The sequence below is a fragment of the Asanoa sp. NPDC049475 genome, from assembly GCF_040676915.1.
Classification (GTDB): domain Bacteria; phylum Actinomycetota; class Actinomycetes; order Mycobacteriales; family Micromonosporaceae; genus Asanoa.
In genome coordinates, this window is record NZ_JBFAPY010000003.1 from 457255 (window position 1) to 569593 (window position 112339).

The 112339-nt window shown below is 69.9% G+C and carries 108 protein-coding genes, 1 tRNA gene, 1 pseudogene and 1 riboswitch (2 of these 111 running past the window's edge); of the genes and pseudogenes, 52 read left to right on the top strand and 58 right to left on the bottom strand.

Annotation, left to right across the window (positions count from 1 at the left end; translation table 11 throughout):
- Positions 1-456, bottom strand: partial view of an aldo/keto reductase gene (locus tag AB0J88_RS13310; RefSeq protein WP_364345331.1) — the 5' end (the start) only. The gene continues 519 nt to the left of window position 1, outside the view; only the first 456 of its 975 coding nucleotides appear in the window; its start codon is at positions 454-456; its stop codon lies off the left edge, out of view.
- A 103-nt stretch (positions 457-559) separates the two neighbouring features.
- Between AB0J88_RS13310 and AB0J88_RS13315 the strand changes: the two genes are divergently transcribed.
- The gene (locus AB0J88_RS13315; RefSeq protein ID WP_364345329.1) at positions 560-862 is read left to right on the top strand and encodes a DUF1905 domain-containing protein; all 303 of its coding nucleotides are present in this window, start codon (positions 560-562) and stop codon (positions 860-862) included.
- 36 nt (positions 863-898) lie between these two features.
- On the opposite strand, the gene AB0J88_RS13320 is transcribed toward AB0J88_RS13315, so the two are convergent.
- The 4 genes from AB0J88_RS13320 to AB0J88_RS13335 all read right to left on the bottom strand — a co-directional run bounded on the left by AB0J88_RS13320 (position 899) and on the right by AB0J88_RS13335 (position 3810).
- Positions 899-1744: an aldo/keto reductase gene (locus AB0J88_RS13320; RefSeq protein ID WP_364345327.1), complete on the bottom strand. Its 846-nt coding sequence runs from the start codon at positions 1742-1744 to the stop codon at positions 899-901.
- Positions 1745-1855: 111 nt separating this feature from the next.
- Positions 1856-2719, bottom strand: a complete 864-nt coding sequence (locus AB0J88_RS13325; RefSeq protein ID WP_364345325.1) for an aldo/keto reductase — start codon at positions 2717-2719, stop codon at positions 1856-1858.
- Between the two features lie 120 nt (positions 2720-2839).
- On the bottom strand, positions 2840-3358 hold the full coding sequence (locus AB0J88_RS13330) for a hypothetical protein (protein WP_364345323.1): 519 nt from the start codon (positions 3356-3358) through the stop codon (positions 2840-2842).
- A gap of 35 nt (positions 3359-3393) precedes the next feature.
- On the bottom strand, positions 3394-3810 hold the full coding sequence (locus AB0J88_RS13335; RefSeq protein ID WP_364345321.1) for a MerR family transcriptional regulator: 417 nt from the start codon (positions 3808-3810) through the stop codon (positions 3394-3396).
- A 53-nt stretch (positions 3811-3863) separates the two neighbouring features.
- Between AB0J88_RS13335 and AB0J88_RS13340 the strand changes: the two genes are divergently transcribed.
- Positions 3864-4556: an SDR family NAD(P)-dependent oxidoreductase gene (locus AB0J88_RS13340; protein WP_364345319.1), complete on the top strand. Its 693-nt coding sequence runs from the start codon at positions 3864-3866 to the stop codon at positions 4554-4556.
- Between the two features lie 150 nt (positions 4557-4706).
- Complete coding sequence (locus AB0J88_RS13345) at positions 4707-6716, top strand: glycosyl hydrolase family 28-related protein (RefSeq protein ID WP_364345317.1); 2010 nt, start codon at positions 4707-4709, stop codon at positions 6714-6716.
- A 1-nt stretch (position 6717) separates the two neighbouring features.
- Here AB0J88_RS13345 and AB0J88_RS13350 read toward each other — a convergent pair whose 3' ends face one another.
- From AB0J88_RS13350 to AB0J88_RS13380, 7 genes are all read right to left on the bottom strand, one after another.
- Positions 6718-7719, bottom strand: a complete 1002-nt coding sequence (locus tag AB0J88_RS13350) for an asparaginase (protein WP_364345315.1) — start codon at positions 7717-7719, stop codon at positions 6718-6720.
- Between the two features lie 11 nt (positions 7720-7730).
- Positions 7731-8066: a DUF488 family protein gene (locus AB0J88_RS13355; RefSeq protein ID WP_364345313.1), complete on the bottom strand. Its 336-nt coding sequence runs from the start codon at positions 8064-8066 to the stop codon at positions 7731-7733.
- A gap of 26 nt (positions 8067-8092) precedes the next feature.
- A complete protein-coding gene (locus AB0J88_RS13360; RefSeq protein ID WP_364345311.1) occupies positions 8093-8650 on the bottom strand; it encodes a hypothetical protein in 558 nt (185 codons plus the stop codon).
- Between the two features lie 16 nt (positions 8651-8666).
- Complete coding sequence (gene prfH, locus AB0J88_RS13365) at positions 8667-9272, bottom strand: peptide chain release factor H (RefSeq protein WP_364345309.1); 606 nt, start codon at positions 9270-9272, stop codon at positions 8667-8669.
- Complete coding sequence (locus tag AB0J88_RS13370) at positions 9269-10375, bottom strand: RNA ligase RtcB family protein (protein WP_364346110.1); 1107 nt, start codon at positions 10373-10375, stop codon at positions 9269-9271. The genes prfH and AB0J88_RS13370 overlap by 4 nt, the downstream gene beginning before the upstream one ends.
- Positions 10376-10537: 162 nt before the next feature.
- Complete coding sequence (locus tag AB0J88_RS13375; protein ID WP_364345307.1) at positions 10538-10894, bottom strand: hypothetical protein; 357 nt, start codon at positions 10892-10894, stop codon at positions 10538-10540.
- Between the two features lie 275 nt (positions 10895-11169).
- Entirely contained in the window at positions 11170-12000 is an 831-nt protein-coding gene (locus AB0J88_RS13380; RefSeq protein ID WP_364345305.1) for an SdrD B-like domain-containing protein, read from the bottom strand.
- Positions 12001-12931: 931 nt separating this feature from the next.
- Here AB0J88_RS13380 and AB0J88_RS13385 point away from each other — a divergent pair.
- Positions 12932-13252, top strand: coding sequence for a hypothetical protein (locus AB0J88_RS13385; protein ID WP_364345303.1), 321 nt, complete (start codon positions 12932-12934; stop codon positions 13250-13252).
- 1051 nt (positions 13253-14303) lie between these two features.
- The gene (locus AB0J88_RS13390; RefSeq protein WP_364345301.1) at positions 14304-15509 is read left to right on the top strand and encodes a PIN-like domain-containing protein; all 1206 of its coding nucleotides are present in this window, start codon (positions 14304-14306) and stop codon (positions 15507-15509) included.
- Positions 15510-15999: 490 nt separating this feature from the next.
- Here the strand turns inward: AB0J88_RS13390 and AB0J88_RS13395 are convergent, their stop codons facing one another.
- Genes AB0J88_RS13395 through AB0J88_RS13405 form a run of 3 tightly spaced genes read right to left on the bottom strand, consistent with a single transcriptional unit; the run spans position 16000 to position 18052 of the window.
- Positions 16000-16428 carry an NUDIX domain-containing protein gene (locus AB0J88_RS13395; RefSeq protein ID WP_364345299.1) on the bottom strand — a complete coding sequence of 143 codons (429 nt, stop codon included), beginning with the start codon at positions 16426-16428 and terminating at the stop codon, positions 16000-16002.
- A complete protein-coding gene (locus AB0J88_RS13400; protein ID WP_364345297.1) occupies positions 16425-17273 on the bottom strand; it encodes a hypothetical protein in 849 nt (282 codons plus the stop codon). Before AB0J88_RS13400 ends, AB0J88_RS13395 begins: the two co-directional genes overlap by 4 nt.
- Positions 17273-18052 carry a GntR family transcriptional regulator gene (locus tag AB0J88_RS13405; RefSeq protein WP_364345295.1) on the bottom strand — a complete coding sequence of 260 codons (780 nt, stop codon included), beginning with the start codon at positions 18050-18052 and terminating at the stop codon, positions 17273-17275. The genes AB0J88_RS13400 and AB0J88_RS13405 overlap by 1 nt, the downstream gene beginning before the upstream one ends.
- A 157-nt stretch (positions 18053-18209) precedes the next feature.
- Between AB0J88_RS13405 and AB0J88_RS13410 the strand changes: the two genes are divergently transcribed.
- The 15 genes and pseudogenes from AB0J88_RS13410 to AB0J88_RS13480 all read left to right on the top strand — a co-directional run bounded on the left by AB0J88_RS13410 (position 18210) and on the right by AB0J88_RS13480 (position 28415).
- Positions 18210-18620 (top strand): hypothetical protein, encoded by a 411-nt coding sequence (locus tag AB0J88_RS13410; RefSeq protein WP_364345293.1) that lies wholly within the window; start codon positions 18210-18212, stop codon positions 18618-18620.
- Between the two features lie 130 nt (positions 18621-18750).
- Positions 18751-18975, top strand: coding sequence for a hypothetical protein (locus AB0J88_RS13415; protein ID WP_364345291.1), 225 nt, complete (start codon positions 18751-18753; stop codon positions 18973-18975).
- Positions 18972-19901: a hypothetical protein gene (locus AB0J88_RS13420; RefSeq protein WP_364345289.1), complete on the top strand. Its 930-nt coding sequence runs from the start codon at positions 18972-18974 to the stop codon at positions 19899-19901. Before AB0J88_RS13415 ends, AB0J88_RS13420 begins: the two co-directional genes overlap by 4 nt.
- A 160-nt stretch (positions 19902-20061) precedes the next feature.
- Positions 20062-20871: an FtsK/SpoIIIE domain-containing protein gene (locus AB0J88_RS13425; RefSeq protein ID WP_364345287.1), complete on the top strand. Its 810-nt coding sequence runs from the start codon at positions 20062-20064 to the stop codon at positions 20869-20871.
- Positions 20868-21068, top strand: coding sequence for a hypothetical protein (locus AB0J88_RS13430; RefSeq protein WP_364345285.1), 201 nt, complete (start codon positions 20868-20870; stop codon positions 21066-21068). Before AB0J88_RS13425 ends, AB0J88_RS13430 begins: the two co-directional genes overlap by 4 nt.
- Before the next feature lie 115 nt (positions 21069-21183).
- Positions 21184-21675 carry a hypothetical protein gene (locus AB0J88_RS13435; protein ID WP_364345283.1) on the top strand — a complete coding sequence of 164 codons (492 nt, stop codon included), beginning with the start codon at positions 21184-21186 and terminating at the stop codon, positions 21673-21675.
- Positions 21676-22442: 767 nt separating this feature from the next.
- Complete coding sequence (locus AB0J88_RS13440; RefSeq protein WP_364346108.1) at positions 22443-22787, top strand: RRQRL motif-containing zinc-binding protein; 345 nt, start codon at positions 22443-22445, stop codon at positions 22785-22787.
- Positions 22788-22789: 2 nt separating this feature from the next.
- Complete coding sequence (locus AB0J88_RS13445; protein ID WP_364345281.1) at positions 22790-23278, top strand: hypothetical protein; 489 nt, start codon at positions 22790-22792, stop codon at positions 23276-23278.
- Positions 23279-23290: 12 nt separating this feature from the next.
- Positions 23291-23704, top strand: a complete 414-nt coding sequence (locus AB0J88_RS13450) for a hypothetical protein (RefSeq protein WP_364345279.1) — start codon at positions 23291-23293, stop codon at positions 23702-23704.
- A complete protein-coding gene (locus AB0J88_RS13455) occupies positions 23701-23988 on the top strand; it encodes a hypothetical protein (protein WP_364345277.1) in 288 nt (95 codons plus the stop codon). Before AB0J88_RS13450 ends, AB0J88_RS13455 begins: the two co-directional genes overlap by 4 nt.
- 101 nt (positions 23989-24089) lie before the next feature.
- Positions 24090-24407 (top strand): annotated as a pseudogene (locus AB0J88_RS13460) (DUF2637 domain-containing protein); the annotation flags it as partial.
- 473 nt (positions 24408-24880) lie between these two features.
- A complete protein-coding gene (locus AB0J88_RS13465) occupies positions 24881-26452 on the top strand; it encodes a replication initiator (protein ID WP_364345275.1) in 1572 nt (523 codons plus the stop codon).
- A 101-nt stretch (positions 26453-26553) separates the two neighbouring features.
- Complete coding sequence (locus AB0J88_RS13470; RefSeq protein ID WP_364345273.1) at positions 26554-26748, top strand: hypothetical protein; 195 nt, start codon at positions 26554-26556, stop codon at positions 26746-26748.
- Positions 26745-26960, top strand: a complete 216-nt coding sequence (locus AB0J88_RS13475; protein ID WP_364345271.1) for a helix-turn-helix domain-containing protein — start codon at positions 26745-26747, stop codon at positions 26958-26960. The genes AB0J88_RS13470 and AB0J88_RS13475 overlap by 4 nt, the downstream gene beginning before the upstream one ends.
- Complete coding sequence (locus AB0J88_RS13480; RefSeq protein WP_364345269.1) at positions 26961-28415, top strand: integrase; 1455 nt, start codon at positions 26961-26963, stop codon at positions 28413-28415.
- A 58-nt stretch (positions 28416-28473) separates the two neighbouring features.
- Here the strand turns inward: AB0J88_RS13480 and AB0J88_RS13485 are convergent.
- Together AB0J88_RS13485 and AB0J88_RS13490 are read right to left on the bottom strand one after the other, a co-directional pair.
- Positions 28474-28549 (bottom strand) — tRNA-Arg (locus AB0J88_RS13485).
- A 117-nt stretch (positions 28550-28666) separates the two neighbouring features.
- The gene (locus AB0J88_RS13490; RefSeq protein ID WP_364345267.1) at positions 28667-30721 is read right to left on the bottom strand and encodes a phosphocholine-specific phospholipase C; all 2055 of its coding nucleotides are present in this window, start codon (positions 30719-30721) and stop codon (positions 28667-28669) included.
- Positions 30722-30884: 163 nt separating this feature from the next.
- Here AB0J88_RS13490 and AB0J88_RS13495 point away from each other — a divergent pair, with 163 nt between their 5' ends.
- The 3 genes from AB0J88_RS13495 to ahcY all read left to right on the top strand — a co-directional run bounded on the left by AB0J88_RS13495 (position 30885) and on the right by ahcY (position 34247).
- On the top strand, positions 30885-32027 hold the full coding sequence (locus AB0J88_RS13495; protein WP_364345265.1) for a sensor histidine kinase: 1143 nt from the start codon (positions 30885-30887) through the stop codon (positions 32025-32027).
- Positions 32024-32689, top strand: coding sequence for a response regulator transcription factor (locus AB0J88_RS13500; RefSeq protein WP_364345263.1), 666 nt, complete (start codon positions 32024-32026; stop codon positions 32687-32689). The genes AB0J88_RS13495 and AB0J88_RS13500 overlap by 4 nt, the downstream gene beginning before the upstream one ends.
- An 18-nt stretch (positions 32690-32707) precedes the next feature.
- Positions 32708-32787: riboswitch (S-adenosyl-L-homocysteine riboswitch) on the top strand.
- Between the two features lie 14 nt (positions 32788-32801).
- Complete coding sequence (gene ahcY, locus AB0J88_RS13505; RefSeq protein WP_364345261.1) at positions 32802-34247, top strand: adenosylhomocysteinase; 1446 nt, start codon at positions 32802-32804, stop codon at positions 34245-34247.
- A gap of 24 nt (positions 34248-34271) precedes the next feature.
- On the opposite strand, the gene AB0J88_RS13510 is transcribed toward ahcY, so the two are convergent.
- The gene (locus AB0J88_RS13510; RefSeq protein WP_364345259.1) at positions 34272-35327 is read right to left on the bottom strand and encodes a hypothetical protein; all 1056 of its coding nucleotides are present in this window, start codon (positions 35325-35327) and stop codon (positions 34272-34274) included.
- A gap of 276 nt (positions 35328-35603) precedes the next feature.
- Positions 35604-37865, bottom strand: a complete 2262-nt coding sequence (locus AB0J88_RS13515; RefSeq protein WP_364345258.1) for an EAL domain-containing protein — start codon at positions 37863-37865, stop codon at positions 35604-35606.
- 407 nt (positions 37866-38272) lie between these two features.
- Here AB0J88_RS13515 and AB0J88_RS13520 point away from each other — a divergent pair, with 407 nt between their 5' ends.
- The 7 genes from AB0J88_RS13520 to AB0J88_RS13550 all read left to right on the top strand — a co-directional run bounded on the left by AB0J88_RS13520 (position 38273) and on the right by AB0J88_RS13550 (position 47095).
- Complete coding sequence (locus AB0J88_RS13520) at positions 38273-39922, top strand: DUF4331 domain-containing protein (protein WP_364345256.1); 1650 nt, start codon at positions 38273-38275, stop codon at positions 39920-39922.
- 63 nt (positions 39923-39985) lie between these two features.
- Entirely contained in the window at positions 39986-41293 is a 1308-nt protein-coding gene (locus AB0J88_RS13525) for a tetratricopeptide repeat protein (protein ID WP_364345254.1), read from the top strand.
- Positions 41290-42678, top strand: a complete 1389-nt coding sequence (locus tag AB0J88_RS13530; RefSeq protein ID WP_364345252.1) for a sulfite exporter TauE/SafE family protein — start codon at positions 41290-41292, stop codon at positions 42676-42678. The genes AB0J88_RS13525 and AB0J88_RS13530 overlap by 4 nt, the downstream gene beginning before the upstream one ends.
- 80 nt (positions 42679-42758) lie before the next feature.
- On the top strand, positions 42759-43379 hold the full coding sequence (gene sigK / locus AB0J88_RS13535) for an ECF RNA polymerase sigma factor SigK (protein ID WP_364345250.1): 621 nt from the start codon (positions 42759-42761) through the stop codon (positions 43377-43379).
- Between the two features lie 46 nt (positions 43380-43425).
- A complete protein-coding gene (locus tag AB0J88_RS13540; RefSeq protein WP_364345248.1) occupies positions 43426-44148 on the top strand; it encodes an anti-sigma factor in 723 nt (240 codons plus the stop codon).
- 41 nt (positions 44149-44189) lie between these two features.
- The gene (locus AB0J88_RS13545; protein WP_364345246.1) at positions 44190-44624 is read left to right on the top strand and encodes a hypothetical protein; all 435 of its coding nucleotides are present in this window, start codon (positions 44190-44192) and stop codon (positions 44622-44624) included.
- Between the two features lie 149 nt (positions 44625-44773).
- Entirely contained in the window at positions 44774-47095 is a 2322-nt protein-coding gene (locus AB0J88_RS13550) for a hypothetical protein (protein ID WP_364345244.1), read from the top strand.
- A 68-nt stretch (positions 47096-47163) separates the two neighbouring features.
- Here AB0J88_RS13550 and hisD read toward each other — a convergent pair whose 3' ends face one another.
- From hisD to AB0J88_RS13575, 5 genes are read right to left on the bottom strand one after another with little or no spacing between them, the layout of a single operon-like run.
- Positions 47164-48462 carry a histidinol dehydrogenase gene (gene hisD / locus AB0J88_RS13555; protein WP_364345242.1) on the bottom strand — a complete coding sequence of 433 codons (1299 nt, stop codon included), beginning with the start codon at positions 48460-48462 and terminating at the stop codon, positions 47164-47166.
- A gap of 17 nt (positions 48463-48479) precedes the next feature.
- Positions 48480-49313, bottom strand: a complete 834-nt coding sequence (locus tag AB0J88_RS13560) for a PIG-L deacetylase family protein (RefSeq protein ID WP_364345240.1) — start codon at positions 49311-49313, stop codon at positions 48480-48482.
- Between the two features lie 46 nt (positions 49314-49359).
- The gene (locus AB0J88_RS13565; RefSeq protein WP_364345238.1) at positions 49360-50439 is read right to left on the bottom strand and encodes an alanine racemase; all 1080 of its coding nucleotides are present in this window, start codon (positions 50437-50439) and stop codon (positions 49360-49362) included.
- Positions 50436-51269 (bottom strand): amidohydrolase family protein, encoded by an 834-nt coding sequence (locus AB0J88_RS13570; protein ID WP_364345236.1) that lies wholly within the window; start codon positions 51267-51269, stop codon positions 50436-50438. Before AB0J88_RS13570 ends, AB0J88_RS13565 begins: the two co-directional genes overlap by 4 nt.
- Positions 51266-52831: a D-aminoacylase gene (locus AB0J88_RS13575; RefSeq protein ID WP_364345234.1), complete on the bottom strand. Its 1566-nt coding sequence runs from the start codon at positions 52829-52831 to the stop codon at positions 51266-51268. Before AB0J88_RS13575 ends, AB0J88_RS13570 begins: the two co-directional genes overlap by 4 nt.
- A gap of 34 nt (positions 52832-52865) precedes the next feature.
- Here AB0J88_RS13575 and AB0J88_RS13580 point away from each other — a divergent pair, with 34 nt between their 5' ends.
- Positions 52866-53243 (top strand): RidA family protein, encoded by a 378-nt coding sequence (locus tag AB0J88_RS13580; RefSeq protein ID WP_364345232.1) that lies wholly within the window; start codon positions 52866-52868, stop codon positions 53241-53243.
- 5 nt (positions 53244-53248) lie between these two features.
- Here AB0J88_RS13580 and AB0J88_RS13585 read toward each other — a convergent pair whose 3' ends face one another.
- The 9 genes from AB0J88_RS13585 to AB0J88_RS13625 all read right to left on the bottom strand — a co-directional run bounded on the left by AB0J88_RS13585 (position 53249) and on the right by AB0J88_RS13625 (position 62444).
- A complete protein-coding gene (locus AB0J88_RS13585; RefSeq protein ID WP_364345231.1) occupies positions 53249-54100 on the bottom strand; it encodes an IclR family transcriptional regulator in 852 nt (283 codons plus the stop codon).
- Positions 54101-54111: 11 nt separating this feature from the next.
- The gene (locus tag AB0J88_RS13590) at positions 54112-55107 is read right to left on the bottom strand and encodes an oligopeptide/dipeptide ABC transporter ATP-binding protein (RefSeq protein ID WP_364345230.1); all 996 of its coding nucleotides are present in this window, start codon (positions 55105-55107) and stop codon (positions 54112-54114) included.
- Positions 55104-56192, bottom strand: coding sequence for an ABC transporter ATP-binding protein (locus tag AB0J88_RS13595; protein ID WP_364345229.1), 1089 nt, complete (start codon positions 56190-56192; stop codon positions 55104-55106). The genes AB0J88_RS13590 and AB0J88_RS13595 overlap by 4 nt, the downstream gene beginning before the upstream one ends.
- Entirely contained in the window at positions 56189-57067 is an 879-nt protein-coding gene (locus AB0J88_RS13600; RefSeq protein WP_364345228.1) for an ABC transporter permease, read from the bottom strand. Before AB0J88_RS13600 ends, AB0J88_RS13595 begins: the two co-directional genes overlap by 4 nt.
- Positions 57064-58023 (bottom strand): ABC transporter permease, encoded by a 960-nt coding sequence (locus AB0J88_RS13605; protein WP_364345227.1) that lies wholly within the window; start codon positions 58021-58023, stop codon positions 57064-57066. Before AB0J88_RS13605 ends, AB0J88_RS13600 begins: the two co-directional genes overlap by 4 nt.
- 73 nt (positions 58024-58096) lie before the next feature.
- The gene (locus AB0J88_RS13610) at positions 58097-59707 is read right to left on the bottom strand and encodes an ABC transporter substrate-binding protein (RefSeq protein ID WP_364345226.1); all 1611 of its coding nucleotides are present in this window, start codon (positions 59705-59707) and stop codon (positions 58097-58099) included.
- A 26-nt stretch (positions 59708-59733) separates the two neighbouring features.
- The gene (locus AB0J88_RS13615; protein WP_364345224.1) at positions 59734-60576 is read right to left on the bottom strand and encodes a fumarylacetoacetate hydrolase family protein; all 843 of its coding nucleotides are present in this window, start codon (positions 60574-60576) and stop codon (positions 59734-59736) included.
- A 6-nt stretch (positions 60577-60582) separates the two neighbouring features.
- Positions 60583-61455: a Gfo/Idh/MocA family oxidoreductase gene (locus tag AB0J88_RS13620; RefSeq protein ID WP_364345223.1), complete on the bottom strand. Its 873-nt coding sequence runs from the start codon at positions 61453-61455 to the stop codon at positions 60583-60585.
- Positions 61452-62444 carry a Gfo/Idh/MocA family oxidoreductase gene (locus tag AB0J88_RS13625; RefSeq protein WP_364345221.1) on the bottom strand — a complete coding sequence of 331 codons (993 nt, stop codon included), beginning with the start codon at positions 62442-62444 and terminating at the stop codon, positions 61452-61454. The genes AB0J88_RS13620 and AB0J88_RS13625 overlap by 4 nt, the downstream gene beginning before the upstream one ends.
- A gap of 165 nt (positions 62445-62609) precedes the next feature.
- On the opposite strand from AB0J88_RS13625, the gene AB0J88_RS13630 reads away from it, so the two are divergent.
- Positions 62610-63908 (top strand): aspartate aminotransferase family protein, encoded by a 1299-nt coding sequence (locus AB0J88_RS13630; RefSeq protein WP_364345219.1) that lies wholly within the window; start codon positions 62610-62612, stop codon positions 63906-63908.
- Between the two features lie 36 nt (positions 63909-63944).
- Here the strand turns inward: AB0J88_RS13630 and AB0J88_RS13635 are convergent, their stop codons facing one another.
- From AB0J88_RS13635 to AB0J88_RS13655, 5 genes are all read right to left on the bottom strand, one after another.
- Positions 63945-64820, bottom strand: coding sequence for a CU044_5270 family protein (locus AB0J88_RS13635; protein ID WP_364345217.1), 876 nt, complete (start codon positions 64818-64820; stop codon positions 63945-63947).
- A gap of 11 nt (positions 64821-64831) precedes the next feature.
- Positions 64832-65368 (bottom strand): sigma-70 family RNA polymerase sigma factor, encoded by a 537-nt coding sequence (locus AB0J88_RS13640; RefSeq protein WP_364345215.1) that lies wholly within the window; start codon positions 65366-65368, stop codon positions 64832-64834.
- 113 nt (positions 65369-65481) lie between these two features.
- Complete coding sequence (locus AB0J88_RS13645) at positions 65482-67029, bottom strand: PQQ-dependent sugar dehydrogenase (protein ID WP_364345213.1); 1548 nt, start codon at positions 67027-67029, stop codon at positions 65482-65484.
- A gap of 129 nt (positions 67030-67158) precedes the next feature.
- Positions 67159-68343, bottom strand: a complete 1185-nt coding sequence (locus AB0J88_RS13650; protein WP_364345211.1) for an MFS transporter — start codon at positions 68341-68343, stop codon at positions 67159-67161.
- Entirely contained in the window at positions 68340-69149 is an 810-nt protein-coding gene (locus tag AB0J88_RS13655) for an alpha/beta hydrolase (protein ID WP_364345209.1), read from the bottom strand. Before AB0J88_RS13655 ends, AB0J88_RS13650 begins: the two co-directional genes overlap by 4 nt.
- Before the next feature lie 74 nt (positions 69150-69223).
- Between AB0J88_RS13655 and AB0J88_RS13660 the strand changes: the two genes are divergently transcribed.
- A complete protein-coding gene (locus tag AB0J88_RS13660) occupies positions 69224-71929 on the top strand; it encodes an AAA family ATPase (protein WP_364345207.1) in 2706 nt (901 codons plus the stop codon).
- Between the two features lie 40 nt (positions 71930-71969).
- Here AB0J88_RS13660 and AB0J88_RS13665 read toward each other — a convergent pair whose 3' ends face one another.
- Complete coding sequence (locus AB0J88_RS13665; protein WP_364345205.1) at positions 71970-74090, bottom strand: PhoX family phosphatase; 2121 nt, start codon at positions 74088-74090, stop codon at positions 71970-71972.
- 162 nt (positions 74091-74252) lie between these two features.
- Between AB0J88_RS13665 and AB0J88_RS13670 the strand changes: the two genes are divergently transcribed.
- Positions 74253-74666, top strand: a complete 414-nt coding sequence (locus AB0J88_RS13670) for an RbsD/FucU family protein (RefSeq protein ID WP_364345203.1) — start codon at positions 74253-74255, stop codon at positions 74664-74666.
- Here the strand turns inward: AB0J88_RS13670 and AB0J88_RS13675 are convergent.
- The 3 genes from AB0J88_RS13675 to AB0J88_RS13685 all read right to left on the bottom strand — a co-directional run bounded on the left by AB0J88_RS13675 (position 74659) and on the right by AB0J88_RS13685 (position 77066).
- Complete coding sequence (locus AB0J88_RS13675; protein ID WP_364345201.1) at positions 74659-75513, bottom strand: alpha/beta hydrolase; 855 nt, start codon at positions 75511-75513, stop codon at positions 74659-74661. The two genes, AB0J88_RS13670 and AB0J88_RS13675, sit on opposite strands and share 8 nt — an antisense overlap.
- Positions 75510-76007: a maleylpyruvate isomerase N-terminal domain-containing protein gene (locus AB0J88_RS13680; RefSeq protein ID WP_364345199.1), complete on the bottom strand. Its 498-nt coding sequence runs from the start codon at positions 76005-76007 to the stop codon at positions 75510-75512. The genes AB0J88_RS13675 and AB0J88_RS13680 overlap by 4 nt, the downstream gene beginning before the upstream one ends.
- 63 nt (positions 76008-76070) lie before the next feature.
- Entirely contained in the window at positions 76071-77066 is a 996-nt protein-coding gene (locus tag AB0J88_RS13685; RefSeq protein ID WP_364345197.1) for a DUF5937 family protein, read from the bottom strand.
- Positions 77067-77206: 140 nt separating this feature from the next.
- Here AB0J88_RS13685 and AB0J88_RS13690 point away from each other — a divergent pair, with 140 nt between their 5' ends.
- Together AB0J88_RS13690 and AB0J88_RS13695 are read left to right on the top strand one after the other, a co-directional pair.
- A complete protein-coding gene (locus AB0J88_RS13690) occupies positions 77207-78622 on the top strand; it encodes an MFS transporter (RefSeq protein ID WP_364345195.1) in 1416 nt (471 codons plus the stop codon).
- A gap of 3 nt (positions 78623-78625) precedes the next feature.
- Positions 78626-80584 carry an amino acid transporter gene (locus AB0J88_RS13695; RefSeq protein WP_364345193.1) on the top strand — a complete coding sequence of 653 codons (1959 nt, stop codon included), beginning with the start codon at positions 78626-78628 and terminating at the stop codon, positions 80582-80584.
- Here the strand turns inward: AB0J88_RS13695 and AB0J88_RS13700 are convergent.
- Positions 80581-81906 carry a hypothetical protein gene (locus AB0J88_RS13700; RefSeq protein ID WP_364345191.1) on the bottom strand — a complete coding sequence of 442 codons (1326 nt, stop codon included), beginning with the start codon at positions 81904-81906 and terminating at the stop codon, positions 80581-80583. The two genes, AB0J88_RS13695 and AB0J88_RS13700, sit on opposite strands and share 4 nt — an antisense overlap.
- Before the next feature lie 596 nt (positions 81907-82502).
- Between AB0J88_RS13700 and AB0J88_RS13705 the strand changes: the two genes are divergently transcribed.
- The 7 genes from AB0J88_RS13705 to AB0J88_RS13735 all read left to right on the top strand — a co-directional run bounded on the left by AB0J88_RS13705 (position 82503) and on the right by AB0J88_RS13735 (position 88899).
- Positions 82503-83060 (top strand): RNA 2'-phosphotransferase, encoded by a 558-nt coding sequence (locus AB0J88_RS13705; RefSeq protein WP_364345189.1) that lies wholly within the window; start codon positions 82503-82505, stop codon positions 83058-83060.
- 29 nt (positions 83061-83089) lie between these two features.
- Positions 83090-84826: an NAD-binding protein gene (locus AB0J88_RS13710; RefSeq protein WP_364345187.1), complete on the top strand. Its 1737-nt coding sequence runs from the start codon at positions 83090-83092 to the stop codon at positions 84824-84826.
- 9 nt (positions 84827-84835) lie between these two features.
- Positions 84836-85288: a MarR family transcriptional regulator gene (locus AB0J88_RS13715; protein ID WP_364345185.1), complete on the top strand. Its 453-nt coding sequence runs from the start codon at positions 84836-84838 to the stop codon at positions 85286-85288.
- Between the two features lie 36 nt (positions 85289-85324).
- On the top strand, positions 85325-85600 hold the full coding sequence (locus AB0J88_RS13720; protein WP_364345183.1) for a hypothetical protein: 276 nt from the start codon (positions 85325-85327) through the stop codon (positions 85598-85600).
- Between the two features lie 16 nt (positions 85601-85616).
- The gene (locus AB0J88_RS13725) at positions 85617-87146 is read left to right on the top strand and encodes a phospholipid carrier-dependent glycosyltransferase (protein WP_364345181.1); all 1530 of its coding nucleotides are present in this window, start codon (positions 85617-85619) and stop codon (positions 87144-87146) included.
- Between the two features lie 117 nt (positions 87147-87263).
- Positions 87264-87794, top strand: coding sequence for a SigE family RNA polymerase sigma factor (locus tag AB0J88_RS13730; protein ID WP_364345179.1), 531 nt, complete (start codon positions 87264-87266; stop codon positions 87792-87794).
- Positions 87787-88899, top strand: coding sequence for a hypothetical protein (locus tag AB0J88_RS13735; protein ID WP_364345177.1), 1113 nt, complete (start codon positions 87787-87789; stop codon positions 88897-88899). The genes AB0J88_RS13730 and AB0J88_RS13735 overlap by 8 nt, the downstream gene beginning before the upstream one ends.
- A gap of 5 nt (positions 88900-88904) precedes the next feature.
- Here the strand turns inward: AB0J88_RS13735 and AB0J88_RS13740 are convergent, their stop codons facing one another.
- Both AB0J88_RS13740 and AB0J88_RS13745 read right to left on the bottom strand, forming a co-directional pair.
- Complete coding sequence (locus AB0J88_RS13740) at positions 88905-89705, bottom strand: IclR family transcriptional regulator C-terminal domain-containing protein (RefSeq protein ID WP_364345175.1); 801 nt, start codon at positions 89703-89705, stop codon at positions 88905-88907.
- A 3-nt stretch (positions 89706-89708) separates the two neighbouring features.
- Entirely contained in the window at positions 89709-91133 is a 1425-nt protein-coding gene (locus tag AB0J88_RS13745) for an amidohydrolase family protein (RefSeq protein WP_364345173.1), read from the bottom strand.
- Positions 91134-91315: 182 nt separating this feature from the next.
- Between AB0J88_RS13745 and AB0J88_RS13750 the strand changes: the two genes are divergently transcribed.
- Genes AB0J88_RS13750 through AB0J88_RS13775 form a run of 6 tightly spaced genes read left to right on the top strand, consistent with a single transcriptional unit; the run spans position 91316 to position 95649 of the window.
- Positions 91316-92449 (top strand): CaiB/BaiF CoA-transferase family protein, encoded by a 1134-nt coding sequence (locus tag AB0J88_RS13750; RefSeq protein WP_364345171.1) that lies wholly within the window; start codon positions 91316-91318, stop codon positions 92447-92449.
- Positions 92434-93219 (top strand): citryl-CoA lyase, encoded by a 786-nt coding sequence (locus tag AB0J88_RS13755; RefSeq protein WP_364345169.1) that lies wholly within the window; start codon positions 92434-92436, stop codon positions 93217-93219. The genes AB0J88_RS13750 and AB0J88_RS13755 overlap by 16 nt, the downstream gene beginning before the upstream one ends.
- 10 nt (positions 93220-93229) lie before the next feature.
- Positions 93230-94093 (top strand): extradiol ring-cleavage dioxygenase, encoded by an 864-nt coding sequence (locus AB0J88_RS13760; protein WP_364345167.1) that lies wholly within the window; start codon positions 93230-93232, stop codon positions 94091-94093.
- The gene (locus tag AB0J88_RS13765) at positions 94090-94452 is read left to right on the top strand and encodes a hypothetical protein (RefSeq protein ID WP_364345165.1); all 363 of its coding nucleotides are present in this window, start codon (positions 94090-94092) and stop codon (positions 94450-94452) included. The genes AB0J88_RS13760 and AB0J88_RS13765 overlap by 4 nt, the downstream gene beginning before the upstream one ends.
- Positions 94449-95417: a zinc-binding dehydrogenase gene (locus tag AB0J88_RS13770; protein WP_364345163.1), complete on the top strand. Its 969-nt coding sequence runs from the start codon at positions 94449-94451 to the stop codon at positions 95415-95417. Before AB0J88_RS13765 ends, AB0J88_RS13770 begins: the two co-directional genes overlap by 4 nt.
- A gap of 43 nt (positions 95418-95460) precedes the next feature.
- The gene (locus tag AB0J88_RS13775) at positions 95461-95649 is read left to right on the top strand and encodes a hypothetical protein (RefSeq protein ID WP_364345161.1); all 189 of its coding nucleotides are present in this window, start codon (positions 95461-95463) and stop codon (positions 95647-95649) included.
- Here AB0J88_RS13775 and AB0J88_RS13780 read toward each other — a convergent pair.
- The 3 genes from AB0J88_RS13780 to AB0J88_RS13790 all read right to left on the bottom strand — a co-directional run bounded on the left by AB0J88_RS13780 (position 95646) and on the right by AB0J88_RS13790 (position 98277).
- A complete protein-coding gene (locus AB0J88_RS13780; RefSeq protein WP_364345158.1) occupies positions 95646-96245 on the bottom strand; it encodes a TetR family transcriptional regulator in 600 nt (199 codons plus the stop codon). The genes AB0J88_RS13775 and AB0J88_RS13780 overlap by 4 nt on opposite strands.
- Positions 96235-97773 (bottom strand): MFS transporter, encoded by a 1539-nt coding sequence (locus AB0J88_RS13785; RefSeq protein WP_364345157.1) that lies wholly within the window; start codon positions 97771-97773, stop codon positions 96235-96237. The genes AB0J88_RS13780 and AB0J88_RS13785 overlap by 11 nt, the downstream gene beginning before the upstream one ends.
- Before the next feature lie 81 nt (positions 97774-97854).
- Positions 97855-98277 (bottom strand): YccF domain-containing protein, encoded by a 423-nt coding sequence (locus AB0J88_RS13790; protein WP_089252735.1) that lies wholly within the window; start codon positions 98275-98277, stop codon positions 97855-97857.
- An 83-nt stretch (positions 98278-98360) separates the two neighbouring features.
- Here AB0J88_RS13790 and AB0J88_RS13795 point away from each other — a divergent pair, with 83 nt between their 5' ends.
- Positions 98361-100454 (top strand): TRAP transporter fused permease subunit, encoded by a 2094-nt coding sequence (locus tag AB0J88_RS13795; RefSeq protein ID WP_364345155.1) that lies wholly within the window; start codon positions 98361-98363, stop codon positions 100452-100454.
- Positions 100451-101470, top strand: coding sequence for a TAXI family TRAP transporter solute-binding subunit (locus AB0J88_RS13800; protein ID WP_364345153.1), 1020 nt, complete (start codon positions 100451-100453; stop codon positions 101468-101470). The genes AB0J88_RS13795 and AB0J88_RS13800 overlap by 4 nt, the downstream gene beginning before the upstream one ends.
- On the opposite strand, the gene AB0J88_RS13805 is transcribed toward AB0J88_RS13800, so the two are convergent.
- From AB0J88_RS13805 to AB0J88_RS13820, 4 genes are all read right to left on the bottom strand, one after another.
- On the bottom strand, positions 101467-102891 hold the full coding sequence (locus tag AB0J88_RS13805; protein ID WP_364345151.1) for an FAD-binding protein: 1425 nt from the start codon (positions 102889-102891) through the stop codon (positions 101467-101469). The genes AB0J88_RS13800 and AB0J88_RS13805 overlap by 4 nt on opposite strands.
- Positions 102892-102910: 19 nt before the next feature.
- Positions 102911-104026, bottom strand: coding sequence for a geranylgeranyl reductase family protein (locus tag AB0J88_RS13810; RefSeq protein ID WP_364345149.1), 1116 nt, complete (start codon positions 104024-104026; stop codon positions 102911-102913).
- Between the two features lie 11 nt (positions 104027-104037).
- Positions 104038-104988, bottom strand: a complete 951-nt coding sequence (locus tag AB0J88_RS13815; protein WP_364345147.1) for a YafY family protein — start codon at positions 104986-104988, stop codon at positions 104038-104040.
- A 133-nt stretch (positions 104989-105121) separates the two neighbouring features.
- Positions 105122-105703: a hypothetical protein gene (locus tag AB0J88_RS13820; RefSeq protein WP_364345145.1), complete on the bottom strand. Its 582-nt coding sequence runs from the start codon at positions 105701-105703 to the stop codon at positions 105122-105124.
- Between the two features lie 249 nt (positions 105704-105952).
- On the opposite strand from AB0J88_RS13820, the gene AB0J88_RS13825 reads away from it, so the two are divergent.
- On the top strand, positions 105953-106939 hold the full coding sequence (locus AB0J88_RS13825) for a zinc-dependent alcohol dehydrogenase family protein (protein ID WP_364345143.1): 987 nt from the start codon (positions 105953-105955) through the stop codon (positions 106937-106939).
- A 36-nt stretch (positions 106940-106975) separates the two neighbouring features.
- Here AB0J88_RS13825 and erm read toward each other — a convergent pair whose 3' ends face one another.
- From erm to AB0J88_RS13855, 6 genes are all read right to left on the bottom strand, one after another.
- Positions 106976-107731, bottom strand: coding sequence for a 23S ribosomal RNA methyltransferase Erm (gene erm, locus AB0J88_RS13830; RefSeq protein WP_364345141.1), 756 nt, complete (start codon positions 107729-107731; stop codon positions 106976-106978).
- Between the two features lie 176 nt (positions 107732-107907).
- Positions 107908-108579, bottom strand: coding sequence for a FadR/GntR family transcriptional regulator (locus tag AB0J88_RS13835; RefSeq protein ID WP_364345139.1), 672 nt, complete (start codon positions 108577-108579; stop codon positions 107908-107910).
- A gap of 23 nt (positions 108580-108602) precedes the next feature.
- Entirely contained in the window at positions 108603-109445 is an 843-nt protein-coding gene (locus tag AB0J88_RS13840; protein ID WP_364345137.1) for an amidohydrolase family protein, read from the bottom strand.
- Positions 109442-110392, bottom strand: coding sequence for an aldo/keto reductase (locus AB0J88_RS13845; protein WP_364345135.1), 951 nt, complete (start codon positions 110390-110392; stop codon positions 109442-109444). Before AB0J88_RS13845 ends, AB0J88_RS13840 begins: the two co-directional genes overlap by 4 nt.
- Positions 110389-111141, bottom strand: coding sequence for an SDR family oxidoreductase (locus AB0J88_RS13850; protein WP_364345133.1), 753 nt, complete (start codon positions 111139-111141; stop codon positions 110389-110391). The genes AB0J88_RS13845 and AB0J88_RS13850 overlap by 4 nt, the downstream gene beginning before the upstream one ends.
- On the bottom strand, positions 111141-112339 hold the 3' portion of the coding sequence (locus AB0J88_RS13855; RefSeq protein WP_364345131.1) for an L-fuconate dehydratase. The gene runs 106 nt beyond the window's last position; only the last 1199 of its 1305 coding nucleotides appear in the window; its start codon lies beyond the right edge, outside the window; it ends in the stop codon at positions 111141-111143. The genes AB0J88_RS13850 and AB0J88_RS13855 overlap by 1 nt, the downstream gene beginning before the upstream one ends.

Sequence of the window (112339 nt, forward strand, 5' to 3'; positions counted from 1 at the left end):
GATGTGGAGCACCTTGCCTTCGTCGACCAGGCGGGCCAGCTCACCGACGGTCTCCTCGATCGGCACAGTGGGATCGACCCGGTGCTGGTAGAGCAGGTCGATCCGGTCGGTGCCGAGCCTCCGCAACGAGCCTTCGACCGCGATCCGGATGTTCTCCGGCGAGCTGTCGAGCTCGCGGACCACCGCACCGCCGCGATGGGTCAGCTGACCGAACTTGGTCGCGATGACGTAATCGTCGCGCCGACTCCCGACCGCGCGCGACACCAGCTCCTCGTTGACGAACGGACCGTAGACCTCGGCCGTGTCGAGCAGCGTGACGCCCAACTCCCGGGCGCGGTGGATGGTGCGCACGGACTCCAGGTCGTCGCCGTAGCCCTCGTAGTAGGCGGACATGCCCATGCAGCCGAGCCCGAGACGGGAGACCTCGAGGTCGCCACCGAGCGAGACGTTTCTCATTGCGGTTGTTCCTGTTCCGGGGTCGGCCTACGCGGCCCCTACCGTCGACCCTAGCTCCGTGCATGGAACCGGACCTGTCACAGCGCGATGTGATGCTTGACCGGTGAAGTTCTCTTTCGACGCCGAGCTCTGGGCCTGGGAAGCGCGGCGCGACGACAGCTGGGTGTTCGTGACGCTGCCCGCCGAGGCGTCCGCCGAGATCCGTGACCGCACCGGCGGCACTCGGCGCGGGTTCGGCTCGGTGCGGGTTAAGGTCGCGATCGGCTCCAGCGTGTGGCGCACGTCGGTCTTTCCGGACAGCGCGAGCGGCTCCTACGTGCTGCCGCTGAAGCGGGCCGTCCGGCGGGCCGAGCGGCTCGACACCGGCGACGTCGCGACGGTGAGTGTCGAGGTGGTCGACGTGTGACCGGGGCGCCGGCCTCGGCCGGCACCCCGGATCGGCTCAGGCGCGGGTCAGGCTCGCGATCTCCGCCTGTGACAGCTCGAGGTCGAGAGCCGCCAGGTTGTCCTCGAGGTGCGCGAGGTCGCCCGTGCCCGGGATGGGCAGCATCGACGGCGACCGGCCCAGCAGCCAGGCGAGCACAACCTGGCGCGCCGAGGCCGAGTGCCGCTCGGCGATCTCGTGGATCGTCGGGTTCTTGTCGAGATCCTGGATCGGCGCCCAGGGTAGGAACACCATCGACTCCTGCTCGCACAGGTCCACGATCGTCTCCGAGTCGCGGTCGTCGACGTTGTAGCGGTTCTGGATCGAGACGATCGGCGTCAGCCGCTGCGCGGCGCGGATGTGCTGTTCGTTGACGTTCGACAGCCCGATATGCCGGATCTTGCCCTCGTCCTTGAGCTTGACCAGCTCGCCGATCGAGTCCTCGAACGGCACGTTCGGGTCCGGCCGGTGGAACTGGTAGAGCGGGATCTGCTCGAGCCTGAGCCGGCGCAGCGAGCCCTCGCAGACCTCGCGGAGGTGCTCCGGGCGTCCGTCGGCGGGCCAGCCCACGAAGGGTTCGGGTCGGAGCAGGCCACCTTTGGTGGCGATGACCAGGTCGTCCGCGTACGGGTAAAGGGCTTCGGCGATCAGCTCCTCGCTGACGTTGGGCCCGTAGGAGTCCGCCGTGTCGATGAAGTTGATGCCCGCGTCGACCACACGGCGGAGCACCGCGATGGCCTCGTCCTTGTCGGCCGGCGGTCCCCAGATGCCCGGCCCGGTGATGCGCATCGCGCCGTAACCGAACCGGTTGACCGTGAGATCCCCGCCGACGTCGATCGTCCCGGCGGAAGTGGCGTTGGGCATGGTGCAGACACTCCAATCCGATGTCGGAGGTGAACGCGACACACGTCAGCCTCCGCGTCGGTGCGAGCGTATCTCCGGCCCGATGCCCGCGTGCGGCGCGCGCACGCCCGCTCAGGTTCCGAGCTCGGTCAACGCCCCGATCTCGGCCCGCGTGAGGTTGAGGTCCAGGGCGGCCAGGTTGTCGTCCAGGTGTGCGGGGTCCCCGGTGCCCGCGATCGGCAGGGTCGCCCGCGACCGGCCGAGCAGCCAGGCGAGCGCCACCTGGCGCGGGGTGGCCGAGTGTCGTTCGGCGATCTCCGCCATCACGGGGGTGTCCGTGTTCTGGATCGGCGCATAGGGGATGAAGACCATCTGCTCCTGCTCGCACAGATCCACGATCGACTCCGAGCGGCGGTCGTCGACGTTGTAGCGGTTCTGGATCGAGACGATCGGAACCATCTGCTGGGCGACACGGATCTGCTCCTCGTCCACGTTGGACAGCCCGACGTGCCGGACCTTGCCTTCCTCCTTGAGCCGCACGACGCCTGTCATCGACTCCTCGAACGGCACCTTCGGGTCCGGTTTGTGGAACTGGAACAGCGGGATCTGTTCGAGCCGGAGCCGCCGCAGCGAGCCCTCGCAGGCCTCGACGATGTGCTCCGGGCGGCCGTCCTTGGGCCAGAACCCGTCCGGCTCGCCGTCGTCGGGACCGGTGCGGTACATGCCGGCCTTCGTCGCGATGACCAGGTCTTCCGGGTACGGGTAGAGCGCCTCCGCGATCAGCTCTTCGCTGACGTTGGGTCCGTAGGTGTCCGCCGTGTCGATGAAGTTGATGCCCTGCTCGACCGCTCGGTGCAGGGTCGCGATGGCGTTCTCCTTGCTCTCCGGCGGCCCCCAGATGCCCGGCCCGGTGATCCGCATGGCTCCGAAACCGAAGCGGTTGACGGTGAGGTCTCCACCGAGATCGATGGTCCCCGCGGCACTGGCGTTCGGCATGGCACGTCTCCAATCCCAGGCAAGCCGGAGCGAACGGACCGCCCTCTTCGCAGACTAGCTCTGACGCACCGGTACGCCCTCGTTCGAGCATCTTGAGGCATATGAGGGATTTGAGAAAGCTCAGCGGCCGCGTCGGGTGAGACCGCGGTCGCGAGCCAGGCGCGACAGGATCGGGCGGATGCTCAGCCCCGTCCCCCCGAGGGCCACCATGCCCACACCCAGGTCGACCGAGACCCGACCCTGACTGGCCCAGTAGACGTCCTTGAGATCCAACAGCAGGGCGAACTCGTCGACGATCAATGCCAGCCCCGAACCGTAGACCACACCGGTCGCGGGATGGCGGCGGGTGTCCTCGCAGCCGGCTACCGCCAGAGCGCCGACCGCGCTGACCATGCCGATGCCCCACATGTAGTGGTGGAGATGGATGCCGCCGATGCTGATGTTGTGGAAGCTGGTGCCACCTCGGCGGATGCTGTAGGTGATCGCCCGCACCGCGGCGAAGGTGACCGTGAAGCCGAGCCAGGACCAGAGCACCGAGCGTTCGTTGGGTGCGAGCTCTTCCCGGTACGCCCGGCGGAACTCGGCGGGCGTGGGCACGGCGGCCTTCGACGTCGGGGTGTCGTCGGTGGCATCGGCCATGCCGTCAACGTACCGCTATATGGGCCTTTTTCGGGTTAATCGTCCGAAGCCGACGTCGCCGGACTCGACCACAGCGCCGCCGCCGTCCCCTCGGCCAGACGCTTCTCGTACACCCGGACCTTGTAACTGATCATGCTCAGCCCGACGGACAGCGCCCGCATCTGCGACTCGATCCGCTCCTGGTGCTCGCGCAGCAACGCCAACCGCTCCGGCTCGTTGCCCACGCCGTCCCGGACCAGGTCGGCGTACTTCCGGATCACCTCGAGCGGCATCCCCGTCTCCCGCAGCCGGGCGCACAGCTCCACCCACCCGATGTCGTCGTCCGAGTAGACGCGCCGGCCGCCCGAGTCGCGCACGATCGGGCCGACGAACAGGCCCTCCCGCTCGTAGAAACGCAGCGCGTGGACGCTCAGCCCGGTGCGGGCGGCGACCTCTCCGATTCCGTACGCCATGACCGCAGGTTAACGCTTGAGCTAGAGCCCGCTCTAAGTCCTATGGTCCGCCCATGACAGTCACCCTGATCACCGGCGGATCGGCCGGCATCGGCGCCGCGACCGCCCGGCAGCTGATGTCCCTCGGCCAGCGCGTCGCCGTCACCGGCCGGCGGGCCGATCGACTCGACCGGTTCGGCGCCGACAACCCCGGCGCGCTGACCCTCGTCTCCGACAGCGCGGTGCCGACCGACGTGCAGGCCGCCGTCGACAGCACCGTGGCCAAGTTCGGCCGGCTCGACAACGTGGTCGCCAACGCCGGGTACGCGACCCACGACGGCCTCGACGGCGGCGACCCCGACGGCTGGCGCGACATGGTCCTGACCAACGTGCTCGGCCCGGCGGCACTGATCCGCGCCGCCCTCCCCCACCTCGCCGCGACCCGGGGTCGCATCGTGCTGGTCGGCAGCGTCGCCGGCCTGCTGCACACAGCCGGCAACGTCTACGGGGCTACGAAATGGGCGCTGACCGGCCTCGCCGGCAACACCCGGGAGCTGGTAAGCGCCCAGGGCGTCGGCGTCACGCTCGTCTCGCCGGGCGGCACCGACACGGACTTCTTCGACCCGATCGGGGGCGCACCGGCCGACCGGCCCGGCGGCTATCTCACGGCCGAGCAGGTCGCGGCCAGCATCGTCTGGGCGCTGACCCAACCTGAGGGCGTCGACATCAGCACGATCACGATGCGCCGGATCGGTTCACCGGTGTAGGCGGACCAGCCAGAGCGCAAGAACCTGATTCTCGCTTGCAAGCGCACAACAGGATTCTGCAAATCATAGACGGACGCTTGTGTAATCGACATCGATGGCTCTAGGGTCAGGGTCCCCATTTCCTAACCTCGCCACAGAAACGAGTCCTTGATGTCACGGACACCATCTCGTTTGCTGGCCGTCGCGTCCGTCGCCGCCCTCGGCCTCGGCGTGATCGGCATCGCGGGTCCGGCCAGTGCCGGCACCGCGCCGGTCGTGACCCGCGCCGCGCTGGACCCGGCGCTGGTCGCCGGCCGGGGCGCTTCCGTTAACTTCCTCGAGCAGGAAGCGGAGAACGCGGCCACCACCGGCACCGTCATCGGCCCCGACCGCACCGCATACACGCTGCCGGCGGAGGCCTCCGGCCGCAAGGCGGTGAGACTCCAACCTGGACAGCACGTCGAGTTCACGCTGCCCGCAGCGGCCAACGCCATCACCGTGCGCTACAGCATCCCGGACGCGCCGAACGGCGGGGGCATCCGCGCCCCGCTGAACGTCACCGTCAACGGCGGTGGCAAGAAGACCATGACGCTCACGTCCGAGTACGCGTGGCTCTACAACCAGTACCCGTTCACCAACGACCCGCAGGCGGACCTGCTGCACCCGGACTGGTGGATCACCGAGTGCGCGTGCGTGCCCGCGGCGACCACCCCCACTCCGGTCATCACCAAGCCGTTCCGGCCGATGCACTTCTACGACGAGGAGCGGCTGCTGCTGGGCCGCACGTACCAGGCCGGCGCGAAGGTCAGGCTGACGGCGCCCAAGGGCACCGCCGCGGCGTGGACCGTGATCGACCTGCTGGACTCCGAGCTCGTGGGTGCGCCGCACGTCAACCTGCTCGCGTCCAACGTGCTCCTGTTCGGCGCTGACCCGACCGGCAGGAAGGACTCGGCGAAGGCCTTCGAGAAGGCGATCGCGATCGCTCGCCTGGCGCGGCTCAAGGTGTACGTCCCGCCGGGCACGTACCAGGTCAACCGCCACATCATCGTCGACGACGTGACGATCGAGGGCGCCGGCAACTGGTACACGAAGATCAAGGGCAAGGAGGTCGCCCTCGACCCGCCGGCCCCGGACGGCTCCGTGCACACCGGCGTCGGGTTCTACGGCAAGGACGCGGCCGACGGCGGCAGCCGCAACGTGCACCTGTCGGGCTTCTCGATCGAGGGCGACGTGCGCGAGCGGATCGACACCGACCAGGTCAACGGCATCGGTGGCGCGATGAGCGACTCGACCATCTCCGGGCTGCACATCCGGCACACGAAGGTCGGGCTGTGGTTCGACGGGCCCATGACCAACACGAAGGTGACCGACAACATCGTCGTCGACCAGATCGCCGACGCGCTCAACTTCCACATCGGAGTGACGAACTCGCTGGTCCGCAACAACTTCGTGCGCAACACCGGTGACGACGGGTTGGCGATGTGGTCGGAGAAGACGGCCAACGCCGGCAACACGTTCGACCGCAACACCGTGCAGACGCCGACGCTGGCCAACGGCATCGCCATCTACGGCGGCACCGACAACACCGTGTCCCGCAACCTGATCGCCGACCCGATCCGAGAAGGCAGCGGCATCCAGGTCGGTTCGCGGTTCGGGGCGGTGGCGTTCGGCGGAAAGCTCTCGATCACCGACAACACCGTGGTGCGGGCCGGCACGTACGAGCTCAACTGGAACATCGGTCTCGGCGCCATCTGGATCTACGCGTTGGAGAAGAACATCGACGCGGACATCCGGGTGACGGGCGACCACTACCTGGACAGCACGTACAACGCCATCATGATGGTCAGTGAGTGGACCGTGAAGGACCTCTACTCGATCACCAACGTGCACTTCAAGGACGTACTCGTCGACGGCACCGGCACCTCGGTGCTCAGCGCCCGGGTCAAGGGCGGCGCGTCGTTCGAGAACGTCGACGCCCGCAACGTCGGTGCGGTCGGCATCAACAACTGCGGGTCGTTCAACTTCCCGCCGACGGGCTCCGAGTTCGGCGTGACCGACCTCGGCGGCAACGACGGCGGCGGCACGACCGGTCCGTGGATGGCGGCATGGGAACTGCCGAACACGCTCACCTGCGACGACCGGCCGCCGGTCGTGGTGCCTCCGGCGCCTTCGCAGTGGTGAGCTAGGTGAGCGGGCGGGCGTCCTCGGGCGCCCGCCCGTCGACCGTCGCGAACGCTTCCTCGATCGCCGCACGGTCATGGCTCGCGGCCAGCAGGAGATGGAGCAGGATCCGCGCCTTGTACGGATCCAGCGCGCCGGCGCCGATCAGCCCCCGGCGGAGCAGGTCGGCCTCCGCACCCAGGTAGCCGTAGGTGTGGGTCAGCACCGGCCCGGCGGCGATCCGCGAGGCGAGCACGACGGGCTTGGCTTTCGCCAACTCGGTCAGAACGTCCACTGTGCTCTCCGGGACGTGACCGACCCCGAACGCCGCCACGACCAGGCCGTCCAGCACGGCGCCGGTCCGGCGCAGGAGCTCACCGTCGTCGCCGAGCACCACAGGGACCACGCCCGTGCGCACCGTCGCGGTCGGTTGGTCGATCCTCAGTCTGTGCCGCACCGTCCCGGCGAGGATGCGCGGCCTGCCCTCGGCGACCAGGCCGATCGGGCCGGTATCCGGCGAGCGGAACGCGGCCGGGCTGGTGGTGTGGGTCTTGCGCACCCAGCGGGCGGCGTGGATCTCGTCACCCATGACGACGAGGCAGCCCATCCCCCGCGCTTCTCGCGCCGCGGCGACCCTTACCGCGGCCAGCAGGTTGGCGGGTCCGTCCGCACCGGCCAACGTCGGGTTGCGCATCGCGCCGGTCACCACCAACGGCGCGTCGCGTGTCCACAACAGATCGAGCGCGTACGCCGTCTCCTCGATCGTGTCCGTGCCCTGGGTGACGACGATGCCGTCGGCGCCGGTCGCGGCCGCCGCCGCGACGAGCGCGGTGAGGTCGGCGAAGCCGAGCCCCGCGCCGGGCAGGCGGCGGAAGTCGGTCACCTCGACGCTGATGCCCGTGTCAGCCAGGCCCGGCACGGCCGCGACCAGGTCGGCGGCGCCGAGCGCCGGCACCACTCCGCCGTCGGGGCCGGTGGTCATGGCGATCGTGCCGCCCAGCGAGAACACCGCGACGGTAGGCATGGTGCCGGACTCTAGTGCAGCACCTTGGCCAACACGGCGGCGTGGCTGATGTCGACGTCCTTGGTCGCGGTGAGCAACGTGAGCGGGCCTTGCTTCTGGAGGGTACGAAGCTGGTCCAGCGCGGCGGCCTGCTCCGGTTGCTTGAGCTCGGCGAGGTAGCGCCGGCGGAACTCGGTGAACTTGTCGGGATCGTGCCCGTACCAGTGCCGCAGCTCGTTGGACGGCGCCACGTCCTTCAGCCACTCGTCGAAGCTGCCCTTGCGCACCCCGCGCGGCCAGATCCGATCGACCAGCACGCGCTTGCCGTCACCTGGTTCGACCTCGTCGTACACCCGTCGTAGCCGCATCTTTCTCAACCTATCGCGCGGGGCGATCAGTCACGGACGAGTCCGGGTGGCAGCGGGTCCTCGTCGGGGCCGACGGGACGGGCGTTGACCAGCGGCTCGCGGCACAGGGCGGTGATCAGCGGTGCCGGACCACCGAGGTCGGTCCAGCCGTCGTCCCAGAGCGCCGAGACGAGCCACGAACGGTCCATTGGGAAGAACAGGTCGGGGAGTGACCCGTCGCCGCGCATGTGACCCCTGCGCCAGGTGAGGGCCTGTTCCGGACCGGCCTCGACCAGCACGTACGGCCAGTCCCAGTAGAGCGGCACCCGCGGCGCCTCGGGGAAGACGACGTCGTGCGCGCCGGTCTCGAGGTAGCCCAGCCACCATGGTTGATCCGGGGTCTGCGCCACCAGCACGTCGACAACGGCGCGTTCGTGCGCGGCGTAGTCGGCTTCGTCAGGTCGGTGGAACGTGGCATATCCGGCGTAGATCGGCGGGATCACCGTGGTGATCGACAGGCCGCCTCTCGTGCGGCCGTCGGCCAGCCAGGCGACATCGGCGGCGGTGCCGATCCGCCAGCTCTGTCCGCCTTTTCGCACCTCCATGCCGTCCATTGAACGGTCACGGGCGTTCGACCCGCACGGGATTTCCGCGTACGAGCTCGTCGTGGATGTGCCGGCGTGCGGCGTCCCGGGCGCGGTCGGCGTCGTGGTCGGTGCGGGCCATGCGCTCGCGCAGCAGGTCGACGGCGAGGCGGCGGTTCTGGCTGAGCTGGCGCTCGGTGTCGACCACGACGACGGTGCCGGAAGGGCGATGGGTCGCGCGTACGGCCGTGCTCGCCTTGTTGCGATGCTGCCCGCCCGGCCCGCCGGTGCGACACGGCACGAAGTCGAGGTCGGTTTCGCGGAACGGCGTGTGGGCGTCGTCCGGCGTGTGAGGGCTGGCGATGACGTACCAGTTCTTGCGTCCCGTGCTCGACCGATAAGGGCTGGGCGCCTGCCAGCACAGGGTGCCCGTCCATGCGGCGGCGAGCCGGTCCGCGCCCGGGCCGTCGATGCGGACGAGGATCGACCGGTAGGTGCCGGGGCGCTCGCCCGCGACGGTCTCGACGCGCGTCACTCGGGTTTCTCCGCGGGCCGCCTCCGCCTCCAGGCGGCCGGTCAGTCGGGCCACCGCCCACGCACACTCCTGCGGGCCTCGGCCGGCCGAGATGAACAGGTGCTTCACGACCGCCCCCGCTCGGCGGTCTTGTAGGTGACCAGCGGGACCGTCGTGGCCACCGGCGTCGCCAACCCGTGGTCCGCGAGGTCGGAGATCACCTGCTCGATCCGCTTGTACGCGGTCGGCGCCTCCTCGAACAGAAGTTGACGGTCGCCGCACACCACGACGGACCCCAGCGCGGTGCGGCGGAGCCCCTCGACGGTGTGCTTGGCCTTGCCGTGGCGGAGAGCGTCGGCCCGGGACATCTTGCGGCCCGCGCCGTGGGCGACCGACAGGTTGGCCTCCGGCCCCGCGTGGGCGGCCACGAGGTAGGAGTGGGTGCCTCGGGTGCCGGCGACGAGGACGTCCCGGCCGTCACCGGGTGCGGCGCCCTTGCGATGGAGGTAGCGGCCGTCGCGCACCTCGACCAGGTTGTGGCTCAGGTCGACGATCGGTTCCGTCATCCGCGCGCCGATCGCCCGCAGCACCCGCGCGGCGATGAGCCGCCGGTTGAGCGAGCCCCAGCGGACGGCGATGTCGTGCTGGGCGAGGTAGCTGTCGGGATCAGGCGCCGGCCCGGCCCCATGTGTTTCGGTGTGCGCACGCAGGATGCGCTCGCCGAGGCCTCGGGAACCACTGTGGACGATGAGCACGAGGCTGTTCTTCGCCAGGCCGAGCCGTGCGGCATGGTCCGGTTCGAAGAGCGTGCCGATGCGGGCGAGCTCGACGAAGTGGTTGCCCCTGCCTACGGTGCCGAGGCCCGCCAGGTGGTCGCCCGGAACGTCCGTGGCCACCTCGTCCCAGGCCGGATCGTCGGTGGTGAGCTCGTCGTCGAGATTGGGGAACTTGCGGGCCAGGCGCTCGGGCACGGCTCGCTTCAGCCCGACCGGGAACACGGCGATGCCGCAACCGATGTCGGAACCGACGAGCAGGGGGTAGAGCACCGTAGAGGCCATGGCGGCGCCGATGGGCGCACCCTTGCCGGGGTGCAGGTCAGGCATACCGGCGACGTGAACCATCCCGTCGAGCGCGGCGACCTGGTGGCACTGGTCGACGGCTGCGGTCTCGATCCAACTGCGCGCGGAAGCGAACACGGTGACAGACAAAGACGTTCTCTCTTCGAAGACGATGGCTCGTTAAGGGGCTGGGTGTCTTCGTCAGAACGTCATGGATCTACTGTCGGCGAGGGCGGTGCCGTGGCGCAACTGGGTTTCGGCGACCAGGGCCGACCGATCTCGCGCGAACGACCGGCCCGGGAGAGCCCGGAGCCGGTCGTTCGGGGTTGGCATTGATCAGGACATGGCGGTTCTGATCTGGTCGCAGTACTCCGTGGTGCCCTTCACCATGCAGACCTGAATCCAGATCAGCGTGTTCTCGGCGATGTCGCCGCTGGCCCAACCGCTGCAGTAGGGCGAGTTGATTCCGCGCGTCGTCGCCCTCCGGTCCCAGCCGGTGCCCGGGTTGGTGTCGAGCCGGATCTCGATGCCCCAGCCGTCGGCGAGCCAGTCACACGCCCGGATCGCGTCGCCGGGCGTACCCGCGTAGGGGTCCGCCTGGAACTTGCCGTCACCAGGGGCCTCGTCGTTGGGGTCGAAGAGCGTGACCGTCCGGTCGTACGACCCGCCGTCGCGCGGCGTCGTGTATGTCACGACGGTGTAGCCGGAGGGTAGAGCGGCTTGGGCAACCCCCGGGACGGCGGCTACGACGAGCATCGCCAGCAGTCCGGCCGTCAACAGGCGGAGAGGTGAGAAGGCCTTACGTATCACGAACTTCTGCTCCCTACTGGACCCGGACATGCCTCGCCCGACCCCGTTACGTTCCAGCGGCACCGCAGCGCCCAGCCAAACGTCGACCGGCCGACCACAGTGAACAGTTCCGGAAACGAAAAAGGCACATGTCTAAATGATCAAGGCAGGCCGCCGCTTCAGCTCTGCGTGACCAGGCCCGCGTCGACCACGTACTCGCTGCCGTGCGCGGCCTTGAACTCCGCGCTGGCAACCAGCAGAGTGGGCTCGAACTGGTACAAGGTCACCATGTCCGAGTCGGTGGCGTCGTCACCCACATCGGCGACGGTCCGGCTGTACGCGCCGGACGCTTCCAGCCGGACCTCGTACAGCAGTTCGGTGCGGGCCGTGATCGACCAGGTGCCGTCCGCGTCGACAGTGGTCGAGCCGCCGCCGATGGCTTGCCCCTGCCGCGCCCAGAGACGCACGTTCAGAACGCCGTCGGGGCCGGCGCCGATGGCGGGCTCACCGGGCTCGCGCTGCCCGTCCCGGTCAAGGTCGTGCCACACCGACCCCCGAACAACGCACGTCCCGGAGATCGCGACGGTGACGGAACCCGTGTTGTTGTCCGTGTTTGTCTCGCGCCGCTGTGGGGTGATGGTCGTGGTGATCGGCACGACGCTGCCGGGCGCCGCACCGGCCACGACCAACGGCACGCTCAGCCGGCTGGCCCGACCGCTGGCAGCCAGCTCCGGGTGCGTGCACGTGTAGCTCGTCGGGCTTGCCGTCGCGCAGGCCCAGCCGGCGTCCGTGACCGAGGTTGCCCCGGTCCGCAGCCCGGCCGGCACGGCCACGGTGGCGCTGATCGGACCCGACGCGCCGGCGCCGTAGTTTCGGATGTCGATCTGGACGTAGAAGGTCTCGCCCTCGGCCGGGTTGAGCACGTCGGTCATCATCAGATCGACGGCCAGATCGGGCTGGAGTTTCCCCGCCGCCACCGCGTCGGCGGGAGAAATCGTCGCAGCCCCCACGAAGGCCAAGGTTGCGAGAGAGACGGAAAAGGTACGTCGGATCGAGCGGGACAAGAGACGGGTTCGCATAGCTTCCTCGAGCCGGAGTTCACCCCCTCGCGGACGGCGAGGGCATGTCGGAGACAAGCCGTCTCCACCCATCCAGCGCCGACGATGCGGAGGGCGTCACAGAGCCGGCACGCATAGACGCGGGATGCGGGAACACCTCGCCTCACTGGCACGCGGCAACGGCAACCAGGCTTAACGCCGCCGTCTCGGCGACGGAGGTCGCCGCGCGGCCTCACTCTGTTGACGTCCTGCTCAAGGTCTACGCCAATGCATCGACGGCGCGGAGGCCACCGTCAACGATCGCATCGAAACGGCGCTAGGCAGCGTCTCGTGGCCCGCGTGACCCCGTTCCGGATCTTGCGATGACGGGGCGCCCTGACCTGCGTAAACCTCGGATGATCCATTCCGTGTATGTTCCGCGGCTGCCGACCAACTCGAGTGGCCTAGGGCTACATACGTCCCATGATTGACTAGGGCGAATAAACCCAGTTCAAGCCGCATTCGCAATGGTGTCGGTGGTGCCCCCGGCAGGATTCGAACCTGCGACACACGGTTTAGGAAAACGTGCGTGAGTATCCCTCCCGTAGGGGCTCTGACCTGGTTAAACGTCGAACACGCTAACCAGTTCGCCTGGCGGCTTGGCACGCATTCGGCACCGTTGAACGCACAGGTCGATCGTCGTGATGGGTTAGCTGGGCGAGCTAGTCGGGGTGGGCGATTGTGGGCTGCTCGGGGCAGGAGTCGGGGAAGGTTGCGAACCACTCGACGATGGAGACAGGCTAGGCGTTGGGGTAGTGAAAGGCTTCCCATTCGTCTTGGGGCATGTTGGGGTTCTTGCACGATCCTCGGTGAAGACAAGCGCAAACAGTGGGCGTTGCCAAAAATGTCTTTCCGTCCCGCATGGCTGGCGCATTGCAACGTCATCGGTCTTGAGCGTCAGAATTTGGCGGTCAGCCACGAGCATCACAGTGGTGAACCGGTCGCCCTCGTCGAGCACGTATCCGACGTCTTGTCTGCCCTGATACGCAATCACCTGTTTAGGCAGCCACATGCTGGAAGAGAAAAAGACTACAAAGACGACGAAAAACCCTGCGTTTCGAATAAGGTCCGCCACGTCTTTCTTTTGCTCAAGTCGCAGGGCACGGAAGCCGGATATTCGACTATTGATGCGCCTGGTCCAAACCACCTGGAGGAGATAAAGTGAGACTAGCGCCGCGATAGAGAGCATTGATTGTAGCAGCAATAGGAACATCCAGAAAGGAACTACGAACCAATAGAACATCCGATAATAGCGTGCTTTGGCGGAGGGGAGAGCGTTTTGATATATTACAAGTGCGATAACGCTTACGTAGGCAATCAAGACCGGAAGTGATTGTAAAACAGAAGCCAGAACCAATGGAACAAGATCGCCCGTCTGGACAAGCATGAAAAGTATATCTGGATCAAGTCCGGACACGCGAATGAGGCGAAAGGCCGTCGGCACGAGCGGGATGAGGGTGACTGCTCCGACAACGGCTTCCCATGGAGGCCTCTCGTTCCGTTTCCTCACCGTTCCGATATCGCCTGACGTCATAGGTCTGGGCACTCCTCCTCCGGCCTTTGCGGCTGCCCTCGGGAGAGTAGCGGCGATTTACGACTGAAGGTAGGGCGGGTACGACCAGTAGACGGGCCACCGCGCCTGACTACTTGGCGTTGAACTGATGACGGCGCTAGGCAAAGAAGTCAAATCGGTCGATGCTAAGGGCTGGCCTGCTGCGAGTTCGGTCAACTCTGGTGGATGTGGGCGGGTAGAAGGCGACCTTCGACGGCCTGGCGGCGGCCTAGTCCGCTCGACGTCGATCGAACACATGTTCTATCCTCGGCACGTGGGCAGGCGCTGGTGGAACGGGACGTGGAGCGCTACAGGACTCCGTCGCGACGTCTTCCTGCACGACTCTCCTCGGCAAGTAGAGGCCCGAGTCGGTGGGCCCAACGGGTTCAGCCGGTTCTACCCCGTCGACGACGAGGAGGCGGGCCTGCGGGTCGCTACCGAGCTTATGGCCGCTGTTGACGATGCATGGCGAGAGCTGACCGTCCGGTAGTCGTACCGCCTCGGGCAGGCACCCGCATGCGATGAAAGTCGCATGTAGACTTGTCTTCCGATGTTTGGTCGGCCGTCAAATGGGTGCACTCCCGGCCGCCCTATAGCTATTTGCCGATGAAAGCGCCAGGCTTGTAGGCGCTGTTGATAGCCCTGACACTCGCGAGGACTAACAGTGAGCTTCACCAAACAGTTCGAGCACTATCTTCCTCCCCCCGAGGTGCTGGTCCGTCAGGGCATGAAGACCGGAATGATCGTCTTCGACACAAACGTCCTCTTGGCCCTGTATAGGCTCGCGTCCCACGCGCGTAACGAGCTTTTTCTTGCAATGGAGCGAGTTCAAGAACGGGCCTGGATTCCGTACCAAGTCGGTTTGGAGTTTCATAGCCGCCGCCTTGATGTGTTGTTTGATCACAACGTTGCCTATATGGCGGCACTTGCCGAAATAGAGTCCAGTGAGGCGGGCGTTAGCGGGCAGCTCGTGGAGAGAATTCAACAACTCGCGAATAGGGTTCTTCTTCCCGACGAGGAGCGCGACACGCTCCTCCGAATGGTGAAAACGTTGTTTAAGCCTCTAGGGAAGCGCGTTGTTCAGCTTCGGGATTCTCATGGCATCACGGAATCTGACACCCAAGATCCGATCCTAGAACGCCTACAAAAGATATTCGACGGCCGAACGGGGCAACGGCCAAATGACCTGGACTTAGAGGCTTCCATGGCGGAAGCAGCACGCCGAATCAAGAGCAAAACCCCACCCGGCTACAAGGACGCCAAGCCGGGAGACTACCTCGTCTGGACCCAAGCACTGAGCGAGGCGAAGAGTCGCCGCGCCGACGTACTCGTTTTTGTGACGGGTGACGTAAAGGAGGATTGGTACCTGCGCGTAAGAGGCCAAACGATCTGCGCAAGACCTGAACTGGCCGAGGAAGCCAAGACGATCGCCGGTTCCGCCTTGGTCATGCTTCGGACTGAGACGTTCTTGCGTCACTCGGCTGTATATCTTGACGCGAAGGTAAGCGATGACACCATTAGGCAGGCTTCCGAGGCTGGCGAAATGGATCGCGTGAAGGAGATCGCCCGGCTTTTGGCGGACCTGGACCAAGTCACTGAAGCCGCAACACATCAGCGTGTGTTGGCCACGAGGCTGCGCCAACGCGAAGAGTCTGTCACCCGCGAGATATGGTCATATCGCGCGGAGCTGCGTGATCTAGGCGTAGCGGAAGACAAGATTGAAAGCGAAAAGGCAACTCGACTCCATAGTTTGGAAGCTGAGTTAGTGCGTATTCAGTCCGAGCGCCTCGTAGTGGAACAGCAGCGGGAGCGCTTCGACCACGATCGGTTCATGCTCGATTCTATATTAAAGAAGATCCACAACCCCTGATGTCCATCCCGTCCGCCGTCGACCCACACCCCGTGGAGCGGATCAGGACCAGGGCGCCAAGGTGGAGCGCCCTACCGGACGAACGACCTTGGCGCCCTGGTCCTGATCTGCTCGGCTCTGCCTGGGTCGTCGGTGGACGGGATGGCACCCCTCCATCCCAGAAGCCCTGAGTGCCTGCTCATTTTTGAACGTGCTCCGGCCCGCTAGAGGTCGCGGTCGCTACAGGCTGGATTGTTCCACCTCGCGAAGAGTCCCCGGTTCATCCTCTCGATCAAGGTGGCCCGGGACTTCGCTGCATCTGTTCGCGCCTGCCGCCGGGCTGAAACCGCCGTGGGGTGCCGCCGTGCGCTTGCGCTAAGGCGGCGGGGTCCCCGCGAGCGGCGGGCCTTCGGCCCGGCCCTGCTGGGCGGCGCGAGCGGCCCGCGCCGCGGGCCGCCTTGAACCCGTACAGAAACTTCTCACAAAGAATGAGCCGTCCTCGGACGAGCCTTCATCCCGCGATCAGCGTGACGCCGTCGTGGATTCTGACCGCTGTGTCGTGGCCACGCAGGGCGTCGGTCACACGGACTGCGAAGGTCTCGTTCATCTCTGCTGTGACACGGTCGACTGTCCACCAATCTACGGCGGCTGATTCCTCCGTTGGACCGGGTTCGCCTGCGGTGACGTGAGCTTTGAAGACCAGAGCGACAACGCCAACCTTGACGTTCTTGTAGACCCCCGTCAGGCGCTCCGGCTCCACTGTCAGGCGTGTCTCTTCGTTGACTTCCCGTCGAACGCCGTCATGGATTGATTCGTCGCGCTCGAGGATGCCGCCTGGGATCTGCCACTGTCCGTTGTCGCGTCGTTGGATGACAAGGATGCGGTTCTGGTCGTCGGTGATGACGGCGGCCACGCTGACCGAGTGCTGGGGGTTCGTCACTGGGTCTTCCAATCGTTGAACAGGCAGATGGCTGCTGTCGCGTCGTCGTGTCGCTTGTAGCGGGGGCGGGCGTAACCATTGCTGTCCGCAGTCTCGGCTGCTCGGACTCGTCGGATTAGCTCCTGCGGGCCGTCGTCGGTGAGGGTGTCGAGGAGTTGCGACCAGTCGAGGAGCTCGAACTGCTCGACGATGCAGGACGCTCCGTCCGTCAGTAACGCCGCACGCCTGAGCGCGTCGGAACCTCGCAACGCGAGACTGCCGATGACGGCGTTCTGGGCGGCCTCAGGATTGGATGCGGCAATCCAATAGCCATCGGGTTGGTTGACTAGCTGCTGCTTGGCCACGGCGGCTTCGCGAACGCGCTGTGCATGGTCGTCGCTACCGATCGCCGCGCCGCCCGCCAGAGCCTTCGCACGTAACGTCGCTACTGCGTGCTTGAAGCGGTCGTCCGTGATGACCTCGGCACCTGATCCGCGGTCGATGACCAGGGGGCTGTCGCACAGTACGAGATAGTCGGCTCGATCCTGGTGCCTGCGTAGCAGCGTCACCGTCGCCGCCGGCGTGCTGGGGTGGTCCAGGTCGCACTGCCCGCGATGGTCGTGCCGGAGCGATTCAATCGCCTCGCTCAGCATCTGAGCCAGCGACGCCCGCGGAGCAACAACGTTGACTCGTACCAGGTGTCTCGCAAGCTGTCGGACGTACCACGCCGGTCCATGAATGCAGCCGTTGTCGACCCCTACCGTTGCTGTCACCCCGTCGAGCACCCCAACGAAACCAGCAACGGCGAAAACGATGTCTTCGTTCTGGTGACCCGGCGCAGGCTCGGAAGCTAGGCGTATCTCCATCAGGAGTCTGTTCCGCTGATGTGCGCCTCGTCGTTCCAGCCGTATCGAAGCTTCCACAGGTAGCCCGGCATGACGTGGACGCAGACCTCGATCACGGAGTCGTCGGCGGTGTAGGCCACATGCCAAATCTCGAAGACAGGTTGAGTCGGCTCCAGTTCAAGAGTCCGCTGCTCGGTGGTGCTCGGCATCCGGACCGTGACGTCTTCGGTAAACCGCACTGGACCATGGCCGAGCTCGGCAAGCCTTCCGTACGAGCCGCCTTGGCCGCTGTCGGGCTTCAGAAGGTCTTTGCTCTGCTTCGCGATCTGCCAGGGGAAGTATGAGTCGGCCATCTGCGTGGGCTCGTCGTTCGCGTACAAGACGCGTCGTCGGACCAGCACGGGATCGTTCGCCTTCAAGCCCAGAATCTCGGCGATCTCGGCGGGAGCCTTGCTTCGCCCGATTTCGGTGTAATCGGTTCGGGATCGCAGGTTCAGCTCGCGGACCTCTACCTCGCCGGCGCCAGTTCCCTTGTCACGTGAGGCGTAGCGGCGCTGTGCGTCTCGCGGGATGCGGGGCAAGCCTCGGACAAAGGTTCCAGCTCCGCGCCGCACCTTAACCAGCCCTTCGGCCCGAAGCATCGTCAGGGCGCGGTTCACCGTCACCCGGGAGAGGTTCAGCTCATGGGCTAGCTCGGGCTCGCTGGGGATAAGCGAGCCCGCCCCGTACGTGCCGTCCTTGATCCGATCGCGGATGAGGTCCGCGATCTGCGCGTACTGGGGCTTTGGCTGATCGATCATCGCGCTGGCGTTTTCCCTGCTTGTAGGACGTCTGACAGGCATCTTATCGGGTTCTACCGAACGGTTCGGCACAACTTGATGTAAGACATCCTGCCGAAAGACTTGCGTCTGTCAATCCAGCTCGTAAGATGTAAGACATCCTTCACGAGAAGGGTCGATGTCTCGGCCGAGTGGCCGTCACCAACAGAAGGAGCCAGTCATGGCTAAGAACCAGCCGCGTCTGATGCTGGACACCACCAACGTCATCTTCGAGCTGTCGGACGATGTGACGCCGAAGATCGACGAGAAGACCCGTGCGCAGAAGCTGGACCGGGAGACCGGCTGGCCGATGTGGACCGCGCCGATCTACGGCCGCGGTCGCGCCGCGAACCGCAAGTGGAGCGCCGTTTTCGACGTGACGGTCGTGTCTGAGACGCGTCCGCTCGGCGAGGAAGGCGACCAGGTCGTGCCGGTCGACTTGGAGGCCCTGCCGTGGGTTTCCGAGCAGAACGGTCGTACGCGCAACGGTGTGGCGTTCAAGGCTTCGGGCCTGGACGTGGTGTCCGCGACCGTTCAGGTCGCTGCCTGACCAACTATCCGTACTGGCTCCTGTAGCCACCGACTTACAGGACGCGGGGCCGCGCAGAGATTGGCGTCCACGTGCGGCCCCGCACCTGTTCCACAGCAGCTCCTAGCCCTCCGGAGAGGGAGGAACCATCGTGTCCAACTCTACCTTGTATGTGCGCGGCATTGACTTGCTGCGCGACGCCGTAGGCGACAAAGACGCCTACACGTTGAGCGACTGCGCTCGTGCTGGCATCCCGATGGTGGTTGCGTGTACCGGCTGCGGGATGACCATGGTGGGCGCGTCCGCGTTTATCGACCTGGACGACCACGTCTGGTGCGGAGACTGCGCCGACACTGGGCAGGCAGGTCAGCCATGACCAAGCCGATCTCTCGCTCGTTCGGTCCTGGCAGCCGCGGGCACACTGTCACCGTCATCGAGGCCCCGACCCGTCACAGCCAACGTCGTAAAGCGATCGTGGCTTTCTGGGTCACGTTCTTCGCAGTCGGTCTGATGACCGGCACGGTCGCGTCGCACTACCTGCACCCGATCATGGGTGGTCTGCTCGGCATCGTCATCGGCGCCGCGCTCGGCGCAACGCTGTTCGTCCTGATCGTCGCGTGGCCCGTTCTCCGGATCATCTGGTGGTGGCTGCCTGAGACGCTGCTGGCCCTGGCCCTGGTCTACGGGTGGACGTGGCTGATGTTCGCCACTCCGCTGTGGCTGGCCCTGGCCGTCATCGTCGTGGGCGTCGGCACGCCGGCCGCGTTTGGCCGTTCTCGGCAATGGCTGATGGCACCGCTGTGGTGTCTGGCCGTGCGGCATCGGCTGCGGACGTGTTTCGCCGCGTTCATCGCCACGAACCGGGCGGGCACTTTGCCGCTGATCCTGTGGGCACGGCCCACCCCGGCCGGCGAACGTGTGTGGATCTGGCTGCGTCCGGGTCTGTCGATCCGTGAACTGGAGCAGGACGGCCAGGTGCAGAAGCTGGCCGTGGCGTGCTGGGCTAACGAGGCCCGCGTCGCCCGCGCATCACGCCGGTACGCGGCGTTCATCCGGGTGGACATCACCCGCCGCGAGTCTCTGGCGGACACGGTGCTGTCGAACCTTCCGGATTTCGTTCCGGACGACATGCCCGCCACCGCACCGATTTCCCCTGCGGTACCCCCGACCGGCGTCAACCTCGCCGAGGTCCCCCGACCGCGCCCCGCGCGGTCGGCCAGCAACGATTCCCGGCCGCGTCGCGAGCGCCAGCCGGACACGTCGCCGAACGACGGCGGCTTCGACCCTAGCGATTACGCCTAGGCATCCCTGACACGTACGTGTCAAAACCTCTATCCGCGTGCGCCGGCGTGGCTCCGACTCCTCGTCACCATGCCACGCCGGCCACCACACCCTGATCCGATCGGAGCTAACGGCAATGACGTCACCACCGGCCCGGCCGAGCATCCCGGTCGGGACCCACATGTCCATCTTCGACCCGGTCTTCCTGGGTATCGACGAGTTCGGACAGCCCGTGTACTTGCCGCTGATGTACCGGCACATCCTCATCGGCGGTGAACCTGGCGCCGGCAAGTCGAGCCTGCTCAACACGATCGTTGGTCACGCCGCCCTGTGCGGCGATGTGAGCTTGTGTCTGCTCGACGGCAAGCAGGTCGAACTCGGCCTGTGGGAAGACTGCGCCGACGTGTTCGTCGGCCCCGATATCGACCTGGCCATTTTCACGCTGCTGCGGCTGCAAACCGTGATGGACAACCGCTACGCGTTCCTCAAGTCCGTACGTCGGCAGAAGATGCTGCCGGGTGACGCGTTCGGCGCCATCCTGCTCGCGCTCGACGAGATCGCGTTCTTCTCTGCCACCGCAGGAGACGACAAAACCCAGAAGCTGTTCTCCGCGCTGCTTAGGGACCTGGTCGCCCGAGGCCGTGCTGTCGGCCTGATCGTCGCTGCGGCGACGCAACGCCCCTCGTCGGACATCATCCCGACCAGCCTGCGGGATCTGTTCCCGTGGCGGTTCGCGGGCCGCTGCACCACCGACGTGTCGTCGGACATCGTCCTCGGGCACGGCTGGGCCGCCCGCGGCTACTCCTCCAACACCATCGACCCGAACAACCAGGGATGCGGGCTCCTCATCGCCGAAGGCGGCATCCCCGCTCTGGTCAAGGCCGCCTGGATGACGAACGCGGACATCATCCGCGTCGCCGACTACGCCGCCTGGGTCCGCCGCACTGCCTCTGCAACCAACCTCACCACGGAATTGAGGGCCGTCGCATGACCATCATCGCCGCACTCCTGCCCCGCGTCCCGCGCCTGCGGATCAGCACCGGCACCGTCATCGCGATCCGCTGCACGAGCTGCCACGAGTGGCGCAAGCCGCGCCAGTTCACTGCCAACAGCAACACCTGCCGGCCGTGCTGCAAAGACCCCGGCCGCCGGCTCCACCGCACACGGCAGAACGCCGGCCATCGCTGAACGACGGCACCACGGCACAACTCCACATAGGAACGGCCGACGAACCGAGACCAGCCGTAGGAAGCGAACTCGGCTCGCCGGCCACCACCACCGCCCACGAAAGGACGTGGCGACCATGCAGCCTATCCGAAATCTGACCATCTCCGCCGCCGACATCGACAGCCTGCCCGCTGTCACCCCGGCTGACATCCTGCGCGGAGCAGCCCGCTACCTCGAAGTCCGAGGCTGGTGCCAGAACTGCTTCTTCGCCGCCACCCCGTTGGAGGCATTCCCGGCCGTCTGCATCGACGGCGCAATCCGGATGGCCGCTCTCGGCTCCGACACAACGCCAGGCACCCATGACCCGGCTGTCCGCGACATCACCCGGGCGCAATGGGCACTCATCGACTACCTCACCAACGTGGGCCTTATCGACCCCACCGACGCCGACCCAGAACCCCACTTTGACGACGACCTCGGCCCCGAACTCAAGAAGCTGCCACTGACGCCACGGGGCTGGAACGACCTGCCTGGCCGGACGGCCACCGACGTCATCCACGAGCTCCGCGCCGCCGCCGACGCGTGGGACCGCCAGCACGCCATCACGGCCAGCGGTGACCAGTCATGACCGAGACCGTAAATGTGACACGTACGTGTCAACCGCGGGTGACTACGGCAGCGCTCGTCGCGGCACTGGAAGCGGCATGGTCCGCGATCCAGGCACAGCACACCGACGTCCCGCCGGTGGTGCTGGTCGTCGGCTCGGGCTCGCCGAGCAAACCGTCTCAGGCAATGAAATGGGGCCACTTCGCGGCCCTGCGCTGGCAAGCCGGCGACAACCAACTGCCTGAGGTTCTCGTCTCCGGTGAGGGCCTGTCCCGCACACCGGCCGAGGTCTTCACCACGCTCCTGCACGAAGCCGTCCACGGCCTCGCCGACACACGCGGCATCAAAGACACCTCCCGGCAAGGCCGCTGGCACAACCGCCAGTTCGCCAAACTCGCCGCCGAACTCGGCATGACCACCACCAAGGACGACAAGCTCGGCTTCTCGCCCTGCACCCTCACCGACGAAACCGCAGCCACCTACCGGCCAGTCATCGGACGCCTCGGGAAGGCGCTGCGCGCCTACCGGCACCCCGAACCGACCGGGGAAGGCAAGAGCCGCACGAACAACAACAACGGCCACGCCTGCGAATGCGAATGCCCGCGCAAGCTGCGCATCTCCAACGCCGTCTTCGACGCCGGCCCGGTCTACTGCCCGATCTGCCAGGCGTGGTTCCTCCCCGAGGACATCGACCGCGACGCCTACACCACCGACAACCCGCTCCCAACCACCAAAGCCACCGACAACGGTGACGACCAGGTCGACGAGCCCGACGAGGAAGGCGACCCGATGATCTACTTCGATCCGACCGGCGCCCGGTTCGGGCTCCCCAGTTACCCCTTCAAGATGGCCCCCACGGGCCTGGCCACGCTCCGGCAACTCCGCGCCGACGGCCTACGACCTGGCGGTCAAGACGTGGCCGCGCAAATCATCTGGCGACGCGGCAAGCGCAAGGCCTACCTCTACCGCACCGACCTCGCCGTCCCAAAGCGGACCGCGACACCCGCGCAACTGGCCGCGTTGGAAAAAGCCAACACCGCACGGCGTACCTGCCCCACCTGCGCGCAGGTCAAGCCATACGTCATCCCTACTCGCTGGGGCGAGTGCATCGACTGCCACGACGGCGGCGAATAGCCATGGCCGACACCATCCAATGCCCCACCTGCAAAGCGCTCATGACCGACCGCGCCGACGGCTTCTACGTCGACGCACACGGAACCCTCATCTACACCAACACCTACTACTGCCAGCGATGCGGCCGCCTGGAGACCATCGAGACCGGCCCAAAGGACACCCGGGCCGCAGCACCACCGGCCAACACCTTCACGAATGCCGCTGACGCGCTCATCGAGCGCAGCAACAACGCGAGCTGCGAACTCTGTATCGACGGCCATATGCCCGCCGGTATCGCCCATCTCTTCATCGGCCCGGTGTACATCGCCTGTACCGCCTGCGGCACCGAATGCCCCGCCTGCGGCGGTGACGCCATGTTCCCCGCGAACTGGCGGTGCCTGCACTGCTTCATCGAAGCGATGCTCGCCAACGGCTTCGACCCGATCTTCTGCTCCGGCTGCGGCGGAGTAACCGCCGTCGTTCCCATCCGCCAAGAGCCGTCGGACTTCTGAGGAGGCGCGCGAATGACTGACCGTCTGATCAACCTCACTCCGCACCCGATGCGGATCTTCAGCCTGGACACGCCTTCGCGTGTCGACCCCACAACCGTGACCCCTCTGGCCACGATCCGCCCGCCGGCTGACCACCCCACCGCCCGGCTCGGTGAACGCCGCCTCGGCCCAGCCGAAAGCCCGAACACGGGCATTCCCATCTCGTACGTCGCTTACGGGACCTACGCGGCGTCGACCACGCTGCCGCCAAACACTGCCGGCGTGTGGTTCATCGTCTCCACACTCGTCGCGTTGGCCCACCCGAACCGGGCGGACCTGCTCGTGCCATACGGCACGATCCGCGATCTCGACGGCAACGTCATCGGCTCCACCGGCTTCGCCCGGCCCGCCGACCCGCACTCCTTGGCGCGGGAGGCGAACCCATGACAACCATCGACGTCAATCTGACCTCGCTTCGCGTCGAACGCCGCGACCTACTAGCCGCACATCGGCAACTGCTCGACTACGGCATTGCCAGCCAGACCGCCGAGGTCCGCGAACGCGTGGCTGACATCGACGGCCAACTCACCGAATCCGCCGACTACCAGACGTCGGCCCCACAGAGCCCGCTGCTGGACCCACGCGGCTACCTCGCTTGTGGCTGCCACGGCACGCAGCGCGACCACACCTGCATGCCCTTCGACACCTTCAACCCGGAGGAGGAGCTGTGATGCCCTCCACGCCACCCACGCCCGCCGACAACGGCGACGCCACCAAGGCGGCACGTCTTTCCGACGGCCTGCTCGTCTGCATCGTTCTACTCGTTGGCCTCATGGCTGGCGCTGCCTCGTTCACCCACGTTCACGACTGGACCATTGAGAACAGCCCGGACGGCACCGCGGACTGGTTCGGCTGGGCCAACGCCGTCATCAGCGAACTGATCCCGACCGCATCCCTGATCGAGATCAGCCGCCGCCGGCGCCGTAACCCGACCGCCAAGGTCGGCTACCCGATGTTCCTGCTCGTTGTCGCAGTCAGCATCTCCCTGACCGCACAGCTCGCCGTCGCCCGGCCAACCGCGTTCGGCTGGATGGTCTCCGCTCTGCCGGCGTTGGCCTTCTTCGCCCTGTCCAAGCTCGTGTTCTCGACCACCGCACACCGGCCCACAACCAACCCGGTCACGGCCTCCACGCCGGCTACCGCGCCCGCACCGTCATCCGACACCGCGCAGGCGACGGTCCGCCCGGCCGCCGAACGAACGACGACCAGGGCCACCACCACCGCACCAGTACCGGCCGAGAAAACACCAGCAGCCCGGACAGTGCCGAAAGAGATCACCGCCACGGCTCCGCCGGAGTCCACGCCAGCCGACACGCAGACCGCCTCGGAAACGGCACCCGCTACGCAGTCAGGAACGCCGTTCTCAGAACTGCTGCTGTCCAACGCACGGACCATCGCCGTCGCTCACCGCGACACCCACGGCGAAGACATCAATGCCAATCGGCTCGCGGTCCGGCTACGTGTGCCCACCCACATCGCCGCCGACATCCTCACTCAACTGTCCGACAACCCACCGATGGCCAACATTCGGCCGCACAACGGCCGCGCTATCGGAGCTACTGCATGACACGCTCGACGCTGTCTCTCGTGCCCACAACCACCACGGTTGTGGGCACGGGGGAGAACGCCCAGACGTGGCCGTGGGCCACCCCCACCCCATCGGCGGCACCGCACCCGGACTCGCGTCTCGAGTTCGACCCGGCCGAGGTCGCCACCGCTCGCCAACGGGCACGCTCCGGCGACTACTACGAATGGTTGGACCACGTCCAGGCCGCTGCCGGCTGCACCCGCCCTATCCGGCTCACCGGGCAGATCGACGTCCGCAACACTGACGGGCAGACCGTCCACACCATCGACACCGAGACCATGCCCGATGGCGCGATCTACACCCCATGCGGGAACCGCCGCGCGAGCGTGTGCCCATCCTGCGCCGAGGTCTACCGCCGCGACACTTACCAGATCATCCGCGCCGGGCTGGAAGGCAACCGCTACGGCCTGCCACCCCTCGATCAGCACATCGCCGTGTTCCTCACCGCCACCGCACCGTCGTTCGGGCCAGTCCACCACCGTGTTGTGAAGACCCATGCCGCGGACTGTCGCGGCAAAGACCGGTGCACGTGCCGCCCAGCGGTCTGCCGCCCGTTCGGCCGGCCCTGCCCGCACGGCGTCGAGATCCGGTGCGCCGCCCGGCACAAGACCACCGACGCCGGCCTCGGGACACCGCTGTGTCTGGACTGCTACGACCACGCCGGGCAAGTCGTCTGGAATCACGAAGCACCCGAACTGTGGCGGCGCACCATCCAAGAAGCCGACCGCGAGCTCGGCCGCCTCGGCCGCCGCCTGGGCGTCAATGTGCGGCGCCGGTACGTCAAGGTTTACGAGTTCCAGGCACGTGGGGTCGTGCACTACCACGCGGTCATCCGCCTCGACGGCTACCACCCCGACTGCCCCGGAGCGATCGTCCCCGCCGACCGGGCCGTCACCCGCCCCATGTTCGAAGCGGTCCTCCGCCACGCGTTCGCGACCACCGCGTACACCAGCAAACCCCACCCCGGCAACGACGGGCACGGCTGGCGCATCGGCTGGGGCGACCCGGACAAGGGCCTGGACATCAAGCACATCAACGCCCCCGGCGGCGACACGAACCTGGCGAAGGTCACCGCATACCTCGCCAAGTACGTCACCAAGTCCACCGAAGCGACCGGCGCCGCGTTCCGCCGCATCGACGACCTCACCGTCGAGATCCACGCCACCCCGAACACGCACATCGGTCGGCTGATCCGGGCCTGCTGGGACCTGGGGCTCGCCGACGGGTGGCACCGGCTACGCCGCTACGCACACCAGTACGGCCACGGCGGGCACATCACCACCAAAAGCCGCGGGTTCTCCGTCACCTACACCCTCAAACGGTGGGAGCGCACCATCTGGCGACGCACCCAAGGCTTCCCGCACCTGTGGGACGACGAGCAAGCCGACCTCGTGGTCTACCGCCTCGGCTACCACGCGACCGGTTGGATCACCACCGGCGACGCCCTTCTCGCCAACTCTGCTGCCGACGCCGCCCGCCGTCGGGCCGACGCCGCCCGCGACCTGGTCGACGCCGACGACGCGTCGGCACTCCCGATGGCCGCTTGACACGTACGTGTCAACGCGCTCGCACCTTGACAACTCCACAGCGGAAGACCCTTACCGCGCGGGCCGCGACGGCTCTGAACACACCGACAGAAGGACATCCCATGAAACGAACAATCCTGCAAGCCCGCATCGTCACCACCGACAACGACGCTCAGACGCTCATCACCGCGTTGGAGCGGCACGCCCGCACTCTTCTCGGCGATGACGTCACCTACCGAACGCAGACCCGGCACGGCGACCGTGCCGGGTACAGCCGCGTGTACCTCACCGCGACCAGAAACGAGGACCGCCTATGACCACAACCAGAAAGGCCGGTCGCCCTACGTCGACCCGATACATGACCATCGACCAGGTGTGCGCCGACCTCGACATCGCACGCTCGACCTTCTACGACTGGCGGGCCAAGCGCAAAGCGCCGCCCTGCCTCAGACTCCCCAACGGTGACCTTCGCATCCGGCGAGACGACTACGAAGAATGGCTCCGCACGCTCGCCGCCGAGGTGGCGTAGATGGACACCAGCTACGACGTACGCATCTGGAAGACCGACGTCTATCAAGGCAAGCGAGCCAACACGCACTACGTCCGCTGGTCGGTCGCCGGCAAACGCCACAAGAAGCCGTTCAAAAGCGCGGCGCTTGCCGATAGCTTCCGGTCGGATCTCGTCGTCGCCGCTCGCAAGGGTGAAGCCTTCGAGGTCAGCTCCGGTCTACCGCTCTCCGTACAGCGCGCGGCGGGTGAGATCGCGTGGTACCAGTTCGCCTGCCAGTACGCGGACTACAAGTGGCCGAAGGCTGCGGCCACAACCCGGCGCAGCAACGCCGAAGCGCTTACAGCGATCACAATCCTGATGTTGTCCGACGAGCCGCGGGGACGTCCCGACGCCAGGGAAATCCGAAGCGCACTACGGCTCTGGGCGTTCAACAAAACTCGCCGCGACGACACGCCTGCGGAGATCCGCCGCGTCCTGAGGTGGGTCGCCCAGCATTCCCGACCAGTGGCCTCACTTGCCGATGCCCAACTCACACGGTCGGTTCTCGACGGGCTGACGGTACGACTCGACGGCCAGCCTTACGCACCAACCGTGGTGAACCGGTACCGCATCGTCTTGAACGCTGCCGTCGAGCACGCGGTCGAACGCAAGCTTCTCCGGGCTAACCCGATCCCGGCACTGAAGTGGAAACGCCCCAAGCCCAACATCTCCGTTGACCCTCGGCATGTGCCGAACCCAATGCAGGCAAGGACCCTCCTCGAAGCCGTCCGTTCCTCTTCGCGGAGCGGCCCCCGGCTCGTCGCGTTCTTCGGCTGCCTCTACTACTCGGCGATGCGTCCAGAAGAGGCGGCCGCCCTTGCGAGACCGAACCTGGCCCTGCCCCGTAAAGGCTGGGGCAAGCTGCACCTCGAAACCGCCGAGCCTCATGCCGGCAAGGAGTGGACCGACAGCGGTCGAACGCGGGACCGTCGACAGCTCAAGCACCGCGAGAAGGGCGTCGTCCGGACCGTTCCGTCCCCGCCCGAGCTCACCTCCCTGATCTGGGAACACATCGATACCTACGGCTTCGGCGCGGACGGCCGCCTCTTCGTCGGCGAGCACAACAAACGCGAGCTACCGAACCTGACGATTGTCCGAGCGTGGCAGCGCGCTCGCCGCCTGGTCCTGGCCGACGACGTCCTCGCCGGCTCCCTGGCCGGTACCCCGTACGACCTCCGCCACGCCGGGGTATCTACCTGGCTCCGTGCCGGCATCGACCCGGCCAAGGTCGCCGAGTGGGCAGGCCACTCCGTTGAGATCCTCTATCGCATCTACGCGAAGTTCCTCGACGGCGGCGAAGAGGAGCTGCAACGCCGCATCGAAGCCGTCTACGGACGGCTACCGGGCCCTGCCGAGGCGTCACAAACTTCGGCACGTATTCGGCACAGCCTCCCGTTGATCACCGTCACCGACCGGACACAGCCGGACGCATGAACCAGATCAACGCGGGTGTTTGGGCAGCTCACGCGGCCCGTTGCTGCTGGTCAAGCCTTGGTGCCCCCGGCAGGATTCGAACCTGCGACACACGGTTTAGGAAACCGATGCTCTATCCCCTGAGCTACGAGGGCGCGAGTGAAGAGTGTACCGACTTGGGCCTTCGTCCGGACCGCAGGCTTGCCACTGCGGAGGTGTCGAGCGCGGTCGCCGGGGGCGGGCGGGACCCCTGCCCCCGGCGACCCCCACCGTCAGACCAGGCCGCCCATGGCGGGGTCGGTGAAGCTGTCCTCGCCGTTCTCGAGGTGGCCCGCCAGGTGCTGGGCGAGCTCGCCGTCGACCGAGACAGCCAGGTCGTACCAGCCGTGGTTTCGTCCCAACGACCACTCCCTGCGCGCCTTCTCGCCCGCGCGCAGCGACAGCGACACCGGCTTCCCCCGATAACCGTCGCGGACCGTGATCGCGAGGCGGTCGCGGCCCTCGTTGGCGAAGGACAGCTCCAGCCGCTGGTGGCGCTCGTCGTAGGAGGCGGAAACCGACAGCGAAGCGCCGACCCTGAAGTGCCGGAAGAAGCCGTTCGGGCCGTGGACGGTCAGGTCCGCCCCAGCAGGCCACGTGTCCGCCAGCCGCTTGCCGTGCTCGACCGTGTAGGTCCGCGGCGCCGCCGTGCTCCCCGCCTCCCGGACCTGGAACACCGCGGCCGCCGAACCCGTGTTGCGGAAGTCCAACCGCAACCCCGACCGGTCCCGCGCGGCCACGACGTCCAGAACGTAGGGCAGCGCCCGGGCCGGCTTCACGCCCTTCTCCTGTCGGGGGATCGCCTGGTCGGCCGGTGGCACCGGCACCTCGTCGGGGAACCTCACCAGGTCGTCGGGCTTGAAGTCGTCCGTGTCCGGCAGCTTGACCGGCCTTGACCGGTTCGGCGTCTTGAAGTCGAACGCCGACGTCAGGTCTCCGACCACCGCCCGCCGCCACGGGGTGATGTTGGATTCGAGCAGGTCGCGGTTGTGGCCGGCGAAGCGTGCCTCCATGAACCGGATCAGCGACGTGTGGTCGAACAGCTGCGAGTTGACCCACCCGCCGCGGGTCCACGGCGACACGATGATCATCGGGACGCGCATGCCCAGGCCGTACGGGCCGGGGCGGTTGCTCGCGTCGCCCGGGAAGATCTCGTTGACCGTCGGGACAGTCGACAGGCCGTGTGCGCGCGATTGGGGCGGGGTCGGCGGCGGCAGGTGGTCGAAGAAGCCACCCTCCTCGTCGTACGTGACGAAGAGCGCCAGCTTGCTCCAGACCTCCGGGTTCGAGGCGAGGATGTCGATCACCTGGGAGACGTACCAGGCTCCGAAGCCCGGCTCCCAGTTCGGGTGCTCCGTGTAGGCCTCGGGCGCGACGATCCACGAGACCTTCGGCAGAGAGCCACGCTCCACATCGGACCGAAGGTCGGCCAGCAGCTTGAGCGGGTCGCGGCCGAGCTTGCTGACCTCCGTGCCGCGCTTCGCCTTGTCGGCCAGCGGGGTGCCGGGGCGCGCGTTCTGGTACTGGTGGAAGTACAGCAGCGAGTTGTCGCCGTAGTTTCCGATGTAGGGATCGCTGGTCCAGCCCCAGAAGCCCTCGGCGGTCAGCCCCAGGCCGACATCCTGATAGATCTTCCAGGAGATTCCGTTGCGCTCCAGGCGTTCCGGGTACGTCGACCAGTCGTACCCGGCCTCCGCATTGGTGATGACCGGCCCACCGGCCTTGCCGTCGTTGCCCACCCAGCCGGACCACATGTGGTAGCGGTTCGGATCCGTCGGGCCGAGCAGCGAGCAGTGGTAGTTGTCGCAGACGGTGAACGCGTCCGCGAGCGCGAACTGATAGGGCAGGTCACCGCGCGTGTGGTACGTCATCGCGCTGACGCCCTTGTTAGGTACCCACTGGTCGTGGCGGCCCTCGTTCCAGGCGGCGTGCCCGTCGTTCCACCCGTGCGGCGGGTCGGGGAGGAAGGTCTGACCCAGGTCGGGCACGTCGGGCCGGAACGGCAGCAGCTCCCCGGCCCCGTCGGGCTGGTGGAACACGCTCTTGCCGCTCGGCAGGGCGACGGGGTGCGGGTCGGCGAAGCCGCGTACGCCGCGCAGCGTGCCGAAGTAGTGGTCGAACGACCGGTTCTCCTGCATCAGGAAGATGACGTGCTCGACATCGGCGATCGAACCGGTGCGGTTGTTGGCCGGGATGGCCATGGCCCGCTCGATGCCGGCCGGGAGTGCCGCGCCTACCGCGGGTGCTCCGACCATCTTGAGAAACGAACGGCGATCCAGTGCGCCCATAGCTGCGCCCTCCCAGGGCTGGTTGCTGGTGTGGGCGAAGGTAAGCGCGCAAAGTGGACAGTAGGTGGCTTGGGGGCGACGACGGCCAGAAACGGATGTCAGCCCGAGGACGTACACCCCGGGGCCGACGCGCTCCCACCTGCGGATATCTACCATCGGCAGCATGGAAGCCACCGTGCCCCGCCTCGTCGACCAGCGGATCCCGTCGACCGTCATGTCCTGGGTCGTGCTCGCCGCATACCCGTTCGCGTTGGCTCTCACGGTCGGCTTCGGCACCGGCGACGTCGACGGCCCGAGCACGGTCCTGCCGGTGCTCGTGCTCGCCCTGCCCGCCTTCCTGCTGCCCCGCTGGCCGCTCGTCGGCTTCGTCGGCCTGCTGCTCGGCGTCGCCGGTCTGGCCCCGCTGAACATCTCGGGCCTGGTCGGCTTCTCCCAGGCGGTCGTCCTGGACGTGGCGGTGGCCTACGTCGCCGCCACCCGGTCACGGATCGCCACCGTCGGCGCCGTGCTCACGGCCATCCTCGCGGAGGGTGCCGCGGCCACGATCTACACATCAGGCGACAACTCGTACGTCAACGTGCTTATCGCCCTGCTGCTCGGCGTCCTGGTCGCCTGGCTCGGCGGCACCGCGCTGCGCCAGCGGCGCGAGTACCGCGCCGCCCTGCTCACCCGGGCCGCCGCGGACGCGGTGACCACCGAGCGGCTGCGGATCGCTCGCGATCTCCACGACCAGGTCGCGCACAGCATCGGGGTGATCGCGATCCAGGCCGGCGTCGGCCGGCGGGTGATCGACACGCAACCCGACGAGGCCCGCAAGGCGCTGGACACGATCGAGACCGCCAGCCGGGAGACGCTGGCCGGGCTGCGCCGCACGCTGGTCGCCCTGCGCCGCAGCGACGCCGAGCCCGCCGCGACCGTGACCACCGGCCTGGCGGAGCTCGACAGCCTGGTCGCCACGACGGAAGCCGCCGGCGTCCGCGCCCGGGTGCGCATCGAGGGTGAGCCGCGGGTGCTGCCGCCGGACGTCGACCTCGCCGCCTACCGGATCATCCAGGAAGCGCTCACGAACATCGTCAGGCATGCACAGACTGACAACTGCACAATCGTCATCGGGTACGCCCTACCCGCACTCACCATCGTCGTAAGCGACCAAGGCCGTGGCGGCATCGACAGCGGCACCGGTTACGGCATCCCCGGCATGCGGGAACGGGCGGCTCTCCTCGGCGGCGACCTGACCGCAGGCCCACTCCCGGAGGGCGGCTTCGAGGTCCGCGCCACCCTGCCGCTCCCAGCGGACCAGGCATGACCGTCCGGGTGCTCCTCGCCGACGACCAGCCGCTGGTCCGAGCCGGCCTTCGCGTGTTGATCGCCGACACCGCCGACCTGGAGGTAGTCGGCGAGGCCGGCACCGGCGCTCAGGCGGTCGACCTCACCCGCGACCTGGCCCCCGACGTCGTGGTGATGGACATCCGCATGCCGGTCATGGACGGCATCACCGCCACCAACAAGATCGTCGAGGGCGGCGCGCAGGCCCATGTGATCATGTTGACCACGTTCGACGACGACGACAACGTCTACGGCGCCCTGCGGGCCGGGGCCAGCGGCTTCCTCGTCAAGGACATGGCGCTCGACGACATCCTCGACGCCGTCCGGATCGTCGCGGCCGGGGACGCTCTCATCGCGCCCAGCGTCACCCGCCGCCTGATCGCCGAGTTCGCCGGCCGCCCCGAGCTCAAACCGGAGAAGCCCGACCCCAAAGCGCTCGCCGCCGTCACCGAGCGGGAGCGGGAGGTGCTCACCCTCGTCGGCCAGGGGCTGTCCAACACCGAGATCGCCGAGCGCCTCGTCATCAGTGTGGCCACGGCCAAGACCCACGTCGCGCGGCTCTTCACGAAGCTCGACGCACGCGACCGCGTACACCTCGTGATCATGGCTTATGAAATGGGGCTTGTGTCGCCGTCGCGCTGAGGCGTTATGGTTGAAGGGCCGGTCGAGAGGCGCTGCGACGGACAACGAGGTCCGCCACGCTCGACCAGCCAAGTGATTCCCAAGGGCGCCTCCTGTCACAGGAGGTGCCCTAATGCACGTCCAAAACGTCAACGGCATCGAGTTCGCCGTACGCGATCTCGACCTCGCCACCGCCGGCCGGCACCAGATCCGGCTGGCCGAGCACGAGATGCCGGGCCTGATGGCCCTGCGCCGCGAGTTCGCCGCACAGCAGCCCCTGCGCGGCGCGCGGATCGCCGGTTCGCTGCACATGACCGTGCAGACCGCCGTCCTCATCGAGACGCTCGTCGCGCTCGGCGCCGACGTCCGCTGGGTGTCCTGCAACATCTTCTCCACACAGGACGAAGCCGCCGCTGCGGTCGTCGTGGGAAGCGGCACGGCCGACGCGCCGACCGGCACCCCGGTGTTCGCCTGGAAGGGCGAGACGCTGGAGGAGTACTGGTGGTGCACGATGCGCCTCTTCGACTTCGGTGACGGCCAGGGCCCGAACCTGATCGTCGACGACGGCGGCGACGCCACGCTGCTGGTGCACAAGGGCGTCGAGTTCGAGGCGGCCGGCACTGTGCCGACGGCCGGCGAGAACGACCACGAGGAGTACCGGCTCATCCTCGAGACGCTGCGGTCCAGCCTCGACGAGGACGGCCAGCGCTTCACCCGGATCGCGGCCGGCATGCGCGGCGTCTCCGAGGAGACCACGACCGGCGTGACCCGCCTCTACGAGCTCGCCCGCGAGGGCACGCTGCTGTTCCCGGCGATCAACGTCAACGACTCGGTCACCAAGTCCAAGTTCGACAACAAGTACGGCATCCGCCACTCGCTGACTGACGGCCTCAACCGGGCGACCGACGTGATGCTCGGCGGCAAGCTGGCCGTCGTGTGCGGCTACGGCGACGTTGGCAAGGGCTCGGCCGAGGCACTGCGTGGCCAGGGTGCGCGCGTCGTGGTCACCGAGATCGACCCGATCTGCGCGCTCCAGGCGGCGATGGACGGCCTCCAGGTCGTGCACCTCGACGACGTGGTCGGCCAGGCCGACATCTTCATCACCACGACCGGTGGCGTCGACATCATCACCGCGGACCACATGGCCCGGATGAAGCACAACGCGATCGTCGCCAACGTCGGCCACTTCGACAACGAGATCGACATGGCCGGCCTCGCGCGCGTGCCGGGCATCGAGAAGATCGAGGTCAAGCCGCAGGTGCACGAGTGGCGCTTCCCGGACGGGCACGCCATCCTCGTGCTCTCCGAGGGCCGGCTGATGAACCTGGGCAACGCGACCGGGCACCCCAGCTTCGTCATGTCGTGCTCGTTCGCCAACCAGGTGATGGCCCAGCTCGAGCTGTGGCAGGGCGAGTACGGCAACACGGTGTTCACGCTGCCCAAGCACCTCGACGAGAAGGTGGCCCGGCTGCACCTCGACGCGCTGGGCGTGCGGCTCACCGAGCTGAGCAAGAAGCAGGCGGAGTACCTCGGCGTGCACGTCGAGGGCCCGTACAAGCCGGAGCACTACCGCTACTGACGCACCAGCGACGACCGCCCGGGTTCACCTCGAACTCGGGCGGTCGTCCTTTGCCGGGCTGATCAACCGCAGCCAACCCGCGGCCTGGTCGGGCGTCAGCACGGCGTCGAGCCGGACCTCCGGCAGCATCAGGGGATAGACCCGACCGACATTCCAGGAACGGTCGTACGGCGCGGGATCGAGCACGATGATCCGCCGGCCGGCGACCGGCTCGATGTCGACAGGCCGGCCCTCGTTCCAGATCCACTTGCCGCCGGCGTCGACGAGGTTGAACTGGCCGTGGATCGCGCTCGGCGGCTGCAGCGGACCATCGCTGGCGGCGGCCACCCACGCGGCTTGCGGCGGCTCGCCGGGCAGGTGCCCACCGCCGACCAGCACGTCGGCGAGCAGGGTGTGCAGCTGGAAGTTGTCGCCGACGCCGCTGATCGTGACCAGGAAAGCGGCCCCGGACTCACGGTGCACCACGACGACCGGCTCGTCGTCGAGCACCAGCAGGAGCCCGAGCAGCCAGTGGGCGTCGGCGATCTCATCGGGTACGACCGACGCGGCTTCGACCAACCGCTGGCGTTGCGGCAACGCGGCCCGACCCGCCTTCTGCTGCAGCGGGAGCAGCAACGCCGGGATCCACTCGTTGACCGTGAACCAGGCCTGGGTCACCCGCGACGCCTCGTCGAGGTCGAGCCCGCCGGCTTCGGCGACCCCCTCGACGATCGCCCGCGCGGAGTCGGCGTCGGTCGGCGGTTCGAGTTCGGTGCCGGCCAGCGCTGGGAACCGGGCGGCTTGCTCGAGCCCCTCCGCCACGCGCTCGGCCAGGACGTCGAGCGCCGCAGCGGGGTCGCCGCCGGCCTCGACCAGCCCGCCTGCCAGGGCGGCGAGCGGCGCGCCGTTTCCGAGCGGAACCTGAGCGAGCGCAGGCCGCAACGCGACCAGTGCTTCGGTGAGCGCGGCAGCGTCAGCCCGTTCGACCTCGCCGACGATCTCCTTGAACGCCTTCTGCGCCGCACCCTCGTCATGCCGATCGATCGCCTCGGCCAGTTCGGTGCACAACTCGGCCACGGATCTTCTCCGGTTCCACCGCATCGGACGATCTTAGGGTCTCAGCGCCGACCGCGCTGGGGTGCCCGCCGGGTCCGATCGCCGTTCAGCCGGGGTTATCTCCGTCGGGGCCTCGTGCCGGAACCAACCGCCGCCCGCCGGCGGCATCAGGACGCTCCGCCATGACCGCGGTCCACTCGTCACGGGTGGCCGCCCAATCCCACACGTGCCGCACGCCACCGCTACCGACGACTACTCGAACGGGCGAACACCCACATGATCGACATGAGAGATACGTCAGAAGCTGACCAGCGTTCGAACTCACGCGCTCCGGCGCAGCGGGCTGCGGTTTCCGCGTACCAGCGAGGCCAGGTGTTCCCGCATTTCGCGGCCGATCTCTTTCTTGATCGTCGAGCTCGGGCGCTCGCCGGTGATGAAGCCCTGGACGTGCCGGATGCCCAGCCCGTAGATCTGCTCCAGGCTGATCGGCGAGTTCTCCTCGACGCCTTCGACGACCACGCTGCGGCGGGACGGGGACTGGCCCACCTTGACCGGGTGCCGGGCGACCTTGGCAACCAGTTCGAGCTCCTGGTACGCCAGCGGGTGGCGCAGCAGCGCTCGGTCGACCTTGATCTGGGTGAGCGGGAGCTCTGCCATCCGGGAGACCGACGAATGCTCCACGCCGAAGTCGTCGACCGCGAATCGGATGTCCAGGCGGTCCGCGATCGCCACCAGGCGCTCGTGGAAGTAGCCCAGTTTGTCGTCGCCCCAGATCTCGTAGGCGCGCGGCTCGATCGGGTCCTGCTCGGAGATCTCCAGCGTGACCGCACTCGGGCGCAGTCCGGCCGCGGCGATCGTCCGTTTGACCTCTTCGACGTAGGAGTCGCTCAGCAGAGAGCGCACGGCGACGTTGATGGAGACGGGCCGCGGCGCACCCGCGTCGTCGCCGTAACACCGGCGGTGGGCCTCGGCGTACGACTGGATCGCTTTTCGCAGGATGGCCTCGTCGCGCTCCACCACGAACTGGTCGCCCCAGACGTGCGCGAGGCGGATGAGCTCGCGCGGGGCGCGCGGGTCGGCCGCGTTCAACCGGGCCAGCGCCTCGTAGCTGTGGATGTCGACGTACTGCTGCCTCTCGTCGATCGTGACGATCGGCTGGAAGACCATGGCGAACGATCCGACCACCTGGCGGTACAACTCGAAGCAGCGGCTGTAGAGCCGCGGGGGTAGTCGGCCGAAGCTCTCGCGCAGGGCGGTGAGCACCGCGATCTCGCCCTCTTCCACCGGCGCGCTGAGATCGGTCGCCCAGATGGCCTCCAGGATCCTGGCCAGCGGCTCGCCGATGTCGAGCAGCGCCCGGGTCGGGTTGACCACGACGAGGACCAGCGAGGTCGCCGGTCCATGGCGAAGCGGTACGCACAAGACCCGGCCGGCGGCGGTGCCCTCGAGCACGTGACTCCGCAGCGGGAACGACGAGTACTGAGCCGTACCACGCATCAGGTAATACAGGTCGTCCTCGCGGAAATCTCGCGTCTCGGAGATCGTCACGAACCCGGAGCTCGTGTATTCGAGCAATGCCGCGGCGTCGGCTTCCATCGCGGCCCGCATGAGCTCGACCTTTTCCTGCTTGCGTGCGGGATGTGGGCCTTCGCTGGTCGCTCCGAACGCCTCTGTGGTGGACGACGTCGGCGGCCGGACGAGTGACGACTGGCGAGGGAAAACCCGGCTCAGCAGTTCGGCGATCGCGGCAGCCGACCTTTCGAGCGGGTTCGCCAGGTCGACGATCCGCATATTGGCCGGCAGCGGGTCGACCACGGCGCCGGCTGACGCGCCTCGCCCCGGTCGGGTCAGGACCGTCGTCGTGCCGCGCGACTGCACGTACATGTCAGGCTCGGGGTCGACGATCCGTTGGGCCACGTAGTCCGCCATGCCGCCGAAGGTCACGAGCCCATCGTCGTCGGCCGCCTTTCCGTCGAGCGCGTCGAGCAGGTGTTTGGTCAGCAGACCGTGGCGCAATGATGCCGGCTCGCGGGTGCCGCCCGGTCGGGGCGAGGCCATCAGCACGCTGTGCTGTTTCGAATGCCGCGCGCCGACCCTCATCATTTCGATTTGATCGGCACCGACGTACGAACCGGCGTGTTGCCAGTCGAGAACGAGAAATGCGCTGCCTTTGAAGTTGTCGAGCACCTCACCGCGCAGGAATGCCATTCGCAGGCCCTCGTCGGGGTGCTCGTTCAAGGCGGCGCGGCGCAAGTCCGGCGTCACCAGATAATCGTCGGCGATGCCATTCCAGTCGGCGGTCAAAGCGTAGCCGCCGAAATAGACGAGCAGCGTGTCGGCGCTGGTCGACTCCTCGGTGATGGTCCGCAACTGGCTCCGGATGCTCCGCGCGTCCGCCTCGGCCCCGGTGCGCAGGAAGACGTCAGCGGCGGCGAATCCACCCGCGCCGGGCTCGGTCAGTGCTTTGTGGACGGCGCGCGCGTCACTCTCGGCGTAACGCAGGCTCGGCAACGCCGCATCCAAGCCACAATCGTTCACGCCGACAATTAACGCCACGCGTCGACCGCCCACGGGCACCGCCATTCATTCCGTTACGCGCCGCTGCTAAATGGTTGCTCTCCGCACCGGCCATGGTTCCCAATGGCCAGAGGTCATGGTGCAGTAAGCGTCGACACGAATACAACTCGGTGCACGCCAATCACAACGGCACTTGGCAATGTGCCAGGTGGCGGAGCTACCGGTCGACCGTCCGATAGATGCGGTTTGCAGGTTTCTGCGTGCCCCAAGTGCCCGGATCACACCCTAGGTGCACTTAGCCCGAGATCTGGCGCTGCGCAGATGCTGACAACCTGCCTGGCCTGGGAAGAGGCGGCTATTCGGAGCCGTACGCGCTCCGGATGGGTTGGTGACAGGAAGCCGACTCGGACCAATCCGGCACCCGGCCGCGAACCGAAGTCCTCGCGCAGGCATCCCCTGACGGGAGGACAGAGATGACCAGAAAACCCCGCGCGATCCTCGCGGCGCTCGCCGTGACCGGCATTGCGCTGGCGGCGCTCGGGCCGCAGCCGACGGTGGCGTCCAGCCACCGCGAGGCGCCGCTGATCGCCAGCGACCCGGCCGCCGACAACACCGACCTGTACGCCTTCGTCAGCCCCGAGCGGCCGGACTACGTGACGCTCGTCGCCAACTGGATCCCGTTCGAGGAGCCCAACGGCGGGCCGAACTTCTATCCGTTCGCGACCGACGCGGCGTACAACATCAACGTCGACAACGACGGCGACGCGATCGCCGACGCCGTGTTCCGCTACACGTTCAAGAACATCGACAAGCGGGGCGGCAAGACGTTCCTCTACAACAACGGGCCGGTCGACTCGTTCGACGACCCGAACCTGCTGTTCAAGCAGACCTACAAGCTGGAGACGTCGTTCAACGGCGGCCCGTTCAAGACCCGGGTCAGCAACGCGCCGGTCGCGCCGTCCCGGATCGGCAACGCGTCGATGCCGGACTACCAGAAGCTTCGCGACGAGGCGACGATCCAGCTCGAGGGCGGTTGGAAGCTGTTCGCCGGCCAGGCCGACGACCCGTTCTTCCTGGACCTGCGGGTCTTCGACCTGCTGTACGGCGGCGACCTGAGCGAGACCGGCCAGGACACCCTCGCCGGCTACAACGTCAACACGATCGCGCTGCAGGTGCCGTTCAAGGACGTGGCCCTGCGCGGCGACGCCAACCGCAACCCCGTGGTCGGCATCTGGACCACCACCGACCGGGCCAAGGTCCGCGTCACCGGCCAGAGCACCCAGGGCATTCGCGGCGAGCGCGTGCAGGTCTCGCGGCTCGGCAACCCGCTGGTCAACGAGGTCGTCGTGCCGGCGAACCTGAAGGACGCGTTCAACTCGATCTCCCCGGACAAAGACGCCGGCATCCCGGCCGTCGTCAAGCGGGTCACCGACCCCGAGCTTCCCAAGCTGATCGAGGCCATCTACGGCGTGCCCGCGCCGGCCACACCCCGCAACGACCTGGTCGAGATCTTCCTGACCGGCATCACCACCAAGGCCGGCGGTCCGATCAAGGCCGACCTCAACTCGCAGCTCAACAACAAGGACGTCAACGCCAAGCGGTTCCGGCCCTCCGAGATGCTCCGGCTCAACCTGGGTGTGCCGGTCGCCGACCAGCCCAACCGGCTCGGCGTGCTCGGCGGCGACCTGCAGGGCTTCCCGAACGGCCGGCGGCTGACGGACGACGCGGTCGACATCGCCGTGCAGGCGGTCGAGGGCGCGGCTCAGACCGGCCAGCTCGTCGACGCGCTCGCCGCGGGCGACAAGGTGGACGCCAACGACAACGAGTTCGGCGACCAGTTCCCGTACGTGGCACTCCCCAACGTGGGTGCGGTCAACGGCGGCCAGAGCAGCGCGGCTGCCGGCTCGAACGGTGCGGCGATCGTGCCGCCCGGTGACGACGACTCTCCGGCGCCGTCGCTCTCGCCGGCCGCCGCCGCGGCGTCCGACGACCTGAGCACCGGCTCGGTCCTCACCCTCGCCGTCATCGGCACGCTCCTGCTGGCCCTGGTCCTGGTGACCTGGTGGTTCCGCAGGCAGCGAACGGCTGTGGCAACCACTCCTGACGACACCGTAAAGCTCTAGCCAGGTGCACGGGGCGCGTCCCGCGACTGGGACGCGCCCCGCCTTCCCGGAAGGAATCCGCTCATGCGCACTCCCCTTCGGACGGTCGTGGTGGTGGTCGTCGCCACCGTCGCCCTGCTCGCTGCCGGTGCGGTGTTCGGCCTGCGCGAATCGGCACCGCCACTGTCTTCCACGGCCACCCCCGTCGGGGCGACCGACCGACTGGCCGCGAACATCAGCCGGGCACAGGAGCGGCTGCGCACCCTGCCCCGCGACCACGAGACCTGGGCGGCGCTCGGTCTCGCGTACGTCGAGCAGGCTCGGGTGACCGCCGATCCCAGCCTCTACCCCAAGGCCGAAGGGGCGCTGGAGCGTTCGCTGGCGGTGAAGCCGAAGGAGAACTCGGCCGCCCTCGTCGGGCTCGGCGCGCTCGCCAACGCCCGCCACGAGTTCGCGGCCGCGCGGAAGTTCGCCACCGACGCGTTGGAGACCAACCCCTTCGACGCCGACGCGTACGGGGTGCTGGCCGACGCGCACACCCAGCTCGGCGACCCCAAGGCGGCGACGACCGCGATCCAGCGGATGCTCGACCTGCGGCCCGGGCTCGCCGCGTACGCCCGCGCCTCCTACGACCTCGAGCAGCGCGGTGCGGTCGCCGAGGCCACCGACCTCATGCGGCGGGCGCTGGACTCCGCTGCCGACCCCGCCGACATCGCCTTCTGCCGCAACCAGCTAGGCGACCTCGCCTGGTCGACCGGCGACCTCGATGCCGCTGCCCACGAGTACGACGCCGGCCTGGCCGCCGGCCCTGGGTATCCGGCACTGCTGCGCGGCCGGGCTCGGGTGGCCGCCGCGCGGGGTGACCTGGCCGGCGCGATCACCGCCGCGGGAACGGTCGCGGCCCGCACGCCGACTCCTGACACCCTGCTGGAGTACGCCATGCTTCTGAAGTTGGCCGGCCGGACCGCCGATTCCGCGCGTCAGCTCACGCTCGCCGAGGCGGCGCACACGCTGTTCGTCGCCAACGGCGGGCAGGACGATCTGACCGGTGCGCAGCTCGCACTCGCCCGGGGCGACTCGGCCACGGCGCTGCGGCTGGCGCAGGCCGAATGGAAGCGGCGGCCGTTCGCCGACGTGGCCGACGCGCTCGGCTGGTCGCTGCACATGGCCGGGCGCTCCGCCGAGGCGCTGCCGTTGCTGCGGAAGGCCGTCGGCGGGTCGCCGCGCAACGCCGGCTACGCGTACCACCTCGGGATGACGCTCTTGTTCCTCGGCGACCAGCCGGGGGCACTGACCGCCTTGCGGCAGGCACGTGCCATCAACCCCTACTTCTCGCCCGTCGACGGGCCGACGGCCGGCCGGGCACTGTCCGCATTGGAGGCTCGGTCGTGAGGCGTTTCCTGGCATTCGTGGCGTTGGCGGTCGTCGGGTTCCTGGCACTGCCGTCGGCGCCGGCCGCGGCGCATCCGTTGGGCAACTTCTCGGTCAACCGGTACGTCGGGCTGACGCTGCATCCCGACCGGGTCGACGCGGTCGTGGTGGCCGACGTGGCCGAGCTGCCGACGTTGCAGGACCCGGCGCCGTCGTGCGCCGAGGCGGCGTCAGCGCTCGCGCTGACCGTGGACGGAACGCGTCTCTCATGGACGGTCGGGTCGTCGGAGTTGACGCGTTCCGACGGCGCCGGCGGGCTCAAGACGAGCCGGCTCGACTGCGCCCTGACCGCGACCGCTTCGTTCTCCTCCGGGGCGGCGGTCACCGTCGACAACGGGTTCCGGGCCGACCGGATCGGATGGCGGGAGTTGACCGCGACCGGCGCCGGCGTGCGGCTGGACGGTTCAACCGTGCCGGCCGCTACGGTCAGTGCCGAGCTCCGGCGGTATCCCGACGACCTGCTGTCGTCGCCGCCGGACGTGCGCACGGCCGCGTTCTCGGCCGTGTCCGACGGTGCCGCGACGGCCGCCGGCGCTACAGCTTCGCGGTCGTCCGGTGCGGCCCCGCTCGGGTTGTCCGGGCCGTTGGCCGGCGCCGAGCGATGGCTGGACTCTGTCGTCGGTGGTGAGCGGTTGACGCCATTGGTCGGAATGCTGGCGGTGTTGTTGGCGCTGGTGCTCGGTGCGGCTCACGCGGCCCTGCCGGGGCACGGCAAAACGGTGATGGCGGCCTACCTGGCTGGGCGCGCCGGTCGGCCTCGCGACGCGGTGGCCGTCGGTGCGACGGTGACGTTGACCCATACCGGGGGTGTGCTGGCACTCGGGTTGCTGCTGACCACGTTCGCGGGGATAGCCGGTGAGTCGGTGTTGGCGTGGTTGGGGGTTGCCAGCGGCGTGTTGGTGGCGGCGATCGGTATCGGCGCCCTGGTGTCCGCACGGCGCCGTCGACGCCGAAACCGGTCGGCTGCCGGTCATGCGCATGGCCACTCGCACGACCACGCACACGACCACGCACACGACCACTCGCACGGGCCTGGCAGGTGGGGCATAGCCGGCATCGGGATCGCCGGTGGGTTGGTGCCCAGCCCGTCCGCGCTCGTCGTGCTGCTGGGTGCGATCGCGCTGGGCCGCACCGCGTTCGGCGTCCTCCTGGTCTTCGCCTACGGCCTGGGCATGGCGGCCACCCTGACCGCCGCGGGCCTGCTGCTGATCCGCGTCCGGAACCGGTTCGCCGGCCGGTTGCGGCTGGCGGACCGGTGGCAGTCGGCAGCGCCCTCGGCGACCGCGGCCCTGATCGTGGTGGTCGGGCTCGGTCTCGCCGGCCGAGCGTTATCCACAATCGCCTGATCGGGGTGGCGACCATGACCACGGGCGCGGAATCATTCCCCCTGCGAACAGCGCGACACCGGCAGCGGCGAGGAGTCTTCATGCGCGAGCAGAGCCACGGCGACCCGCCGCGCGACCACCTGGCCGCGGTGCCAAACCTGGTCGACGACCGGTCCGTGGCCGACCGTCTGCTGGTCGCGGTCGGCCGGGGCGACGAGGGCGCGTTCCGGCAGCTCTACGAGCTGGTCGCGGCCCGCGTCTACGGCCTGGCCCGCCAGGTGCTGCGCGACCCGGCCCAGGCCGAAGAGGTGGCGCAGGAGGTGCTGGTCGAGGTGTGGCGCACGGCCGCCCGCTTCGAGCCGAGCCGCGGCTCGGCCACCGCCTGGGTTTTCACCATCGCCCACCGGCGGGCGGTCGACCGGGTGCGCTCCGAGCAGGCCGCCACCGACCGCGTGCAGAAGGCCGGCTCGTGGTCGGCACAGACGCCTTACGACGAGGTGTCCGGCGAGGTCGAGGAGCGGCTGGAGCGGCAACAGGTCCGGCGCTGCCTCGACGACCTCACCTCGCTGCAACGGGAGTCCATCACGCTGGCCTACTACGGCGGCCGCAGCTACCGCGAGGTGGCGCAACTGCTGGACGTCAGCCTGCCCACCATCAAGACCCGGATGCGCGACGGCCTGATCCGCCTACGCGACTGCCTGGGCGTGGAGGTGCCGTCATGAGCGGGCGAAGCGAGCACGGCCAAGGCGACCGCGGGGAGGCGGCGGCATGAACACCGGCGACGTGCACGCATTGTCGGGTGCGTACGTGCTCGACGCACTGACCGACATCGAGCGCGCCACCTTCCGCCGCCACCTGGCTAGCTGCGCGACCTGCGCGATAGAGGTGGCCGAGCTCCACGAAACCGCGGCCCGCCTGGCCGACGGCGCCTGGTCGGTGCCACCGCCGGCCCTGCGCGACCGGGTCTTCGCCGAGGTCTCCCGCACCCGTCAGGACGCGCCGACCCCGGCCAAGCCGGTCCGCCCGCAACGCGATCGCCGTCTGCTGACAGCGGCCGCGGCCGTGGTCCTGGCCGCCGTGGCGGCGACAGGCACCTTCGCTGTCCAGGAACGCCGCATGGACCAGCAACGCACGACGGCACAGGCCGAATCCGCCCGGGTCACCGAAGTCTTGGCGGCACCCGACGCTGTGCTCCGCACAGGCGGCTCCACCAACGGCGTTCGCCTCACGGTGGTCACCTCGGCGACCCGAGGCGAGGCGGTCCTGACGATGACGGCCGACCGCCCGGCGGGCACCGACCGCACCTACCAGCTGTGGATGCTCGCCGGCACGACCCCGACCAGCGCCGGCGTTCTACCACCCGGCACGACGTCGGCCACCCGCCTGATCACGGGCACGGCCTCGGCCGACGCGTTCGCGGCCACCATCGAGCCCGAAGGCGGCTCACCGACCCCGACCCTGCCGATCGTGGGGCAGGTGAGCGTGGCATAACCGCATTGGCTCCGCGGCATCCCGCCAGCGATCATCATGGGATGACCCCGAGCGACAGACGACAGCGGGCGGTGCTCGTCGACGTGGACGGCACGCTGGCCCTTCGTGGGAAGCGGTCGCCCTACGACTGGAGCCGGGTAGGCGAGGACCAGCCCAACCCGGCCGTGATCGAGCTCGTGCAGACGATCTCGGCAGCCGGCCGGCACCGGATCGTGGTGATGTCCGGCCGCAAGGAGCAGTCGCGGCGGCAGACCGAGCTCTGGCTCGACGCGCAGGGAGTCGAGTTCGCGGACCTGATCATGCGCGCGGACCACGACGACCGCCCGGACCACAAGACCAAGGCCGACCTCTACCGGCGTCTCGTCGCACCCCGCTACGAGGTCGCCTTCGTCATCGACGACCGCGACCAGGTCGTCCGCATGTGGCGCACCGTCTTCAAGCTAACGGTCTGCCAGGTCGCCGACGGCGACTTCTAGCTCCATCTCCTCCTAGCTTCGCACCACGATCGCGACGGCATAGCGCGGGCCTTCGTGACGGCCAGCACGCACTAGTAACTGACGCATGCCCATGTCACTATGTCCCCGCCTTCCGTCAACGCGGGCGGAAGCACCAACGGGGAGTTCACATGCGTGTCAGAAGAAGACGTCTGGCTGTCCTCGCAACGCTGCTGGCCGTGCTGCCGTCAGCCGTCGCCCTGCCCTCCGCCGCCCAAGCCGCGACCCCGCCGGCGACCGGGGGCGCCCAGACCTCCGTGGTGCGCGCCGACTGCGGCGGTCCCCTGCCTCTCGGCCAGATGGCGGCGTGCTCGATCGACACCGGCGAGGCCCAGACCTACACGGTCACCACCGCGAAGGCCGCCGACACGCTGCTGATAACGCGCGGCAACGTCAGCGGCGAGATCGTCGAAGGCGTCGTCACCAACGCCGCGGGCCAGCAGGTCTGTTCCGTGTTCGGCAGCGTCTCGGACTGCGTCGTCGGCGCCGCCGGCACCTACACCATCACCATGTCCACCCGATGGGGCCCGGGCGAATACACGCTCGCCGTCGACTCGCTCAAAACGCCGTCGTCCTGCACCCAGCTCGACAACGCCTTCTTCTCGTTCGCGTCGCCGGGCATCTCCACGACCATCCCGGCCGGCTCCGCAGGTCAGTGCTACCGGTTCAACCAGCCCCTCGACAGCGTGCTGCAACTGACGACGCCGCTCGGCGGCGTTCAAGGGACGATCGTCGACGCCGCGTTCCAGCCGGTCTGCCAGATCTCCTACGGCGCGACGCAGTGCACGCTGCGCACCGCCGGCCCTTACCGTGTGTTCATCCGCGAATACAGCGGCTCCGAGGCCGCTTACCGGCTGCGCATGCCCCGCCTGACCGCACCGGCCGGTTGCCCGCTGCTGCGCACCACCGGGTTCGGCGATCCCGGCGCCAACACCAACACCGCCACGGTCGAGGGCAACGACTTCACCTGCCACAAGGTCCGCGCGGCCGCGGCCGGCGCGACCCTGTTCCGGGTCTACAACGGGCAGCACTTCGACTGGATCCTCTACGACCAGGCGGCCCAACAGATCTGCAGCGAGTACGAGCACGCGCGCGGCTGCACCATCCCGGCCGCAGGCGACTACATCCTGCTGATGCCGAACACCAACTGGGAAAAGGTCACCTACCAGGTGGCCGCCGTGACCCTCTATCGCAACACCGGCTGCGCGGCCACGACCGGCACCACGTGGACCGAGCCGACCATCTCGGTGACGCAGGGCTCGCTGATCGGCACCCACTGCCAGCCCTTCCGCGGGCAGGCCGGCGACCGGATCCTCGCGTTCGGAGCACCGACCCGCTGGAACGACTTCTACCACTGGGTCGTCGACAGCGCCGGCAACCCGTTCTGCCCGTACTACGACGAGCAGGCGGGGTGCGTGCTGCCCGCCACCGGCACCTACCGGGTGATCTCCTACCTCGGCAACCAGAGCACGGAGGAGCCCCAGGCGCCGTACGAGCTGCAGGTGCGCCGGCTCAACAATCCGGTCGGTTGCCCGACCGTCAGCCCGGGCGCGTACGGCGCGGCTCCGGCCGGAGCGGCGGCGGGCATCCGGTGCCGCATCCTCGACGTGCCGGCCGCGGGTGACTACCGGGTCGATGCCCACTGGGCCGACAACTACGATGCCAGCCCCACCGTCTTCGACGCCGACTTCCGGGAGCTGTGCCGGACCTTCTGCCAGTTCGCGGCGCCGGGGCGCTACACGATGGTGCTGTCGCCCATCTCCGACTCCATCATCCAGAACGACTCGGCATACGCGACGACGTTCCTGCCGGCCGCTCCGTCGTCCTGCGCGAACGCGCCGGGCAACGGCGACCTGGTGTCGGGCGAGTTCCGCGCCACCGGCCAGCTCGACTGTCTGGAGTTGTCCGCGCCGGCCGGGGGCAAGGTGGTCCGGGTGCTGCCGACCGACGCGACCGGCGTCGGCCGGCCGTACGTGTCGGTCGTCGACGCCAACGGCGGCTACGTGTGCGACGCGAACCCTCTCTACCAGTACTCGTGCGAGCTGACCGGCGAGGCGCCGTTCTTCGCGCTGGTCGACAACCGCAACGGGGGGACGCCGACCGGCACGTATCAGGTGGGCATCGCCACGGTGTCGCCGCCACCGTCGTGCGCCGCTCAGGCGAACGACTCGACGGTCAACAGCAGTGCTAACCGGGTTGGCTTCTGCTTCACGATCGCGGCTGACGACCACACCGCCCGTGAGGACCTGCGCTACCGGCGTACGTCGGGCACCGGCAACGCGACAATGTCCGTCTTCAGCGCGGACGGCATCCGCTACTGCTACACCATGACGCCGTCGGCCGACCGTACCCTCAGCTGTACCTTGCCCGACGGCCAGCTCACCGTTCTGCTGGAGACCGCCGCACAGACGGCGACCTGGCAGGTGACCCGCCAGGCCGTCCCGACGCCGTAACGCGAAACGGGCGGGCGTCCGAGGGACGCCCGCCCGTTCCCGCTAGTTCACCAACGCGCGACAACCGCTCAGCGCCAGGGCAGCGGGTCGCCGGCGTACTTGTGCGCCCGCACGTCACCGGATCGGGCGTGGCCCTCGAAGAGCTCCACCCGTGCCGCGCGGCCGCACAGCCGGCCCAGGTCCACGCTCGCCTGCTGGCTGGTGACCTCCTGGTACGTGACCGTTTTCAGGTACTTGCCCACCCACAGACCACCCGTGTAGCGGGCCGCGCCTCGTGTCGGCAGCGTGTGGTTCGTGCCGATCACCTTGTCCCCATAGGACACGCACGTGCCCTCGCCCAGGAACAGGGCTCCGTAGTTGCGCATCGCGGTCAGGGCGTCGCGGGGCGACTCCGTCAGGACCTGGACGTGCTCCGAGGCATAGGAATCCGCCAGCTCGAACGCCTCCGCCAGGTCCGCGACCACCGCTACCTCGCCGTGGTCGCGCCACGCCGGCGCGGCGAAGTCGCGCGTCGGCATTCCCGGCAGGATCTCGTCGATCAGGTCCATGACGCGCCGGGCCAGCGGCTCCGAGTCGGTGATCAGGATGGCCGGCGAGTCCGGGCCGTGTTCGGCCTGGCTCAGCAGGTCCACCGCCACCACGAACGGGTCGGCCGCTCCGTCGGCGACGACCAGGATCTCGGTCGGGCCGGCGAACAGGTCGATGCCGACCTCGCCGAACAGCTGGCGCTTGGCTTCCGCCACGTAGGCGTTGCCCGGGCCGGCGAGCAGGTCCACGGCCCCGATGGTCTCCGTGCCCAGCGCCATCGCCGCCACCGCCTGGGTGCCGCCCAGCAGGTAGATCTCGTCGGCGCCGGCGAGGTGCAAAGCCGCGACCGTCGCTGCCGGGATCTCGCCGCGGATCGGTGGCGTGCACGACGTGACCCGGGAAACCCCGGCGACCTTGGCGGTCACCACGGTCATGTGGGCCGAGGCCACCAACGGGTAGCGGCCGCCGGGAACATAAGCACCCGCCGCCGCGACCGGGATGTTCTTCTGGCCCAGGAACACGCCCGGCGAGACCTCGTCCTCGAAGTCGCGCAACGAGTCCTTCTGCCGCTGTGCGAAGTCGCGTACCCGAGCCTGCACCGTCTTGATGTCCGCCAGCGCCTGCTCCGGCACAGTCGCGACAATCTGCTCGATCTCCTCCGGAGACAGCCGGAACGACGGAGGCGACCAGTTGTCGAACTTCTCCGAGTACTCCCGGACCGCGGCGTCTCCGCGCGCCCGGACGTCGGCGATCACCGACGCCACCGTCTCCCGCACGCCGCGCGCCTGCGCGTCGTCGTGGGTCGCCGCCGGTGCCGACTTCAGATAGCGCGCCGCCATGACCAAACCTCCAGAAGTCAGATCGGGTACGTCGCCCGCAGGTCGACGGTGCTGTACGTGATGTGCCGGGTCAGCACGTCCTCGTCGCGCGCGGCCTCGGTGACCGGCAGCAGAGTGTGCGTCTCGTTGTTCAGCCGATAGAACGCCTCGGCGAAGTTGACCCCCGCCACCCGCCCGTTCTCGCCGTTGTTGGCCTCGATCAGCTTGCGGGCGAACAGGCCCGAGTAGCCCTGGCTGTCGAAGCAGTCCATCGCCGCGACCTTCTTGCCGACCACGTCGGTGATGTCGATGTAGACGTCGTTGCGCAATCCGTGCAGGCTCAGCCCGTCACCGGCGATCACCGGCAACGAGGTGAAGAAGACCTGCTTGACGTGGAACTCCGACCGGCCGTCGAGGTTGCGCAGGAACATGCCGGCACGACCGAGCGCGGCCATGACGCTCACGGTCACCACCGTGTGCATGTTGGCGGCCATCACCGGGTTGACCGGGTAGTCGCAGATCACCACGTCCGGCCGCTCGATCGCCAGTTGCTCGGCGATCTGGTCGACGACCGCCTCCCGCAGTGCGGCGTAGTGGTCGTCGAGGTCGAGGGTGATGACCCGGGAAATGCCGACGATCTCCGCGGCGCGCTCCAGCTCACCCTTCTTGTGCGCCACAATCGTGTCCAGGTCGGCGGCGACGATCGTCTCGTCGGGGTGCTCCTTGCGCCACTCCTCCGCGTACCGGTTCGCGTGCATGCGTCCGCCGTGCGTCAGGATCAGTGCCACCACCTCGTCGCCCGCCGCCGCGTGCCGGGCCAGGGTGCCGCCGCAGTTCGTGATCGTGTCCGCCGGGTGGGCGTAGATGGTCATGACCTTCATGGTTGTCCAGCGAACGTGAAACGTCGTTCCATGTCAATCAGTAGCGGGCCGAGATTTCCCAACGCTCGACCGCCATGTCGCCGCGCACCGCGTACAGGTGGCTCCACATGTTGGTCGTGCCGCAGGCATGGTTGGGCACCAGCCGCACCAGGTCGCCGACGGCCAAGCGACCCCCGGCCAGAAAGCCGTGCTCCTCGTTGGCTTCCGGGAAGGTGACGTCCGGCCGATCGAGCACCAAACCCACCCCGCCCGCCGCCGCGATCGCGTCGGAGCTCATCGCCTTGATGCCGGCGTCGATGATCGGCCGTCCGGTCCGCTGCACGGACGCCACGGTGGCGAGCACGGTCTGCGCGCACTGGTCGAGCGTGCAACTGCCGAGCCGCGTCTGGTTCGCGTCGTAGTAGACGTAGGTGCCGGGCCGCCCCTCGGTCACCCCGGGCACGAACGGCGTCGACGTGGCACCGGGCGTCGACCCGACGGACACCACTTCGATCGGAAATCCGGCGGTACGCAGAGCGTCGGCGACCGACACCAGCAACGCACCCGCCTCCCCGCCGGCCGCTTCCAGCGCGGAGCGGTCAGCGAGCGCGGAGATGTGCCCCTCGTGCGTCAGCACGCCCCGCAACCGCAGGCCGGGCAGCCCGGCGATCGCGGTGGCCGTCGCGACGGCCGAGGACGGCTCGACACCCAGCCGGGCATGCCCGGTGTTGACCTCGAGCACGAACGGCACGGTGACGCCGGCGGAGGCAGCCGCCGAAGACAGCGGCCGGGCCGCCTCGACCGAGTCCAGCGAGACGGTCAGCCCGCCACCGTGCTGGGCGATCGCGTCGACGACGAAGGCCACCTTGCGCGGCCCGATCGGAATATGCGCCCACAGCAGGTCACCCACGCCGTGCGACTGGAGCCAGGCCACCTCGGCCGCGGTGGAACAGGTGAATCCGATGGCACCGGCGTCGAGCTGGCGGCGGGCGACCTCCCAGCACTTGGAGGTCTTGACGTGCGGGCGCAGCGCGACGCCGGCCGTCGCGAACGCCCCGGCCATCGCGGCGATGTTGCGCTCCAGCCGGTCGAGGTCGACCAGCAGCGCTGGGGTCGGCAGCGCGGCGAGCGGGATCATGCCAGCCCCAGCGCGGCGCGCGGATCGCCGTCGAGCAACCACTCGAAGGTCTCCGGCTTGATCGCCGGCAGGCCGGACGGCCGCATGTCAGCGAGGGAGCGCAACCCGGCGACCGCCTCGGCCGGCGTCCACATGGGATAGTCGGAGCCGAACAGCAGCTTCTGCGTGACACCCCACTCCTGTGCGCGTACCAGTGCCATGAAGCCGTCCAAGGGCCGCGCCCAGGACGCGGACACGTCGCCGAACACGTTGCGGGCCTTGCGCAGCACCACGATCGTCTCGCGCTGCCACGGGTGGCCCAGGTGGGCGATGATCTGCCTGAGGTCGGGGTGCCGCCGGGCCACGTCGTCGACCAGCAGCGGGTTGGTCAGCTCCAGCCGGCCTTCGGGGCTCGGCGTCGTCCCCATGTGCCAGAGCACGATCAGCCCGGCCTCGGTGGCCGCCTTGAAGAACGGGTCGTGTGCCACGTCGCGCGGGTCGAAGTGGGCCAGCACCGGGTACAGCTTGACGCCGCGCAGGCCGCGGGCGATGCCATCGGCGAGCTGGTCCATCACGTCGGCGTCGGAGAGGTCGAGCGCCATGAAGCCGATCGTGTTGGTCGACGTCGCCGCCACGAACTGCTCGACGTACTCGTTCGGGGTGATCACACCGGCCCGGGACGCCCGCATGCCGAACACGAACGCCAGGTCCACGCCGGCCGCGGCCATCGCCTCGTCGTACTGCTCGGGGGTGCGGTTCGCGTACTCGTGGCCGTAGACGGGCTGCCAGTTGCGATGCCACTCGCAACCCCAGTGTTCGGCGAGGTGACAGTGGGTGTGTACGTCGATCATGCTGACCCTCTCAGGACGTTCCCGGCCCGCTGGCCGGTGTGCTCTCCCCCGTCGACGGTGACCACGCCGTTGACGAGCACGAGGTCGATGCCGGCGGCGAACTGGTGCGGCTGGGTGAACGTGGCCCGGTCGGCCAACCGCGCCGGGTCGAAGACCACGACGTCGGCCGGCGCACCCGGCCGCAGCAGCCCTCGGTCGTGCAGCCCGACTCGCGCGGCCGGCGCCGACGTGCACCGGCGAATCGCATCGGGCAGCTCGGCGGCGTACGAGCGCAGGTAGCGCGGGAACGTCCCGTAGCTGCGCGGATGCGGCACACCGGCCCCGGTGACGCCGCCCGGGTCGAGCGCGAGCCCGTCCGAGGCGACCACGGCGGCCGGATGGCCGAGCACGGCACGCAGGTCGTCCTCGCTGCGCCCGCCGGCCGTCATCAGCACGCCGTTGCCGAGCTCGGCGAGCAGGTCGAGGGCGACATCGGCGGGATCGGCGGCGCCCGCCAGCGAGGCGATCGTCTGCCCGACCACCGGGTCCGGCGCCGGCCGGCTGGTCCAGCTCAGCGTCAGCTCGTCCCAGCCCGTCGGTCGGTTCACCCAGGCCGCGCGCACCTCGGCCCGCACGTCAGGGTCGCGCAGCCGAGGACCCCAGACCGACGGGCCGCCCTCTTGGACGTGCGCGGGCAGCAGCTGCGAGAGGGGCGCGTTGCCGTGCAGGTAGGGGTAGATGTCGACGCCGATGTCGCAGCCGTCCGCGTTGGCCGCGTCGACCAGGTCGAGGGCTCGCCGGACCGCACCCCAGTTGCGGCGGCCGACGGCGGCCAGGTGCGAGATCTGGGTGCGGGCACCGGTCGCCCGTGCCACCCCGACCGCCTGCGACACCGAGTCGAGCAGGTCGTCGTCGTAGTTCCGGACGTGCCACGTGAAGACCCGGTTCCGGGCGGCGACCACCGACGCCAGGGCCAGCAGCTCGGCGTCCCGGACGTACGGCAACGGCGCGTAGACCAGCCCGGTTGACAGCCCGAGCGCACCCGCGTCGAACGCCTCGCCGAGCAGCCCGCACATCCGGTCGAGCTCGGCGGGCGAGGCCGGTCGGTCCGTGAACCCGACCACCGAGGCGTGCAGCGCGAGATGCCCGACCAGGGTGGCCACGTTGATGCCGGGACCGGCGGCGGCCAGAGCGACGAGATAGCCCGCGAGGTCGGGCCAGGACCACTCGACCGCCGGGTCGAGGTCGAGGTAGCCGACCGCCTGCCGGATCGGGCCGACCGCCGCGCCCGGTGCCAGCGGGCCGACGCCGAGGCCACAGTTGCCGACGACCTCGGTGGTCACGCCCTGGTGCACCTTGCTCAGCCCGCGCGGGTCCGAGAGCAGGGTCAGGTCGGAATGGGTGTGCACGTCGACGAAACCAGGGCAGACCACGAGGCCGGTGACGTCGCGCACCGCGTCGGCAGAGAGCCCGGAGCCGATCTCGGCGATCCGGCCGCCCTGCACCAACACGTCGGCCGTGACTGCGGGGCCGCCGGAGCCGTCGATCACCAGGCCGCCGGTCAGAAGCAGTTCTTCAGGCATGGGCAGCTCGCATGGAATGTGGTTCCATGTGCCAATGATCGAGAGGTTCCACCCCGAGGGGCTCCCCGCACCGACCGTGCCGCTGTCGCCTGCCACCAAGGCGGGCGACTTCGTCTTCGTCTCCGGCCAGATCGCCACCGACCACGAGAACAAGGTGTTCATCGGCGACTTCGCCCAGGAGGTGGAGCGCACATTGGACAACGTGGAGGCGGTGCTGGCCGCGGCCGGCGCGCGCCGCGACCAGATCGTCAAGATCGGTGCGTTCCTGTCCAACGCGATCCTGTTCGCGCCGTTCAACGAGATCTACCGGCGCCGATTCCCGGAGGCGCCGCCGGCCCGCACCACGGTGGTCGTCGCGTTCGGCCACCCCGACGTACGCGTGGAGATCGAAGCGATCGCCTACGTGGGCTGACGCCTTCATGGGCGGCCGGCGACCCGGAGGGAACGGTGCACGATGCGCAGCGCCGTGACGAAGTCCGGGTCGTCGGTCACCGCCTTGGCGGCGTCCTCCAACGCGGCGACGTAGACCTGCTGCTTGGCCGTGCCGAACTCGCCTGCCGGGCCGGAGACGCTGATCGCGGCCAGGCACTCGCCGTCGATCCGCACCGGCACCGCGACGCACCGCAGGCCGACGCTGCGCTCGCTGTCGTCGAGCGCGAAGCCGCGCCGCGCCACCTTCTTCAGGTCCTTGCGCAGGTCCGCCAGCGTGGTCAGGGTGCTCTCGGTGAACGACGGGAACGGCTCGGCCGGCACGGCCGCGGCGACCTGGTCGTCCGGCAGCGCGGAGAGCAGCACCTTGCCGAGACCGGTGGCGTACGTGTGGTCGCGCGCGCCCAGCGAGCTCGTGAACCGCAGCGGCCGGTCCGGCTCGGCGACACAGATGTGCAGCACCTGGTCGCCGTCGAGCACGCCCAGGTTGGCGGTCTGCCCGGTCTGCACGGCGACCGGCTGGAGGTAGCGCTCGGCGACCACCGTCAGGTCCAGGTTGGACACGTACGCGGCCGCCAGCCGCTGGACCTTGTGGCCCAGCCGGTACGACGGGCGGTCGTCGACCCGGACCAGGTATTCCATCTCGGACAGCACCGCCAGCAGGCGTACGAGCGTGCTCTTGGGCAGCGCGGTCGCGTCGCTGAACTCGGTCAGGGTCAGCGGCTCGGGCGCCGCCGCCAGCATCTCCAGCAGGGCGAGCCCGCGGGCGAGGGCGTTGGCGTGGTAGTTGGCCGACGCCGGCTTGGCGTCGTCGACGGAGATGCGGGGTGCTCTCGGCATTGTGGACTCTCCTACGCGCCGCCGACAGTGGCTGGAACCTCGGGGAAATGACACGCGCTGGGGTGGCCGACGCCGATCTTGTCGATCAGCGGGGGCGCCTCCTGCGCGCACACATCCTGAGCCTTCCAGCACCGTGTGCGGAACCGACAACCGGTCGGTGGGTTACTCGGACTGGGTACGTCTCCGGCCAGCGTGATCCGCTCACGCTCGTCGCGGCCGAGAGGGTCGGGCACCGGGATCGCCGACAACAGCGCCTGCGTGTACGGGTGGGTCGGCGCGGTGAAGATGTCGGCGCGGGTGCCGACCTCCACGATGGAGCCCAGGTACATCACCGCGACCCGGTGCGAGATGTGCCGTACGACGGAAAGGTTGTGTGAGATGAAGACGTAGGCCAGCCCGAGCCGGTCCTGGAGCCCGCGCAGCTGGTTGATGACCTGGGCCTGCACCGACACGTCGAGCGCGCTGACCGGCTCGTCGAGCACCAGCAGGCGGGGGTTGAGCGCGAGTGCCCGGGCCAACCCGATCCGCTGGCGCTGCCCGCCGGAGAACTCGTGCGCGTACCGCCGGGAGTGCTCCGGCCGCAGCCCGACCAGCTCCAGCAGCTCGCGGACCCGGTCGGCGCCACCGTCGGCGTAGCGACCCTGCACCCGCAAGGGCTCGGCGACGATCTCCTGCACGGTCATCCGCGGAGACAGTGACGCGTACGGGTCCTGGAACATGATCTGGATCGCCTGCCGTTTGGCTCGCAGCTCCCGATGGGAGAGCGCGGCCAGGTCGGAGCCTTCGAACAGGATCTTCCCGGCGGTCGGCTCCAGCAGACGCACCAGCAGCCGGCCGGTGGTCGACTTGCCGCAGCCGGACTCGCCGACCAGGCTCAGCGTCTCGCCGGTCTCCAGCTCGAGGTCGACGCCGTCGACGGCCCGGATCTCCCCGACCTGCCGCCGCAGCACGCCACGCCGGATCGGAAAGTGCTTGTGCAGGCCCTCCACCTTCAGCAAGGACGTCATGCCAGCTCCTCGTGGTAGTGGCAGGCGCTGGTGCGGCCATCGCCGATCGCCAGCAGGGGCGGCCGGTCCGTGCGGCACCTGTCACGGGCCAGTGGGCAGCGGGGATGGAACGCGCAGCCGGCGGGCGGGTCGGCCATGTTCGGCGGGTTGCCGGGGATCGGGTCGAGCTGGTCGACGTCGACGTCCATCCGGGGCAGGCTGGCCAGGAGCCCTTTCGTGTACGGGTGCCGGGGCTGCGCGAACAGTTCCCTGACACCGGCCGACTCGACCACGCGGCCGGCGTACATGACGACGACCCGGTCCGCGAGCTCGGCCACGATGCCGAGATCGTGGGTGATCAGGATGGTCGCCGCACCGGTCTCCGCCTGCGCCTTCTTGAGCAACGCCAGCACCTGGGCCTGAATCGTCACGTCGAGCGCGGTGGTCGGTTCGTCGGCGATGATCAGATCGGGGTCGTTGGCGATCGCCATCGCGATCATCGCGCGCTGACGCATGCCGCCGGAGAACTCGTGCGGGTACTGCTTGACCCGCTCTGCCGGATCCGGCACACCGACGAGCCGCAGCAACTCGACCGCCCGCTGCCAGGCGGTCTTCTTGTCGGGCCGCGCCTGGTGCAACACCACCGCTTCGGCAACCTGAGCCCCGATGGTCATCACCGGGTTCAGCGCGGTCATCGGATCCTGGAAGATCATCCCGACCGGCCCGCCACGGATCTTCCGCAGCTCGGCGGCGGACAGGGTCCGCAGGTCCGTACCCCGGAAGGCGATCGCCTCGGCCTTGACCTCGGCGGCCTTAGGCAAGAGCCGCAACACAGACATCGCGGTGACAGTCTTCCCGGACCCGGACTCCCCGACGATGGCAACGATCTCCCCGGCCGCGACGGCAAGGGTGACCCCGGTGACGGCGTGCACCACGTCGTCGTCGGTGTGGAAGTCGACGCTCAGATCCTCGATGCGCAGCAACTGCGCCTCGCCGGCCCGCTCCGCGGGCACGGCCCGGGACGCGGGCGTTGCCGCAACCCCAGACCCGGGCGTTGCCGCCGGCGCGGGGGTTGTCGCCAACCCGGGATCCCGCTCGGCCGTCATGACGACGACCTTGGGTCGACGGCGTCGCGGAGGCCGTCGCCGATGAAGTTGACTGCTAGGACCGTCAGCGCCACCGCGATGCCCGGTGAGAGCCACAGCCAGGGCTCCGACCGGATCACCGTGAGGCTTTGGGCGTCCGTGAGCATGTTGCCCCAGCTTGCTGCCGGGGGTTGTACGCCCAGACCGAGGAAGGACAACGTGGCCTCCAGGGCGATGGCCTGCGCCACGGCCAGCGTGGCGACCACGCTGACCGGCGGCAGGGCGGCCGGGATGATGTGCTTGCGCATCAGCCACAGTGGACCCGCACCGGTGGCTCGGGAAGCCAGCACGAACTCCTGCTCGCGCAGCGAGAGCGTGACGCCCCGGACGATCCGGCCGCAGACCGGCCACTGGAACAGGCCGATCGCGATCACCATGGTGAGCACGCTGGGGCCGAGGACGCCGGCCACCACCACGATCACCACCAGCGACGGGAACGACAGGAAGACGTCGGCCAGCCGCATCACCAGGCCGTCTACCCAGCCGCCGAGCAGGCCCGCGATGCTGCCGAGGACCGTGCCGATCACGACCGCGATCGCGGCCGACGCTATGCCCACGCCGAGTGAGATCCGGCCGGCGAAGAGCAGCCTCGAGAGCACGTCGCGGCCCGTCGAGTCGGTGCCGAGCAGGTGCGCGCCCGACGGGCCGGAGCGGGCGCTGAGCAGGTCGATCGCGTTGGGGTCGTGCCCGGACAGCGGCCGCGCGAAGATCGCGGCCAGCACCACCAGCGCGATGAACACCACGCTGACCAGGGCCGCCGGGTGCTTGCGGAAGCGGCGCAGGGCGGCCCTCGCCGGCGTGCGAGCGGCCGGCGCGGACACCGTCGTGGCGGTCATCGCAGCCTCACTCTCGGATCGACGACGGTATAGAGCACGTCGGCCAGCAGGTTGGACAGCAGCACCAGGATCGCGATCAGCAGGGCGAAGCCGACGATCACCGAATAGTCGTGCTGGTTGACCGAGCTCACCGCGAGCTGGCCCATGCCCGGCCAGGCGAAGACCTGCTCGATGACGACGGCGCCGGCGAGCAGTTGCGGCAGGTTGGTGGCGATCACGGTGAGGACCGGGATCAGCGAGTTGCGGAACGCGTGCCGCAGGACGACCCGGCGCGGCGTGGCGCCCTTGGCGTTGGCCGTGCGCACGTAGTCGGCGCCCAACTCGGTGATCATGCTGCTGCGCACGTACCGCATGAAGGGTCCGGAGTTTCCGAAGCCGAGGATCAGCGCCGGCAGGACCAGGTGGTGCAGGGTGTTCAGCAGGCTCGGGTTGGTCGGGTCCGAGATGCCCGACGAGGGGAACCACTGGAACTTGAGCGTGAACACGTAGATCACGATCAGCGCCACGAAGAACACCGGCACCGAGACCGAGCCGAGGCTGACCACGGTGGCGCCGTAGTCGAGCCACGAGTTGCGCCGGCGGGCAGCCAGGATGCCCAGGGGGAACGCGATCAGCAGCGAGACGAGCAGGCCGACGCCCATCAGCTCAACGGTCGGGCCGACCCGCTCGCCGAGCACCTCGGTCACCGGGCGGCCGTTGAGCAACGAATAGCCGAGGTCGCCGTGCAGCGCGTTGGTCAGCCAGTGCCAGTACTGCGTGACCAGCGACCCGTCCAGGCCCAGCTCGGCCCGCTTCTGCGCGATGAACTCCGCACTGCCGGAGTTGAGCTGGTCGGCCGGGATCTGCATGGCGATCGGGTCGCCCGGTGTCTTGTGCACCAACGCGAAGATCGCGATGGTGATCAGGAAGAAGACCAGCACGTTGATCGACAATCGCCGGACCAAGAATGCGCCCATACTCACTCCTTTCGGTGGTGCGGACCGCGGCCGGGCCGGTCGCCGTTGACCAGCCCGACCACGGTTGCCCTGGTCAGCCCGTGATGCTCCAGCTCGCCGGATCCCAGAAGTAGGCGTCCTGCGAGCCCGCGGCCTGGAAGCCCTGCACCTTCTTGTTGACAGCCCACAGGCCGTACGGAGAGTAGAGCCACATCAGGTCGGCCTGCTCGTTCTCCAGCTTCGCGGCCTGGTCGTAGAGCGCCTTGCGCTGCGCGTCGTCGGCCGTGGAGTTCGCCTGGGCCATCAGCTCGTCGAGCTGCGGGTTGCAGAAGTAGTTGATGTTGCCACCGGCCGGGTAGGCGTTGGCACACGCGGTGATCCCGTTGATCGTCGACGAGTCCACCGCGTAGTTGCCACCGCCGTAGAGCACCATGTCGTACGTCTTCTCGGCGTACGTCTTGGGGATCTCGGCCGCCTGGATGTTGACCAGCTTCACCTTGACGCCGACGGCCGCGAGCTGGCTCTGCACGATCGTCGAGGTGGCGTCGCGGTCACGCTGGCCGTGCACCCACTGGAGCTGGATCTCACGGTTGTTGTCCCAGCCCGCCTCGGCCAGCAGCTGCTTGGCCTTGTTGACGTCCTGGGCATACTCGTTGAGACCGGCGGGCTCGTTGGCCTTGGCGAAGTTCGAGAGCCGGACCTCGGCCTTGCCCGCGAGTACGGTCTGCACGATCTGCTTGCGGTCGAGCGCGTACAGGAAGGCCTGGCGGACCTTGGCGTCCTTGAAGTAGGGCTTCGCCTGGTTGAGGGCGATCCGGACGAACCCGGCGCCGGGCTTCTCCTGCGTGGTAACGGTGCCGAAGCCGCTGACCGTCTCGATGTCGGTCGGTGAGTACGAGGCGATGTCGATGCCGCCGTTGCCGAGCTGCGCCGTGGCGTTGTCGGACGTCATCGGCTTGAGGTAGACGTCCTTGATCTTCGCCGGGTTGCGGTAGTTCGCGTTGGCCGTCACGTGCACGTACTGGTTGGTCTTGTACTCGACGAACGTGTACGGGCCCATGCCCACGGTCGGCTTGCGGAAGAACTCGTTCTTCGCGACCGTCTCCGGGCTGTCCTTGCCCAGGATGTGCTCGGGCAGGATCCACACGTTGCCGATCAGCGCGAGCAGGCCGAAGTTCGGCTTGGTGGCCTTGATGACGAACGTGTTGTCGTCGGGAGCGGTGAAGCCCGAGATGCTGGTCGCCTTGCCGCCGACGAAGTCGGTGACGCCCGCGACGCCGCTGTAGTTGCCGGCCGTGGTGCTCGTGGTCTTCGGGTTCGCCATCAGGCTGTACGTGAACAGCACGTCCTTGGACGTGAACGGCGTGCCGTCACTCCACTTGAGACCCTGACGGAGCTTGAAGGTGAACGTCGTCGCGTCCGGCGAGACCTCGTAGCTCTCGGCCAGCCGGGGCTGCAGCTTGTAGTTGGGGTCGACGCCGAGCAGGCCTTCGTAGATGAAGGACATGACTTGGCCGTCGGGACCACTGACCGGGGCCATCGGGCTGAACACCCCGGCCGGCTCCTGGTAGAGGTAGATGTTGAGAGCCTTGTTCGCGGTCGATCCGCTGCCTTCAGGGGTGGTCGACGGCCCCGTGCATCCGGCGACCGCGAGAGTGGCGACGGCCAAACCGACGACCGCCGTCCGTATCCGGTTTCTGAACATGGTGGACCTCTCAGTGGGGGCGGTTGCTACGCAACCGTGTTGCGGAGTTGGCCCAGCTGGCCGACGACGACGGTCATCACGTCACCGGCCTTCAGGTATTCACCCGTCGCGGCGCCCACGCCGGACGGCGTACCGGTGAGGATCACGTCACCGGGCTCGAGGGTCATCAGTCGTGACGCGTGTGCGACGAGCTCCGCCACGCTGAAGATCATGTCCTTCGTGGATCCGGTCTGCTTGGTCACCCCGTTGACGTCGAGGTGCACAGACAGCGCCTGCGGGTCCGGCACCTCGTCAGCGGTGACCAGCCATGGCCCGAGTGGCGCGAAGCCGTCGAGCCACTTGCCGGCCAGCCAGTCGAAGAACCAGACCTGCTTGTCGTCGGTGTCGCGCGGGAAGCCGTAGTCGACCGAACGCGCGGAGACGTCGTTGGAGGTCATGTAGCCGGCCACGGCGTCGAGGGCGTCCGCCTCCGCGATGTCGCGGACCCGGCGGCCGATCACCACTGCGAGCTCGGCCTCCCAGTCGACCTCGGAGCTGACCGCCGGCAGCGGGATCGTCGCGTCGGGGCCGACGATCGACGTCGGCGGCTTGAGGAACAGCCGGGGGCTCAGCCGCGCCTTGTCCAGCGGCTCGGCGCCGGACTCCGTGACGTGGTCCTGGTAGTTCGCGGCGGCCGCCAGCAGCTTGCCGGGGCGCAGCAACGGTGCCAGCAGCTCGACGTCGGCCAGGGCCACCTCGAGCCGGCCCTCGGTGCTGCCCCCGTTGAGGTAGCCCTCGAGGTCACCGTCGCCGAACTCCACCACCCGGTCGTCGTCCGTCAGCCGGCCGTGGCGCACCTCGCCGGCGCGGCGGTAGGTGACGAGTCGCATCGTTGCTCACTCCTTCGTCTCGACCGGGTGGCCGGTCGCCATGGATCGTTGTGCGGCTTCGATCACGCGCTGCGCCTGCACCGCGTCGTGGGGGCCGATCGCCGCGCGGCCGGCGGCGATGCCCGCCGCGAGCACGTCGAGCAGCGCGTCGACCGTGCCCGGCCCGGTCCACACCGGACCGTTGGTGCCGGTGGTGCGCACCTGGAGGGCCGGCTTGCGGGCGTCGACCGCCAGCACGCCGTGCGAACCGCTGATCCGGTAGCGGTGCACCGCGAGCCCACCGGGCGGCACGTCACGCAACTCCGGCACCCGACCGCAGACGATCGTGCTGGTCACCCCGTGGTCGTGGTCGAGCAGCAGCGTGACCAGATCCGGCGAACCGGTCGCGTGCACCCGGCGCACCTCGAGGCCGAGCAGGGCACGCACCACGTCGACCGGGTAGAGACCGAAGTTGACGAGCTCGCCGGTGGGCGCGGGATCTCCGCCGGCCACGATGAAGTCGCACTGCACGTTCCACGGCAGCCCGACCCGGCCGGCCCGGACGGCACCGATCGCCGACCGCAGCGCGGGTGCCAGTCGCTGGTGGTGCGCCGGCACGACCACCACGCCGTGCTCGGCGGCGAGCCGCTCGATCTCTTCCGCCTCGGCGAGCGTGGCGGCCAGCGGCTTGTCGGCGAGCACGTGCTTGCCCGCCCGCACCGCGTCGGCGACGGCCTTGCCGCGTTCCGCCAACGGCAGCGCGATGCTGAGCACCTCGGCCTCGTCGACGTTGTCGACGACCTGGAAGCCGGGGTGCCGCTCGAACGCCGGCCCGTACATCGAGCTCTGGTGGTCCTGGGTGCCGATGCCGGCGTTGCCGACCAGCGCGACGCGGGTCATGCCATCACCGCCACGGGCCTGCCGGTCGCGATGGACTCCTCGACCGCGACGCCGAGCGTCACCGCGCGGACCGCGTCACCGACCGGCATCAACGACGGAGCGCCGCCGATCGTGTCGAGCCACGCGCCGAGCTGCGCCGCGAAACCGTTGCCGCCCGCGGCCGGCAGGGTCGAGGTGCCGCTCTCGCCGAAGACGAGCGACGACTCGCCGTCCCAACCCTGCTCGACGATCCCCTCCGTCCCCGTGACGAGAAGCTCACGTTGCGCGATGGAGCCCGGGCGGTGTGCCCGGCTCATCTCGCAGACCGCGGTCGCGCCGTCGGCGTAGGTCACCACCATCTCCAGGTAGTCGTAGATCCGCAGCTCGGCCGCGGTCTGCTTGCGGCCGCGGGCGAACACGCTCGCCGGTTGGCCGTCGAGCCACCAGGTGGCCAGATCCAGCAGGTGTACGCCGTTGTGCAGCGCATGACCGCCGGAGCGCTGCGGGTCACCGACCCAGGCGCTCCAGTCGGGCCAGATCCAGCCGCCGAGGATCGCCAGCCGGACCAGTCGCGGGCGGCCGATCAGGCCCGCGTCGATGGTCTGCTTGACCGCTCGGCCGTAGTCGTAGAAGCGGTGCGTGTGCGCGGCGACCAGCACCTTGCCGGCCGCCTGGAACGCGCTCGCGAGCCGCTGTGCGTCGGCGACCGTGGTGGCCAGCGGCTTCTCCACCAGCAGGTGCTTGCCGGCGGCGGCGACCGCGAGCCCGATCGGCGCGTGCGTGTCGTTGGGAGTGCAGAGGATGACGGCGTCGACGCCGGGCCACGCCAGTGCGGTGTCGAGGTCGGGGGCGTGCCGGATGCCGCCCTGTTTGCGGGCGAACGCCGCGGCGCGGCCCGGCGCGGCGTCGACGATCCCGATGAGCTCGGCCCGCGGGTCGGCGTCGATCGCACCGCTGTGCGCATCGGCGATGAAGCCGGCGCCCACCAGCACGATTCCGATCCGATCCATCGACGTGACCTCCCCAGGCACGGAACGATGTTTCATGTTCGGTCATCCTGTGGTCGACGGGGAGCCCTGTCAAGGTCGCATGTGTAAAACATGGAACGCCTTGCCATGTTGATGACGGTTGTTCTAGCGTCGGCTCCGCCAGCCCAACTGGATACGAGGTCGCACATGCCATCCCCTGAATCCCCGCGCGGCAAAACCATCGCGGACGCTGCCGCGGCTGTCATCCCCGGCGGCGTCAACTCGTCGACCCGCTACATCGGCGCGCCGTACGCGTTCGTCGAGGCCGAGGGCGCCTACCTGACGGACGCCGACGGCCGGCGCTACCTGGACTACCACGCAGCGTTCGGCGCGATCCTGCTCGGCCACAACTCGCCCGTCGTCAACAACGCGATCCGCGACGCGCTCGGCGGCGTCGACCTGACCGGCATCGGTGTCACCGAGGCCGAGGTGCGCCTCGCGCAGCGGATCGTCGAGGTCATCCCGTCCGCCGAGTCGATGATCGCCACGATGAGCGGATCGGAGGCGACCGCGCAGGCGATCCGGCTGGCCCGCGGCGTCACCGAGCGAGACCTCATCATCAAGTTCCAGGGCGGATTCCATGGCTGGCACGACGCGGTGGCCCGCAACGTCATCTCCACGCCGGAGAAGGCGTACGGCCGGGATCCGCTCTCCAAGGGCATCCTCGACCAGGCCGTCGACGCCACCCTGATCGCGGAGTTCAACGACCTCGAGTCCGTGTCGGCGCTCTTCGACGCGCACCGCGACCGGATCGCCGCCGTCATCCTCGAGCCCATTCCGCACAACGTCGGCGCCCTGCTGCCGACGCAGGAGTTCGTCGAGGGTCTGCGCAAGCTGACCGAACAGCAGGGCGCGCTGCTCATCTTCGACGAGGTGATCACCGGCTTCCGGCACGCGCTCGGCGGCTACCAGCAGGTCATCGGCGTGACGCCGGACCTGACCACGTTCGGCAAGGGCATGGCCAACGGCTTCCCGGTCGGCGGCCTGGCCGGCCGGCGCGACCTGATGGAGCACTTCAACGGCCAGACCGGCGACGTGCTCATGGCCGGCACGTTCAACGGCAACCCGATCGGCTGCGCGGCCGCCCTGGCCACCATCGACTACCTGGCGTCGCACCCGGACTTCTACACGCGGACCCACGCCCTCGGCGAGCGGATGCGCGCGGGGTTGCGGGGCATCCTGTCGGAGCTCGACATCGAGGCCACGGTGGCCGGCTTCGGCGGCGTGTTCGCGGTCTACTTCCTGGCCGGACCGGCGCTCGGCTACCGCGACCTCCTCCGAAACGACCACACGGCGTACGTGGCCTTCCACCGCGGCATGACGGACCGGGGCTTCCTCATGCTCCCGATGTCGCTGAAGCGCAACCACGTCTCGGGCTCGCACACGGAGGAAGAGGTCGACCGCACCCTCGAAGCGGCCCGCGAGGTCCTCAAGACGCTGCGCTAAGGCAGGCCGCCCGACGGCCCGCCCTGACGCGGGCCGTCAGGGCAGGTCGCCGGCGCGGTCGACGATCGCGGTGCGCAGCCGGGCCGTGCTCATGAACAGGACGTCTTCGCCGTCCCGACTGAGCAGGTAGCGGTCGCCCAGGTAGGCGAAGGTGTCGCGGTCGAAGATGATGTCATTCGAGCCGCCGGACATGCCGGACGGCCGCAGTGCGATGCCGGGCCGCCCCGCCGCGTCGGCGACGTCGCCCGGCACCACGGTGACGCCGGGCACCCGGGCCATCGCCTCGAAGAGAGCCGCGCGGGACGGTGGCGGGAGGTATCCCTGGAGAAAATCCTGCGCGGTGACCCACGGCCGGCTGGGGCTCGCCTCGATCGCCGCCAGGTCGGCACCCGGCGGCAGGTCCCCATCGATCGGATACTCACGCAGGTAACGCAGCATGCTGTCGGCGTCGGTCGGCAGATCTCCCAGATAGCCGAGCGGACGTCCCATCTCGGGATAGATGGTGTCCTCACGCCACGGACCGCCGATCGCCTCGTCCCAGCGGCGCTGCCGCCACTGTTCGCCAGGGTCGACGGGGACCCACTGTTGGAGACGGACCGTGGTGTACCGGTCGAGGGTCACGGGATCCGCCAGGATCGCCCGCTCCTCGGTGAAGACCCACTGGTCCCGGCGGGCCGTCAGGGTGGGTTCCTGCCGCGCCGCCCGTGCCGCGTCTCGCAGGATCAGCTCGGCGCTGGCCGCGGCCGGCCGCTCGCCGACCAGAGGCACGGTCACCGCGGCGGCGGTCAGCGTGACAGCGGCCGCGGCCATCAGCACGCGACGTCGTGACGGCGGAGCCGCCGGCTCCGGGCGAGCGGCCACGTGCGCCCGCAACTCGTCGAGCAGGCGCTCCTCGTATCCGGAAAGAGTCATGATCGGTCTCCTCAACGGGTCGCGAGCGAGAGTCGGACGGCCCTACGCGCGCGGTGCAACCGGACGCGCGCGGCCACGGCGGTGATGCCCAGCGCTTGGGCGGCCTCGGCGGTGGTAAGCCCGTCGACCGCGACGAGCTCGAGCAGCGCCCGCGTGTCGTCTGGCAGCCCCTGGATCGCGTCGTACGTGCGGCGGGCCGCGGCCTCGGCGTCGATGCGCTCCTCGATCCGCGCGATGTCGTCGGCGTCGAGCACCCGGTGCCCGGCCGCCTCGGCGGTCGCCCTCCGGTGCCGGTGCCAGCGCCGCCGCTCCGCCGCGATCACGTTGCGCGCGACGCCGAACAGCCAGCCGACCTCGCTGCCCCGGGAGGCGCGGTAGCCGGCCGCCGAGTCGATCGCCGCGAGAAACACCTCGGCGGTCAGGTCGGCTGCGGCCTGGGGATCGTCCACCCGGCGCGCGACGAACCGGCCGACCACCTCGACGTGGTCCCGGTAGAACGCTTCGAACGCCACCGGATCGTGCCCGATCGTGGTCAGGTCGTACGCCATCGGCCCTCCCGCCGTCTGCCTTCACCCTTCCCTTGGTTCGCGGCGGGCCGAGCGTTACACGCGGAACCGCCCGGGTCCGTTGTGGGATCCGGGCGGTTCGGCGTGCGTGCGGGTCAGTCGCAGGCTGTGCCGTTCAGGCGGATGTTGCTCGGGCGGCCGGTGCCGGTGCCGTTGGCGAGGAAACCGAAGTTCGCGCTGTCGCCGGTGTCCAGGCCGCCGTTCCAGCTCTCGTTGCGGGCCGTCACCGAGCGACCGGACTGGCTGACCCGGGCGCCCCAGGCGCTGGTGATCCGCTGGCTGCCGCCGAACGTCCAGGTCAACCTCCACGAGCTGATCGCCGAGCCCTCGTTCCGCACCCGGACGTTGCCGATCAGCAGGCCCGCTATGCCGTTGGCGCTGTAGCTGACCGTGCACTCCACGTCTGGCTCGTTCGGCGTCTCACTCGGCGTCGGAGAAGCGGTCGGAGACGTGGTCGGGTCCACCGTCGGCGTCGCGGTCGGCGTTGCCGTTGGGGTCGTCGTCGGGTCTGTCGTCGGCGTCAGGGTGGGCGTCGGCGAGGGCGTCGGCATCGTCACCGTGAACTTGAAGATGCGGTCGTCGCTCGGCGCCGGGTTGCCCCGTCCGTCGCGGTTGCTCGTGGCCACCCAGAGCGACCCGTCAGGCGCCTTCTCGACCGTACGCAGCCGACCGAACCGCCCGTTGAGCGCGGCCACCGGCGTGCCGACCCCGCCCGAGCCGTCCAGCGGCACCACCCAGAGCCGGTTGCCGCGCAGCGACGCGACGAACAGGGAGTCGCCGATGATGGCCGCGCCGCTCGGTGAGGCTTCGACCGGGCTCCAGGTCAGGAGCGGGTTCCGGTACGCCGTGTTGGTGGAGTTTCCCTCCACGACCGGCCAGCCGTAGTTGCCGCCCGCCTCGATCCGGTTGACCTCGTCGTACGTGTCCTGGCCGAACTCCGTCGCGTAGAGCCGGCCCGCCGAGTCCCAGGCGAGGCCCTGCACGTTGCGGTGGCCGAGGCTGTAGACCGGCGAGCCCGCGGTCGGGTTGTCATCCGGCACGCTGCCGTTGGGCCGCAGCCGAAGGATCTTCCCGTTCGGGCTGGCGGGGTCCTGCGCGCGGCCGGGCACCCCGGCGTCGCCGACTCCGGCGTAGAGCATGCCGTCCGGCCCGAACGCGATGCGGCCGCCGTTGTGCACGTTGGCCTTGACGATCCCGGTGAAGACCGGGGTCTGTGCGGCCATGTCGGCCAGCGTGAAGCGCACGATGCGGTTGTCGGTGGCCGACGTGTAGAAGGCGTAGACGAGGTTGTCGGTCGCGTACGTCGGCGACACCGTCAGGCCGAGCAGACCACCCTCGCCGCCCGCGACGACGCCGGGCACCACACCGACGATCTGCGTCGGCAGGCCGGGTCGTACGCGCAGGATCTGTGCCCGGTCGCGTTCGGCGACGAGTCCGGAGCCGTCCGGCAGGTACGTCATTCCCCATGGCACGCGCAGGTTGCTCGCGGCCGTGGTCGGGTTGGTGAAGTCGACGGTCGGCGTGGTGGCGGACAGCGCGTTCCGGGTCGCCGGCCGGTCCACCGCGACGGCGATCCCGGCGACGCTCAACGCGACGCCGGCCACGGCCGCGGCGGCGGCTATCGCGGGTTTGTGCATGGACATCTCCCGAAGCGAAGGGGGCTCTTGTGTTCGCCACGGTGCCAGCCGGCATGAGAAGGTTACGGCCAGATTGGACATTTAACGCAAAAGGGTGAATCGCCCAGAACGGGCCTCCGGCCAGGCCGCGATCCGCTAAGGCTTGCGCCACATAGGACTGATCGGAGCGGGCGCCAGGGCGACCAGCGCCGCCAGGCCGACCACGGCGACCAGCACCGCGTACCCGGCGACGGTCTTCACCAGGCCGACCGGGCCGATCAGCTCACCCGCGACGATGGCCGGCACGCCGAACGACAGGTACGAGACGACGTAGACCGCCGCGAACAGGCCGGCCCGCTCCGGATCCGAGACCAGCGGCGTCACGGTCCGCAGCGCGCCCGAGAAGGCCGCCCCCAACCCGACTCCGCTGACCACGCCGCCGACCCAGAGCAGCGGGAACAGGCCGGCACCGACCGCTCCCGCCAGCAGCGCCGCGCCGGCCACCACCAGCACCGCGCCGAGCGTCCGTGCGGCGCGCGCGGTGCGCCGGCCGAGCACGACCGCGGCGAGCGCGCCCGCGACCAGGGCGACGAACACGTACGCCCCGTGCACCACCCCGTCGCGGGTGCCGAAGACGCCGCGGACGACGGTCGGCGCGAGGCCGAGGAACAGTGCGGCCAGCATCCACGAGGAGACGAGCACGGGTGCGACCACCGCGCGGAACTCGAGCCGGATCCGGGAGGGCACATGCACGCGAGGCACCAGCGAGCGGACGGCGCCGGGCCGGCGGGCGACCGTCTCGCGGGACAGCGCGACCACCACCGTCGAGGCCACGGTGACGGCCGCGAGCGCGACGAAGACGAGCCGGTCGGCGCCGCGCGTCACGGCCACCCCGGTCAGCAGCGCGCCGACGCCGAGACCCGCCGACGGCGCGGCGGCGCCGACGATCGCGCCCAGCGTGCGGTGCCGGGCCGGCGCGAGCTCGACGATCCAGGCGGTGAACGCGCTCGTCGCCGCGCCCATGGCTATGCCCTGCACCACCCGGGCGCCGCACACCCACCAGATGTTCGACGCGAACACGAACATCAGCATCGCCGCCAACTGGATCGCCAGCGCGCCGAGCAGCACCGGTCGCCGGCCGAGGTGGTCCGACAGCGAGCCGGTCAGCAACAGGGTGGCGAGCACGGCGAACGCGTACACGCCGAACGCGACGGTGACCAGCGGCGGCGCGAAATTCCAGCGCTCACGCAGGTCGACCAACAACGGGGTCGGTGCGCCGGCGGCGACGAAGAGCGCCGCGAACGCGGCGGCGGCGCCGGCGAACGAGGCGCCGCGGCTCATCCGGGTGCGACAACGCCCAGGTACGAGCCGTCGACCCAGTCGCTGACGACGCCGGCGTAGTTGCCCGGCTGTTCCTCCCACGCGGCGTGCCCGCAGTTCAGCACGTCCAGGCGGCTGGCCGGCAGCTTCTCGTTGAGCACCTCGGCGTCGCGGGCCAGCCCGTACGGGTCGTCCCGGCCGGCGATGATCTGCACCGGCGTCCGGATCGTCGCCAACAACGGATCCAGGGCGGCCAGCTCCGCGGGGTACGACCGCAGGTAGGCCAGCGAACCCGCGAGGCGGTCACCGGCGTAGGAGGCGGCATAGTCGTCCCGGATCGTGCGTGGCAACCGGTCGTCGACGAAATCGGCCACCACGGCCTGGTCGGCGTCGTCCTCGACCAGCGTGCGCAGCGTCCCCTCCAGCGTCAGCGGATAGGTCGCCGCCCCGCCGCCGACGACCACGCTGCGGAACAGGTCGGGCTGCGCGGCCGCGGCGAACAGCAGTGCGGCGGTGCCGACGTCCGGGCCGACCGCGTGTGGCTGTTCGAGGCCGAAGTGGTCGACGAGGTGCGTGACGAACTCGCCCATCACGCGAGGTGACATCAGCTCCGCGCGCCCCTCGGAACGCCCGAAGCCGGGCAGGTCCACGGCGATCACCGGGCGTTCGGCCGCCAGCGCGGGCCAGGTCGCCGTGTACGCGTACAAGCTTTCCGGCCATGGGCTGAGCAGCAGCAGCGTGTCCGCTTCGCGGTCGGACCGGCTGACCGGGCTGGAAACGTACCGGATGCCCAGGTCGTCGATCACGTCGAACCGTTCCTCGTCCATCCCGCCAGCAGAACGCGTCCGCCCTTCCCCCGAATCACCTGAATACGTGAGCGGCGCTCGCTAGGTTGTGGAAGGTGGCACGGGTGGTTCTGCGTGGTCGCTCGGCGGCGATGTCGGCAGCGATGCCGGCGCTGCGCCGAGCGGCCCGACACGGCCAGAGCGGCATCATCGTGGTCACCGGCGAGGCCGGAATCGGGAAGACCGCCGTACTCGACGCGATCGGCGCACAGGCCACCGGAATGGGCTTCCGCACCGGGGTCGGCAAGGCCGACGAGATCGGCCGCATCTCGCCCGGCGCTCCCGTGCTGCTGGCCCTGCGCAGCGGCCCGAAGCCGTTGCTGGACGCCGAGGCGCTGGCGGAGCTCGACCACCTTGCCGACCATCCGCTGGTGCTCGTCGACCGGGTGGGCGCCCGGCTGGAACGGGTCGCCAACCTGGCGCCGGTCCTCGTGGTGGTCGACGACGCGCAATGGGCCGACCAGCTCAGCCGGTTGGCGCTGCGCGTGCTGCCGGAGCGGCTGGCCGGCAACCCGGTGGTCTGGGCGTTCGCCACCCGCGATCCCGCCGACGAGCTGACCACCGCACCGTCCGCGGCCGTGCCGGTGGAGACCATCGCACTCGGCCCCCTCACCGCTGCCGACGTGGCCGCGATCGCCCGGGACCGGCTGGGCCACCCCGCCAGCCCCGCGACCCAGCGGATGCTCGAAGGCGTCGGCGGCAACCCCTTCCTGGTCACCCAGATCCTCGACGGCCCGGAGGACGGCGACGGGCCGCCGGCCAGCTTCGTCCGTGCGGTCGAGGCGTCGTTGGACGGGCTGCCGGACAAGACCGTGGTGCTGCTGGCGGCGGTGCTCGGCCGGCCGTTCGCGGTCGACGAGGCCCAGCGGGTCGTGCCGTCGGTGAGCGCGGCGGACGTCGACGGCGCCGTGGCGGCCGGGCTGCTCGCCCGTGACGGCCACCGGCTGCGCTTCCGGCACGACCTGGTCCTGGAGACCGTCTACGCGGGGCTGTCGGACTCGGTGCGGCGCGACCTGCACCGGCGCTGCGCCCACTATCTGCTCGCGTCGGGGCACGACGCGTTGGCCGCCGCGCCACATGCCCGGGCCGCGGCGACGCCCGGTGACGAGGAGAGCGCCGCGATCCTGTGCGAGGCGGCGCACCGGGCGGTGCCGGTGCTGCCGGGCACTGCGGGCGATCTGATCGTCGAGGCGTTCGGCCTGGTGCGGCCCGCACAGGGCTCATGGGAGCCGACCGGCGAACGGTGCGTCGACGTGCTGTACCGGGTGCAGCGCTGCGCGGACGCCGTGCGGATCGCCGACGCCGTGCTGGCCCGGGTGCGCGACGCCGAGACCTACGCCCGGGTCCAGGTGGTCGCGGCCCAGGCGCTCTGGCAGATCGGCCGCCCCGCGGAGTCGGTGGCCCGGATCGACGACGCACTCGCCGCACCGGACGTCTCCGCCCCGCTGCGCGCCCGGTTGACGGCGGCCCGCGCGCTGGCGTTGACCCGGAAGGAGCCCGCTTGGAAGGCCCGCGCGGCGGCCGAGCCGGCACTGCGGGAGGCGCGATCGGTCCGCGACCACGACGCGACGATGCTGGCCCTGCGGGCGATGGGCGAGCTGGGTCGCAACAGCGGCCACCACGCGGAGTCGCTGGCCTACTTCCGTGAGCTGCGCGCGGTCAGCGAGACCAGCTACCTCGCCGAGGAGATCATCGAACTACAGCTGCTCGACCGGTACGCGGACGCGGGCGCGCTGTTGGAGGCGGCGTACCAGGACGACCGTGGCGGCATCGAGGCGACCCTGCCGTCGGTGACCGCCGCGCAGATGTGGCAGGACTTCAACCTCGGCCGGCTGGACGACGCCGAGGCCGGCGCGCGCACCCTGCTCACCATCGGACGCGAGATCGGCGACCACGTGCACGAGCTCGACGCGGTGCTGGTGCTCGGCGCCATCGCGCTGCTGCGCGGCAACCTGGCCGAGGCCGCCGACCGGTTGGCGCCGCCCGACGACGGGCACGTCGAGGATTCGGTGCGGCTGCCCGGCCTGCGGCTGATGGAGGGCTGGCTGGCCGCCAGCGACGGACGCGCCCACGACGCGCGGTCGATCCTCGCGCCGCTGCTGTTCGAGGCGCGCGAGGCCCGGGCCGACTGGCCGTGGTGTCCGGGCTGGATGCGGGTCTTCGTGCGGGTCGGGCGGGCCACCGGCGACGAGCGGTTCACCAGCGAGGCGGTGGCGATCGCGGCCGAGGGAGCGGCCCGCAACCCCGGCGTGGCCAGTTTCGAAGGCGTCGCGCTGGCGCTGCGCGGCCTGGCGCACAAGGACCTCGGCCTGCTGACCCGCGCGAACACGGTGCTCGACCGCAGCCCGCGGCCGATGCTGCGGGGCAACGCCGCCGAGGACCGGGGCCGGATGCTGCTCGCGTACGGGCGGCGCGAGGAAGGCATCGCGGAGCTGGACCGGGCCTGGGGCATCTATCACGGGATCGGGGCGCGGTCGGCGGTGGTCGGGGTGCAGCAGGTGATGCGCCGGGCCGGTGCCCGCCGGTCCAAGTGGGAGACCGACGGTGCCCGGCCGCAGCAGGGTTGGGCGGCGCTCACCGACGCGGAGGTCAAGGTGGCCGAGCTGATCAGCGCGGGGCACACCAACAAGGCGGCCGCGCGGCTGCTCAACCTCTCCCCCAACACTGTCAGCACCCACCTGCGGTCGATCTTCACCAAGCTCGACGTGCAGTCGCGGGTGCAGCTCACGAACGCGGTGCACGAGCTCAAGCCGGAAAGCTGAGGGCCGCCCCGCGCGGGGGTGGCCCTCAGCGGACAACGGCTCAGGCGCCGATGTTCTTGTTCCAGACGCTCCAGGTGACCGCGATGCCGGGCTTGGCGAAGTCGCCGTCGGGCCAGTTGGAGGCCGGGTTGGCCACCGAGGCACCGGAGATCTCACCCGGGTGCTGCACCGCGACGAACACGCTCTTGTTGTCGTCGGTGATCCACGGGCCGCAGGTCTCGGCGCCGTAGGGGACGCTCAGGAACTGCTTGAGGTGGCCCGCCTCGGGACCCTCCAGCGGCGTCGCGAACAGGCCGTCGTTGCTGCCCAGCGCGTTGCCGTCGGTGGAGATCCAGAGGTTGCCGGCACCGTCGAACGCGACGTTGTCGGGGCAGGAGATCGGCGAGACCTTGGTCTTGTCGTACCCCATGAAGTAGGTCGCGGGGTCCGTCGGGTCGCCGCAGACGATCGGCACGCGCCAGGTGAACGTCGTGCCGGTGTGGTCGTCGTTGTCCTCGGTGATCTCGAGGATGTGCCCGTGCTTGTTGGCGTTGCGCGGGTTGGCCTCGTCCGCCGCCGGGTTGCTGCCGACGCCGCGGTTGGTGTTGTTGGTCAGCGCGGCGTAGATCTTCCGGTTGACCGGGTTCGGCTCGACGTCCTCGGGACGGTCCAGCTTGGTCGCGCCCACCTTGTCGCCGGCGAGGCGGGTGAAGACCAGCACCTCGTCGACGGTCATGCCGTCGACCATCGACGCTCCGCCCTTGACCAGCGGGATCCACGTGCCGGTCCCGTTGAACGCGCCGTCGGTGGGCAGCTTGCCCGAGCCGTCGATCTCGGTCGCCGAGGTGTAGCCGAGCTTGGCCACGTAGAGCGTGCCGGACTCCAGCACGGTCAGGTTGTGCTTGCGGGCCTCGGGCGTGTTGCGGCCGTCGACCTTCTTGTCGGAGACGAACTTGTAGAGGTAGTCGAACCGCTCGTCGTCACCCATGTACGCGACCGCCTTGGCGTCCCGCGACTTGATGATGTTGGCGCCCTCGTGCTTGAACCGGCCCATGGCGGTGTGCTTGCGCGGGGTCGAGCCGGGGGTGAACGGGTCGAACTCGACGACCCAGCCGAAGCGGTTGGCCTCGTTGGGGTTCTTCGTCAGGTCGAAGCGCTCGTCGGCCCGCTCCCACTTGCGGCTGCCCGAGGGGTAGCGGTTGACCGTGTCGATGCCGTACCGGTTGAACCTGGCCTTGGCGTCGCCCGTCGAGGTCTCCGCGCCGACGAAGTACTGGTTGAAGTTCTCCTCGCCGGACAGGATCGTGCCCCACGGCGTGACGCCGCCGGCGCAGTTGTTCATCGTGCCGATCACGTCGGTGCCAGTCGGGTCGGCGGCGGTCTTCAGCAGCGGGCTGCCGGCGGCCGGCCCGGTCAGCCGGAAGTGCGTCGTCAGCGTGGTCAGGCGCCGGTTGTACGGCCGGGCGCCGCTCTTGACCAGCACGTACTGGCCGGTCTTGCCGACCCGCTCGATCTCGACGACCGACATGCCGTGCGCGGCCATCGCGATCTTGATCTGCTCGACGCTCAGCGCGTCCTGGCTCACGAAGCCCGGGAACATCAGGTCCTCGTTGGTGTACTCGTGGTTGCACACGAGCAGGGCGCGGGTGGCCTTCTTGTCGAGCGGCAGCACCGCGACGAAGTCGTTGTTGTAGCCGAACTGCTTGAGCTGGGCGGCCAGGGTCTGGTTGCGGACGTCGAACTCGGGCGCGCCCGGCACCACCGGGTCGCCCCAGCGGATCACCACGGAGTGGTCGTAGCCGTTGGGCACGACCAGCGCGTCGACCCGGTTCGGGGCGACCGCCTTGAAGGTGAGGTCGGTGGTCTGCTCGGTCAGCGCACTGAAGTCCTCGACGAGCGGCAGCGCCGGCGGGGGCTCGGTGGCGGCGAGCGCCGGGGTGGCGCTCAGGACGGCGGCACCACCGAGGCCGAGCGCGACGCCGGCCACCGCGCCGGTGCGCAGCACGCCGCGGCGGGTGACCTCGTTCTTGACGAGGTCACCGAAGTACTGGTTATCGGAATCGTTCGGCACCGCGTGGTCACACGCGTTTCCGCAGCGGTACAGGCAGGTCATGCGGTCACGACCGTGCGAAACCTTCGCCACGCCGACGATTGGCAACTGGCGGCGGATCTGGTCCGTCATTCGGGCTCTCCTAGAACCGTCGACAAATCTCTCCGTCAAGACAGCCGCACGCTAATCAGAGCAGGTAAACATGGAAAAGCCGGAATATGAACCACGGACGTGGAACCCCTGCTAAGGATGTCCTTACTAGACGCCTTCGTGCGCGGCCGTGATGATCCGGCCATGCTCAAAACCACCCTGCTCCATCCCGGCATCGCGAGCGCGCTCGGCCGCGCCGGACATGGATCGACCATCCTCATCTCAGACGGAAACTACCCCCATTCCACGGGTACGAAGCCGGGCGCCGACGTCGTTTTCCTGAATCTGCGGCCCGGGCTGGTGGCGGTCGACGACATCCTCGCGACGGTGCTGACGGCTGTACCGGTCGAGTCGGCATTCGTGATGCGGCCGCAGGAGGGTCCGGAACCCGACATCTTCCCGGTGTTCCGTGCGCACCTCGATCCGGTGCCGTTGACCCCGCTCGACCGGTTCGCCTTCTACGACTTAGCCCGCGGGCCCGACCTGGCGTTGGCGATCGCGAGCGGCGATACGCGGCTCTACGCGAACGTCATCCTGACGGTCGGCGTCGTCACCTGAGGAACTCGGAGATCACCCCGATCGCGTGGTCGCCGGCCGAGAGCACGGCACAGAAGTTCAGGAACGCGTGCGGCGTGTCCGTGTACTCCACATAGTTCGCTCCGTCGAGCCGCTCGGCGTACGCCTCCGCGTCCTTGCGCAGCGGGTCCCGCCCGGCGGCGATGACCAGCGTCGGCGGGAGCCCGGCCAGCGATGGGGCACGCAGCGGCGCGGCGTAGACCGGGGGCGGGCCGGTCAGGTAGAGCCGGTCCACCCAGGTCGGCTCGGCCGGCACGTCGAGCACCGGATAGCAGAGCACCTGCCGGTCCAGCGTCGGGCCGCCCTCGTCCCGGGCGCGCAGCGTGGCGCCCGCGACCAGGGCACCGCCCGCGCTCTGCCCACCGGCCGCGAGCCGCCCGTCGCCGCCGAGCATTCCCCCGTGCTCGGTCAGCCAGCACATCGCGTCGTAGGTGTCGTCCAGCGCGGCCGGGTACGGGTCCTCCGGCGCCAGCCGGTACTCCAACGAGACCACGGTGCGGCCGGACCGGCGGGCCAGCCCGGAGCAGACGTGGTCGAGGTCGGCCACCGACCCACCGACGAACCCGCCGCCGTGCAGCCAGAGCAGCAGTGGAGCCGGCCCGGGCGCGGCCTGGTAGACCCGGACCAGGGTCGGCCCGCCGCGCAGGGGCAGCCGCAGGTCGGCGGCGTGCACCGCCGGGTCCAGCCGGCCCGCCAATGCGGGATCGGGCGGCAAGGCGCGGTCGTCGAGCAGCGCCCCCAGGTCTTCGAGGTCGCCGGCCGCGCCGACGACCGTGAACCCGTCGGCCTCCGCGGTGAATCGCGGCTCGGCGACGATCCGCCGGTTCACCGGGTACCTGCCGGCACCGCGCGCAGGTGCACCGCGGCGTGCCAGAACGGCGGCTGACCGGGCACCGTGAACACCCTGGTCGCGAGCGCCGCGGGCCAGTCGCCGTCGGCATAGCCGGCGAGCTGGTCGAGCAGTGCGGCGTGGGTGCTGGCGAGGCGGTCGAGCAGCAGGTCGGCGGCGAGCGACCGGCCCGCCGCCACGCCGGCCCGGTTCAGCGCCCGCCCGGTCTCGGGCGTCTCGAAGGTCGGCGCCAGGCTCCAGTGCTCCCGGCCCCGGCCGGCCTCGGTGAGCACGGCCAGGTTGATCTCGTTCCACATGAGCACGTGGGCGACCAGGTCGTGCAACGACGAGCAGAAATCGCCGAGCGGCCCGGCCGCGGTCGCGTAGTCGGCGGCGAGGGCGTCTCCGGACAGGCCGTCGACCGCGGCGAGGAGCAGGCCGTGATCGGTGCGCAGGCGGTCGGCCGCCTGCGCGGGGGAAAGCTGATCGGTCATGGCGCCAACCAAACAGGTGGTCGGATCCAGCACGAGCGGGCTGACGGTTTCCGTCAGTCCGGCTCAGCGCAGCAGCAGGCCGATCAGGTCGCCGCCGAGGCCCTCGACGGCGGACGCGTCGAGCTCGTACTGGACGAACCGGCCGCGCCGCGTGGCCCGCGCGAGGCCGGCGGCGGCCAGCGCGCGCAGATGCCGGTTGACCAGGGTCGGGTCGACGTGCCAGAGGTCGGCGACCTCGCCGGCCGTACGCGGCTCGGTGGCGATCGCCCGGGCCACCTCCAACCGGCCCGGGTTGGCCAGCGCGGCCAGTCGCCGCAGCACGTCGCGGGTGGTCAGCACCGGCGGCCCGGCGTCGACCGGATGGATCAGCACCAGCGGCCGGCCCGGCACGTCGGCGACGTAGAGGTGCGGTCGGATCAGCGTGCTCGGCACGACCACCAAGCCGCGGCCGGACACGTCGTGCCGGCGTTTGGCCACCTTGGCGATCGACACGCCCGCGCCGGCCACCGTGATCGACGGGTCCAGTGTGGCCAGCGCTCCGGCCGGCCCGAGGGCGGCCAGGTCGAGCGCGAACCGCCGGGTGCGGGCGGCCAGCACCGGTCGCACCGCGAGCCACTGGGGCGCGAACCAGCCGTCCCAGCTCTCGGCCAGGAACTCCAGGAACTCCGTCACCGCCGGCCCAGGGCGTTCCACGAGTGCGGCGACCTCGTCACCGAGGCCCCGGGCCTGCGCCCAGCGGAGCGCCGCGGCGGTGTCGCCCGGCGGCGAGATCGGCCGGATGAGCTGGATGGCCAGCCGGCGGGGCGGGACGGCCCGGAGTCGGTCGAGCTGGGTCGCGAAATCGTCGTCGGGACCCCAGACCGTGACGAACGGGGTGGCGCGGATCGCCCGCGTCGTGAACGCCCAGCGCCGCACCCGGCGGCGCAGCGCCGCGCTCATCGGCGGCAGGTCGGCGCCGTGGTGAGCCGGGTCACCGATCGCGTGCAGCGCGGAGCCCAGCTCGGACAGCGGGGACACCGCGGCCGAGACGCTGGTCAGACCGACAACCGCGATTGGCATGGCGAACAAAGATCTTAGGCCCAGCCGTCGGGGGGTACGTTGGGTCACGGGTCGGTCACGCGGGGGAACGGGCAACGGAACGAATGAGCGCTGGCAGTGTGGGCGAGACGCAGAAGTCAGGCACGGTTCAGGGCTCTGGCGTGGCCGAGGTCATCGACGCACTGCGCGTCGGGCCGTTCCGGCGGCTCTTCCTCGTGCTCGGGCTCTCGGCCCTGGGCGACTGGCTGGGTCTGCTGGCCGGTGCCGCGTTCGCGTCGTCCCAGGTGTCCGGCGCGACCGCGAAGGGCGCCGCGTTCGGCTCGGTGATCGCGGTGCAGCTGTTGCCGGCGTTCATCCTTGGCCCGCTTTCCGGTGTGATCGCCGACCGCTTCGACCGCCGCCTCACGATGGTGATCTCCGACGTGGTGCGGTTCGTGCTCTTCCTGTCGATCCCGGTCGTCGGTTTCATCGAGGACAGCTCGGTGCGGGTGGTCACCTGGACGGCCATCGCGCTGTTCCTGGCACAGGTCGCGGCGCAGATCTGGACCCCGGCAAAGGAGGCGGCGGTGCCGAACCTGCTGCCCCGCTCCCGGTTGGAGGCGGCGAACCAGCTGACGCTGGCGACCACGTACGGCATCACGCCGATCCTGGCCGCGCTGATCTTCAGCGGCATGGCCCGGCTCCCCCGCCCGGGTGGGGTGGGTCCGGCCGACTACGCGCTGATCTTCGACGCGCTCACGTTCCTCGCGTCCGCCTTCGTGGTGCTGTTCTTCGCCAAGGAGATGTCCCGGCGCACGGCCCGGCCCGCCGCCGCTCGGTCGAAGGCCGAGCAGAAGAAGGAGCACGAGCACGCGGTCCCCGGCCGGCAGGCGATGCGGGACCTGCTCGACGGTGGCCGGTTCATCGTCCGCACGCGGCTGGTCCGGGGCATCGTGGTCGGTGTGTTGGGCGCGTTCGCCGGTGCCGGTGTGGTGATCGGCACGGCCAACTTCTACGCCCGGTCGCTGGGGGGCGGCGACGCCACCTTCGGCATCCTGTTCGCCGCGATCTTCGCCGGGTTCGGCATCGGCATCGCCGGCGGGCCGGCGCTGATCGGCACCCTTTCCCGGCGCCGCTGGTTCGCGCTGTCGATCGTGCTGGCGGGCATCGCGGTGATCGGGCTGTCCGTCGCGCCCCGGCTGTCGCTGGCGGTGCTGGGCGCCGGGATCACCGGCGCCGCCGCGGGCATGGCCTTCCTGTCCGGCCTCACCCTGATCGGCGGTGAGATCACCGACGACGTACGCGGCCGGGTGGTCGCCTTCATCCAGTCGGCGGTGCGGATCACCCTGCTCCTCGCGATCGCGTTGTCGAGCGTGATCGTGGGCCTCGGTGCCGCAAGAGAGATCCACGTCGGCCCGGTCGACTTCACCCTGTCGACCACCCGGCTGCTGCTGTTCGTGATCGGGCTCGCCGGCATCGGCGTGGGCATCCTCTCCTTCCGGCAGATCGACGACCGGCCCGGTGTGCCGGTCTGGAAGGACATCTGGCGAGGCGTACGCCGCCGTCCGCTCTCCGACACCGCCAAGAAGCGTCCCTGAGCCGTGTCCGACAAGCCGTCCACCGAGCTCACCGTGCAGCGCCGCTTCTCCGAGTGGTTCCTCCGCGGCGCCGAACACCGCGACCTGAACCCGCCGGCCCCGTTCGCCCGGCCACCGCAGCAGGAGCGCCGGCACAGCTGGTGGCGGGTGATGTGCCTGTCCGGCCTCGACTACTTCTCGACCCTGGGCTACCAGCCGGGCATCGCCGCGCTGGCCGCCGGCGTGCTGTCGCCGCTCGCGACCATCGTGCTGGTGCTGGTCACGCTCTTCGGCGCGCTGCCCGTCTATCGTCGGGTGGCCCGGGAGAGCCCGCACGGCGCCGGCTCCATCGCGATGCTCGGCAAGCTGCTGTCGTACTGGCAGGGCAAGCTCGTCGTGCTCGTGCTCCTCGGGTTTGCCGCGACGGACTTCATCATCACCATGACGCTGTCAGCGGCCGACGCGACCGCGCACATCAACGAGAACCCGTTCTGGCCGGACGGGCTGCGCGGCCACCAGGTGCTCATCACGCTGGTGCTGCTCGCGCTGCTCGGCGCGGTGTTCCTCAAGGGCTTCACGGAGGCGATCGGCATCGCCGTGGTGCTGGTGGGGGTCTATCTCGCCCTCAACGTGGTGGTGGTCGTCGACGGCCTGATCCGGGTGATCAGCCATCCGACGCTGACCGACGACTGGTGGTCGGCGTTGACCACCATGCACGGCGGACCACTGGCGATCATCGGGATGTCGATCATCATCTTCCCGAGGCTGGCGCTGGGCCTGTCCGGCTTCGAGACCGGCGTCGCGGTGATGCCGCACATCAGGGGCGCTCCCTGCGACACCGAGGAGAACCCGACCGGCCGGATCCGCGGCGCCCGCAAGCTGCTCACCACGGCCGCCATCACGATGAGCTGCTTCCTGATCACCACCAGCATCATCACCACCGTGCTGATCCCGGCCAACGCCTTCGACCCGGGCGGCCCGGCCAACGGCCGCGCGCTCGCGTTCCTCGCGCACGAGAACCTCGGCTCGATGTTCGGGACCGTCTACGACCTCTCGACCATCTTCATCCTCTGGTTCGCGGGCGCGTCGGCGATGGCTGGCCTGCTCAACCTGGTGCCGCGCTTCCTGCCCCGGTTCGGGATGGCCCCGAACTGGGCCACCGCGGTGCGGCCGCTGGTCGTCGTCTTCACGCTGATCGCGTTCTTCATCACCTGGCTGTTCGACGCCGACGTGACCGCGCAGGGCGGCGCGTACGCCACCGGCGTGTTGGTGTTGATCACCTCGGCGGCGATCGCCGTGACGATCTCCAGCCGCCGGCACCGCCAGCACAAACAGACCATCGCGTTCGGGCTGATCTCGCTGGTCTTCATCTACACGACCATCGACAACGTGATCGAGCGCCCGGACGGCGTGAAGATCGCAGGGAGCTTCATCGGTGCCATGATCCTCGTTTCGATCCTGTCCCGGCTCTATCGGGCCTTCGAGATCCGCTTCACCAGCGTCCAGTTCGACGAGCTGGGCCAGCAGTTGCTCGAGGACTGCAAGGGCAAGGTCGTGCGGATCATCGCGAACCATCCGGACGCCCTCGACGCCGCGGAGTACCGGGCCAAGCTGCGCAAGATCGTCGACGAGGACGTCCTGCCGGACGTGCACGACGTGATGTTCGCCGAGGTGACCATCACCGACCCGTCCGACTTCGAGTCGGACCTGCGGGTACGCGGCAAGATCCGGCACGGCCGCTACCGGGTGTTCACGATGGCCAGCCCGAACGTGGCGACCGCGCTGGCCGCGCTGCTGCTCCAGATCCAGAAGACGACGGGCCATCGACCGCACATCTACTTCGAGTGGACCGAGGGGAACCCGGTCTCGAACTTCCTGCGCTACCTCGCCTTCGGGCAGGGCGAGGTGGCACCGGTCACCCGGGAGATCCTCCGCGAGCACGAGCCGGACCGGATGAAGCGCCCGCACGTGCACGTGGGTTAGGCGCCGACCTTCTGTTTCGTGTACGCCAGGCAGCGCTTGCCGACCGTCTTCCAGTCGGCGCCGAGGATGACCGGGCTTTCCGCCTCGGACGGGCGGCCGTTGCGCAGCACCTGGTCGGCGAACCTCATCATCTTCGCGTGGCCGTACTGGTCGGCGATGCAGCGCGTGGCGTAGTAGGCCAGGCCGTACGCGGCGTCGATCTGCCAGTCCGGCGCGTCGTCGTCGGGAACGAGCCGCTCCAGGGTGCCCTTGTAGCTCTTCTCGCGCAGGAACTTCCGGGACGACAGCCGGCGGTCGTACGAGCCGATCGACCGGCCGTCCCACTCGACGTACTCGGCTATGCCCTCGGTCAGCCACCAGTTCTCGCCGTTGTAGTCGCGGTAGTCGCGGCCCGCGAGCGTCGCCACGTGGCCCATCTCGTGCTTCATGACCGACTCGGCGTACCCGCCGGAGATCTCCTCGGCCCGCAGCACGATATCGGAGCGCTCCTCGCTGGCCGGGATGGCGAAGCCGATCGCCCAGTCCTCCGAGCCGCCGAACCATTTCTTCCAGTCGCTCGGGCCGGCCAGGTAGATGACGTAGCGGTCGGGCTTGCGGCCCAGCACGTACTTGTCGGCGATCTTCGCGGCCCGTTCGGCGGCGGGCAGGAACGACCGCGCGCGGCTCGCCAAGGCCTTGGGCGCCGCCACGATGGTTCGTTCACCGACCGCCGCGGTCAGCGTGCTGACCTCCCAGGGCTGCGGCCCGCGCAGGTCCTTGACCCGGGACCACTTCACCAGCCGGTAGCCGGACGGCGAGTCCCGCCAGGCCGTGTCGACCAGCATCCGGTCGGGCTCGCAGCTCGGCACGACGAAGCAGTGGTTGATGGCGACCGTGACGCCCCACTCGGAGTAGCCGCCGACCTTCTTGTCGTCGAACGGTCCACTGTCGGCGGTCAGCTTGAGGTTGCTCACCTTCATCGCGCGCAGCGACCGGAAGCGGCGCTCGAGCTCGCTACGCAGCTTCTTGTCGGCGACCGGCTTGAGGAAGCCGGCCAGGTTGTTCGCCTCGTACGCCGCGCTCATGTTGGTCAACGACTGCAGGATCGAGGCCTTGGCCCACGCGAACGCGACGTGCGGCGGGTCGCCGGGCTTGGGCGACGCGGGCGGGCCGGTGGGTGCGGCCGCCGCGCTGGCCGACGGTGACGGTGCGGCCGCGGTCGCGGGCTCGTCGGCACCACCCGAGCCGAGGACCAGGAAGGCGGGCACGGCCAACAGGACCAGGACAAGGGTGACCACCAGCCCGACCAGCAGGCCACGCTTGCGCTTGGGTCCGGGTCCCACGGGCGGCACGCCAGCGTCGGCGGGAGGCACGGCAGGCGTCTCGGCCGCTGGCGTGGCGGACACTTCAGCCGCCGGCACGGCGGGCGGCTCGGCCGGTGGAGCGGCGGGCGGCTCAGCCGGTGGAGCGGCGGGCGGCTCGGCCGGTGGAGCGGCGGGCGGCTCGGCCGGTGGAGCGGCGGGCGGCTCGGCCGGTGGAGCGGCGGGCGGCTCGGCCGGTGGAGCGGCGGGCGTCTCGGCCGGTGGAGCGGCGGACGTCTCAGCCAGCGGCGGCTCGGCGACTGGGTGCGCGGGTGCGGGCTGACCCACCGCGGCCGGTGGTGCTGAGAACGGAATCGCCGCCGCCGGCGGTGCCGGCAGCGGGGGCAACGCGACCGGAGGCAACTTCTCCGGGAGCGGAGGCGCCGGGACCGGAGGCGCGTGCGGCGTGGACGCCGCGGCTGCTACCGGCGGTCGCGCTGTCGGTAGAGCCCCCGCCGCGTCGTCGGCGTTGCTCGGATCGATATCCCCGTATGCCACAGCCGGACACGCTACGTGCCGCGCGCCCGCAAATGATCATCCGTTCGGCCGGGACCCTCGCACACGCGATAATGGGCGGTGTGGAGGCTCGACACGTACGCGTCAGCAAGCGGCTCTCGGCCGTGTTGCGGCATCGCCCGGCCACTCTCGGGCTGACGCTCGATCCGCAGGGTTGGGTCGAGGTCGACGTGCTGCTTGCCGCCTTCGCCGCGCACGGCACGCCGCTCACCCGCTCGGAGCTCGACGCGGTGGTGGCCGGCAACGACAAGCGGCGGTTCGCGCTGGCCACCGGCGCCGACGGCCGAGAACGGATCCGGGCCAGCCAGGGCCACTCGGTGCCGGTCGACCTCGGCCTGCCCGACCAGGAGCCGCCGGAGCGGCTCTTCCACGGCACCTCGGCCACCGCGGTGCCGGCGATCCTGCGCGAAGGGCTGGCCAAGCGCAACCGGCACGCCGTGCACCTGTCGGTCGACCTGCCCACCGCCCGCATCGTCGGCGCGCGCCGCACGGGCAAGGTGGCGCTGCTGGCGGTCGACGCGTCGGCGATGGCGAAGGCCGGACATCGCTTCCAGTGCAGTGCCAACGGCGTGTGGCTGACCGACCACGTTCCACCAGCGTTCATCCAGCGTCTGGACTGACGGCCATCCGGTTGCCGGACCATCCGGGCGTGTCCGGTTTCCTCGTGTGGGGCGACAACACGCTGGCGCGCCGGCTGGCCAGCGAACTGATCAACACGTACGCCGTGCCGGTGACGGTCATCGTCCGGTCCGCCGACGCCGACCAGGCGCCCGACATCGCCGACCTCGAGCCGGAGACCGGCGACCCCGACCTGCGCCCGGTGGTGGTGGCCGCCGCCCGCCTCACGCCGGACGTCCTGGTGCGGGCCGGCGTCGCGGAAGCGAGCGCGGTCGCGCTGGTCGAGCGTGACGACGTGGCCAACGTGGACGCCGCGATGATGGTCCGCGAGCTCAACCCCACCGCCCGGATCGTGGTGCGGGTCTACAACCCGATCCTCGCCCAGGGCGTGACCGCGATGCTCGGCGACTGCGACGTGCTCTCCGGCTCGGAGATCGCGGCGCCCGCGTTCGTCGCCGCGGCGCTCGGCGACGACGTGCCGACGTACGTCCGGCTGACCGACGAGTTCCTGGTCACCGCCCACCGCTCCGAGCAGCCCGACCCGGACGACATCGTCTGCGGCCTGGCCGTGCTCGACGGTCGCGCCGAGCCGGAGACGCTCCCGGCCGACGAATCAAGAGCCGACCTGCTGCTGGTCCGCCGCTACGGTGAACCGCCCCGGCACAAAGCCCGGCCCGCCCGGCTGCCGTTGCGCGTTACCCGGCTGGTGCTCGGCCGGCGCCGGCTGCGCTACGCCCTGGCCGGGGTGGTCGCGCTGCTGTTCGTCAGCACCGCCCTGCTGGCCCACCTGCGCGACCTCACCGTGTGGGAGGCCGGTTACCTGGCCGTGGTCACCGCGATCGGCGGCATCGAGGGCGAGGTCACCGGTGGCGCGGTCGAGCACGTCGTGCTGGTCGCCCTCGGGCTGGCCGGCGTCGCGCTGGTCCCGTTCGTCACCGTGCTCGTCGTCGAGGCGGTGGTCACGGCCCGGCTCGCGCTCGCCTCGGGCGCGCTGACCAGGCCGGTCGCCAACCACGTGGTCATCGTGGGACTCGGCAACGTCGGCACCCGCGTGTTGCGCGAGCTGCACGGGTTCGGCGTGGACCTGGTCTGCGTCGACCGCTCCGCCGACGCGCGGGGTGTCGCGGTCGCCCGCGAGCTCGGCGTCCCGGTGATCATCGGGAACGGCAACAGTGCCGAGACACTGCGGGCCGCGTCCGTGGCCACCGCCCGGGCGCTGCTCGTGCTCTCCACCGACGACGTATCCAACCTGGAGACCGCGCTGCTCGGCCGGGCATTGCACGGCGGTCGTCTGCGGGTGGTGCTGCGCCTCTACGACGAGGACTTCGCCCGCCGCGTCAAGCGCACCTTCGACATCGACCTGTCCCGCAGCGTCTCCTACCTGGCCGCACCCGCGTTCGCGGCGGCGCTGTTCGGCCGGGAGGTGATCGACGCGATCCCGGTCGGCCGCCGGGTGCTGCTGGTCGCCGACATTCCGGTCGGCGCCGGCTCGGACCTGGAGGGCCGGCTGTGCCCGGAGGTCGACCGGCCCACCGAGGTGCGCCTGATCGCGGTCCGCACGGGCCGGATCGGTCAGACACTGTGGACGGTGCCGGAACGGCGCCGGCTGGTCCGCACCGACCGGCTGATCGTCGTGGCCACCCGGGCCGGCCTGGCCGGTCTGCTCGCCCGCACCCGACCCAACCCGGACGCCCCGCCGCTGCCGGAACCGCAGCCCCTGCGCCTGCTCGCCCGGCCACGCGAGGCGACGAGCGGTGACGCTCCGTAGGCTGACCTGATGAGCACGTTGCGGCGACAGCACGCGCACACGATCCTGACCGCCCTGCGCGAGCTGCGCGTGCAGCTATCCCTCCTCAACCACCAGGTCGCCAACCAGGTTGAGCTCAAGGACGTCGACGTCGACTGCTTCGAGCTGATCAGCCGCGAAGGCCCGATGAGCCCGACCACGCTCGCCCGCCGGGCCGGCCTGCACCCGGCGACGATGACCGGGGTGCTCGACCGGCTCGAGCGCGGCGGCTGGGTCACCCGCGAACGCGACACCACGGACCGCCGCGCGGTGGGCATCCATCCTGTCCGCGGCCGCACCGCCGAGCTGGTCAAGCTCTACGCCGGCCTCGGCCGAGGGATCGACGAGATCTGCGCCGGCTACGACGAACGGGAGCTCGCGCTGGTCGCCGACTTCCTCCGCCGCACGACCCGGGCCGGCCGGCTGGCCACCGAGAGCTCATGATTGCCAATAGAACAGGTGTTCGATAGCCTGTCGATCGTGGAACTGGTCGGACGATGGTGGAACGGTGACCGCGACAACCGCACCCGGCGCGACATCTGGCTCCATCGCGACGTCGATGCCGGCTGGCTGGTGCGGGCCAGGGCCGGCGACAAGGACCGCGACGTGACGTGGCCGGCCTTCCACGAGGAGTGGGCGGCCCGGGCCTGGATCGATCGACTGATGGCCGCCTCGACGGGCGGGCGATCGATCTGGAAAGACTTGACCAAGGTCGTCCGAAAGCCACCCGAGGGCGGCTGGACCGCCCGGCAATAGCCCGTATGATCGCGCGGTGCGCGCGGCTGCCGAAATCACCCGACGCCGCCTTGCGCGCTTCGAGCCGCGCGGCAGCGTCTCCTCCTGGTACGCGACCGGCTTCGTGGTGCTGGTCGCGGCCGTCCTGCGGCTCTCCAACCTGGCCCAGCCGCAGGGCAAGCTGTTCGACGAGACCTACTACGCCAAAGACGCCTGGGGCCTGCTCACCAAGGGCGTCGAGTGGAACTACCGAGACAACGCACCGGCGTACGTCGTGCACCCCCCGCTCGGCAAATGGCTGATCGCGCTGGGCGAATGGTCCTTCGGCTACTACGACGTCGACGGTGACCAGCGCCTGACCGGCCACCTCTTCGACGCGGCGCCCGAGTTCGGCTGGCGGTTCTCCGCGGCCGTGGCCGGCACCGTGTCCGTGCTGCTGCTGGTGCGGATCGCCCGGCGGATGTTCGGCTCGACCGTGCTCGGCTGCGCCGCCGGCCTGCTGCTCGCGCTCGACGGCTTCCACCTGGTGCTTTCCCGTGTCGCGATGCTCGACATCTTCCTGCTGCTGTTCGTCCTCGCCGCCTTCGGCGCCCTGCTGATCGACCGGGACCAGCGCCGCCGGGCCTGGCTGGACGCCCTCGCCGCCGGAGCCGCCGCACCGACCGGGGCGCGCTGGTGGCGGCTGTTCGCGGCGTTCCTGTTCGGCTGCGCGGTCGCCACCAAGTGGAGTGCGCTGTTCTTCCTGCCCGTGTTCGCCCTGCTGGTGCTCTGGTGGGAGGCCGGCGCCCGGCGCTCGGCGGGCGTGGGCCGCCCATGGCTGGAGACGATCCGCCAGGAGACCGGCTGGCTGGTCCTGTGCGGCTTCGTGATCGGCGCGGTCTACCTGGCGTCGTGGACCGGCTGGCTGCTCACCGACGACGGCTACTTCCGGCACTGGCGGGCCGACAGCGGCCAGTCGGAGCTTCCCGTGATCGGCGCCCTGCAGAACCTGATCCACTACCACCAGCAGGCGTTCGGCTTCCACTCCACGCTCCAGGACAAGCACCCGAGCCAGTCGTGGCCGTGGCAGTGGCTCCTGCTGGGCAAGCCGGTGACGGTCCACCTGGCGTACCCGGGAGCGCCCTGGGGCCAAGCGCCGGTCTCGGAGATCATCCTGCTCGGCACGCCGCTGCTCTGGTGGTCGTTCCTGCCGGCCCTGGCCGGGAGCGCCTGGCTCGGCATCGCCCGCCGCGACTGGCGACCGGGCGCGATCCTGCTGATGGTGGGGGCCGGCCTGCTGCCCTGGTTCTACTACGCCGTCGACGCCCACCGGGTCATGTTCAACTTCTACACGGCGCCGATCGTGCCGTTCATGGTGCTGGCGGTCACCTACGTGCTCGGCGTCGTGATCGGCCCCGCCGACTCGACCGACGCCGACCGCCGGCTGGTGGGCGGAGTCGCGGCCGGCGCGTACCTGGTGCTGGTCGTGCTCTGCTTCGCCTACTTCCACAAGCTCTTCGTCGGAGACTTCCTCCCGTACGCGGACTGGGCCAACCGCATGTGGCTCGGCGACCGCTGGCATCCCTAACTGTCGGATCCGCGCCTGTCCCGTCCGCAACCGACATGGGCGACGATGCGTGTAGTCGCCGATCGGCCGGACACGAGGGACGGCCGCGATCGGGAGGATGCGAGGACGGTGGTTTCCTTGCGTGACGGGGGCGACCTCGACGTGGTGCCCGGGCTCGGGCCGCCAGGTCAAGCCAGCTTCGAGGAGTTCTACTCAGCCCATTTCCAGTCACTGACCATCCAGCTGTACGCGTACACCCGGGATCTCGCCGGGGCACAGGACGTCGTGCAGGAGGCGTTCTGCCGGGCGTTGGCCCGGTGGAAACACGTGGTCGACTACGACGATCCGGCGGCCTGGGTGCGCCGGGTCGCCTGGAACCTGGCCACCAGCCGGTGGCGGCGGACCCGGACGGCGGCGTTGTTCCTCCGCCAGCAGCGGCCGGAACACGTCGCGGAGCCCAGCCCGGACCGGGTCGCCCTGGCCCGCGCACTGGCCACCCTCAAGCCCGACCACCGCAAGGCGGTCATCCTGCACTACCTCGCCGACCTGCCGATCGGCGAGATCGCCCGGCAGGAGGGCGTTTCCGAGAACACGGTGAAGTCGTGGCTGCACCGAGGTCGCGCCGCGCTCGCCACCCAGCTCAACGAAGAGGAGGCGGAGCGTGCCTGACTTCGACGACGACCGCCTGCACGAGATGTTCGCCGAGTTCCGCGGCGAGGTGGCTCCCTACGTCTCTCCTCCCGGGACCGCCGCGGCCCGCCACTGGGTCCGCCGCCGGCGCCGGGTCGGTGCGGCGGCCATCGCGGCCGGCGCCGTGCTGTTCGTGGGCGGCCCCACGGTCGGCTTCGTGGCAGCGAACCACGACACCCCGACCCCACCACCGATCGGCCCGACGGGTCTGCCGACTCCGAACCCGACGACGCCGGCCCCGACGCCGGAGACGCCCACGCCCACCGAGACCAGCACGCCACCCAGCCAGCCCGGCCTGCCCAAGATCAGCGGCAAGGTGTTCTACGTGGACCAGGACGGGAAGCTCTACCAGGGCGGCCGCAAGTTCCCCGGCGGCGACGTCCTCAACGTCAACGTCTCCCCCGACGGCAAGCAGGTGACCTGGGTGGAGAACGGCGACCTGGTGATCTCCGACCTGGACGGCCGGCACAAGGAGGTCATGTTCCCGGACGTGGAAGAGATGTGCACAGAACCGATCTGGAACGCGGACGGTGAACGGCTGCTGGTCACCCCGGTGCGGCAGGGGAAGGTGACCGAGCACGTCGTCGTCCATCAGATCGGCACGGGCGAACCGTTCGACCGGGTCGACGGGTGCCACATCCGCTGGTCGGCCGACGGTGAACGGATCGCCTACCAACACGGCGACGTCCGCGGGGTGACGGTCCGAGACCTCTTCGGCGGCAACGAGGTGGTCCTGGACGAGCACGATGTGGATGGTCGGTACTACGTCGGCCTCAACGGCATCTCCGCCGACGGCGGTCGGATCTGCGTCTGGCTACAAGGGCCGGACAGCCCGGCCGGCGACGCCGCGCGGGACCTCGGTTGCAACACGATCATGGACGTCGCGAAGAAGAAGGTGGTCGAGATGCCGTTCGACGGCCAGCTGACCAACGCCATCTTCCTAGCCGACGGCGGGATGCTGGCCCGGGTCAAGACCGACAGCGGTTCGGAGCTGTTGCGGCTGGACGCCGACGACCGGGTGATCGCCCGCAGCGTCGAGTCGAAGGCCAACGCCGGACGCAGGCTGCTGGCCTACACGCCGTAAGCCGGCTAGGGCGCGGTCACCACCAAGGGGACCGCGCCCAGCAGCGCCCAGTCGTGGCTGATGTCGGCCGCGCACCGGAGCAGCCGCGGCAGGTGCTCCTCGGTGAGGCGCTCCACCGAGGTCTCGGCGGCGTGCACGGTCACGTTGATCGCCGCGACCACCTTGCCGTCGCCGTCGCGGACGCTGGTCGCGATCGAGCGGATTCCCAGCGCCAGGTCCTGGTCGGCCAGCGCCCAGCCCTTGGCCCGCACCTCGCGGAGCTGGCGGTCGAGCTCGTCGCGGGTCGGCTGCCAGCGCGGCGTGATGCCGGACCGGCTCGGCTCGGCCAGCGTCGCCGACAGCTCGTCGGGCGCGAGCGCGGCCAGCAGCACCTGGCCCATCGAGGTGGGCGGCGCCGGGAAGCGGGTGCCGATGTTGACCGCCAGGGTCACGATCTTCGGCACCGCCACCCGGGCCACGTAGACGATGTCGCCGCCGTCGAGCTGGGCCATCGAGGTGGACTCGTTGGTCTGAGCCACGAGCCGTTCCATGTGCGGCCGGGCGACGTCCCACATACTCAGCGAGTTGACGTACGCCATGCCGAGCTCGAGCACCCGCGGAGTCAGCGCGTATCCACGCTCCGCGGCCCGCACGTAGCCCAGCTCTTCGAGGGTGAGCAGGATCCGCCGCACCGTCGGCCGGGCCAGCCCGGTCACGCCGGCGAGATCGCTCAGCGTGCGCACGGGCTGGCCGGCCTGGAACGAGCGGAGCACGTCGAGCCCACGGGCCAGCGCTTCGATGAAGTCAGGTCCGGACTCGCGCGCCATTCCTCAATGCTTCCATTGCGCCGAGCCGGCGTCGTAGTCGGAGTACTGGTAGGGGTTGTCCACGGACTTCGTCTCAGGGATGTCCGGGTTCATCCCCTTCTGCCAGGCATCGTCGCCCATCTCGCCGACGAGGTAGTCGATCGTCTCGGTGATCTTGCTCCGGGCCGCTGCCAGGTCGACGTCGACCAGCCGGCCGGCCCGCTTGACGACCCGGCCGTTGACGACGACCGCGTCGACGTCCGCCCGCTGGGCCTGGAACGCGATGTGCCCGTACGCGTTGAGGATCGGGAACATCACCGGCGAGTTGTCATTCTTGATCAGCACGACGTCGGCCTTCTTGCCCGGCTCGAGGCTGCCGACCACCGAGTCGAGCCCCAGCGCCCGGGCGCCGCCCATGGTGGCGTACTCGACGACCTGCTCGGCCCGCAGGTGGCAGTGGGTGACCGTCTCCGCGTTCGAGTGCGCCTCCATGTGCTCGCGGGACCGGTCGGCGCCGAGCGTCGTGCGCATCGCCGAGAACAGGTCTCCGCTCCACCAGACGCTGGTGTCGTTGGACAGCGAGACGGGGATGTCGTGGTGGCGAAGCTGCCAGGTGGGCGGGTAGCCCTGGCCGGCGCTCTGCTCGCTCTCCGTCGCGACCGAGACCGAGCCGCCGGTCGCGGCGATCCGGTTGTACGAGTCGCGGGTCAGCGTCGCCGCGTGCACGTACACGGTCTGCGGGGTCATGAAGCCGTTCTCGTGCATCAGCCGGATGCCGTCGTCGTTGGTGGCGCCCCAGACGCCCGCGTGCGTGGTCACCGCCACGCCGAGCTCGCGGGCCACTTCGAAGGCCGCCTTCTCCGGGAAGGCCGGGTCGCCGGTCACGTCGAAGGCCAGCTGGAACCCGAGCATGTCGCCCTTGCCGTGAAGCCGGCGGCTCACGAAGTCACGGAACTCCGGCGCGGCCGACCACTGCCAGGGTCCCTGCTGGATGTTGCCGTAGGCGAGCACGAACCGGCCGGGCACCGCCTCCAGCGCGTCGACCGCCGCCTCGGCGTGGTCGACGGTCTGCAAGCCGTGCGACCAGTCGACGGTGGTGGTCACGCCCGCGTCGATGGCCTCCAGCGCACCGAGCAGGTTGCCGGCGTAGATGTCCTGCGGGCGGAACAGCTTGCCGGACTCGATGTAGTACCAGACGAAGTACTGGGTCAGCGTCCAGTCGGCGCCGTAGCCGCGCATCGCGGTCTGCCACATGTGCCGATGGGTGTCGATCATGCCGGGCATGATGATCCCGCCGCTGGCGTCGATCATTTCGGTGCCCTCGGGCGCGGTCAGGCCGTGGCCTATCTCGGCGATCTTGTCGCCGACCACCAGCACGTCCGCGTCGCGCAGCACCGTATGGCTGTTGTCCATGGTCAGTACGAGGCCGTTGCGAAACAGCACGCTCATTTGCCGTCACTCCAATCGGACAGTAGTCCGCCTAGCGGCCAACCGGTCGAACGTCGCGATTGTGAGCCCGTTCACACTGAATCGTCAAGGTGCCGGTTGTTGCGCGGAGAGTCAACTCATGACCAAGATGAAACGGTACGGACGGTCGTCCGCACAGCGGACACTTCGAGGGGAGCTGGCGAGTGACGGAGAACAACGGGCCGCTGAAGGGCATCCTGGTGGCCGACTTCTCCCGGATCCTCGCCGGTCCGTACGCGACCATGCTGCTCGCCGACCTGGGCGCCGACGTGGTCAAGGTCGAGGGTCCCGGCGGAGACGACACCCGCACCTGGATGCCACCGGTCCGGGACGGCATCGCGACGTACTACCTCGGCATCAACCGCAACAAACGGTCGATCGCCCTGGACCTGCGTGACCCCGACGACCTGGCCGCCGCCCGCGAGCTCGCGCGGCGGGCCGACGTGATGATCGAGAACTTCAAGCCGGGCGGGCTCGCGCGGTTCGGGCTCGACTACGACACCGTCTCGGCCGGCAACGCCGGCATCGTCTACGCGTCGATCAGCGGGTTCGGCTCGGGCGTCGGTGCGTCGATCCCCGGCTACGACCTGATGGTGCAGGCGATCTCCGGCCTGATGAGCCTGACCGGCGACCCGGACGGTCCGCCGTACCGGGCGGGCATCTCGGTCTTCGACGTGATGGCCGGGCTGCATGCCAACATCGGCATCCTGGCCGCGCTGCACCACCGGGCGGGGTCCGGGCGCGGCCAGCACATCGAGGTGAACCTGCTGTCGTCGGCATTGTCGGGGCTGGTCAACCACAGCAGCGCGGTGGTCGCCGGCGACACCGTGCCGTTCCGGATGGGCAACGCGCACCCGAGCCTGTTCCCGTACGAGCCGCTGCCGACCGCCGACGGCGACCTGATCGTGATCGCCGGCAACGACGGGCAGTTCCGCAAGCTCTGCCAGGTGCTCGGCGTCCCGGAGCTCACCGACGACCCGCGCTTCACGCGCAACCAGGACCGCACCGCCAACCGCGAGGCGCTGCGCCCGCTGCTGGTCGAGCGGCTGCGCCTGCGCACCAAGGACGAGTGGTTCCGCGACCTGATCGCCGCCGGGGTGCCGTGCGCGCCGATCAACACGCTCGACCGCGGGGTCGACTACGCCCGGGAGCTGGGCCTGGAGCCGGTGGTCGACGTCGGCGCGGTGCCCAGCGTTCGCAACCCGATCACCTTCTCGGCGACGCCGCCCCGCTATGAGCTTCCGCCGCCGGGGCTCGACGAACACGGTGAGGAGATCCGCGCATGGCTGAGGAGCTGAGTTTCGGCACCGCGATCGGCACGTCCGATGCGACCCGCATCTCGCTGCTGGGGCAGGACCTGGCCGCCGACCTGATGGGCAAGGTCGGCTTCGGCGAGCTGGCTTTCTGGCTGGTGACCCTGCGCCGCCCGTCCGCTTCGGAGGTGCGGGTGTTCGAGGCCGTGCTGGTCGCGCTGGCCGACCACGGCTTCACGCCGACCGCGATCGCCGCCCGGCTGACCTACCTGAGCGCGCCCGAGTCGATCCAGGGCGCGCTGGCGGCCGGACTGCTCGGCGGCGGCTCCCGGTTCCTCGGCGTGACCGAGGACTGTGGACGGTTCCTGGCCGCGACGCTGGCCGGCGCCGACACCCCGACCACCGACGCGGGCTTCGACGAGCTGGCCCGCGCCGCCGTCACCGAAGCGCGCGCGGGCAAGCGGTTCGTGCCCGGTCTCGGCCACCCGGTGCACAAGGAGCAGGACCCGCGTACGCCGGTGCTGATCAGCATTGCCCGCGAGGAAGGCCTGGAGGGCCCGCACCTGCGGCTGTTCCAGGCGATCGGCCGCGTCCACCCGGAGATCCTGGGCCGCACGCTGCCTCTCAACGGCGCCGGCGTGGCCGGAGCCGCGCTCGCCGACCTCGGGCTGCCGATCGACCTGCTGCGCGGCTTCGCGCTGCTGGCCCGCGCCGCCGGCCTGCTCGGCCACCTCGCCGAGGAGCAACGCGACCCCATCGGCATGGACGTCTACACCACCGTCGACCGGCACGCCCACTACACACCTCGAGACTGAGAGGAGCGGCATGGCCAACGTCGTCGCGGTCATCGCCTCCACCCACCACCCGTTCTTCTACCGCGCGAGCACCGCGACCGGCGCTGACCGGCCGCCGTTCGCCGACGAGTGGGTGAGCAAGATCCGCTCGTTCCGGGAGACGCTGACGCGGGCCAACCCGGACGTGCTGGTGATGGTCGGCTCCGACCACTTCCACCAGCTCTGGCTCGACAACATGCCGCAGTTCCTGGTCGGCAAGGCGCCGTTCTACGACGCGAACTGGCACAACGAGGAGCGCGAGTTCGGCCTGCCGAAGATGCTGCTGCGCGGGCAGGAAGACCTGTCCGGTCACATCCTGCGCGCGGGCCTCGACGCCGGCTTCGACCTCGCGTTCAGCAACGAGCTGCGGATCGACCACAGCATCACGTGCCCGATCATCACGCTGCGGCCTGAGGCCGACCTGCCGATCGTCCCGATCTACACGAACATCTTCGCGCCGCCGTTGCCGCAGCCCAAGCGTTTCGTCCAACTCGGACAGACGATCCGCGAGCTGGTCGAGTCGTGGCCGAACGACCTGCGGGTGGCCATCATCGGCACGGGCCACCTGTCGCTGGAGCTCGGTGGTCCGCGCCAGTTCGGACCGCACGGCCCGGATCCGGAGTTCGACCGCCGGGCGATCGAGTGGATCGCCAACGGCGACCTCGACGGAGCCCTGGCCGAGGTGACGCTGGACAGCCTGCACCAGCCGGGCAACGCCACCCACGGCTTCATGGACTTCATGCTGATGATGGGCGTGGCCGGCGCCGGCGTTAAGGCCGACTACACCGACTCGCTGGACCTGTTCCACACGATGGAGGCCTACTTCACCTGGTACCCGCAAGGGGCGGCAGCATGAGCAGGTATCTGCTGGACAAGTTCCTCTACACCGTCGACCGCGACCCCGAGTTGACCGAGCGCTACCGGTCAGATCCCGCGGGCACCGTCACCTGGTGGGAAGCCGAATACGCCAACAAGCTGCTCAACAGCCACAGCGAGGAGGCCAGCACCTGGCTGCGCCTCGACCAGGTCGAGCGGGCGGCACTGTCCACGCACGACTATGTGAAGCTGTTCGAGCTCGGCGCCCACCCGTTCCTCACGCTGACGCTGTTCATCGCGATGTTCGAGCGTGACTACGCCGAGCCGTTGGCCTTCCAGAAGGAGTACGCGGCCCGGCTCGCCCACTTCCACCTGCCGTACCCCGACATCACGACATGAACGTCCAGCGGGCTGCCGTCGTCGACCCTCCCGGGCAACCGCCGCGGCTGGTCGACCGTGCCGTGCCGCTGGCCGGCGAGGGGCAGGTCCGCGTCGCGGTCTCCGCGGCACCGGTCACCCCGCTCGACCTGCTCTGCGCGTCCGGCACCTCGTACTTCGGTGTGCCGGCGAGCCCCTACGTCCCGGGCGTGCAGGGTGTCGGCCGGCTCGACGACGGCACGCCCGTCTGGTTCCCCACCGACGCCGGCATGAAGCCGGGCGACGGCAGCATGGCCGAATACGCGGTGGTGCCGGCCACCGACGTGGCCATGCTGCCGGCCGGCGTCGACCACCACCTGGTCGCCGCGCTGGGGCTGTCGGCGGTGGCGGCATGGCACGCGCTGACCGGCCGCGGCGAGCTGGTTGCCGGCGAACAGGTGCTGGTGCTCGGCGCGGGCGGCGTGGTCGGCCAGGCCGCCATCCAGATCGCCAAGCTGCACGGCGCCCGCCGGGTGCTCGCCGCCGCCCGGTCGACCGCGGCGCAGGAGCGCGCACACCGCGCCGGCGCCGACGGAGTCGTCGCGGTCTACCCGGACGACGACGTCGCGACACTGACCCGGCGCCTCGGCGACGCGGCCGACGGACCCGTCGACCTGGTGCTCGACCCGGTCTTCGGGGTCGCGGCCGCGGCCGCGCTGCGCGTGCTCGCCGTCGGCGGCCGGCTGGTCAACCTCGGCAGCGCGGCAGACGAGACCGCGCCACTGCACTCGGCGACCATCCGCAGCCGGTCGCTGCGGGTACTCGGCTACACCAACAGCGAGCTGACCCCGGCACAGCAGGCCCGCACGGTCGGCGTGCTCGCGGACCACGTCGCCGCCGGGCGGCTCACCGTGGCGTACGAGGCGGTGCCGCTGGAACACGTCGCCGACGCCTGGCACCGCCAAACCGCCGGCAACGTCCCGGGCCGGATCGTCCTGACGATCTAGCCCGGCCCGTTTGCGCCCAGCCGGCGGGGGTACGGCAGCAGGCATGATTGATCCGGACCTGCTCGACCGCGTCTTCACCGGCGAGGAGCGGCTGTCCAGCGACGAGATCCACCGTCGGGTCGTGGCGCTCGACCCGCCGGCCGAGGTGCTGATCGCGTTCGACCACCTGCCCGAGGGCGAGTACGCCGTCGACGAGGTGGCCGAGATCGTCGGCTCGGAAGAGCCGGCCTAGCGCTCGTCCTCGAACGGGAAGCCAGCCTCGAAGAGGTCGAGGGCGCGACCCATCCGATCCAACGAGAACACGTGCTCGTCGTCGAGGACGCCCAGAATCGTGCCGACCACCGCGCCGGCGAAGGCGCGACTCTCGATGTCGCCCCTCGGACGGCCCAGCCGCTCGGCGACGCCGTCCGCGAGCATCTTGATGGTCCGTTGCAACTCGTCGAGCTGGGCCGCGCGCAGCTCCGGCACCGACCGGATCAGCCGCTGCCTGGCCTGCTCCCGGTCGAACTGCTCCGGGCTCATGTCGGTGAAAGCCTGCTCCATCGACCGGCGCAACGCGGTCAGCACCGGTAGCTCGGCCGGCTGCTCCTGGAACGCGCGGATCATGATCGGGTCGAGGTCGTCGACCAGGACGAGCTGTTCCTTCGACGGGAAGTACCTGAAGAACGTGCTCGGCGAGATCTCGGCGGCTTCCGCGATCTGCTCGACGGTCGTCTCGCCGTAGCCCTTCTCGGCGAACAGCCGCATGGCCTGTTCACGGATGGTGGCCCGGGTCCGCAGCTTCTTGCGCTCGCGGAGCCCGAGCCCCACCTCTTGTTCAGCCGGCATGCACTGATTCTGTCACCGGGGCGGGGCCGGGCACCGGCAGCCGCTCGGGCCGGGCCGGTGCGGCCGGGCGGCGAGGCAGCAGCCAGAACGCGACCACGGCGGCCAGCGCGCAGAACCCGACACACACCCACAACGTCTGGTTCATCCCGCTGACGAAAGCGGTGCGCACGGTGTCCAGCAAGGCCAGGTCGCCGCGCCGCGCCGCCACCGCGACGCCTGCCGAGACGCTGTCGGAGACCGGCTTGACCGCCGCACCGCCGAGTCCGGCCTGGTAGCCGGCGCTGAGCACCGTGCCGAGCACGGCCACGCCGATCGTGCCGCCGGCCTGGCGCAACGCCTGGATCACGGCCGAGCCGGAACCCGCCCGCTCGACCGAGAGGGCGTCCATCGCCGCACCCATGGTCGCCGGCATCGCCAGCCCCATCCCGGCACCGAGCAGCGCGATCCAGGTGGCCGTCCACCCGTAGCCGGTGCCGACCGTGGTCATCGCGCCCAGGCCCAGCGCCACCGTGAGCAACACGAACCCCGTGCCGATCAACGGACCCGCGCCGAGCGCGCGGCCCAGGCGACCACCCACCCGAGTGCCGACCAGCAGGCCGCCGATCAATGGCAACATCCGCACGCCGGTGCCGAACGCGCTGGCGCCGCCGACGGCCTGGAGGAACTGCGGCACCAGGAAGAGCAGACCGAACATCGCGAAGTTGATCACCGTGGCCAGACCCGACCCCAGGGTGAAACCGCGACTGCGGAACAGGGCCAGATCGATCAGGGGGTACGCCGCGCGGCGTTGCCGGACGACGAACAGTGCGAGCAGCGCGAGCCCGGCCGCGACCAACCCCCAGTCGCCGAGGTCCGACCAGCCGTCCTGGCCGATCCGGATGAAGCCGTATGTGAGTCCGAGCAGTCCGGCCGAGGAGAGCAGGATGCCCGGCAGGTCGATCGGGCGGGAGTCGTTGCCCCGGGACTCGGGCACGAAGAGCGCGACGGCGAGCACGCCGACGAGCACCAGCGGCACGTTGATCAGGAAAATCGATCCCCACCAGAAGTGGTCGAGCAGCCAGCCGCCGAGGATCGGGCCGAGGGGCAGGCCGATGGCGGTCGAGGTGACCCAGATGGTGAGGGCGCGGCCGCGCTCACGGCTGTCCGGGAACAGCACCGGCAGCACGGCCATGGACAGCGGCATCATGATCGCGGCGCCGAGGCCGAGCGCGGCCCGGGCGGCGATCAGCGTCTCGGCGCTGCCGGCGTAGGCGCACAGCACCGACGCGGCGCCGAAGAGCACCAACGCGCCCAGCAGGAACCGCTTGCGGCCGAAGCGGTCACCGAGTGAACCCGCCGGCAGCAGCACCGCCGCCAGGACCAGCGTGTAGGCCGAGGCGAACCACTGGAGCTGCGCGTTCGACGCGTCGAGGTCGACCGCGAGGGTCGGCACCGCGACGGTGAGCACCGTGGTGTCGAGGCCGATGGTGAGCATGGCGACGGCCAGCGCCGCCAGCGCCAACCACCGGCTGGAACGAGAAGTCGGCAACCCGACCACCCCCGAATGTAGAAGTTTCTCTCAAGTGAGAGTAGCTCCTACATTCGATGGACTGTCAAGTTGTATCGACTCTCAGGCTGGCGACACCCGCGGCGTGTGCCACTGGGGCTGCGAGTCCGGGATCTCGACGATCTGGCGGCCGAGCGGCCAGAACGCGGCCGGCACCAGCTTGAAGTTGGCGATGCCGAACGGGATGCCGATGATCGTCAGGCACTGCGCGACGCCCTGGACGACGTGCGTCAGGGCCAGCCACCAGCCGGCGACGATCGCCCAGATCACGTTGCCGATGTCGCTCGCGACACCCGACGTCGGCCTGGTGACCAGAGTGCGCCCGAACGGCCAAAGTGAGTAGTTGGCCAGGCGCAGCGCGGCGATGCCGAACGGAATCGTGACGATCAGCGCGAAACAGATCAGAGCCGCCAGCCCGTAGACCAGAGCCAGAACGATTCCGCTGCCGAAGATCAGCCAGAGGACGTTCAGAATAAAGCGGATCATCCTCACATCGTGCGCCCCCGACCCCGCCTTCCGGGCGAGCATCGGCATCTGTACATAGCTCGATGCCGTAGTAGGGTCCGGACATGTCGGATGCACAAATCAACCGACCGACGCTCACGTCCACTGTGGATGCAGCCGCCGACCTGCCGGCGTTCGACGACGAGGAACGGCCCGCCCGCGTGCTCACGGGACGGATCGGCTGGGGCGTCGCGGCCGTCGCGTTCGTGGTCGCCGTGCTCGTGCTGGTCCAGGTCTTCCGCCCGCTGTCACAGGGAAGTCAGTTCTACCTCATCATCTTCCTGGCCGGCACACTGCCGCTGGTCTTCCTCGCCTACCGCAGCGGAGTGCGGGGCCGGCGTGACCGGCCCACCGTCCTCGACTGGGTGCTCGCCGTGCTGACGCTCGGCGTGTGCCTCTATCCGGTGCTCGGTGGCTACAACGCGTTCCTGGATCGCCAGGGCCTGCTCGAGCCCACCGACGTCGCCATGGGCGCGGTGCTGCTCGTGCTGATCGTCGAGGCGTGCCGGCGCACCACGGGCTGGGTGCTGCCGGTGGTCTGCCTGGTCTTCCTGGCGTACGGCTACTACGGCGGCCTGCTGCCGCAGAGTTGGTCGATCGCGCACGCGGGTCTCGACTTCGACCAGATCGTCGACGCGCTCTACAACTCCGGCAGCGGCTTCTACGGCACCCCGCTCGACGTCGCCGCGTCCTACGTCGTGCTGTTCACCATCTACGGCGCCGTGCTCGACCTTTCCGGCGCCGGCCGGTTCTTCGTCAACCTCTCGGTGGCCGCGTTCCGGCGGTCCCGCAGCGCGGCCGGCCGCACCGCGGTGGCATCCGGGTTCCTGCTCGGCACCGTGTCCGGCTCGGGCACGGCGACCGCGGTCAGCGTCGGCGCGGTCACCTGGCCGATCCTGCGCCGCGCGGGCTATCCACCGGAACAGGCGGGCGGCATGCTCGCTGCCGCCGGCGTCGGCGCGATCCTGTCACCCCCGACGCTGGGCGCGGCCGCCTTCATCGTCGCCGAGTACCTGGAGGTCTCGTACCTCGTCGTCCTGGGCTGGGCGATGATCCCCACGGTCCTCTACTACCTCGGCATCCTGCTGGCGGTCGAGATCGACGCCCGCCGCTTCCGGGTGCGCCCGGTGGACCTGTCCGTGCCGTCGGCTTGGCGGCTGCTGGCCCGCTTCGGCTACCACTTCTCCTCGCTCGTCGTCATCGTCGTGTTGCTCGCCCTCGGCCTGTCCGCGACGAAGGCGGTGGTCTACGCGACCGCGCTGGCGTTCCTGCTGTCGTTCCTGGACCGCCCGAACGCGCTGACGCCGCGGCGGCTGTTCGAGGCGCTGGCCAACGGCGTGCGCGGGGTGCTGCCCGTGGCGGCCGTCTGTGCGGCGGCCGGGATCATCACCGCGATCACCACGAAGACCGGCCTGGGCGCCCAACTGGCGTCGCTGCTCGTGCGGGCGGCGGAGGCGTTGGCCGACAACCGCACGGTGGTGCTGGCGCTGACGGTCGTGCTCGCCGCGGTGGCGCTCGCCCTGCTCGGTCTCGCTGTGCCGGTGACCGCCTCGTTCATCATCGGCTGGGTCATCATCGGCCCGGCGCTGCTGGCCCTCGACGTGCCGGCCCCCGCCGCCGCGATGTTCGTCTTCTACTACTCGGTGCTCTCCGAGGTCACCCCACCGACCGCGCTGGCCGCCGTGGGTGCGGCGGCGATCACCGGCGGGCGCACGGTGCCGACGATGTGGCAGGCCCTCAAGTACGCGCTGCCGGCGTTCCTCGTGCCGATCGCGTTCGTGGTGACCAGGCCCGGCGAGTACCTGCTGGCCCGGGGGCCCTGGCTGGGCGTCGTGTGGACGACCCTGGCCGCGTGCGCGGCGGTGGCGGCCCTGGCGGTCGCCTCCGGAGGCTGGCTGCTCGGCGTCGGCCGGGCAACCCCGCTTCCCCGGGCGTTGGCCGCGCTGGCCGGCCTGCTGTTGCTCTACCTGCACCCGATCTCGATCAGCGTCGGCGCCGCGCTGCTGCTGGCGGTCGCCGCCCTGGTCTGGCGGCACGGCCGGACGGCCTCCTCCGATGCCACGCCGGACGACGCCGTGGTCCCGGATCCGCCGCCCGCCGACCCCGTGCCGCCGACCGAGACCTCCGCACCGTCGTCACTCGAGAAGGAGTCCACATGAGACGTACGACCACGATCTGGTCCGCCGCCCTCGTCGTCGGCCTGGGTGTCGGTGTCGCGCTGGCCGGCTGTGGCGGCCGGCAGGATGTCGCCGGCACCGACGCCGGTGGGGACGTGAGCTGCGAGGTCACGACCGACACGCGGATCGGGATCGCGACCGGCAACTCGACCGGGGTCTACTTCGCGCTGGGCAACGCGTACGCGGAGCAGCTCGCCGCCGCGACCAACCAGAAGGTCAAGGGGACCGCGGCCGAGACCGGCGCGTCCGTGCAGAACATCCAGCAGTTGGTCAGCGGCACCTACCAGGTGGCGTTCTCGTTGGCCGACACCGCCGCCGACGCGGCGGCGGGCAAGGGCAGCTTCACCGCGCCACAGCCGATCCAGGCGCTGTCCCGGATCTATACCAACTACACCCAGGTCGTCGTGCGCAAGGACGCCGGCATCACCACCGTCGCCGACATGCGCGGCAAGGCCGTCTCCACCGGCTCGCCGAAGTCCGGCACCGAGGTCATCGCCAACCGGCTGCTCCAGTCGGCGGGACTCGACCCGGCGAAGGACGTCAAGGCGCAGCGGCTCGACCTCCAGAAGACGGTCGACGGGATGAAGGACGGCTCGATCGACGCGATGTTCTGGTCGGGCGGACTGCCCACCCCGGGCATCACCGACCTGTTCACCACGGCACGGGACCAGGTGGCGTTCATCGACATCACACCGCTGCTGCCGGAGATGAACAAGGTCAGTCCGGCGTACGAGGCCGGCTCGATCCCCGCGGCCACCTACGCCCTGCCGGCCGATGCGAAGACCATCGTGGTGCCGAACCTGCTGCTGGTGAAGGACGACCTGGACGCCAACGTCGCCTGCGTGCTGACCAAGGCTCTCTTCGACCGCAAGCCGCAGCTCGAACAGGCCAACGCGGCCGCCAAGGAGATCAGCCTGGAGACGGCTCGCCAGACCGACCCGGTCACGCTGCACCGCGGCGCCGACAAGGCCCTGACCGACCTCGGCGCTCCCGCCTAGGCCGTCGCGCCGGTCCCCGCGAGGAAGCCGAAGACGCCGTCCGGGTCGTACGCCCGGACGGCGTCGCGCAGCCGGTCGGCGTTGGCGCCGAAGTACGCGCGGGCCGGGTTGTCGAGCAACGGGTCCGGGAAGTTCGGGTAGACGCCGCCGGTGCCGGCCGGGTGGGTCAGCTGCCACGAGCGGTCGAGCCAGTCCCGGGCCGCCACCCGGTCGTCCGCGTCGGCGTCGGCCTCGACCGCCGCGGTCTGCTTGAGCAGGAAGCGCTCGGAGCGGTGCGGAAAGGCCGTGGATCCGGGCGCGACCCGGTTGTAGGCGCCGGCCCACGGCGTGAAGTCGAGCTCCCGCTCCTCCCCCGGCCGGCGGTCGGTGGTCAGCAGCGCGACGAGCGCCCCGAGGGTCTCGCCGTCGAGCGGACGGGCGAAGAACTCCGACCGGCTGTACGTGTGCGCGTCGGCCCGGCGCGGCACGCCGTGCACGTCGAGGTCGGCCAGCACCCGCTTGGTCTCCCGGTGCGGTGCGCGCTGGTGGGTCTGCGTCGCCGCCGGCTCGCCGACCCGGTCGACGAACTCCTCGAGCAGCGCGACGTCGGCCTCCTCGGTGCCGTGCGCCGCGCCGAAGAAGCTGGTGACCGGCATCAGAGCCGGGTCGGCGGGCGTGGACACCACCAGGCTGGCGGCCATCGTGTCGGGCGCGGCCGGCGCCCAGGTCTGCCACGCGGCCAGCACGGCCGGCAGGTGCTCGGGCTCCCAGGTGAAGTGGAACGAGGTCATCGCCGGCGCCGGCACGGACGCGAAGACCAGTGAGGTGACGACGCCGATCGTGCCGTTGCCGCCGCCGCGCAGCGCCCAGAACAGGTCCGGTTCGAGCTCGTCGTCGCAGTCGACGATGCGGCCGTCGCCGAGTACCACCCGGGCCGCGCGCAGCGCGTCGGACGTCAGCCCGTGCGCCCGTCCGAGCACCCCGAGGCCGCCGCCCAGGGTGAGGCCGGCGATGCCGACCGCCGGGCCGCAGCCGGCCGGGATGGTGACGCCGGCGGGCGCGAGCTGGTCGTAGATCGCTCCGAGCCGGGCACCGGCGCCGACCCGCACCCTCTTGTCCTTGTCGTTGCCGTTGGCGCTGCCGTCCAGGAAGGACACCCCGTCGATCCGGCTCAGGTCGAGCACCATGCCCTCGGTCGACGACATGCCCTCGAACGAGTGCCCGCCGCCCCGCACCGCGAACGGCAGCCCGGCCGAGCGGGCAAAGGCGAGCGAGACCGCCACGTCGGCGTCGGCCGCACACTGCACCACGGCCTGCGGGCGCAAGTGGTGGAAGCGGGCGATCGCGGGACGGCGAACGGCCTCGTAACCGGCGTCCGCGGGCAGCACCACCTCGCCCCGAATGTGGTTGCGCAACGCCGACCAGTCGGGCTCCACGGTCACCTCCGGATGCGGCGGCACGTCAACTCAGCAGGGCCAGCGCGACCTTCACAGGTAGCTTCTCGATGAGTGCATCGAACGTGGTCTCGCCACGGCACCACCGCCGGAACATACGCCAACCAGGCGGGCTCGCCAAGACCGCATGGAACGCCCAGGGGCGCTTGGTAAAAGTCGCCATCAACCGCCGTCCGGCCCGCATTTCGGCACCAAGCGCCGCTTCGATCGCGCTCGCGTAGCCGTCCAGGTCGCCGCTTCCGGCGTGCCGGCCGGCGATCGCGCCGGACCGTGTGGCGAAGCTGATCCCCTCGCGGGTCCACGGCTCGAGCAACCCGGCGGCGTCGCCCGCGACGATCACGCGGCCCTTCCGGAGCGGTGAGTCGGGCGCGCGTACGCGGGTCAGGTGGCCGGAGTCCTCGATCGGCGTGATCCCGCCGAGCCCGAGCCGGTCGACGAGCACCTTCAGGTAGGTCCGCGTCAGCTCGCCACTGCCGCGGGCCGCGATGACGCCGACCGTGAGGGTGTCGTCCTTCGGAAAGACCCAGCCGTACGAGCCGGGGATCGGACCCCAGTCGAGCAACACCCGGCCGCGCCACTGTGGACGGAGGTTCGCCGGGATCGGCACCTCGACCTCCAGGCCGAGGTCGACCTGGCTGTATTCGACGCCGACGTGCCGCGCGGTGACGCCGGAGGACCCGTCCGCACCGACCACGGTCCGCGCGGTCACTTCCTCGCCGCCGGCCAGGCGGAGGCGCACGCCGTCGGCGTCCTGTTCGACGCCGCGCACGCCGACCCCTTGGCGCACCTCGGCTCCGGCGTCGGCCGCCGCGGCCCGCAGCCGGTCGTCGAACTCCGCGCGCCGGACCATCGCCAGCACCGGCCCGTCGACCGAGGTGCGCTCGAACTCCCGCCGCCCGTCGAGGGTGACCACCATCGTGGCGGTCCGGTCGGCGGCCGGGATCGTGATGCGCCCGTCGACCTGACCGATGCTGGTGCCGATCAGGCCACCGCCGCAGGTCTTGTAGCGCGGGTGCACCGCCTTCTCGACGACCAGCGTGCGCGCACCGGCCCGGGCCGCCTCGTACGCGGCCGAGAGGCCGGCCGGGCCGCCGCCGATGATCGCCACGTCCCACGCCGTCATGATCGAAAATTCTAGCCCGCCGTGGCCCGGGCGATCCGCGCGCCGACCCGACGCAGGTGGTCGACCAACTCGACGGGCTCGTGCACGGTGAAGTCGCAGCCGAGCGAGGTCAGCCGGAACGCGAGCCAGTCGACGGTGTCGTCCGGGCTGGTCCATCGGCAGGAGTGCTCGTCGAGCGGCTCCAGGGTGCCGGCCGCGTCGCCGAGCCGGCTGGCCGCCTGCGCGGCCGGAAGCTGGATGACGGCCTTCGCGGCGTACACGGGAGCGAGATCGTGAAGCTGACTCGTCACGAACGCGGCGGCGTCGTCGACGGGAAGCTCACGCGGCGGCACGCGCTCCCCCGTCGACTTCGTGTTGTCGATCCGATCGGCGCGGAAGGTGCGCCAGTCGTGGCGCTCGTTGTCGTAGCCGACCAGGTACCAGCGCCGTCCGGTCATCACCAGGCGGTGGGGCTCCACGAGCCGCTGGGTGGGGATGCCGTCCTGGTCGCGGTAGTCGAAGTAGACCCGCTCGTTGCTCGCCGCGGCGGCCTGCAACGCGGTGAGCTGTTCGGGGTCGACCAGCGCGGCGTCGGTGGGCGCGGTCGCGGTGGTCAACACGCCGACGCGTTGCCGCAACCGGGTGGGCAGGACCTGCTGGACCTTGGCCAAGGCCCGCACGGAAGCATCGGCGATGCCGGCAACGGGTTGCCGCGCGGTGGTACGCAACCCGACGGCGATCGCGACGGCTTCGTCGTCGTCGAGCAGCAGCGGTGGCATGGCGGCACCGGCGGCGAGCCGATAACCCCCGCCGGCGCCCATCGTCGCCTCGACGGGATAGCCGAGCTCACGGAGGCGCTCGATATCGCGCCGCACGGTGCGCTGAGAGACGCCGAGCCGTGCGGCCAGCTCGCTCCCGGGCCACTCGCGCGGCATCTGGAGCAGGGACAACAGGCGGAGTAGTCGACCTGGCGTGTCCGTCACGGCACTCATCATGCCCTATGAACTAGGACTGTGGCTGACCTAGTTTGCGCGAGCCACGGAACGCATGACAAATGTCGTACCTGAGGGTTATCACACGATCACCCCTTAGTTCATCAACCGCGCGGTTGGAAAATCATCGATTCCCTCCCCGAGACCGACCGGCGAACAGCGCCAAGGTCGTCGCCACCGAGCCCGCCAATCCAGCGAGAGTGATCAACCACAAGCCGATTCCGATTCTCACCTGGACGGACTCGCTGAGTGACGCGCGGATGTCGAACACGTCGTCACCCGAGGCATTCGCCAGGTCCTGCCGCAGGGTTTCCTCCGCCGACGACAGGTCGGCGACTTTCCACGCGCCCAGCGCGAGCAGAGCCAGAGCCGCGACCATGGTGACGATTCCCAGTGCACGATGCAGGTCCTGCCCGCGCAGGACCAGAGTGCCGAACCCGACGAGAGCCATTCCGAGCGCCGCGGTGATCCAGCCGTCACCGCCGTCCACGCCTGACGTGCTGATCGAGCCGAAGAGCGGTGCACTTACGGTCGCCCATGGCAGAAACGAGCCGAGAGCAGCGGCGGCGCCCGCGCCCAGCACGATCCAAGGGTGAATCGGCCTGCGCGATGCGGGCACCGGCGAAGGCGAGCCGTCGTGTCGCCGCTGATCGCCACCCGGCGGCTGCTCGTCCGGTTGCCCGACTCGCGGAATGGAAGGCGCCATCTTCTGTCCCCTTGGTCGTCGCATCCTCACAAACAGTTGTAGGAGGATCGAGATCGGCGGACCAGTGTCCAAAGGGGTGACACAGGTAAGCACGGTTGCGGCGACGGAACACCACGTGGACGGTGGTGGGCTAGTCATTGGTGTCGCGGCGCCTTGCCGGCCGACCGGCAAGATCGCGTGTCGAGCACGACCCGCCGACCGATCCGGTAGCGTTCGGTTGATCTGATGACCACAGAAAGTACTGGTCCTATGCGTGCGGTGGTACTCCGGGAGTTCGGTGTCCCGTTGCGGGTCGAAGAGATCGAGCAGCCGACAGCCGGCGACGGGCAGGTGCTCGTTCAGGTCGTGGCGAGCGGGGTCAACCCGCTCGACACCAAGATCCACGCGGGGCAGGCCCCGCATGCGCGGGTGCGGCCGCCGGCGGTGCTCGGGCTGGATCTCGCCGGCATCGTCGTCGCGATCGGCTCGGAGGTCACCGCTTTCGAGCCCGGCGACGAGGTGTACGGCCTCACCGGCGGGGTCGGCGAACTGCAGGGCTCGCTCGCCGAGTACGTCGCCGTCGATGCCCGGCTCCTCGCGCGACGTCCGCGCGCGCTCTCGATGCGGGAGGCGGCGGCACTGCCGTTGGCCGTCATCACCGCATGGGAGGGACTGGTCGATCGGGCTGCGGTGCGGGCGGGGCAGAAGGTGCTGGTGCAGGGTGGTGCGGGCGGCGTCGGGCACGTCTGCGTCCAACTCGCCCTGGCGCGCGGCGCACTGGTGTACGCGACCGGCGGCCCGGCCAGCCAGCAAGTGATCGCCGCTCTCGGGGCGGTGCCGATCGACTACACCACGACCGGTGTGGACGAGTATGTCGCGAGGTACACCGCGGGTCAGGGTTTCGACATCGTCGCCGACACCGTCGGCGGCGCCACCCTCGACGCGTCGTTCTCGGCGGTGCGCACCTACCACGGACACGTCGTCAGCGCCTTGGGCTGGGGTACGCATTCCCTCGCCCCGCTGTCATTTCGAGCCGCGACCTACTCCGGTGTGTTCACCCTGTTGCCCATGCTGACCGGCGAGGGCCGTGAGCGCCACGGCGAGATCCTGCGCGAGGCGGCGGCGTTGGCCGATGCCGGTGCGCTGCGTCCACGGCTCGACCCGCGCCGGTTCGGCCTCGACGCGGTGGCCGAGGCACACCAGCTGATCGTTCGCGGTGCCGCCGAGGGAAAGGTGGTCATCGACGTCGGAGGGTGAGTGCCGGACCGCGTCACCCGACAGCGGCCCATCCGGTCACCGGACCGTCGACCACAGCGACGCCCACTCCTCGGCGGTCAGGTCGCGTGGCAACGCGTTCGGCGGTACCCGGTGCGCGCGGAGCCATTCGCGGACCACGGGTGCGGGGACGCCGGCGGCGCGGGTCAGGATCTCGCGCAAGCCGTAGCCGCGGCCGGTGAAGACCTTGTGCACGAAACGCTGGTACGCGTCGCGGTCGGTGACCAACGGCGTCGGACGGCGCCGCACCACCAGCAGGCCGCCGTCGACGGAGGGAATGGGCCGGAAGGCGCGCTTCGACACTCGGGAGTGGACGGTGAAGTCGAACCACGGCCAGACGCGCGCCGTGAGCAGGCTCGCGCCGCCGATCGCGGCTCGGCGCCGGGCTACCTCCCACTGCACGAGCAACACGGCGGTACGCCAGCGCGGAGCGGCCAGCAACCAGCGCAGCGTGGCCGTGGTGATGTGGAACGGCACGTTGCCGACCACCGCGCCCACCCCACCGCGCAGGCGGTGGAACAGCAGGTCCTCGTTGAGGACCGTGACGTGCGGCGGCAGTTGGTCGGCAAGCCGCTTGGCCCGGCGGGGGTCGATCTCGATGGCGGTGATGGGTCGGCCGAGCCGGCTCAGCGGGCGGGTCAGCGCGCCGTCGCCGGCACCGATCTCGAGGATCGGTCCATCGGTGGCGGCGACCAACCGTGAGATCTCGAGAATCACCGACGGGTCGACGAGGAAGTTCTGGCCGAACTCGTGGCGGCCGGCAGAAGAAGGCATGTGCGTGCTCCGCGACTGAAGATTCGGAGCCGGGCAGCACGAGGGGCCGCACCGGCAGCGGACCGGACGCGGCGGAGCTGAGAAAGGGAAAGTCGGATCAGCTCGCCGCTAGGCGATGCGGATCCGGATGCACAGAGCTCCCATACGCCGAAACGTACCAGCGTGGGCAAATGGTTTTAGAGGACGCGGCGCAGCCACTCCTCGACGCCTGCGATGTGCACGGTCGCCCAGGCTCGGGCCAGGTCCGGCTCGCGGCCCGCGATCGCCTCGACGATCGCCTGGTGCTGCTCGCGGGTGCGGGCGGCGGCGCCCTCCTGGGTCAGCCCGCGCCAGATCCGAGCCCGCATGGTCGGCCCGGACAACCCGTCGACCAGCGACGCGAGCACCGCGTTGTCGGTGCCGATCGCGATCTGCCGGTGGAACTCGATGTCGTTGGCGACGAGCGCCTCGATCGTCGGCTCGTCACCCAGGTCGTCGAGGATCAGCCGGAGCTTGTCGATGTCTTCGTCGAGCATCCGCTCGGCGGCCAGCGCGGCGGCCGCGGGCTCCAGCACCCGGCGCACCTCGAGGAACTGGAGCACCGTGTCGTCCTGGTGGAAGTCGACCACGAAGCTGAGCGCGTCGAGCAGCAGATCGGGCGACAGGCTGGTGACGTAGGTGCCGTCGCCCTGCCGCACGTCCAGCACCCGGATCATCGACAGCGCCCGCACCGCCTCGCGGAGCGAGTTGCGGGACAGGCCCAGCCGCTCGGCGAGATCGGCCTCCTTGGGCAGCCGGTCACCCGGGCCGAGCTCCCCGGACACGATCATGCCCTTGATCTTGTCGATCGCCTCGTCGGTCAGCGCCATTCCGTCACCCTCCGCAATGAAATCTACGCGGGCAGCCGGTAGACGCGCGTCGCCGTGTCGCCCAGGATGGCTGCCCGTTCGGGCGCGGGAAGCTCACCGAGCGCGTCGAGCAGCGCCGACCGGACGGCGCCGTAGCCGCCGGCCAGCAGGCAGACGGGCCAGTCCGACCCGAGCATCAGGCGCGACGGACCGAACAGCCGCAGGGCCTCCACCACGTACGGGCGAAGGTCCTCGACCGTCCAGTGTTGCCAGTCGGCCTCGGTGACCAGACCGGACACCTTGGCGGTGACGTTCGGGCACGCGGCCAACGGTGCGATCGCCGCCTGCCACTCGTCGAAGCCCCCGTCGCGGATCCGCGGCTTGCCGAGGTGGTCCAGCACGAAGTGCACCGTGGGCAGGGCGGCCGCCACCCGAGCGGCTGACGGCAGTTGGTCGCACCGCACGACCAGGTCGAAAACCAACCCGGCAGAGCCGATCACGGCAAGTCCGGCGCGTACGTCGGAACGGTCCAGGTAGTCCCGCTCTTCGCCCTGCACCTGGGAGCGGATGCCGACGAGAAGATCGCCTCCGGGAAGCGCGCGATAGCCGGCGAGGGTCGCGGCCAGGTCGGGCGACGCCGGATCGGCCCACGCCACCACACCCGCGATCGAGGGCGTGGCGGCGGCGTGTCCCAGCAACAGCTCAGCCTCAGCGGTGTCGCAGCGGCCACCCTCGACCAGCACCGAACGCTCGACACCCGCCGCCGACAGCTCAAGGCTCAGCATCGCCGGCGTGAAGGTGCGGTTGATCGGCTCCAGCCCGGGATCGTCGAGCCAGGTGTAGCCGGCGTCGGCCGCCCACAGGTGGTGGTGCGCGTCGACGATCATGGCAGCGCCCGTGGGTCGAGCAGCCCGGCCTCGACCAGCGCCGGCCACAGCTCGGCCGGCGGCGGGGTGGCGAAGAGCGCGGCGTTGCGCCGCACCTGGTCCGGCGAGTCGGCGCCGACGATCACCGAGCGCACGAGCGGGTGACTGCCGGCGAAGGCGAGCGCCGCGGCCGGCAGGGTGGTGCCGTGCGCGGCGCACACGTCGGCGATCGCTGCGGCGCGTTCGACGACGGAAGCCGGCGCCGGGCCGTACTCGTAGGGCAGACCGGCGTGGGGTCGGTCGACGGCGAGCAGCCCGCTGTTGAAGACGCCGGCGTTGAGCACCGCGGTGCCGGCCGCCGCGCAAGCCGGCAGGATCGCGTCGAGCGCGGGCTGCTCCAACAGCGTGTAGCGGCCCGCGACGATGATCTCGTCGGGCTCGCACTCGGTGACGAACCGGGACAGGAAAGCGGTGTCCTTGGAGCCGGTGCCGATCGCTCCGACCACGCCCTCGTCGCGCAGCGCGGCCAGCGCCGGATATGCCTCCGCGATCGCCTGGTCGGCGTGGTCCTCCGGGTCGTGCAGCAGCACGAGGTCGACCCGGTCGAGCCCGAGCCGGTCGAGGCTCTCGTCGAGGCAGCGGAGCACGCCGTCGCGGCTGAAGTCCCAGACCCGCTTGTGGGTGGCCGGCACCGCGAAACCGCCGTCGTCCATCCGGTCGCCGCCCCCGGGCACCGGCTCGAGCATCCGGCCGACCTTGGTGCTGACCGTGTAGTCACCTCGGGGCCGGCCGGCCAAGGCGGCACCCAGCCGGCGCTCGGACAGCCCGAGGCCGTAGTGGGGAGCCGTGTCGTAGTAACGGATGCCCGCGTCCCAGGCCGCGTCGACCGTCGCGGTCGCGCGCTCGTCGTCGATCGCGCGGTAGAGGTTGCCCAGCGACGCGCAACCCAGCGCCAGCGTCGGGCTCATGAGGCGGGCCGCAGGCGCAGGCCGTGCATGCCACCGTCGACGTCGAGCACCGTGCCGGTGGTGGCGCTGGCCAGCGGGCTGGCCAGGTAACCGATCGCGGCGGCCACCTCGTCGGCGGAGACCAGCCGGCCGCTGGGCTGGCGTGCCTGCAGCGCGGCGAACTCGGCGTCCGGATCGTCGGCCGCGGCCAGCAGGCGGCGCACCCACGGGGTGTCGGCGGTGCCTGGGGTGACGCAGTTGACCCGGATGCCCTCGCGGATGTGGTCCGCGGCCATCGCCAGGGTCAGCGAGAGCACAGCGCCCTTGCTCGCGCTGTAGAGCGCGCGGTTGGGCAGGCCGGCGGTCGCGGCGACCGAGCAGGTGTTGACGATCGCGGCGTGCGCCGAGGCACGCAGGTGTGGCAGGGCCGCCCGGCTGACCCGGACCATGCCGAGCACGTTGACGTCGAGCACCCGGTGCCACTCGTCGTCGGCGTTGTCGGCGACGGTCCCGGCCGCGCCGATGCCGGCGTTGTTGACCAGGATGTCGATGCCGCCCAGCCGCTCGGCCGCGGTCGCGATGCCGGCGCGCACGGCGGCGTCGTCGGACACGTCGGCGACCACGCCGACCATGCCGGGGTCGATGCCGTCGACCTCAAGGTCGAAGCAGGCCACCTTGGCGCCACGCGCGGCCAGGAACCGTGCGGTAGCCAGGCCGATCCCCGAACCGCCGCCGGTGACCACGGCCGAAAGGCCGTCGAACTCACCCATCACTGCCTCCCGCTCCAGATCGGGCCATCAGGGTACGCGTAGGCGGAGAGCGTCTCGGGCCGCATGGCCGCGCTGAAGCCCGGCAGGACCGGTGCCACGTAACGCCCGTCGCGTACCACGGCCGGGTCGACGAAGTGCTCGTGCAGGTGGTCGGCGAACTCGATGACCCGGTTGTCCATCGTGCCGGACACCGCGACGTAGTCGAACATCGAGAAGTGCCGCACGAGCTCGCAGAGGCCGACACCGCCCGCGTGCGGGCAGACCGGCACGCCGAACTTGGCCGCGAGCAACAGGATCGCGATGTTCTCGTTGACGCCGGCCACCCGGGTGGCGTCGAGCTGGAGGTACGACAGCGCGTCCAGTTGCAGCAACTGCTTGAAGACGATCCGGTTCTGCACGTGCTCGCCGGTGGCCACCGGAATCGGCGCGATGCCCCTGGCGATGGCGGCGTGGCCGACCACGTCGTCCGGGCTGGTCGGCTCCTCCACCCACCACGGGTTGAACTCGGCGAGGGCCGAGACCCACTCGATCGCCTCGCTGACGTCCCACCGCTGGTTGGCGTCCACGGCGATCGGGAAGTCCGGGCCGCAGACCTCGCGGGCGATCCGCAGGCGCCGGATGTCGTCGGCCAGATCCGCGCCGACCTTCAGCTTGATCTGCCGGAAGCCCGCGTCGAGGGCCTCCTGGCACAGCCGGCGCAGCTTGGCGTCGTCGTAGCCGAGCCAGCCCGGTGTGGTCGTGTAGGCCGGGTAGCCGCCGGCGAGCAGCGTCTCGATCCGTTCCGCCCGACCCTTCTCGGCCGCGCGCAGGATCTCCAGCGCCTCGTCCGGGGTCAGCGCGTCGGTCAGGTAGCGGAAGTCGACGAGGCCGACCAGCTCCTCGGGGGACAGCTGCGCGAGCAACTGCCAGAGCGGCAGCCCGGCGTGCTTGGCTTTCAGGTCCCACAGGGCGTTGACCACGGCCGAGATGGCCATGTGCATGACGCCCTTCTCCGGACCCAGCCAGCGCAGCTGCGAGTCGTGCACCAGCTCGCGCCAGAACCCACCCAGGTCGTCGAGCACTTCGTCGACGTCGCGCCCGACGAGGTACGGGCGCAGGGCGGCGATGGCGGCGGTCTGCACGTCGTTGCCCCGGCCGATGGTGAACGCGAAGCCATGGCCCTCGGGCGCGTCCGGCTCGCCGGTCCGGACCACCACGT

What these genes read in the sequence shown, in the direction of transcription:
- AB0J88_RS13320 (WP_364345327.1), bottom strand. Translation starts at nt 1,744, where the DNA reads ATGCCCAACGCCACTTCCGCCGGGACGATCGACGTCGGCGGGGATCTC.
- AB0J88_RS13325 (WP_364345325.1), bottom strand. Translation starts at nt 2,719, where the DNA reads ATGCCGAACGCCAGTGCCGCGGGGACCATCGATCTCGGTGGAGACCTC.
- AB0J88_RS13330 (WP_364345323.1), bottom strand. Translation starts at nt 3,358, where the DNA reads ATGGCCGATGCCACCGACGACACCCCGACGTCGAAGGCCGCCGTGCCC.
- AB0J88_RS13335 (WP_364345321.1), bottom strand. Translation starts at nt 3,810, where the DNA reads ATGGCGTACGGAATCGGAGAGGTCGCCGCCCGCACCGGGCTGAGCGTC.
- AB0J88_RS13340 (WP_364345319.1), top strand. Translation starts at nt 3,864, where the DNA reads ATGACAGTCACCCTGATCACCGGCGGATCGGCCGGCATCGGCGCCGCG.
- AB0J88_RS13345 (WP_364345317.1), top strand. Translation starts at nt 4,707, where the DNA reads ATGTCACGGACACCATCTCGTTTGCTGGCCGTCGCGTCCGTCGCCGCC.
- AB0J88_RS13350 (WP_364345315.1), bottom strand. Translation starts at nt 7,719, where the DNA reads ATGCCTACCGTCGCGGTGTTCTCGCTGGGCGGCACGATCGCCATGACC.
- AB0J88_RS13355 (WP_364345313.1), bottom strand. Translation starts at nt 8,066, where the DNA reads ATGCGGCTACGACGGGTGTACGACGAGGTCGAACCAGGTGACGGCAAG.
- AB0J88_RS13360 (WP_364345311.1), bottom strand. Translation starts at nt 8,650, where the DNA reads ATGGAGGTGCGAAAAGGCGGACAGAGCTGGCGGATCGGCACCGCCGCC.
- AB0J88_RS13385 (WP_364345303.1), top strand. Translation starts at nt 12,932, where the DNA reads ATGTCTTTCCGTCCCGCATGGCTGGCGCATTGCAACGTCATCGGTCTT.
- AB0J88_RS13400 (WP_364345297.1), bottom strand. Translation starts at nt 17,273, where the DNA reads ATGGAGATACGCCTAGCTTCCGAGCCTGCGCCGGGTCACCAGAACGAA.
- AB0J88_RS13405 (WP_364345295.1), bottom strand. Translation starts at nt 18,052, where the DNA reads ATGATCGATCAGCCAAAGCCCCAGTACGCGCAGATCGCGGACCTCATC.
- AB0J88_RS13410 (WP_364345293.1), top strand. Translation starts at nt 18,210, where the DNA reads ATGTCTCGGCCGAGTGGCCGTCACCAACAGAAGGAGCCAGTCATGGCT.
- AB0J88_RS13420 (WP_364345289.1), top strand. Translation starts at nt 18,972, where the DNA reads ATGACCAAGCCGATCTCTCGCTCGTTCGGTCCTGGCAGCCGCGGGCAC.
- AB0J88_RS13425 (WP_364345287.1), top strand. Translation starts at nt 20,062, where the DNA reads ATGTCCATCTTCGACCCGGTCTTCCTGGGTATCGACGAGTTCGGACAG.
- AB0J88_RS13430 (WP_364345285.1), top strand. Translation starts at nt 20,868, where the DNA reads ATGACCATCATCGCCGCACTCCTGCCCCGCGTCCCGCGCCTGCGGATC.
- AB0J88_RS13435 (WP_364345283.1), top strand. Translation starts at nt 21,184, where the DNA reads ATGCAGCCTATCCGAAATCTGACCATCTCCGCCGCCGACATCGACAGC.
- AB0J88_RS13440 (WP_364346108.1), top strand. Translation starts at nt 22,443, where the DNA reads ATGATCTACTTCGATCCGACCGGCGCCCGGTTCGGGCTCCCCAGTTAC.
- AB0J88_RS13445 (WP_364345281.1), top strand. Translation starts at nt 22,790, where the DNA reads ATGGCCGACACCATCCAATGCCCCACCTGCAAAGCGCTCATGACCGAC.
- AB0J88_RS13450 (WP_364345279.1), top strand. Translation starts at nt 23,291, where the DNA reads ATGACTGACCGTCTGATCAACCTCACTCCGCACCCGATGCGGATCTTC.
- AB0J88_RS13455 (WP_364345277.1), top strand. Translation starts at nt 23,701, where the DNA reads ATGACAACCATCGACGTCAATCTGACCTCGCTTCGCGTCGAACGCCGC.
- AB0J88_RS13465 (WP_364345275.1), top strand. Translation starts at nt 24,881, where the DNA reads ATGACACGCTCGACGCTGTCTCTCGTGCCCACAACCACCACGGTTGTG.
- AB0J88_RS13470 (WP_364345273.1), top strand. Translation starts at nt 26,554, where the DNA reads ATGAAACGAACAATCCTGCAAGCCCGCATCGTCACCACCGACAACGAC.
- AB0J88_RS13475 (WP_364345271.1), top strand. Translation starts at nt 26,745, where the DNA reads ATGACCACAACCAGAAAGGCCGGTCGCCCTACGTCGACCCGATACATG.
- AB0J88_RS13480 (WP_364345269.1), top strand. Translation starts at nt 26,961, where the DNA reads ATGGACACCAGCTACGACGTACGCATCTGGAAGACCGACGTCTATCAA.
- AB0J88_RS13490 (WP_364345267.1), bottom strand. Translation starts at nt 30,721, where the DNA reads ATGGGCGCACTGGATCGCCGTTCGTTTCTCAAGATGGTCGGAGCACCC.
- AB0J88_RS13495 (WP_364345265.1), top strand. Translation starts at nt 30,885, where the DNA reads ATGGAAGCCACCGTGCCCCGCCTCGTCGACCAGCGGATCCCGTCGACC.
- AB0J88_RS13500 (WP_364345263.1), top strand. Translation starts at nt 32,024, where the DNA reads ATGACCGTCCGGGTGCTCCTCGCCGACGACCAGCCGCTGGTCCGAGCC.
- ahcY (WP_364345261.1), top strand. Translation starts at nt 32,802, where the DNA reads ATGCACGTCCAAAACGTCAACGGCATCGAGTTCGCCGTACGCGATCTC.
- AB0J88_RS13510 (WP_364345259.1), bottom strand. Translation starts at nt 35,327, where the DNA reads ATGCGGTGGAACCGGAGAAGATCCGTGGCCGAGTTGTGCACCGAACTG.
- AB0J88_RS13515 (WP_364345258.1), bottom strand. Translation starts at nt 37,865, where the DNA reads ATGGCGGTGCCCGTGGGCGGTCGACGCGTGGCGTTAATTGTCGGCGTG.
- AB0J88_RS13520 (WP_364345256.1), top strand. Translation starts at nt 38,273, where the DNA reads ATGACCAGAAAACCCCGCGCGATCCTCGCGGCGCTCGCCGTGACCGGC.
- AB0J88_RS13525 (WP_364345254.1), top strand. Translation starts at nt 39,986, where the DNA reads ATGCGCACTCCCCTTCGGACGGTCGTGGTGGTGGTCGTCGCCACCGTC.
- sigK (WP_364345250.1), top strand. Translation starts at nt 42,759, where the DNA reads ATGCGCGAGCAGAGCCACGGCGACCCGCCGCGCGACCACCTGGCCGCG.
- AB0J88_RS13540 (WP_364345248.1), top strand. Translation starts at nt 43,426, where the DNA reads ATGAACACCGGCGACGTGCACGCATTGTCGGGTGCGTACGTGCTCGAC.
- AB0J88_RS13545 (WP_364345246.1), top strand. Translation starts at nt 44,190, where the DNA reads ATGACCCCGAGCGACAGACGACAGCGGGCGGTGCTCGTCGACGTGGAC.
- AB0J88_RS13550 (WP_364345244.1), top strand. Translation starts at nt 44,774, where the DNA reads ATGCGTGTCAGAAGAAGACGTCTGGCTGTCCTCGCAACGCTGCTGGCC.
- hisD (WP_364345242.1), bottom strand. Translation starts at nt 48,462, where the DNA reads ATGGCGGCGCGCTATCTGAAGTCGGCACCGGCGGCGACCCACGACGAC.
- AB0J88_RS13560 (WP_364345240.1), bottom strand. Translation starts at nt 49,313, where the DNA reads ATGACCATCTACGCCCACCCGGCGGACACGATCACGAACTGCGGCGGC.
- AB0J88_RS13565 (WP_364345238.1), bottom strand. Translation starts at nt 50,439, where the DNA reads ATGATCCCGCTCGCCGCGCTGCCGACCCCAGCGCTGCTGGTCGACCTC.
- AB0J88_RS13570 (WP_364345236.1), bottom strand. Translation starts at nt 51,269, where the DNA reads ATGATCGACGTACACACCCACTGTCACCTCGCCGAACACTGGGGTTGC.
- AB0J88_RS13575 (WP_364345234.1), bottom strand. Translation starts at nt 52,831, where the DNA reads ATGCCTGAAGAACTGCTTCTGACCGGCGGCCTGGTGATCGACGGCTCC.
- AB0J88_RS13580 (WP_364345232.1), top strand. Translation starts at nt 52,866, where the DNA reads ATGATCGAGAGGTTCCACCCCGAGGGGCTCCCCGCACCGACCGTGCCG.
- AB0J88_RS13585 (WP_364345231.1), bottom strand. Translation starts at nt 54,100, where the DNA reads ATGCCGAGAGCACCCCGCATCTCCGTCGACGACGCCAAGCCGGCGTCG.
- AB0J88_RS13590 (WP_364345230.1), bottom strand. Translation starts at nt 55,107, where the DNA reads ATGACGTCCTTGCTGAAGGTGGAGGGCCTGCACAAGCACTTTCCGATC.
- AB0J88_RS13595 (WP_364345229.1), bottom strand. Translation starts at nt 56,192, where the DNA reads ATGACGGCCGAGCGGGATCCCGGGTTGGCGACAACCCCCGCGCCGGCG.
- AB0J88_RS13600 (WP_364345228.1), bottom strand. Translation starts at nt 57,067, where the DNA reads ATGACCGCCACGACGGTGTCCGCGCCGGCCGCTCGCACGCCGGCGAGG.
- AB0J88_RS13605 (WP_364345227.1), bottom strand. Translation starts at nt 58,023, where the DNA reads ATGGGCGCATTCTTGGTCCGGCGATTGTCGATCAACGTGCTGGTCTTC.
- AB0J88_RS13610 (WP_364345226.1), bottom strand. Translation starts at nt 59,707, where the DNA reads ATGTTCAGAAACCGGATACGGACGGCGGTCGTCGGTTTGGCCGTCGCC.
- AB0J88_RS13615 (WP_364345224.1), bottom strand. Translation starts at nt 60,576, where the DNA reads ATGCGACTCGTCACCTACCGCCGCGCCGGCGAGGTGCGCCACGGCCGG.
- AB0J88_RS13620 (WP_364345223.1), bottom strand. Translation starts at nt 61,455, where the DNA reads ATGACCCGCGTCGCGCTGGTCGGCAACGCCGGCATCGGCACCCAGGAC.
- AB0J88_RS13625 (WP_364345221.1), bottom strand. Translation starts at nt 62,444, where the DNA reads ATGGATCGGATCGGAATCGTGCTGGTGGGCGCCGGCTTCATCGCCGAT.
- AB0J88_RS13630 (WP_364345219.1), top strand. Translation starts at nt 62,610, where the DNA reads ATGCCATCCCCTGAATCCCCGCGCGGCAAAACCATCGCGGACGCTGCC.
- AB0J88_RS13635 (WP_364345217.1), bottom strand. Translation starts at nt 64,820, where the DNA reads ATGACTCTTTCCGGATACGAGGAGCGCCTGCTCGACGAGTTGCGGGCG.
- AB0J88_RS13640 (WP_364345215.1), bottom strand. Translation starts at nt 65,368, where the DNA reads ATGGCGTACGACCTGACCACGATCGGGCACGATCCGGTGGCGTTCGAA.
- AB0J88_RS13645 (WP_364345213.1), bottom strand. Translation starts at nt 67,029, where the DNA reads ATGTCCATGCACAAACCCGCGATAGCCGCCGCCGCGGCCGTGGCCGGC.
- AB0J88_RS13650 (WP_364345211.1), bottom strand. Translation starts at nt 68,343, where the DNA reads ATGAGCCGCGGCGCCTCGTTCGCCGGCGCCGCCGCCGCGTTCGCGGCG.
- AB0J88_RS13655 (WP_364345209.1), bottom strand. Translation starts at nt 69,149, where the DNA reads ATGGACGAGGAACGGTTCGACGTGATCGACGACCTGGGCATCCGGTAC.
- AB0J88_RS13665 (WP_364345205.1), bottom strand. Translation starts at nt 74,090, where the DNA reads ATGACGGACCAGATCCGCCGCCAGTTGCCAATCGTCGGCGTGGCGAAG.
- AB0J88_RS13670 (WP_364345203.1), top strand. Translation starts at nt 74,253, where the DNA reads ATGCTCAAAACCACCCTGCTCCATCCCGGCATCGCGAGCGCGCTCGGC.
- AB0J88_RS13680 (WP_364345199.1), bottom strand. Translation starts at nt 76,007, where the DNA reads ATGACCGATCAGCTTTCCCCCGCGCAGGCGGCCGACCGCCTGCGCACC.
- AB0J88_RS13685 (WP_364345197.1), bottom strand. Translation starts at nt 77,066, where the DNA reads ATGCCAATCGCGGTTGTCGGTCTGACCAGCGTCTCGGCCGCGGTGTCC.
- AB0J88_RS13715 (WP_364345185.1), top strand. Translation starts at nt 84,836, where the DNA reads ATGAGCACGTTGCGGCGACAGCACGCGCACACGATCCTGACCGCCCTG.
- AB0J88_RS13740 (WP_364345175.1), bottom strand. Translation starts at nt 89,705, where the DNA reads ATGGCGCGCGAGTCCGGACCTGACTTCATCGAAGCGCTGGCCCGTGGG.
- AB0J88_RS13745 (WP_364345173.1), bottom strand. Translation starts at nt 91,133, where the DNA reads ATGAGCGTGCTGTTTCGCAACGGCCTCGTACTGACCATGGACAACAGC.
- AB0J88_RS13755 (WP_364345169.1), top strand. Translation starts at nt 92,434, where the DNA reads ATGGCTGAGGAGCTGAGTTTCGGCACCGCGATCGGCACGTCCGATGCG.
- AB0J88_RS13760 (WP_364345167.1), top strand. Translation starts at nt 93,230, where the DNA reads ATGGCCAACGTCGTCGCGGTCATCGCCTCCACCCACCACCCGTTCTTC.
- AB0J88_RS13765 (WP_364345165.1), top strand. Translation starts at nt 94,090, where the DNA reads ATGAGCAGGTATCTGCTGGACAAGTTCCTCTACACCGTCGACCGCGAC.
- AB0J88_RS13770 (WP_364345163.1), top strand. Translation starts at nt 94,449, where the DNA reads ATGAACGTCCAGCGGGCTGCCGTCGTCGACCCTCCCGGGCAACCGCCG.
- AB0J88_RS13775 (WP_364345161.1), top strand. Translation starts at nt 95,461, where the DNA reads ATGATTGATCCGGACCTGCTCGACCGCGTCTTCACCGGCGAGGAGCGG.
- AB0J88_RS13780 (WP_364345158.1), bottom strand. Translation starts at nt 96,245, where the DNA reads ATGCCGGCTGAACAAGAGGTGGGGCTCGGGCTCCGCGAGCGCAAGAAG.
- AB0J88_RS13790 (WP_089252735.1), bottom strand. Translation starts at nt 98,277, where the DNA reads ATGATCCGCTTTATTCTGAACGTCCTCTGGCTGATCTTCGGCAGCGGA.
- AB0J88_RS13795 (WP_364345155.1), top strand. Translation starts at nt 98,361, where the DNA reads ATGTCGGATGCACAAATCAACCGACCGACGCTCACGTCCACTGTGGAT.
- AB0J88_RS13800 (WP_364345153.1), top strand. Translation starts at nt 100,451, where the DNA reads ATGAGACGTACGACCACGATCTGGTCCGCCGCCCTCGTCGTCGGCCTG.
- AB0J88_RS13810 (WP_364345149.1), bottom strand. Translation starts at nt 104,026, where the DNA reads ATGACGGCGTGGGACGTGGCGATCATCGGCGGCGGCCCGGCCGGCCTC.
- AB0J88_RS13820 (WP_364345145.1), bottom strand. Translation starts at nt 105,703, where the DNA reads ATGGCGCCTTCCATTCCGCGAGTCGGGCAACCGGACGAGCAGCCGCCG.
- AB0J88_RS13825 (WP_364345143.1), top strand. Translation starts at nt 105,953, where the DNA reads ATGCGTGCGGTGGTACTCCGGGAGTTCGGTGTCCCGTTGCGGGTCGAA.
- erm (WP_364345141.1), bottom strand. Translation starts at nt 107,731, where the DNA reads ATGCCTTCTTCTGCCGGCCGCCACGAGTTCGGCCAGAACTTCCTCGTC.
- AB0J88_RS13835 (WP_364345139.1), bottom strand. Translation starts at nt 108,579, where the DNA reads ATGGCGCTGACCGACGAGGCGATCGACAAGATCAAGGGCATGATCGTG.
- AB0J88_RS13840 (WP_364345137.1), bottom strand. Translation starts at nt 109,445, where the DNA reads ATGATCGTCGACGCGCACCACCACCTGTGGGCGGCCGACGCCGGCTAC.
- AB0J88_RS13845 (WP_364345135.1), bottom strand. Translation starts at nt 110,392, where the DNA reads ATGAGCCCGACGCTGGCGCTGGGTTGCGCGTCGCTGGGCAACCTCTAC.
- AB0J88_RS13850 (WP_364345133.1), bottom strand. Translation starts at nt 111,141, where the DNA reads ATGGGTGAGTTCGACGGCCTTTCGGCCGTGGTCACCGGCGGCGGTTCG.